This is a genomic window from Streptomyces sp. CNB091, assembly GCF_000377965.1.
On record NZ_KB899016.1, the window covers coordinates 1 to 82,262 of the forward strand.

Consider the following 82,262-nt stretch of genomic DNA (forward strand, 5'->3'; position numbering starts at 1 on the left):
GCCAGATGTGGAAGCCCGGCAACGGGTGGAGCTGACTGGTACTAATAGGCCGAGGGCTTGTCCTCAGTTGCTCGCGTCCACTGTGTTAGTTCTGAAATAACGAACGGCCGTGTTTTTATCCGGTGTTGGTTAATTTCATAGTGTTTCGGTGGTCATTGCGTTAGGGAAACGCCCGGTTACATTCCGAACCCGGAAGCTAAGCCTTTCAGCGCCGATGGTACTGCAGGGGGGACCCTGTGGGAGAGTAGGACGCCGCCGAACAATTTTTCCGGGAAAGCCCCGTGCCTTGTGGCACGGGGCTTTTCTGCGTTCTGAACGTCTAGGGTCGAACCATGCGCTACGAACTGGTCATCTTCGACAACGATGGTGTGCTCGTCGACAGTGAGCCGCTCGCCAACACCGTCCTCTCCGGCTACCTCACCGAGCTCGGTCACCCCACCTCGTACGACGAGTCGCTCCGTGACTACATGGGGTCCGCCGTGCACCGGGTCCACGATCTCGTCGAGGAGCGGACCGGGCAGAAACTGCCCGAGGACTTCGACTCCACGCTCAACACCCGTACGTTCGCCGCTTTCCAGCGGGAGCTCGTGGCCGTCGACGGGGCCGAGGAGCTGCTCGGGAAGCTTGTCGCGGACGGGGTGGACTACTGCGTCGCCTCCTCCGGGAGCCACGAGCGGATCCGGGTCGGGCACCGCAGGACGGGGATCGACCAGTGGTTCGAGGAGGAGTGGATCTTCAGCTCGGAGGATGTCGGGCGGGGCAAGCCGGCGCCCGACCTGTTCCTGTACGCCGCCGAGCGGATGGGCGTCGCTCCGGAGAGGTGCGTCGTCATCGAGGACAGCCCGCTCGGGGTCGAGGCGGCCCGCGCCGCGGGGATGGACGTGTACGGGTTCACGTCGATGATGCCCGCGGACCGGCTCACCGGAGTGACCGGGCACTTCTCCGACATGGCTCAGCTCCCCGAACTGCTCGCCTGATCCATCTACCCCTGCCTGGAGCCCGGCCCTACGCTCGCGGCCATGACGGAAGCGGGCTTGCGGCACGGCAGGGCCTCCCTGGGGTTGAGCTTCGGCGTTCAAGGGGTGGCCTTCGCCCTTCTGGTGACGCGTATCCCCGCCATTCAGGACCAGTACGGGATATCCGACGGGCTGCTGCCCGTCTTCCTCGCCGCTGTCCCGACCCTGGCGGGGGCCGGCAGCGTCGCCACCGAGAAGGTGGTCGCGCGGGTGCGGCCCGGTGTCGTCCTGCGGTGGTCCCAGCCCCTGGTCCTGCTCGCCCTGCTCGGGGTGGGCGCGGGGCGGGAGGTGTGGCACGTCGCCGTCGCGCTCGGCGTCTTCGGGCTGGCCGTCGGGGCGCTGGACGCCTCGATGAACATGCTGGGCGTCAGCCTCAACCGGGCGTACGGGCGCAGCATCATGCTCGGGTTCCACGCCGCCTACAGCCTCGGCGGGATCGCGGGGGCGTCGCTCGCGTGGGCCGGGGCGCGGTGGGACCTGTCGTTGCTCGGGTCCTACCTGCCCGTCGTGGTGGTGCTGCTGCCCGCCGCGCTGGTCGGGAGCCGGTGGTACACGGAGGGGAAGGGGCCGGAGGGGAAGGAGGAGGAGCCCGGCTCCGGCGGGGTCGGCGGGGCCGTGTCGTTCCGGCTGTTGCTGCCGCTGTGCCTCGTCATGAGCTTCGCGTACATCGGGGACTCGACGGTCTCCAACTGGAGTGCCAAGTACCTCCAGGACGTGCTGGGCGCATCGGAGCAGCTCGCGACCGTTCCGTACAACGTCTACATGGTGACGACCCTGCTGGGGCGCGCGGTGGGGGACCTCGGGGTGCGGCGGTTCGGGGCGGTCGCCGTGGTGCGGGGCGGGAGTCTGCTGGCGGCGGGCGGGTTCGCGGTCGTGGCGGTGGCGCCCGGGGCCTGGGCGGGGATGCTCGGGTTCACGATGCTCGGGTTCGGGCTCTGTGTGATCGTGCCGCAGACCTTCGCGGCGGCCGGGCGGATGTTCCCGGGGCACAGCGACGCGGTCGTGGCCCGGCTGAACGTCTTCAACTATGTCGGGTTCCTGGTGGGTTCGCCGCTCGTGGGTGCTCTGGGGGATGCGTGGAGTTATCGCGGCGCCATGCTCGTACCGATGGTTCTGGTGTTGGCGACGCTCGTGTATGCCCGCGCGTTCGGGCCGGAGCCCGCCCGATACGGTGGCGGGCATGAGCGGCCGCACACAGCTGATGTGGGATGACGCAGTCACGGGATACGACTTCGGGGAGACGCACCCCATGGACCCGGTCCGGCTGGCCCTGACGATGGGGCTGGTGCGGGCGTTCGGGCTCGACGGGGCGGTGGATCTGCGGTCCGCGAAGCCCGTGGGGGACTCCACCCTGCGGCTCGTGCACCGGCAGGATTACGTGGCGGCGGTGCGTGCCGCCTCCGCGGATCCGCGGACGGCCGACCAGGACTACGGGCTCGGGACCGTGGACGATCCGGCGTTCGCCGGGATGCACGAGGCGTCCGCGCTGATCGCGGGGCTTTCGGTGGGCGCCGCCGAGGCCGTGTGGCGCGGTGAGTGCGAGCACGCGGTGAACTTCACCGGGGGGCTGCACCACGCCATGCCCGGGTCGGCCGCCGGCTTCTGCGTCTACAACGACCCCGCCCTCGCCATCGCCCGGCTGCTGGAGCTGGGCGCCGAGCGGGTCGCGTACGTCGATGTGGACGTCCACCACGGGGACGGGGTGCAGGCCGCGTTCTGGGAGGACCCGCGCGTCCTGACGATCTCGCTACACGAGCATCCGAGGACCCTCTTTCCGCAGACCGGTTGGCCGGAGGAGACCGGGTCCGGGGCGGGGGAGGGCTCCGCGGTCAACGTGGCGCTGCCGGCCGGGACCGGGGACGCGGGATGGCTGCGGGCGTTCCACGCGGTGGTGCCCGAACTGCTGGCCGACTTCCGGCCCCAGGTGCTCGTCACCCAGCACGGGGCCGACACGCACTTCGAGGACCCGCTCGCCCACCTCGCGGTCTCCCTGGACGCGCAGCGGTCGGTCATGGAGTCCTGCCACGAGCTGGCCCACCGGTACGCGGACGGCGGGCGCTGGGTGGCGCTCGGCGGCGGCGGGTACGCGGTGGTGGACGTGGTGCCCCGGTCGTGGACGCATCTCGTCGGGATCGCGGCGCACGCTCCCGTCGACCCGGAGTCGGTGGTGCCGCCGTCCTGGCGGGATCTCGTCTACGCCCGTACGCGGCAGTTGGGGCCGGGCCGGATGACGGACGGGCGTACGCCGTCGTGGCAGGCCTGGGAGGACGGGTACGACCCGGCGGACCGGCTGGACCAGGCGGTGCTGGCGTCCCGGAAGGCGGCGTTCCCGCTGCGGGGGCTGCTGACCTGAGGTCCGGGCGGCGCGGGGGCATTGTGCCGTGCGTTACGCCAACGGTGGGGCGTAACGGGATTCCCGCCCGCCGGGCCGCGCGGTACGGCAGCATCCCTGGGGTGTTGAGCACCGGGGCGCTGCGCGCCCATCTGCTGGCGGCCCGGCTGGCCGGGCCCGTGGCCACCCCGCGCGAGACGAGTCTGCGCAGCTACCGGCTGTTCGCCGCGCGCGATCCGCGGGTGATGCTGGGGCTCGCGCCCGAGCGGGCCTGGGGCGAGGGCGAGTTGTTGCGGCTGATGGCGGACCGGTGCGGGGTCTCGGCGGATCCCACGCATGTGAGCGGTCCCGACGCGATCGATCCGGAGCGGACGGTGGCCGCGCTGGACGCGTTCGCCGAGCGGCTGGCGCTGGTGGCGGAGCGTCGGGCTCCGGTGCTGCTGGGAACCGGTCACCCGCACCGGCTGCTCGGTTTCTACGCCGGGCTGGCAGACGCTCTGTCGTCGGCGGGCTGTCCTGTTCTCACCCCCGCGCAGGGGAGATGTGTCGACATAACGACCCGGTTCGGCGTACGCACGTACCGCCTCGACTACGTACGGGGTGTCGCCCTGGTGCGCGAACCGGGGGGGCGGCCCACGGGGGGTGAGACCGGCGCGCACACGCATTCGCCGCTTCCGGTGCGGCTCGCGCTCCAGGACGCGGCGGAGCGGCTCGGGGTGCTGCCGGAGTTGGTGATCGGGGATCACGGCTGGGTCTGCGGTGCAGGTCAGCTGGGGATCGAGGCGATCGGGCCGGCGGACACGGATGATCCGGCGCTGTTCGTGGGAGAGGCCGAGGGGCGGGTGTCCGTCGTCGTTCCGCTCGACGACGGCGTGCGGGCGCCGTTTTACCGGCCGTTGACGCGCTATGTGCTCAATCGGGCCCGTCTGTCACCGTAGGCCGGCGGCTGTCTCTCCTCTTCCCCACTCGCACCACGCGCCCCTAATCTGTGGAGTGAGCGCACAGCGACGAAGAGTCACCGGAGGGGAAGCCGGTGCGCGTCCGGTGCGGAAGGTACAGGTGGGTCATGGCTGCTGGCAGCGAGAGGCCTCTCAACGAGGTCAAGTTTCTGACCGTGGCGGAAGTCGCCTCGGTCATGCGAGTGTCGAAGATGACCGTGTACCGCTTGGTGCACAGTGGTCATCTGCCGGCGATCCGGGTGGGCAGGTCCTTCCGGGTGCCGGAGCAAGCGGTTCACACGTATCTCCGCGACTCATTCGTGGGGGTGGAATCAGCCTGAGGTTGCCTGCGGATTACGTCCCTCGGACGGTGGCGGGTAGGCTAGGCCGACGTAGGTCGTGTGGGCCCAGACGCCCCGCACCAGTGAAGATGAAGTGAGCGAGGGTAGTCGTGGGCTCTGTTATCAAGAAGCGGCGCAAGCGGATGGCCAAGAAGAAGCACCGCAAGCTGCTCAAGCGCACGCGCGTTCAGCGTCGCAACAAGAAGTAGGCGAACGCAGTTCGTGAGATCCGCAGCCCCTCCACCGTTCCGGTGGAGGGGCTGCGGTGCGTTTCGGAGCACGGGGGCGTCACAGGGCGGCGTCCACCCGCTACGGTGACGGCCAGGGAAGTTACCGCCGGAAGCAGGGATGCAGAGGGGAGCCGGGTCTTGGGCAAGGTCGTGCTCGTCACAGGAGCGGCCCGGCAGCTGGGGGGCCGCTTCGTCCGGCGCGTCCAGTGCGAGCCCGGGGTGGACCGGGTGATCGCCGTCGACGCGGTCGCGCCTGCCCATGAGCTGGGTGACGCGGAGTTCGTGCGCGCGGACATCCGGCAGTCCGCCCTGGCGCGGATCCTGGCCGAGCACGCCGTCGACACGGTCGTGCACTTGGACGTCTCCGGCAAGGCGCTCGGCGCCGGCGGCCGGACGGCGATCAAGGAGACCAACGTCATTGGCACCATGCAGCTGCTCGGCGCCTGTCAGAAGTCCCCGACGGTGCGGCGGCTCGTGGTGAAGTCCAGTACGAGCGTGTACGGGTCGGCGCCCCGCGATCCCGCCGTGTTCACCGAGACCACACCGCCCAAGTCGCTGCCCAGCGGCGGCTTCGCGAAGGACGCGGTGGAGGTCGAGGGGTACGTTCGGGGCTTCGCCCGCCGTCGGCCGGATGTCGCGGTGTGCGTGCTGCGGTTCGCCAACATCCTGGGGCCCCGGCCGGACTCGCCGCTCGCGGACTATCTGTCGCTGCCCGTTCTGCCGACCGTCTTCGGCTACGACCCCCGGCTCCAGTTCGTGCACGAGGACGATGTGGTCGACGTCCTGGGGATCGCGGCGAGCGAGCCCCGGCGCGGGACGCTGAACAGCGGCACGTTCAACATCGCCGGCGACGGGGTGCTGCTGCTGTCGCAGTGCTCGCGGCGGCTGGGGAAGCCGACGGTGCCGGTGCTGCTGCCCGCCGTCACGTGGGTCGGCTCGGCGCTCCGTACGATCGGCATGACCGACTTCTCGCCGGAACAGATCCGGCTGCTGACCCATGGCAGGGTGGTCTCGACGGTGCAGATGCGCGAGACCCTCGGTTTCCGGCCGAAGTTCACCACGGCGGAGACGTTCGCGGAGTTCGCGCGGAGCCGGGGTCCGGGGCTGCTGCCGCCGGAGACGGTGGGCAGGGCGGTGGACCGGCTGGCGGCGTTGCCGCTCCCGGGAGGCGCCGGGCCGCGGGAGCGCGGGGCCGGTGCGGTACAGACGACTCACGGCGCCAGGTAGAGGAGCGCACCGACTATGGCGGACGCCAAGGTCATTCCGTTCGACGACGACCGTTCGCGGTCCGGTGGCGCTTCGCGTCCGGCGCGGCGCCGGGCCGGGGCGGGCGGTCCCGGTGGCGGTCGGGGCGACGGTTCCGCGGCTCCGGTGAGCGCGCTGCCGGGGGCGCAGGTCCCCGAGCCCTCCGGGCTGCCCCCGGAGGCGGGGGAGGGGGGCCGGGAGCCCCGGGACGCGGTGGACGTGGACGGTTCCTCCGGCGGCTGGGAGCGGCGGATCGCGGGCGGGCTCGCGTTCCTGCGGCGGCGGGTCACCGGTGACTACGACGTCGACGAGTTCGGTTACGACGAGGAGCTCACCGACCAGGTCCTGATGTCGGTGCTGCGGCCGCTGGCCGACAAGTACTTCCGGGTCGAGGTGAAGGGCATCGAGAACATCCCGTCGGACGGCGGGGCGCTCATCGTGGCCAACCACTCCGGGACGCTGCCGCTGGACGGGCTGATGCTCCAGGTCGCGGTGCACGACAACCATCCGGCGGACCGGCATCTGCGGCTGCTCGCGGCCGATCTGGTCTTCCATCTCCCGGTCGTCAACGAGCTGGCGCGCAAGGCGGGGCACACGCTGGCCTGTGCGGAGGACGCGCAGCGGCTGCTGGAGATGGGCGAGATCGTCGGGGTGATGCCGGAGGGGTTCAAGGGCATCGGCAAGCCGTTCGGCGAGCGTTACAAGCTGCAGCGCTTCGGGCGGGGCGGGTTCGTGTCGACGGCGCTGCGGGCGGGGGCGCCGATCGTGCCGTGCTCGATCGTGGGCGCGGAGGAGATCTACCCGATGATCGGGAACGCGAAGACGCTGGCCCGGCTGCTGGGCTTCCCGTACTTCCCGATCACGCCGACGTTCCCGTGGCTGGGGCCGTTGGGTGCGCTGCCGCTGCCGACGAAGTGGACGATCCAGTTCGGGGAGCCGATTCCGACGGACGGGTATCCGCCGGAGGCGGCGGAGGACCCGATGCTGATGTTCAATCTGACGGACCAGGTGCGTGAGCAGATCCAGCACACGCTGTACAAGCTGCTGGTGCAGCGGCGGTCGGTGTTCTTCTGACCTTCGGTGATCTTCTGACCTGCTGAGCAGGCCGGGACGAGAAGGGGGCCGGTACGCGATCCGCGTACCGGCCCCCTTTTTTCGTGTGCGCGGGGCCCTTCGTTCTACGGCGCTCTACGGCGTTTTACGGTTTGAGGTTCTCGCCGTCGATGCCGAGGCCGGGGAGGAGCCCCGGGAGGAGCGGGGGCAGGGTGACGTCCGGGGCGGCGGGTGAGCTGGGCCGGCTTTCGGGGGAGGGCTGGGTGAGGCCGTCCGTCGGGAGTTCGTCCAGCAGGCCGTCCGTACCGCCGCCCAGCAGGCCGTCCTCCGGGGTGGCGTCGGCGGAGTCCGACGGGCCGGAGGGCTCGGGGGTGGTTCCGCCGTCGGTGCGGTTCCCGGGCTTCTCGGGGGAGGCCGGGGGCGCGGGGGCGTCGGTCCGGGGCGAGCCGGTGTCCGGGGTGGTGGAGGTGTCGGAACGTCCGGAGCCCTTTTCCTCGCCCGGGGGGCGGGGGAGGAGGGACTGGAGCGGTGCGACTTCGTCCTCCATGGCGTCGAAGACGGAGCTGACCTCGTCGCGGACGTCGGTGAGCTGGACGGGCAGCCGGTCGCGGAGGCTGCTCCAGGCGTCGCGGTGCGAGCGGGAGAAGGTGTCCAGGGTCTGGATCGGGCCGATCGCTCCGTCGCGCTGGTAGGCGGAGTGGAGCAGTCGGTGGCCCTCGGAGGCGTCGTGGGACATGCCGTTGAGCGCGCGTCTCACGGCGCCGAGGGATTCGTGGTCGAGGGCGCCGGACCGGCCGCGCTCCATGAGTCTGCGGGCCTCGCTGAGCCGGGTGGAGGCCTGGTCGAGGTAGACCTCGCCGCGGTCGGCGTCGCCCTTGGCCATGCCGAGGCTGATGTCCTCCATCCCGCGTTTCAGTCCGTAGAGCGAATCACCGGGGAGGGCGTCGGAGCTGGCGGCGGCCACGCCGCCGAACGCTCCCGCGGCCACGCCGACGGTGAGCCCGCCGGCAGTGAGCCCCTTCGCCCAACGTGAGCGGGGTCGCAGTTTCCGCAGTGGTGAGGCCCGGTGGGCCCCCTTGCCCCGTTGCACGGGCACCGTAGGGCCCGTGGACGCGCCGCCCTCGGCGAACATGGTCTCCATGGCCGCGACGAGCTGGGCTCGCTGCACCATTTTGACCTCGGGGTCCAACTGCGGCTTCGGTAGCTCACCGAGGCCGTTCGCCAGGGCCAACAGCGGTTCGCGGTCGGCCTGGTCGGCCGGCTCCGCGGGCTGTACGGCCGCCGCACCCTGGGGGGTCTGGTCTTCCAGGGCCTGGGCGAAGGCGTTCGCCCGCCGGTGTGCCGAAACGTTTGCGATCACTGGCGGCACCTCCTCTCGTCATGACGGTCGACTCCCCTGGCGGTCCGGAAGGTTGCGCACCTTGAGCGTTTCCACTCGATGGAGTGAGTGGCTACGGACAGGGGGCGACGACAGGGGGCCTGCAACCGGCACAACGAGGCGCTCGGCACTTGGGTTACGCACGAAGGATGATCGGACCAGTGCGTGACGGGACGGTCACGCAGAGGCCGGATCAGCGGGCGTCGTCCGGCAGGAGTCGGGCGAGCGTCCGTACGGCTCGGTACTGGAGGGTCTTGATCGCGCCCTCGTTCTTGCCCATCACCCGGGCGGTCTCCGCGACCGAGAGGCCTTGGAGGAACCGCAGGGTCACGCACTCCTGCTGCTGGGGGTTGAGTCGCCGCACGGCCTGGAGCAGAGCGGCGTTGGAGAGGGACTCCAGGACGGAGTCCTCGGGGCTGCGCGCCACCTCGTTGGCGTCGAGCATTTCGCCGGTGGTCACTTCCAGTCGGAAACGACTGGATTTGAAGTGGTCGGCGACCAGGTTGCGAGCGATCGTGACCAGCCAGGCGCCGAAGTCGCGGCCCTGCCAGGTGAACGTGGAGATGCGGCGCAGCGCGCGGAGGAAGGTCTCGCTGGTGAGGTCCTCCGCGGTCGCCTTGCCGCCCACGCGGTAGTAGATGTACCGGTACACGGTGTCGCTGTACTGGTCGTACAGGCGGCCGAAGGCATCCGCCTCACCGGCCTGTGCGCGCTCGACGAGATCCATCATGCGCGCGCTGTCGCTGTCGGCGGTGGGACGGCGGACGGTCGACGTGGCCGAGGCGGCGCGGGTGCCGCGTCTTCCGACCGCCGCACTGCGTTCGGCCAGGGCATAGCAGGGGCCGGCAGGTGCAGGGGTGGCAAATGCGGGGACGGCGTACGCGGTGGGGACGAAGCCGCGCAAGCGGTCAATGACCGATGCACGCAGCGTAGCCAGGCCCGAGGCGTCAACCCCGACGTGTGGGTACACGGGACTCCCAGAGGCAGAGCTTCCATCACGAGCAGTTCGAAAAACGTCACTCGTGGTAGCGAGTGGCGGCTTCCGTGATGCGTCTGAGGAGAATAACGCTTCGTGCAGGCAGCGCTACACCCAGTTGTCTAAATCACCGGTTCCGTCGCTTCTGTTATCGCTAAGTGACGTATCAAGTAGCACATGGTGACCGTTTATTGATCGGATTACTTCGTGATCTGTCTGCGGGGGCGACGGGTTGTGGCCGGGCGTCGGCGATCCGGCTGGCTGGAGGGGCGTCGCCCGCCCCGGCGGACACGATCACGATCGGGCGCCCGGCTCCGGGCGTGGCTGCGCCCCGTGACCGTTCGTGGTGGGCGGGCACGGGGCGCGGAGGGCGCGGGCGCGGGTCAGCGGCGGCGTCGGTGCAGGGCGACGGCGGCGACGGTGCCGCCCGCCAGCGCGCCGACCCCGGCGGCGGCCGGGATGCCGACCTTGGCCGCTTTGCGGCCGGTGCGGTAGTCGCGCAGCCGCCAGTCGCGGGCGCGGGCGTGCTTGCGGAGCTTGGTGTCCGGGTTGATCGCGTAGGGGTGGCCGACCAGCGAGAGCATCGGGATGTCGTTGTGCGAGTCGCTGTAGGCGGCGCAGCGCTCCAGTTCCAGGCCCTCCGCGGCGGCCAGCGCGCGGACGGCCTCGGCCTTGGCGGGGCCGTGCAGGGGTTCGCCGACCAGGCGGCCGGTGTAGACGCCGTCGACCGATTCGGCGACGGTGCCGAGCGCGCCGGTCAGGCCGAGGCGGCGGGCGATGATGGTGGCGGTCTCCACGGGGGCGGCGGTGACGAGCCAGACCTTCTGTCCGGCGTCCAGGTGGGCCTGGGCCAGGGCCCGGGTGCCGGGCCAGATGCGGTCGGCCATGTACTCGTCGTAGATCTCCTCGCCGATCGACATCAGCTCGGAGACGCGGTGGCCCTTGACGATGGACAGGGCGCTGTCGCGGGCGTCCTGCATGTGTTCGGGGTCCTCGACGCCGGCCAGCCGGAACCAGGCCTGCTGCCAGGCGAACCGGGTGAGCTCGCGGCGTTCGAAGAACTTCCTCTTGTAGAGGCCGCGGCCGAAGTGGAAGATCGCGGCGCCCTGCATGACGGTGTTGTCGAGGTCGAAGAAGGCGGCGGCGCGGTCGTCCCCGGCGACGGGGAACGCGGGCTCCTCGGGAGGTGTCGCGTCCGCTTCTTCCGGGGCCTTGGTCAGGAGGGCGGATTCGTCGTCGGCGGCCGAGGTCTTGCGCGCGGCCTCGGCGGCGGCCTCGCCTGCCAGGACGCTCCGTGCGGTAGCGGAACGCCTACGGGGTGTGAGCCATCCAAGAGCGGCCATGCCGTGAGCATAGCCAGTCCGTCCGCACCTGCCGGACCTGCCGCGATGCGTGGGCGTGAACGCTGCGGGTCGGAATGGTGAATCGGGTGATTCCGGGCGGTCCGGGTGGTGCTGCGCGGGTGCGGAAAGTGGGCGTCGGGGGCTCGGGAAGTGGGCGCGGCGGGCGCAGAATGAAGGCATGAGTGCTCTGCTGCGACGTAAGAGGAAGAAGCCCGCCGAGCGGGTGGTCACGCTGGTGGGGAAGCCCGGGTGTCATCTGTGTGAGGACGCGCGGGCGGTGGTGAGCGCGGTCTGCGAGGAGACCGGTGCGTCGTGGGTGGAGAAGGACATCACCGAGGACGAGGAGCTGTACAAGGAGTACTGGGAGCAGATTCCGGTGGTGCTGATCGATGACGAACAGCACACGTTCTGGCGCGTGGATCCGGCGAGGCTGCGCAAGGCGCTGGGTGCGGACGCGAAACCCGGTTAACATTGCGGGCGTTTTGGGTGGCCTCGGGGGCTTGGCTGTGAGGAGTGTGAACCGCTTTGCCCCCTTCGAGGCGGCAACGGGCCGATGCGGCCCCTGGTTCCGGGATCGCGCGGGGAATGTGCGTGACCCCGGTCACTTTGACCGGACAAAACGGACACTATCTTTGTGCACGCGTTCACAAAGACATAGCCTGCATTCGACGGGGCGGTCCTGGGACATACGGCCGCCTGCAGCCCCGCTCATCCCGCAGGAGCACCGTGGCAACTGGCCGAACTCACCGACCGGCGACCCGTAGCCGAGGAATTCCCGAGGCCACCGTCGCCCGACTTCCGTTGTATCTGCGCGCCCTGACCGCGCTCTCCGAGCGATCGGTCCCCACGGTCTCCTCCGAGGAGCTGGCCACGGCGGCCGGGGTCAACTCGGCGAAGCTGCGCAAGGACTTCAGCTACCTGGGGTCCTATGGCACCCGCGGTGTCGGGTACGACGTCGAGTATCTCGTCTACCAGATCTCGCGCGAGCTCGGGCTCACCCAGGACTGGCCGGTCGCCATCGTCGGCATCGGCAACCTCGGCGCGGCCCTCGCCAACTACGGCGGTTTCGCCTCCCGCGGCTTCCGGGTCGCGGCGCTGATCGACGCGGACCCCGCCATGGCCGGTACGCCGGTGGCCGGGATCGCCGTCCAGCACACGGACGACCTGGACCGGATCATCAGCGACAACGGTGTGTCCATCGGCGTGATCACCACCCCGCCCGGCGCGGCCCAGCAGGTCTGCGACCGGCTCGTCGCCGCCGGTGTGACCTCCATCCTGAACTTCGCGCCGACCGTGCTGTCGGTGCCCGAGGGCGTCGACGTGCGCAAGGTCGACCTCTCCATCGAGCTCCAGATCCTCGCGTTCCACGAGCAGCGCAAGGCCGGCGAGGACTCCGCCGCCGAGGACGAGGGCGCGCCCCCGATGCGCGCCACGCCCGCGAGCCGGAAGGGACCTGACGGGGACATGCCCGCCGTGATGCCGGCATGAGCCTCCTCGTCGTCGGACTGAGCCACCGCAGCGCCCCCGTCTCCGTACTGGAGCGGGCCTCCCTCGCTGTCGAGACCCAGGCCAAGCTGCTCCAGGACACCCTCGCCGCGGAACCCGCGACCGAGGCGGCCGTGCTGGCCACCTGCAACCGCATCGAGCTGTACGCCGACGTGGACAAGTTCCACGCGGGCGTCGCCGAGCTGTCCACCCTGCTCGCCCAGCACAGCGGCGTCGGGCTCGAAGAGCTCACCCCTTATCTCTACGTGCACTACGAGGACCGGGCCGTCCACCACCTCTTCTCGGTGGCCTGCGGTCTCGACTCGATGGTCGTCGGCGAGGGGCAGATCCTCGGTCAGATCAAGGACGCGCTCGCGCGCGGCCAGGAGCTGCACACCGCCGGACGGCTGCTGAACGACCTCTTCCAGCAGGCCCTGCGGGTCGGCAAGCGCGCCCACAGCGAGACCGGGATCGACCGGGCCGGGCAGTCGCTCGTCACCTTCGGGCTCCAGCAGCTCGCCGCCGGGGCCGACCCCGAGGGCTGGGCCGCCGGCAAGCGCGCCCTGGTCATCGGCGCCGGATCCATGTCCTCGCTGGCCGCCGCGACCCTCGCCCGCACCGGCGTCGCCGACATCGTCGTCGCCAACCGGACCCGCTCCCGCGCGGACCGCCTGGTGGAGATCCTCCAGCAGGGCGACGACACGGCGGTGCGCGCCCGGGCCGTCGAGATGTCCGCGGTCGGTGACGAACTGACACGTGCCGACATCGTCGTCTCCTGCACCGGTGCCACCGGCCTCGTACTCACCGCCGACGCCCTCGCCGACGCGCTGGGCGTGACCCTGGACGCCGCGCCCGAGCGGCCGACGGTCACCGTCACCCCGGCCCCGGCCGACGTCGACCAGCACGCCGCCTGGGTGGAGAACGGCTCCGCCGCCTCCGCCGCGCAGGCAGGCCCGGCGACGGCGCCGCGCCGGGTCACCGTGCCCGCACAGTCGACCGGCCCGGTCCGGCTCGCCCTGCTCGACCTCGCCATGCCGCGGGACATCGACGGCGCCGCCCACCGCATCGACGGTGTGCGCCTCGTCGACATCGAGTCGCTCGCCGAGGCGTCCGCCGACGCCCCGATGGCCGCCGATGTGGACCGGGTCCGCACCATCGTCTCCGACGAGGTGGCCGCCTTCGGCGCCGCCCAGCGTGCCGCGCACGTCGCCCCGACCGTGGTCGCCCTGCGCACCATGGCCGCCGGCGTGGTCGCCGGCGAGATCGCCCGGCTGGACGGCCGCCTTCCCGACCTGGACGAGAAGCAGCGCGCCGAGATCACCCAGACCGTGCGCCGCGTCGTCGACAAACTCCTGCACGCGCCCACCGTGCGGGTCAAGCAGCTCGCCAGCGAGCCCGGCGGCGCCGGGTACGCGGACGCGCTGCGAGAACTCTTCGACCTCGACCCGCAGACGGTGGCCGCCGTCTCCCGGGCAGACCTGAACGACCCGAATAGAGGGCGGTCATGACCGACAACTCATCCCCGGGCGCGCGGAACCCCGCGCCGCTCCGGCTGGGAACCCGGCGCAGCAAGCTCGCCATGGCCCAGTCCGGACTCGTCGCCGAGGCGGTTCGCGAGGTGACCGGGCGCGCCGTCGAGCTCGTCGAGATCACCACGTACGGGGACACCTCCCGCGAGCACCTGGCGCAGATCGGCGGCACCGGCGTGTTCGTCGCGGCCCTGCGCGAGGCGCTGCTGCGGGGCGAGGTGGACTTCGCCGTCCACTCGCTCAAGGACCTGCCGACCAGCCAGCCCGACGACCTCGTGCTGGCGGCCGTGCCGCAGCGCGAGGACCCGCGCGACGCGATGGTCGCCCGGGACGGGCTGACCTTCGCGCAGCTGCCCGACGGCGCCCGTATCGGCACCGGTTCGCCGCGCCGCATGGCGCAGCTCAACGCGTACGCCCGTTCCCACGGACTGCGGATCGAGACCGTCCCCATCCGGGGCAACGTCGACACGCGGATCGGGTTCGTGCGCGACGGGGAGCTCGACGCGGTGGTTCTCGCCGCCGCCGGGCTCAGCCGTCTCGGCCGGAGCGGTGAGGTGACCGAGTTCCTGCCGGTCGACACCGTCCTGCCCGCTCCCGGCCAGGGAGCACTGGCGATCGAGTGCGCCGCGTCCAGCGCCGACCTCGCCGCCGCGCTCGCCGAGCTCGACGACCCGTACACCCGGGTCGCCGTGACCGCCGAGCGTGCCCTGCTCGCCGCCCTGGAGGCCGGCTGCTCCGCACCTGTGGGTGCGCTGGCCGACCTCCTGGCCGACGGACAGGTTGTCAACGAACTGCGCCTGCGCGGAGTCGTCGGTACCACCGACGGTTCCTCGCTCGTACAGCTGTCCACCACCGGTCCCGTCCCCACGTCGCACGACGACGCGGCGGCCCTCGGTCGCGAACTCGCGGCCGAGATGCTCGCCAAGGGTGCGGCCGGTCTTATGGGGGAGCGAGCACTTTGAGCCCCACCGGCCCCGCCGCATCCGACTTTCCGGCCCTGTCCGCCCAAGGGCAGGTCACCTTCCTCGGCGCCGGTCCCGGCGACCCGGGACTGCTGACCCTGCGCGCCGTCGAGGCGCTCGCGAGCGCGGACGTCCTTGTCGCCGAGCCCGAGGTGCTCGACGTCGTCCGCAGCCATGCGCGGGCAGGCGTGAGCACGCCTGAGCTGACCGTCGTTGACACCTCGTCAACAACCGTCGGTGTACCCGTTCTCAGGGATGCGGCCAATCTTGTCATGGAGGCCGCGAAGGGCGGCAGGCGGGTGGTCCGTGCTGTCGCGGGCGACCCGGGCCTGGACGGGAACGCGGGGGCGGAAATGCTCGCCTGCGCCGCCGCCGGGGTGCCCTTCGAGGTCGTCCCGGGCGTGGCGAACGCCGTCGGCGTCTCCGCGTACGCCGGGGTGCCGCTGCGTGACGCGCAGGGTGCGGACGTCCGCTTCGTCGATGCCCGTACCGCCTCCGACCGCTGCTGGAGCGAGGTCGGCGCGAGCGACGCGACCGCCGTCGTCGCCACCACGCTGGACTCGGTGGCCGCCGCCGCCGGTGAGCTGGTCTCCGCGGGCCGCAAGCCCGACACCCCGCTCACCGTGACGATCGCGGGCACCACCACCCGCCAGCGCACCTGGACCGCGACCCTCGGGACGATCGCCCAGGTCCTCAAGCAGGCCAAGGTGCTGCCCTCGCCCGAGGGCCACCGGCCGGTCATAGCCGTGGTCGGAGAGCGCAGCTCCGCCGCCCAGCGCGATCAGCTCGCGTGGTTCGAGTCCAAGCCGATGTTCGGCTGGAAGGTGCTCGTCCCGCGTACGAAGGAGCAGGCCGCGTCGCTCTCCGACCAGCTGCGTTCCTACGGTGCGGTGCCGCACGAGGTGCCGACGATCGCCGTCGAGCCGCCGCGTACGCCCCAGCAGATGGAGCGCGCGGTCAAGGGCCTGGTCACCGGGCGCTACGAGTGGATCGCCTTCACCAGCGTGAACGCCGTCAAGGCGGTCCGGGAGAAGTTCGAGGAGTACGGGCTCGACGCCCGTGCCTTCGCCGGCATCAAGGTCGCCGCCGTCGGCGAGCAGACCGCCGCGGCGCTGATCGACTTCGGCGTGAAGCCGGATCTGGTGCCGTCCGGCGAGCAGTCCGCCGCCGGGCTGCTGGAGGACTGGCCGCCCTACGACCCGGTCTTCGACCCGATCGACCGGGTGTTCCTGCCGCGTGCCGACATCGCCACCGAGACCCTGGTGGCCGGGCTCATCGAGCTGGGCTGGGAGGTCGACGACGTCACCGCGTACCGCACGGTCCGCGCCTCGCCGCCGCCGGCCGACACCCGTGAGGCGATCAAGGGCGGCGGCTTCGACGCGGTCCTGTTCACCTCGTCCTCGACGGTGCGCAACCTGGTCGGCATCGCGGGCAAGCCGCACAACGTGACCGTGATCGCGTGTATCGGCCCCGCCACCGCGAAGACCGCCGAGGAGCACGGCCTGCGGGTCGACGTGCTGTCGCCGGAGCCGTCGGTGCACAAGCTCGCCGAGGCGCTCGCCGCCTTCGGCGCGCAGCGCCGGGACGCGGCGAAGGAGGCCGGCGACCCGGTGACCCGGCCGAGCGAGCGGCGCCCGGGTGCGCGCAGGCGTCGGACGACGACGTAGCAGCAGCCGTACGGGGGTGGGTGGGCCCGGTCGCTTCGGCGGCCGGGCCCACCGGCGTCTCCGGACCGGTCGGCGTCTCCGGACCGGTCGGCGTCTCCGGACCGGTCGGCAGGCCGGTGGCCGGCCGACCGCTGGCGTCGCCGGGGCCTGTCGGCCGGGTCGGTGGCCGGGCCATCGCCGTTTCCGGGGGCTGGCGGTCGGGTCGGTGGCCGGGGCCACCGGCGTTTCCGGGGGCTGTTCGCGGGCCTTTCCCGGCGCGGGTGTCGGTAAGACCTGACTGCGTACGGGTCTATCGTCGAAGGATGACTGCGTACGGAAACTTCCCCGGCTCCCGCCCCCGGCGGCTGCGGACGACCCCGGCGATGCGGCGGATGGTCGCCGAGACACGGCTCGACCCCGCGAACCTGATCCTGCCCGCGTTCGTGCGGGAGGGCATCGACGCCCCGGTCGCCATCTCGGCCATGCCCGGCGTGCACCAGCACACCCTGGACACCCTGCGGAAGGCGGCCGTCGAGGCGGTCTCGGCCGGGGTCTCGGGGATCATGCTCTTCGGTGTGCCGGAGGACGCGAAGAAGGACGCCCGGGGCACGGCGGGCACGGATCCGGACGGCATCCTCCAGGCCGGCCTGCGCGCGGTCCGCGAGGAGGTCGGCGACGACCTGGTCGTGATGTCGGACCTGTGCCTGGACGAGTACACCGACCACGGCCACTGCGGGGTCCTCGACGGCGACGGCCGCGTGGACAACGACGCGACCCTGGAGCGGTACGCGGAGATGGCCCAGGTCCAGGCGGACGCCGGGGCCCATGTGGTGGGCCCCAGCGGGATGATGGACGGCCAGGTCGGCGTGGTCCGCGACGCCCTGGACCAGACCGGGTACGAGGACGTGTCGATCCTCGCCTACACCGTGAAGTACAGCTCGGCCTTCTACGGCCCCTTCCGTGAGGCCGTCGGCTCCTCGCTGACCGGTGACCGCAAGACCTACCAGCAGGACCCGGCCAACGCCCGCGAGTCGTTGCGGGAGCTGGCGCTGGACCTGGAGGAGGGCGCGGACATGGTCATGGTGAAGCCCGCCGGACCGTATCTGGACATCCTCGCCAAGGTCGCGGATTCCGTGGACGTGCCGGTCGCGGCGTACCAGATCAGCGGCGAGTACGCGATGATCGAGGCCGCCGCCGAGCGGGGCTGGATCGACCGGGAGAGGGCGATCCTGGAGAGCCTGACCGGGATCCGGCGGGCCGGGGCGCAGATGATCCTCACCTACTGGGCGACCGAGGCCGCGCAGTGGCTGGGGCGGGACGCGCGGCGTTGAGCCGGTCCGCTCGGTGCTGAGCTGGTCCGCCCGGCGTTGAGCCGGTCCGCTCGCGCTGAACCGGTCCGTCCGGCCTCTCGCGGTTCACGGCCCACCCGCTCCGGTCTCCTGGAGCCGGTGGGCCTCCTCGATGGAGAAGCGGGCGCTGTCCCGTACGAGTGGGTCCTGGTCGGCCGGTGCGGTGGTGCCGAGCGGGATCGGCCGGGGGCCTTGCTGTCAGGGCCAGTCGACCAGTGCCATGAATGCTGCGAAAGCGACCATCGCGGTGGTGGGGGCGGCGAGGGCCAGGCCCATGCGCCGGGCGGCGTAGCGGAGCTGGTGGGGGAGCGCCCAGGTGGCGATCAGCACGATCAGGGCCAGGACCAGGCCGATCCACAGGACGGTCCACGCGGTGGTCCAGCTGTCGTGGAAGCGGTCGGCCACCGAGCCGCCGCAGGAGCCGCACTCCATGGGCGAGAGCGCGCCGTAGAGCAGGGCGAGCAGCCCCGAAGGCACGGTCACGACCGAGGAGATCACCGGGGCGATCCAGGCGTAGTCGTCGGGCGTCTCGTCGGGGGCGGCCGCCGGGGTGCTGTCGCCGGCGTGGCTGGTCTCGCTCATGCGGCCGAGTCAACCTCGGGGGGTCTCCCGGCCGCATGAGTACGAGGGCTCAGTCCCCGGTGGTCCGGTCGGCGCGGGCCACCGCCCAGGCGTGTGCCGCAGCCAGCTGCCCGTCCGTGAGGGCCGGGCGGACCTGGTCCGGGTAGCGGAAGGCGTAGTGCTCGCGGGCGGTCTTCAGCCCGATCGCGCGGGCCGCGTCGGTGAGGCGGGGGTCGTCCGCGACCTCCTGGGCGCGCCGCAGCCAGCTGTGGCTGCGTGGGTCGACGGCGTAGTGCCAGAGCGGCTGGGCGGGGTCGGCCACTCCGATCAGGACCCGGTGCAGAACGTACGTGCGGACGCCGCGCTGTCCGATCAGCCGCTCGGCGACGAGCAGGGGGTGCGTGCCGTCGAGCCGGGCGCGGAGCAGTACCCAGGTCATCAGGTGCCCGGTGTCGTGAGCGCCGGAGGTCACGAAGTCCCACAGCTCGGCGGCCTTCGTCTCGTCCGGTGCGCCGAGGTGGGTCAGCAGCCGGACCGGGGTCTTCCAGAGCGGCTTGGGCTTCGCCCACCAGGCGGTGAGGTCGGCGGCCGCCGGGTGGTCCAGGTCGAGGGCGAGGCAGGTCAGGGTGGTCAGGGGGTGGCGCCACTCGGTGTACGTGGTGCGGTACTGCTTGGTCAGCTCCTTCTTCCAGCGGGGCAGGAGTGCTTCCAGCTCGGTCCGGGTGGCCTCGCCGTGGGCGTAGAGCAGTTCGAGGCAGAACGCGATGCCCTGGACGCCGGTGGACGGGTCGGCCACCCGGTCGCGCAGCCACTGGATGTCGGCGGGGGCCGGGGTGCGGTAGCGGTGGTAGAGGTCGCCGAGCCCGCCCTCGTATCCGGTGAGGTCGGGGCCGGTGCCCGCGAGCAGGTCGTCGCGGGCGGCGTCGTAGCGGTCGGCGGCGGCGAGCACGTCGGCCTCGCTGACGCCGGGGTGCCGGGCCGCCTGCTCCCGTACGTGGGCGACCTGGTCGTACGCCGCGCGCGCGGCGGCCACGCGCAGGGGGCGCGGCAGGTCGTCGTCGGTGGCGAGGCGTACGGCGGTGAGGGCCGCGAACGCCTGGGCCGCGCTGTGGTCCGCCGTCGGCCGGGCGGCGCGCCAGTCCTTCGTGACGGTGGCGCTGAGCGCGGCGAACAGGGTGCTCTGGGACGTCTCGGGGGCGTGGTGTGCGGTCAGCTCCGAGGCGAGCGCGCCGGCGGACCGTGCCGGGTCGGTTCCGTGGACCGCCCGGTGTACGTCGAGCCAGGCGTGGATCGCGTTGGGGTGACCGGTGAACGACCACCCGCGCAGGATGTCCAGGGCTTGGGGGGAGGGGGCCGCGCCGAGGACGTCGGACGCCCGGGGGCCGAGGCACGCCACCGTGTCCCAGACCTCCTCGTGGTCGTGGCGCAGCAGCGCGTCCAGCAGGTCCGCCCAGGCGGGCCACTCGGTGAGCCGCCCGGCGTACTCCTCCCGCCAGGCCGGCAGCAGCCGTGACGTCTCCTCGGAGGTCAGCGCCTGTCGCGACTCCAGTGCGGTGACGAACCCCGCCGCCCCGGACAGCTCCACCGGATCGCGCAGCCGGTCGTGCAGCCAGCTTTCCTCGGCGGCGGTCAGCGGGGCGTCGTGGTGGCCGGGCCCGCCGGGCCGGTTCACGCGGGGGCTGCGGAGCCGGTCCAGGAACTGGCGTACTCCGGCGGTGTCCTCGGGGTCGGGGAGTCCGTCGTCGTCCCTCTCTGTGACCTTGTCGAGCCGGAACGCGCCCTGCGGGCCGCCGTCGATGACCCGGTAGCCGTCCGGGCCGTCGCCGAGGCCGGCGGCGACCGTGGCGTGGTCGCCGCCCCAGTGCACGTACAGCTCGCCCCTCAGGCCGCCGGAGCGGTCGAAGGCGGAGTGGGACTGCCAGTGCCAGTAGGCGAAGGAGGTGTCGGTGGCGAGGGACCGGGTCGCGAACAGCTCGGCCGCGTCCTCATGGCCGTCGGACTGGGTGTAACGGCTCCGGGTCGGCGGCGGGAGGACGGCGAAGCCGTCGCCGCCGAGCGCGCGCCACCACTTCTTGATGCTGCTGAGGTCCGAGCGCCGCCCGGCCGGACGGCGGCTCTTGCCTGTTGCCGTGCCCGTGCCCGTGCCCGTGCCTGTTTCCGGTCCCGTCGTGTCTAGTCCCACCAGAACGACCACGCTTCCTGGTTGAGCACGGCCTTCTCGGCGTACACGTCGAGGTCGTACGGCGGGGACTGGTCGATGTTGTCGGGGCAGAACGCGTAGTGCTCAGCGGCCAGGGCGCGGGCCTCCTCGATCGTGGCGGGCGGGCGGCCCACGGAGACGATCATCGTGTCGAAGCCGAGCACCACGACCCGGGCGTCGTAGCGGTCCTCCCAGGAGCGGAGCACCGCGCAGAGCCGGGCCACGTCGTTCTCGTGGTTCATCGGGCCCGACCAGCCGATAGCCGCCGGTATGTCGGCGCTGCGGCGGGCCGGGACGAGGGCCATCCGCGCCCCGCCGAGCCACTCGTCCGCGTCGGCGGCGATCACGCCCGCGAGTCCTGCGGCCGCCGTGTCCGCGTCCTCGCCCGCCTCCCGGGCGGGGGCGGGCGCGAGACCGGGCCAGGAGCCGGGGCCGTCCGTAGGTGATCCGGCGTTCTCCGGGGCCACTTCGTCGGCCGTCGCGCCGTCGCCCACCTCGTCGTCCGCGTACGCCGTCCAGTAGCCCGCGAGGACCTCGTCGGCGTCGTGGTCGCCGGGATACGACGTGCCGTCCGGGCAGAGGTCCCACTCCTCGGGCCACTGGTCGCGCCGGCCGCCCGTGACCAGCACCGGCAGCAGCCCGACCCGCCGCCCGGCCGCGCGCAGGTCCGGCCAGTCGCGAGGGGCGGGCGGGCCGTCCGCGTACCAGAGCAGCGGCTCGTGCCAGGGGCCGTCCAGGGTGGCGTCCACCAGGGAGCCGGGCGGGAGGTCCAGGCCGGAAGTGGCCAGGGAGGGCAGTGGATTGGGGAGCGTCGCCATGGTGGGGAGCCTAGGCGGCGGCACTGACAACGTGCGGGGCGGTGACGCCGACGTACGACGACATGCCGCCGGTGGCCTGCGGGGCGCGGACATCAGCGGCAGCGTCCTGCGGGCTCTCCGACCGCCGCGACGGGCCCGGGGTCCGAAAGCCGGTGCGGGGCGGGGGTGGCTGGATAATGATGTCGGGCATGAGTTTGTACGTCGATGATCCCGCCCGCCTCGGAACCACCCGCCTCTCCGACGGGAGGGTGCTCGGCTGGGCCGAGTGGGGGCCCGAGGACGGGCTGCCCGTCCTGCTCTCTCCCGGGGCCGGGACCAGCCGGTGGCTCGGGATCGGTGCCGGGGCCGTCGAGAACGAGGGTGTCCGGCTGGTCTCGGTGGACCGGCCCGGGCTCGGGGTCTCCACGCCCGCGCCCGGCCGGACCTTCGCCGACTTCGCGGACGACGTACGGGAGTTGATCGAGCTGCGCGGGCTGGGCCCGCGTCCCGCCATGCTCGGGAACTCCCAGGGCGCGCCCTTCGCCCTCGCCTGCGCGGCGGCGGGCCTCGTCTCCGCGCTCACGCTCGTCTCGGCCGCCGACGAGGTCGCGGACCCCGGGTTCGCCGCTGCTCTGCCCGACGGTCTGCGGGGCCTCGTCGCGCGGGTGGCGGAGGACCCGGTCGGGGCGGAGAAGGTCTTCGCCGGGTTCGACGCGGACGCGATGCGGCGGATGGTTCTGGCCGGAAGTCCGGCGTGCGACCTCGCCGTGTACGAGGACCCCGGCTTCGCCGTCGCCTACGGCCGCGCCCTCGACGAGGCGTTCTGCCAGGGCGCGGCGGCCGGGTACGCCCGGGACACCGTGCTCGCCATGGGGCGTTGGCCCATCGATCTCGGCGCGATCACCGTCCCGGTCGAGGTCTGGTACGGCGAGGAGGACGCCTCCCACTCGCCCGACCTCGGACGCCGGCTCGTCTCCCGTATCCCCGGGGCGCGGCGCACGGTCGTGCCGGGTGTCGGCGGCGCGCTGCTCTGGGCCACCGCCGAGCCGATCCTCGCCTCGCTGGCGGAGACCGTACGGCCGGACGAGCCGGTCGAGCGGGACTGGCGGGAGGAGCTGGACCGGCGGGGGACCGTACGACGGGGCCGGTAGCGGGATCGGCGCGGCCAAGGACCGTACGGGGGAGACGGCCGGGGACCGTACGGGGGAGTGGGCCGGAGGCCGTACGGCGGGACGGGCGCGGCTGGGCCCGGCTTTGTCAGTGCCCGCGCATATCGTCGAGGCCCGTTGTGCGCGCCGCCCGGTCGTCGTTCCCGTCGACCGGGCCGATCCGACAGGAGCCCCCGGTGAACAGGATCGTCACGTCCATCTCCCTCTCCCTCGACGGATTCTTCGAAGGGCCCGACCACGACATCGACTGGCACACCGTCGACGAGGAGGTGCACCAGCACTTCAACGACTACTTCCGGACCATGGGCGGCTTCGTCGAGGGGCGCGTCACCTACGAGCTGATGGAGGAGTTCTGGCCGACCGCCGATCAGGACCCGGCCAACGAGGGCCCGATGGCCGAATTCGCGGGGATCTGGCGGTCCATGCCGAAGTTCGTCTTCTCGCGGACGCTGGAGAGCGTGGGGCCGAACGCGACCCTGCTGCACGAGGTCGACCCCGAGCAGGTGCGCGGTCTGCGGGACGCCGCCTCGGGGGACCTGGCGGTCGGCGGCGCGGATCTGCTGGAGTCGTTCCGGCGGGCCGATCTGATCGACGAGTACCGGATCTACGTCCACCCGGTCATCCTCGGCCGGGGCCGCCGCTTCTTCCGGGACGCGGAGGAGCGGCAGATGCTCCGGCTGGTGGAGACCCGGACCTTCGGGAACGGGGTCGCGATGCTCCGTTACGAGACGGTCCGGGCATGAGCCTTACGGCGGTGCGGGGTCAGGCGGTGGCCGCGTAGGCGGCGAACGCCGACCAGGCGGTGGGCGCGACGGTGAACGTCGGGCCCTCGATGTCCTTGGAGTCACGGACGTGGACGGCGGCGGGGTGCGCGGCGATCTCGACGCACTGCCCGCCTTCGTCGCCGCTGTAGCTCGACTTCCGCCAGTCGTAGGCGACTTCGAGGCAGGCGCCGCCTTCGCTGCCGCTGTAGCTCGACTTGAACCAGTTCAGTGCGGTGCTCATGTCTCTCCCAGTAAGCGGGCCAGCAGGCGCAGGGTCTCCACGGGGCTGAGCGCCTGGGCTCGCAGCATCGCATATTTCTGGGCGAGGATGCTGACCTCGTTCCGGTCGGAGATCAGCTGGCTGCCGCGCTGGGTCTCGGTGTACGCGACGTGTTGGTGGTCCGGTGTCTCCAGGAGAGTGAAGGGGCCATTGAGGCCCGCGTGGACCCTGCTGTCGAGCGGGAGCACCTGGAGGCAGACGCCCGGGAGTTGGGCCATCGCGTAGAGGTGGCGGAGCTGTTCCCGGTGGTCCTCGTCCGAGGTCAGTTTCATCATCAGGACCGGTTCCCAGATCACGATGCTGGTGGTCGGCGGCTTCTTCCGGTCCAGGATCTGCTGGCGTTGCAGCCGCGTCGCCGTCTGCGTCTCGATCTCCTCTTGGCTGTAGACCGGAACCTTGTTGCTGAACACCGCCTGCGCGTACGCCTTCGTCTGGAGCAGGCCCGGGATGACCTGGTTGTCGTACCAGGACAGCGCCAGCGCGTCCTGCTCCATGTCGATGTAGTCCTCCGCCCACAACGGGATCAGGTCGACTTCCGGCATGTTGTCGACCGCCGTCGCCAGCGCGCCCTTGGTGTCCAGCAGATCGTCGATCGTCTCCGCCAGATCCGGGACCAGGGAGCGCCTGCCCTGTTCCACGGAGGCGATCGTGTCCTCCTGTACGCCTGCCGCCTGGGCGAGTTCGACCTGGGTCATGCCCGCCTCGATGCGGAAACGGGCCAGCAGCTTGCCCACGAGCTTCATGGTCGACGCGTTCTTACGCTGTCGCTTTCTGGGGTGCATACGGTTCCCACTCCCACCCCGGAACCCACTTCACGCATGCGCGACCCGTACAAGAAATATGTACGGGTCGCGCACAGTTACCGCACGTCAGGCGCTGGCCTGGGCTGCCTCGTCCGCTCAGTACATCAGGGCGGTCTGGACGTCCGACTGCCAGTAGGTGACGAAGCCCAGGCTGTCCGTGTAGGTCTCCGCCGGGAGCTTCAGCGTGGACTCGCCCTTCGGCGCGTTGTTCTTGTCGACCATGATGACGCCGAGGTTGGCGCTCTTGACCGGCTCGTTCTGGCCGGGCTCTCCGAGGAGCGCGACGCCCGCGTACGCCTTCTTGCCGGGGGAGAGCACGACGACCGACTGCGGCTTGCTGTCGTCGTAGACCGGGTACACGGCCTGCGCGTCGTCGAAGCGGAGGAACGGAGCGTGGTACGCGGCGCAGTTGGTGGAGCCGGTGTTGACCACCGTGAGCAGCAGGTGGTTGATCGGGCGGCTCACCGAGGAGACCGTCACCTTGGAGTTGGTGGTCGTGCAGGCCGGGATCGACGCCGCGGCCTTCGCGTTCGGCGCGGCCTCCGGCTTCTTGGCGTTGCTGGCGCCGTTGCCGTTGCCGTTGCCGTTGCCGCCGGCGTGCTTCCCTGCGGCGGGGACGGTCTGCGTGTCGGGTGTGCCGGCCTTCGGTGCGTCCGGCTGCGCCTTGTCGTCGGTGCTGCCGGTGTTCGTCGCCGTGGGCGTCGCCGTCTCGGCGGCGCCGGCTGCCTTGGTCCCCATGGCCTTGTCCTCGCCGCCACAGGCGGTGAGCGAGAGAGCGGCCACGAGGGCGGTGGCGGCGAGGGCGGTGGTGCGGAGGCGGTTGGTGCGCATGGCGGTGGTACTCCCCGTGATCGGTTGGCTTGGTGGTCCGGTTGAACGGCCGGTCCGTGGTCCCGCTGGTCCTGCTTGTTCTTGCTGGATCCCGCTGGTTCCTGCTGGGTTCTGCTGTGGTCTGGTCCGAGCTTGTGGCACGGCGGATTCCGGCCGCAACGCCTGCCGAACCATTGGGGATGCTGGAACGTCTACGCGTACGGTGACCTGCGGGAATTCCGCGTCCCTGGAACGCCGTTCCGGGACGCACGAGGAAGGGGAACGCCGTCGTGGCGACGCCGGAGGCCGTGGAGTTCGCGGCTCTGCTGAAGGATCTGAAGGACCGTTCGGGGCGCAGCTACGGTGTGCTGGCGGGGAAGCTGCACGTCAGCACGTCGACGCTCCACCGGTACTGCAACGGGGACGCCGTGCCGAACGAGTTCGCCCCGGTGGAGCGGTTCGCGCGGGTGTGCGGGGCGTCCGGCGACGAGTTGGTGGAGGTGCACCGGCGGTGGATCGTGGCGGACGCGGCCCGGCGGCGGCCTCCGGCGGGGGCGGCACCGGGGACGGCACCGGGGACGGTCGCAGCCGCCCCTGCCTCTGCCCCTGTGTCTGACCCTGGCCCTGGCCCTGCTTCTGCTTCTGCCTCTGCTGGTGTTCCTGTGGGCGGTGTTGTTCCCGACGCCGTCGAAGTCGCTGAGGTCACGGAAGTCGCCGAGCCGTCCGTCCCGTCCGGTGGCGCTCGGCCGGGGGCGGGCTCCCGGTGGTCCCGGCTCTCCCGGCGTACGCGGGTGCTCATCGCCACCGCCGGGGTCGCCGCGCTCCTCGTGCCCACCACCGTCGTCGCCGCCGACCTCGTCGGGTCGGGGAAGAAGGACGGCGGGAGCGCCGCCGCGGACCGGGTGGAGGACGCGGGCGGAGACCTCGGGCCCGCGCCGGAAGGCTCCGCATCGGCCACGCCCCGGCCCTCCGCGAGCCCGAGTTCGGCCGGTCCTACGGCGAGCGCTTCCGCCTCCCCCTCGGGGCCGCCGTCCGTGAAGCCCTCGGCGGGCTCCGGGCCGGGGCAGTCGGAGGGCGGTAAAGCCGGTGGCGGCAGCGGTACGGGCCTCGGCGCGCCGCCGGCCGTCAGCATCTCCTCGTACAACTGGGACGAACCCTGCGGCCAGCACTACCTGGTGAACCGGGGCCCCGACGAGCTGGACCCGCCGCCCGCGCCGCAGGACCGGCGCGGCTGGGCGGAGTCGTACGGCGGGGTCGACGCCGGGAGCATGCTGCTCCAGCTCACCGTGCAGGGGACCTCGCGGGAGGCGGTGGTCCTCAAGGGCATGCACGTGCGCGTCGTCTCCCGCAAGGCTCCGCTGCCCTGGTCGGCGTATCTGATGGGCAACGGCTGCGGCAGCGGGATCGCGCCCCAGACCTTCGTCTCCCACCTCGACGCCGGTCACCCCACCCTCCGGCCGGTGCCGGGGAGGCAGGGGGACATGGTGGTTCCGGCCGTGGACTTCCCGTACAAGGTGACGTCCGAGGACGTGGAGGTCTTCAACCTCGACATGAAGGCCGTCGGCTACGACGTCAGCTGGTACCTGGAGCTGGAGTGGAGCAGCGGCGGGAAGGAAGGGGTGGTACGGATCGACGACAACGGAAAGCTGTTCCGTACCAGTGGGATGAAGGGGCGGCCGGAGTACGTCTACGGCAACGCGGAGACCGGGTGGGAGCCCGCGTCCTGACGCGCTCTCGGGTCAGGTTTTCACTCCGGGGGCAGGGGGGCGGCTCCGGCGAAGGCGCCGTTGTGGTGGATCAGGGGTACGGCGGCCGAGGGGTCGGAGCGGTCCGGGTCCGAGGCCGCCGGCGGGGCCACGTCCGCCAGCTCGCCCACGATCAGCCAGTGGTCCCCGATGCGCTGCCGCAGTTCCACCCGGGCCACCAGCCAGCCCGCCGCCGAGGGGAACAACGGGGGGCCGAGGCGGTGGGCGGTCCAGCCTGGGGCGTCGAAGCGGTCGGGGCTCCAGCGGGCGAAGGTGCGGGCCAGGGCGGTGTGCCGGGCGCCGAGGAGGTGTACCGCGAAGTGTTCGGCGCGCAGGACGGCGGGGGTGGCGGAGATCTCGGCGTCCAGGAAGAACGAGACCAGCGCCGGTTCCAGGGACACCGACGTGAACGAGGACGCGGTGAAGCCGGCGGGCCCGGGCACGGTGATGACGGTGACGCCGGACGCGTGGCCGCGCAGGGTGCGGCGCAGCAGGGCGGCGGCCTCGGAGCCCTCCGGGGCGGTGGTGTCCACCGTCGTGGCGGTGGTGTTCGCCGTGGCGGGGGAAGCAGCGGTGTCGGTGGTGCCGACCGGGTTCATACGGATGCCTCCCGGGGTGCGGTGACGGCGGCGGACCGGGCTGCCGCATGGGGCGGGCCCCAGCGGCGGAGGTCGAACGCGGGGTGCTGGGCCGCCGCGTTGGCGTCCCGCCAGATCCGCTGGACGGGCGCGGTGTCGTAGATCGCGCCCGCGCCGGACGCCTCGTAGACGGTGTTGACGACCTCTCGGCAGCGCGTCCCGGCGTAGGCGATGTCCCGGCGCATACGGGCCCGCTCCTCCGGACTTCCGCCAGGGGCAGCCGAGTCTGCGAGGGCCGCCAGGTCGGCCAGGAGCAGGGCGCGGGCGGCGTCGACCGTCGCGGTGAGCGCCGGTGCGTCGAGTGCGGAGCAGCGCCCGCCGTTCTCCGCGTGGGCGTCCAGGGCCGCCCGTGCCGTGCCGAGGAGGACTCCGGCGAGGGCCACTGTGCCGATGGCGGCGAACGCCATCCGGTACGGGGCGGCCTCCGGGCGGCCGTGGGGCGAGGCGCTGACCGGGTCGAGTGCGCTCAGGGGCAGGGCGCGGTGTTCCGGGACGAGGAGTTCGGAGGTGGTGAAGGAGCGGCTGCCCGTACCGCGCAGTCCGTCGGTGTGCCAGTCGTCGATGCCCTCGGTGCCCCGGCGGGGGAGGAGCACGACGTGCGGTTCCGGTTCGCCTCCGGGCAGGGCCGGGGCGCTCACCCCGGCGAAGATCCACTCGGCGTGGTCGATGCCGGAGCAGAAGCGCCCGCGCGCGCCGGGCAGCAGGAGGCCGTCGGCGACCCGCTCGGCGGGCGGGCCGTCGAGCCGCAGTTGGAGGGCGACGCGGGTGGAGGGCGTGGCGAAGACCTCCTGGCGAGCCCGGACGGACATCTGGGCGACGGCCCAGGTGTTGCCGCCCAGCACCGCGCGCACCCAGCCCGCCGACGCGCAGCCCCTGGACAGCTCCTCCGTGACCAGGAGCGCGGTGTCGAAACCGAGTCCGCTGCCGCCCCAGGCCCGGGGGGTCAGGATGTCGAAGAGGTGCGCCTCGTCCAGGAGCCGGACGGCCTCGCCGGGGAGGGTACGCAGTCGGTCGGCCTCGGGGGCGTGATCCCTCAGGCGGGGGGCCAGCGCGCGGGCGGCGGCGACGGCCTCTTCGTGGGTCAGCGGCGGGCGGTGGCCGCCGGACGGTGCGGAAGGGGGCGGAGCGGTGGTGGCGGTCATGCGGCACCTGCTTCGGTTGCTTCGGTCGGTGGGGAGGAGCTCCCTAAAGTTAGGGTAACCATAGTTAGATTGGATCCGATATGAAGGTGCACGTCAAGAGGCCGGGGGTGGACACCGTGTGAGCGCGCCCGGAAGACGTCGGAGCGACGCCGGGACGAGGGCGGGACCGCGTCGGGACGAGGGCGGGACCGCGTCGGGACGAGGGCGGGACCGCGTCGGGACGAGGGCGGGACCGCGTCGGGACGAGGGCGGGACCGCGTCGGGCCCGTACCGGATACTGAGGACCATGCCGCCTAGCCGTCCCGCCCGTCCCCACGTGGCCGCCACGCTGGAGAAACGCGTCTTCGACCTGCTCAACGCGGAGATCCTCGACCTGCGCCTGGGCCCCGGCGAGCACATCGTCACCGAGGCCGTGGCGGAGGCGCTCGGGGTCTCGCGGCTGCCGGTGCGCGAGGCCCTGCGCAGCCTGGCGGGGCGTGGCCTGGTCGAGATGCACGCGCACCGGGGGGCGTTCATCCCCCGTCTCGGGCCGGAAGACCTCGACCGGATCGTCGAGACCGTGGAAGCGCGGGCCAGGCTGGAGCCATGGGCCGCCGAGCGCGCCGCCCGCTTCCACGACGCGGACCAACTGGCGGCGCTGGACCGGGCCCTGGAGCTCGGCTTCGACGCGCTGGGAAGTGGCGCGCGGCCGGAGGCCAACCGGGCGCACCGCGAGTTCCTGCGCGTCCTGACCCTGATGTCGGGTCACGCGACGCTGATCGAGGTGCTGGAGCCGCTCCAGTACCGGACCATGCTGGCGTTCGTGTCCATCGTGGTCACGGTGGAGCCCGAGGGCTGGGCCTCCCACCGGGTTGTCCGCGATGCGGTGGCGGACCGCGACGGGGCCGCCGCGTCAGCCGAGACGGGCCGCCACCTGGCCGAAGTACTGGAAGCCCTGCGGCGCCCCGGCAACGTGGTGCCCTCCCCCATGGACCGGCGGGCCGGCGGGCGCAAGGGAGGCCGCCGCCCCGCGAGCCACCGGATCAAGGCGCTGCGGCTCGGAGAACGGGACGCGGACGACGGCGGGGCCCCGCCCCGGCCCGTGCCCGGCCGATAGCCAACGGCACCCGGCCGGACGGGCCGCACGTGGCGGGCGGCGGCCACCCGCGGACGCGAGGCGGATTCCGTCTGCATGCGCACAGGAGTACAGTCGCCGGGCCCGCCGCGGTGCGCCCGTCCACCGCTCCTTCCTCCTCCTCGCCATGCCAGGTGACCCATGCCCGCGACCGCCGAAGCCCCCGACCCCATGGCCCTGGACCTCCGCACCTGCGAGGAGCGGTCCCTGCGGCTCCGACGCAGGCTGGAGCGGCTGATCGGCATCGCCGCCACCGAGGGCAACGCCCTCCTCCCGCTCCGCAACGGCGACGAGATCTTCGGCGCGATGCTGGAGGCCATCCGGGGCGCGGAGCACACCGTCGACCTGATGACGTTCGTCTACTGGCGCGGTGACATCGCTCTCCGGTTCGCCGAGGCGCTGGCCGAGCGGGCCCGGGCCGGGGTCCGGGTGCGGCTCATGCTCGACGGGTTCGGCTGCCGGCTCATCGAGAAGGACCAGCTGGCGCTGATGGACGCGGCCGGGGTCACCGTGACCTGGTTCCGCAAGCCGCTGCATCTCTCACCGCTGAAGCAGAACCACCGCTGCCACCGCAAGGTCCTCGTCGTCGACGAGCGCACCGCGTTCACCGGGGGCGTCGGGATAGCCGAGGAATGGTGCGGCGACGCCCGCAACGAGCACGAGTGGCGCGACACCCACGTCAAGGTCACCGGCCCCGCCGTCGACGGCCTGGCCGCCGCGTTCGCCCAGAACTGGGCCGAGTGCCACGAGGAGCTCTTCGACGAGCGGGACCGGTTCGTCGTGAGCGAGCGCCACGGGGACGCCGTCGTCCAGGTCGTACGGGGTTCCGCGTCCTTCGGCTGGCAGGACATGCAGACCCTGATCCGGGTCGTCCTGGAGTCCGCCGAGGAACGCGTCCGCCTCACCACCGCCTACTTCGCCCCCGACGCCTACTTCACCGGGCTCCTCTGCGACGCCGCCCGGCGCGGGGTGGAGGTCGAAATCCTGCTGCCGGGACCGCACACCGACAAGCGGGTCTGCCAGCTCGCCGGCCAGCGCTTCTACGAGGAGCTGACCGCCTGCGGCGTGAAGATCCACCAGTACCAGCCGACGATGCTGCACGCCAAGACCCTCACCGTGGACCGGATCGCGAGCCTCATCGGCTCCACCAACTTCAACCGGCGCTCGCTCGACCACGACGAGGAGGTCATGCTCGCCGTCCTCGACCGGGACTTCACCGCCACCCTCGACGGCCACTTCGACGAGGACCGGGAGAAGAGCGTGCTGATCGAGCGCGGCCGGTGGAAGCGCCGCGACCTCCTCCAGCGGGCCCGGGAAGCAGCCGTACTGCCCATCCGCCGCTTCCTCTGAGGCCCGGCCTGCTCCTGGGGTGCGGGCGTGGCTCCCGCTGAGGCCGGCCGGCCCCCGGAGGCGTGCGCGCGCGCTCGCCGGGGCAGGCGGGGAGGACGACCGTCGTCCGCCATGTGAAGGGAAGGGCCCATGAGCGCCACCGCCGACACCTCACCGGCACCGTCCGCCACGGTGATCACCGAACCCCTGCCCGACCTTCAGCTCCAGCTGCTCATCCAGCTCCTCGACGAGGACCCCCGCTCCAGCCTGCCCCTCACCCTGACCCACCCCGGCGGCCTGCTGCACGGGGACGTCATCGGGCACGAGCAGTGGAAGGCGGAATGGGCCAGGAGCCTGCGCCAGGTCGAGGGCGAGGGGGCCAACCTGCTCGCCGAGTTCCCCGAGACGGTCGACCAGGGCGTACGGGAACTGCGCGCGGAGGAGGACGAGGCGGGGGCGTCCCGGCTGCCCCGCTGGATCCACCTGCGGGACGTCACCCTCGTCTCCGGTGCGATGACCCCCGTCTCACTGCCGCTGTGGCGCGGACGCCTCGCCGACGTGTCGGGATGGGCGCTGGGTCGGCCGCAGTAGGGCGGTCGGCCCACTCCTAGAGTTGCGGCATGACCGCAGAGAACGGTTTGGCCGCCGACACCTCGGACTCGCCCGTCACCTTCATCAACGTCTTCGAGATCTCCGCCGACGAACTCGACGCGTTCGTCGAGAAGTGGGAGGAGCGGGCCCGCCTCATGCGGGAGAAGCCGGGCTTCATCGACTCGCGGATACACCGGGCCCGCTCCTCGGACTCCCGCTTCCAGCTCGTCAACGTCTCCCACTGGGAGAGCCAGGAGGTGTGGGAGGCCGCCACCGCCGACCCCGACTTCGCCTCCCGCACCCGGGCCGCGCGCGAGCAGACCGCGCGGCCGGTCACACCGAACCCGGCGGTCTACGACGTCGTCGTGGAACTCACCGCTCCCTGACCCGGACGGACCTACGCGCCCCGGCCCCGGCACCTTTGACGGTGACTGGGCGGACGGACTTACGCGCGTCGGCCCCGGCACCTGTGACGGTGACCGGGGCCGACGTACGTACAGCCGGGTGCGGGATCAGAGCCGCTCGGGCGTCCGGATGCCCAGCAGCGCCATCCCCTGGTGCAGGGTCCGGGCGGTCAGCTCGACCAGGAAGAGCCGGTTCTCGACGACCTCCGGGGCGTTGTCCGGGCTGAGTACCTGGCACTGGTCGTAGAACGTGGTCAGGTGGGACGCCAGCTGGTAGAGATACGCGGCCAGCTTGTGCGGCTCGTAGCCCGCGCCGACCTCGGCGAGGACCTCGCCGAACTGGTCCAGGTGCAGACCGAGCGCCCGCTCCGCCGGGGCCAGCTCCAGCTCCGGGTGGGCGGCCGGGACCGCGTCGCCCGCCTTGCGCAGGATCGACTGGATGCGGGCGTACGCGTACTGGAGGTACACCGACGTGTCGCCGTGCAGCGCCACCATCTGGTCCAGGTCGAACTTGTAGTCCCGTACGGCGGAGGTCGACAGGTCCGCGTACTTCACGGCCCCGATGCCGACGTACCGGCCGTTCTCGACGATCTCGTCCTCGGACAGGCCCACCTTGTCGGCCTTGTCCCGGACGACCGCCGTGGCCCGCGTGACCGCCTCGTCGAGGAGGTCCTCCAGCCGGACCGTCTCGCCCTCACGGGTCTTGAACGGCTTGCCGTCCTTGCCGAGGACCGTGCCGAACGCGAGCTGCACGGCCTTGACGTCCTCGTTCAGCCAGCCGGCCCGGCGGGCCGTCTCGAAGACCATCTTGAAGTGCAGCGACTGCCGCGCGTCCACCACGTACACCAAGGTGTCCGCCTTGAGGTCCCGCACCCGGTTCCGGATCGCGGAGAGGTCGGTCGCCGCGTAGCCGTAGCCGCCGTTCGTCTTCTTCACGATGAGCGGGACCTTGTTGCCGTCCGGGCCCTTCACGTCGTCGAAGAACACGCACAGCGCACCCTCGGAGCGGACGGCGACGCCCGTCTCCTCCAGGATCCGGCAGGTCTCCTCCAGCATGTCGTTGTAGCCGGACTCACCGACGATGTCCGGGTCGTCGATCACCATGTCGAGCTTGTCGAACACCGAGTGGAAGTAGATCTTCGACTCGTCGACGAAGCGGTGCCACAGCTCCAGCGTCTCGGGGTCCCCGGCCTGGAGGGCCACCACCCGGTCCCGGGACCGGGCCTTGAACTCCTCGTCGGAGTCGAACAGGACCCGCGACTCCTTGTAGACCCGGTTCAGCGTCGACATCGCCGCCTCGCCGTCGCTCGCGCCGCCCTCGTGCTTCAGCGCGTCCGGGTGCTCGATCAGATACTGGATGAGCATGCCGAACTGGGTGCCCCAGTCGCCGATGTGGTGCCGCCGGACGACCTTCTCGCCGGTGAACTCCAGGATCCTGACCACGGCGTCGCCGATGACTGCCGACCGCAGGTGGCCGACGTGCATCTCCTTGGCCACGTTCGGCTGGGCGTAGTCGATGACCGTCGTGCCGGCGTCGTCCTTCAGCGGCACGCCGAGCCGGCCCTCGCCGTCCGCCGCCCGGGCGGCCAGCGTCTCGACGATCGCCCGGTCGGTGAGCGTGACGTTGAGGAAGCCGGGCCCGGACACCTCGATGTCCTTGATCAGCCCGCCCGCCGGGAGGGCGGCCGTGACCTGGGCGGCCAGCTCCCGCGGATTGCCCTTGAGCTTCTTGGCGAGCGCCAGGATGCCGTTGGCCTGGAAGTCGGCCCGGTCGCTACGTCGCAGCAGCGGGTCCGCGGCGCCGGCATCCGGCAGAGCTGCCGTCAGGGCGTCCGCCAGCTGCTGCTGGAGCGTGGAAGCGAGGGAAGGGACCGAGGCCATGTCTGGCTGCCGTTTCCGTAGGGGGTACGAGGGGTTCTCTTGGGTGTCCAAGGGATCTCTCCAGTATCCCACGGGGCGTAAAGCCGTTTTCGCGCTGCTGGGTGTAGCTGGGAGAATGGTCCGTACCCCATCGGGAAACGACAGACGAGAGAAGGACGTGCCGACCGTGGCCGAGAGTCAGACCAGCACCGAGACCGACTGGGTCTCCCGCTTCGCGGACGATGTCATCGCCGAATCGGAGCGTCGTGCGCCTGGCAAACCGGTCGTCGTCGCCTCCGGCCTGTCCCCGTCGGGCCCGATCCACCTCGGCAACCTCCGCGAGGTCATGACCCCGCACCTGGTCGCCGACGAGGTCCGCCGCCGCGGGCACACCGTGCGCCACCTGATCTCCTGGGACGACTACGACCGCTACCGCAAGGTCCCGGAGGGCATCCCCGGAGTCGACACGGCGACCTGGGGCGAGCACATCGGCAAGCCGCTGACCTCGGTGCCCGCTCCGCCCGGCTCCGCGTACCCGAACTGGGCCGAGCACTTCAAGGCCGCCATGACGCAGGCCCTGGACGAGCTGGGCGTCGAGTACGACGGCATCAGCCAGACGGAGCAGTACACCGCCGGGACCTACCGCGAGCAGATCCTGCACGCGATGAAGCACCGCGCCGACATCGACGCCGTACTGGACCGCTACCGGACGAAGAAGGACCCGGCCGGCGGCCTTCAGGGCAAGGGCGGCAAGAAGCCGCAGCAGCAGAAGAAGGTCGACGAGGCCGAGCTGGAGGCCGCCGAGGGCTCCGGCGCCGCCGACGAGGACGACGGCAGCGGCAACACCGCCGGCTACTTCCCGTACAAGCCCTACTGCGGCAACTGCGAGAAGGACCTCACCGTCGTCACCTCCTACGACGACGACACCACCGAGCTGAACTACACCTGCTCGGCGTGCGGCTTCGCCGAGACGGTCCGCCTCAACGAGTTCAACCGCGGCAAGCTCGTCTGGAAGGTCGACTGGCCGATGCGCTGGGCGTACGAGGGCGTGATCTTCGAGCCCAGCGGCGTCGACCACTCCTCACCCGGCTCCTCCTTCGTCGTCGGCGGCCAGATCGTCCGCGAGGTCTTCGACGGCGTTCAGCCCATCGGGCCCATGTACGCCTTCGTCGGCATCTCCGGCATGGCCAAGATGTCCTCCAGCAAGGGCGGGGTGCCCACCCCGGCCGACGCGCTGAAGATCATGGAAGCGCCGCTGCTGCGCTGGCTCTACGCCCGCCGCAGGCCCAACCAGTCGTTCAAGATCGCCTTCGACCAGGAGATCCAGCGGCTGTACGACGAGTGGGACGCGCTGGGCCGCAAGGTCGCCGACGGCACGGTGCTGCCCGCCGACGCCGCCGCGTACTCCCGTGCCGTCCGCACGGCGGCCGGGGAGCTCCCGAGCACCCCGCACCCGCTGCCGTACCGGACGCTCGCCTCGGTCGCCGACATCACCGCCGGCGCCGAGGACCAGACGCTGCGCATCCTCAGCGAGCTGGACCCGGCCAACCCGCTGACCTCGCTGGACGAGGCCCGCCCGCGCCTCGACCGCGCCGAGAACTGGATCACCACCCAGGTCCCGGCCGAGGCCCGCACCATCGTCCGGGACGAGCCCGACAAGGAGTTGCTCGGCTCGCTCGACGACCAGGGCCGCGAGTCGCTGCGCCTCCTCCTGGAGGGGCTCGACACGCACTGGTCGCTGGACGGGCTCACCGCGCTCGTCTACGGCGTGCCGAAGGTGCTGGCGGGCCTGGAGCCGGACGCCAAGCCGACGCCCGAGCTGAAGGCCGCCCAGCGGTCCTTCTTCGCGCTGCTCTACCGGCTGCTCGTCAGCCGCGACACGGGGCCCCGCCTGCCCACGCTGCTGCTCGCGGTGGGGGCGGACCGGGTGCGCAGGCTGCTGGGCGCGTAGCGCCGCCGCGGTACGGACGACAGGGGCCGCCGGCCGGGAATCCCTCCCGGGCGGCGGCCCTTCGCCGTGCCGCGTGCCCGTACGTCAGGTGCTCCGGGCGGCCGGCGTGCGCTGGGTGTAGAGGTTCCTGAACTTCGGCATGAGGTCCTGGAGCAGCTCCGCGGAGCGCGGGTGGTGCACGTCGCGCTTGTCGGCCAGGGTGATGTCGAGGGCCGCGAGGGTCGGGTACTGGCCCTCCTGATCGGTCAACGCGGTGTACTCCTCGAACGCCCGGTTGGCGAAGTCCTCGTCCTCCTGGGACCAGGGCTCCAACTGCGGTGCCTCTTCGGGGACGGCGGACGGCTCCTCGTCGGCGGCCTGCTGGACTCGCTGGGGCTGCTGCTGGGGCTGCTGGGCCTGTTGAGTCTGTTGCGTCTGGTGTACGGGTTCCGGGGCCGCGTGGAAGTCTTCGTCGAGGTCGTCACGGCGGGGGTGCGGGACCGCGCCGATCGTGCCGACGTCACCGAGGGGCCGGGTGCGGCCGGGACCCAGGGGGACAGCGGCCGGAGTGGGCTCCAGGCCCTCGGCGTGCTGCGGGTCGTACGCGCTGGCGTGCGGCGTGCTCTCCGGAAGCTTCTGGGCGGCGAACCAGGGGCTGTCGTGGGTGGGCGGGACCGGCGAGGGCTCCATGGCCTGGGGCTGGGGCAGGCCCTGCTGCTCGGGGTGCGGGGCCTGCTGCTCGGGGTGCGGGGCCTGCTGGAGGTACTGGGTCTGCTGGGTCTGCTGTTGGCTCCGCTGGTGCTGCTGGGGCGCCTGCTTCTCGAGTGACATCGGGCGCTGTTGCTGTTGTTGCTGTTGTTGCTGCGGGTGCTGCGGGTGCTGCGGGTGCTGCTGTGCCTGCTCCTGCCCCGGCTCGCGCTGGGGCTCGTACGGCAGCTCCGGCAGCTCCGCCTTCGGGCGGGACGCCTCGACCGGTGGCAGCAGGGCCGGTTCGATGCCGGCGGCGGCGAGCCCGGCCGGGGCGGTCTCGGCGAGCGGCACGCCGTACTTCGCGAGGCGCAGCGGCATCATCGACTCGACCGGGGCCTTGCGCCGCCAGTTGCGGCCGAAGCGGGCCTGGAGCCGGGCCTGGTAGATCAGCCGGTCCTGTTCGAGCTTGATGACCTGTTCGTAACTGCGCAGCTCCCACAGCTTCATCCGCCGCCACAGCTTGAACGTCGGGATCGGCGAGAGCAGCCAGCGGGTGAGCCGGACACCCTCCATGTGCTTGTCGGCCGTGATGTCCGCGATCCGGCCCACCGCGTGCCGGGCGGCCTCGACGGAGACGACGAACAGCACCGGGATCACCGCGTGCATCGCGGTGCCGAGCGGATCCGGCCAGGAGGCCGCGCCGTTGAACGCGATCGTCGCGGCGGTCAGCAGCCACGCCGTCTGGCGCAGCAGCGGGAACGGGATCCGCATCCAGGTCAGCAGGAGGTCCAGGGCCAGCAGGACGCAGATGCCCGCGTCGATGCCGATGGGGAAGACCACCGCGAACTCGCCGAAGCCCTTGTCCTCCGCGAGTTCGCGCACGGCGGCGTAGGAACCCGCGAAACCGATCGCGGCGATGAGCACCGCACCGGCGACGACGATCCCGATGAGTATGCGGTGCGTGCGTGTCAGCTGCATCGCGGCCACGCGCGATCACCTCCCCGACCTCTGTACCCGAATCCGGCCGGTGCGCCCGGCATTGATTTTCGGCCAGGCTCCAGACGCCCGGCGAGGGGACAGCCTGGCACATGTGTGCGAGTTTCGTTACGCGGGGGAGGAGTTGTGGGGCTGTTCCCGGGCCCGGCGGGAGCTTCCGTGCGGGCTTCGGCGCTGCCTCGGCGGGCATTTCGGGTGAGGTTTCGGGCGGAGCTTCGGGCGGGGCTTCGGGCGGGGCTCGCCCGAATGGCGAGAACCGGCCCTCGGGGAGGGCCGGTTCTCGGGAAAGCGCGCGGGAAGCCGTCAGTTCGTCTTCGTCTTCGGCTTGGTCTTCGACTTGGGGCTGTCGCTGTCGCTGTCGCTGTCGGTGCCGCTGCCCTTGGCCGTGTCCTTCTTGACGTCCTTCTTGCTGTCGTCGGAGCCGCCCTTCACCGGGGGAGTGACCTTGGCGTCCTCGGTGTCGGCGACGGCGGCGACCGCTTCCTTCGCCGCGTTATGGGCGCCCTTGACGATGCTCGCGGACGAGGGCGTCTTCGCACCCGCGTAACCCGCGCCGTTGTACGTCAGGGTGACGACGACATTGCCCGTGCGCGCCACGACGGTGGCGTACGCGAAGTCCTCGTCCGTCTTGCTGAGGCCGTAGGTGACGGTCGTGGCCTCCTCGCCGATGCCCGGGGTGGGCTCGGCGGCGACCTTCTCGGCGCCCTCCGAGGCCTTCGCCTTGGTGACCTGCTTCGTGTACTCGGCGGTGGCGCGCTTGGCGCCGCTGCCCAGCGACTGGTCCGAGTCGAAGCGGGTGAAGCCGACGTCCAGCCAGCGGTACTGCGAGCCGTCGACGCCCTTGTCGTCCAGGCCGTTCCAGGAGCAACTGCTGCGGGCCGCCAGGTCGTTGGACCGGCCGGCCGTGCCGTTCTCCTTCTTGGCCTCGGGCACCAGGTCCTTGATCGTCTTCTTGGCGACCGCAGTGCACGGGTCGGGCAGGTCGTCGAACCTCGCCGCTTCGACGGTGGGCTCCGTGGGCTTGGCGCTGGGGGTGCCGGACGACGAGGAGCCCGCGTTCTTCTTGCCGTCGGAGTCGGAGTCCGACGAGCAGCCGACGGCTACGAGCATCACCGGAACGGCGGCGCAGGCGAGGATGCGGGACAGGCGCGGGGCTGATCGGTGCATGGTTCCTTCACTCGGATGGCACGGAGCTCTCGGTGCTGGAGGTCTCGGTTCGTGCGGTGTACGGGTGGGCTCGGTAGCGGGGCGGTACGTCTTCCGGACAGCCACGGTACGACGGCCGGCGGTCGGCCCGTGCCGCCGTCGAGGGCCCCCGGAGAGCGGAATCCGGCCGGTGGGGGCCCGTCGGGCGGGGGTCTATTCGCTGAGCGTCTCGGCCAGCTTCCGGGCCAGTGCCTGGGCCTTCTCCTGGAGTTCCCTGCTGTCGGACACCTGGGTGACGAGGGCCGGCTGCTCGGCGTACCGGACGGTCACGACCACGTTCGATGTGCGGAATACCACGCTCACCGTGCGGTGCTGTGCGGTGGAACCTGCCCGAGTGGGCAGATCGTGCAGAAATGCGGCATCCCCGAGGTTGTCGAGGACGCGCGAGGGGAGGGCCTCCTCGGTGCCGGTGCCGGTGCTGCCGTTGTCGCCCCCGCCGTCGCCTCCGGAGGGCGAGGAGGAGGGCGAGGGGTCTGCCGCACCGTCCGCCGATCCGTCCGCCGATCCGTCCGCCGAGGCCGTGGCGTCCGTCGCCGCGCCCTCCGGCTTGTCCGTGTCGGCGCCCTTGCCCTTGTCCTTCCCCTGCTCGCCCGGAGCCCCGCTGTTCTTCTCCGCGTCCGGCCCGGGGGTCGCCGACGACGACAGGCCGGCGGCCTTCTCCTTCTTCGCGTACACCGTGTCGGCGCGGTCGTCGTCGCTGACCGCGGGGTCGTAGGAGACGACCCGCTCGAAGTCGATGGAGAGGCTCCGGCTGGCGTTCGGCGCGTCGGACTTCCAGCTGCAGCCGACCTTGCGGTCGGTGTCGTAGGTGACGGACGCCGACCCCCGGAACACCTTCTCCTGCTGGTCCCCGGGCAGTTCCGCGGCGCCGGGCAGCAGGTCCTTGAGCATGCCGCGCGGCACGGCACGGCAGGGGGCGGGCAGGGTCTCGTACTTGCCCGGGGGCGCGGGGGTGACCGTCGGGCTGCCCGCCTTGCTGTCGGCGCCGTTCGCGTTGCTGTCGGAGCCGGCGCTGCAGCCGACGACGAGCGCTGCCAGAAGCGCGACGCCGGGTACGTACGCCATGTCTCGCACCGTCCCAGGCTCCCTTCGGTACGGAAAACGGGTTGCCGCTCGAAGGCGGCCGATGGACACAATGTGTATCGCACGCGCCGCTGTGAATGCCGGTCGGCCGACAGGTTTGCCGATCTTGGTACCGGTTTTGCGCTTTCAGTCTTTTCGGGGGAATCGAGGAGTTATGTCGTACGTAGAGGTGCCGGGAGCGAAGGTCCCGATCCGGATGTGGGCGGACCCCGCGTCGGTCGAGGACGGGGCGATGCAGCAGCTGCGCAACGTCTCCACGCTGCCGTGGATCAGAGGTCTCGCCGTCATGCCGGACGTCCACTTCGGCAAGGGGGCGACGGTCGGCTCGGTGATCGCGATGCAGGGCGCGGTGTGCCCGGCCGCGGTCGGGGTGGACATCGGCTGCGGAATGTCCGCCGTCAAGACGTCCCTCACCGCGAACGACCTTCCCGGTGACCTGTCACGGCTGCGCTCCAAGATCGAGCAGGCCATTCCGGTCGGCCGGGGGATGCACGGTGACGCGGTGGACCCGGGGAAGCTGTACGGGTTCTCGACGGCGGGATGGGACGACTTCTGGGGGCGGTTCGGGGGGATCGCCGATGCGGTCAAATTCCGCCAGGAACGCGCCACGAAGCAGATGGGAACACTTGGCTCGGGAAATCATATGATCGAGTTCTGCCTCGACAGTGAGGGTGCGGTGTGGCTGATGCTGCACTCGGGCTCCCGCAACATCGGCAAGGAACTCGCCGAGCACCACATCGGCATCGCGCAGAAGCTTCCGCACAACCAGAGCCTTGTCGACCGGGACCTGGCCGTCTTCATCTCGGAGACTCCGCAGATGGCCGCCTACCGGAACGATCTGTACTGGGCGCAGGAGTACGCCAAGTACAACCGCGCGATCATGATGGCGCTCTTCAAGGACGTGGTCCGCAAGGAGTTCAAGAAGGCGAAGCCGGTCTTCGAGCAGGAGATCTCCTGCCACCACAACTACGTGGCGGAGGAGCGGTACGACGGAGCGGACCTGCTGGTCACCCGCAAGGGAGCGATCCGCGCCGGCTCCGGGGAGTACGGGATCATTCCCGGCTCGATGGGCACCAGTTCGTACATCGTGAAGGGTCTCGGCAACGAGAAGGCGTTCAACTCGGCCTCCCACGGAGCCGGTCGACGGATGAGCCGGAACGCGGCCAAGCGTCGCTTCACGGTGCGTGACCTGGAGGAGCAGACGCGCGGTGTGGAGTGCCGCAAGGACTCCGGCGTTCTCGACGAGATCCCGGCCGCGTACAAGCCCATCGAGCAGGTCATGGAGCAGCAGCGGGATCTGGTCGAGGTCGTCGCGAAGCTCAAGCAGGTCATTTGCATCAAGGGCTGAGGTGAGGGGGTGAGCCGGGCTCAACCGGTGCGGTGGACCTTCGTGTTGGAGGCCTGGGCGCGGGGGCGGACCACCAGGAGGTCGATGTTGACGTGGCTGGGGCGGGTGACGGCCCAGCCGATCGTGTCGGCCACATCCTCGGCGGTCAACGGGGCGTCGACGCCCGCGTAGACCTTGGCGGCCTTCTCGGTGTCGCCGCGGAAACGGGTGGTGGCGAACTCCTCGGTCCTGACCATGCCGGGGGCCACCTCGATGACGCGGACCGGGGTACCGACGATCTCCAGCCGCAGGGTCTCGGCCAGGACGTGTTCGCCGTGCTTGGCCGCCACGTAGCCGCCGCCGCCCTCGTACGCGGAGAGCGCCGCGGTGGAGGAGAGGATCACGATCGTGCCGTCGCCGCTCGCGGTGAGGGCGGGCAGCAGGGCCTGGGTGACGTTGAGGGTGCCGATCACGTTGGTCTCGTACATCTGCCGCCAGTCGGCGGGATCGCCGGTCGCGACGGGGTCGGCCCCGAGCGCCCCGCCCGCGTTGTTGACGAGGACGGCGAGGGAGCGGAACGCGGTGGCGAACTCGTCGACGGCCGCGCGGTCGGTGACGTCCAGGGGGTAGGCCGTCGCCTGGTGACCGGCTTCGGTGATCTCGGCGGCCAGTGCCTCGATGCGGTCCTTGCGGCGGGCGGTCAGCACGACCCGGAAGCCGGCGGCGGCCAGCGTACGGGCGGTCGCGGCGCCGATGCCGCTGCTCGCGCCGGTGATGACGGCGATGGGGGTGGCGGCCATGGCGATCTCCTCGGACTGCTGATCGGGTACGGGGAGAAGGATAGGCAGGCGGCGCGGGGCGCCCCGCCCGCGGGAGACCACGACCGGGGACCGCGCCGGACCGCGCCGGATCTGCGGCTCGATCGACGGGGGCCCGCGCCGGACCTACCGGGAGCCGCGCCGGACCGGCGCCGGATCTGCGGCTCGACCTACCGGGACCGCGCCGGATCTGCGGCTCGACCCCGCCATGGCCCGAACCGCGGCCCTCAGGCCGGCGCGGCCCCGAATTCGGCTATCGCCTCGGACACGATCGTCTCCAGGTGGCCGTGATGGGCGCCGCGCCAGTACACCCGGGAGCACCCCGTGCACTGGGCGAACACGTCGTACGCCTCCTGGGTGCCGTGTTCGAGGAGTCCGCTCACGGTGTCCTTCGCGGCCCCGGCCAGGGTGCCGTTGCACGCGGTGCAGCGGGTCCACGGGGCCAGGGCCGGGGCGAACCGGCCGAGGACGTCGCGGAGCTGCTCCGGGGGGCGGTCGCTGTAGACGTACGCCCCCGACCAGATCTCGCGGCGGCGCAGCAGCCCGCGGTCCCGGGAGAGCAGGACGCGCCGCTCCCGTGCGGAGAGGGCGGCCAGGGCGGGGTCGCCGATGTCCTCGCTCTCGTACGCCGCGTCGACGCCCAGGAGCCGCAGGCGGCGGGCCAGCGTCCCGAGATGGACGTCGAGGAGGAAGCGCAGGGGAGCGCCGGGGACCCGCTGGGGGCGTTCCACGGCGCGTACGTCCACGTGCTCGCCGGGGCCGGGCACATGCGAGCGGGCCACCGGGGAGCCGTTCACCAGCAGTGTTCCGGCCTCGGTGAGCGGCACGCCGAGGGACTCGATGACATGGCCGAGGGTCGAGGAGCCGTCCGTGACGAGGGGCGTGGGCCCGCCGCGACGGTCGTGCGAGACGAAGAGTCGCAGCTCAGGGGCTACTTCGAGGGTGATCTCGGGTCCGTTCACCCGGTCAGGATGCCACCGGGACGGGACGGGCTGCCAGGGATTTGGCGGGGCGTGCGGGGGCCGGACCGGCGTGCGGGTGCGCGGGTAGATGCGTGTGCGGAGTCGCGCCCGGCCGCCGTCAACGCGGGGCGAACGCCGTCGAGGGCCCGACTGCCCGTCAACGCGGGGCGAACGCCGTGGGGGCCCGACTGCCGTCAACGCGGGGCGAACGCCGTCGGGGGCACGCCCACCGTCGCGGTGAAGTCCCGCACCAGATGGGCCTGGTCGCAGTAGCCCAGGTCCGCCGCGAGCCGCGCCCAGTCGACGGCCGGGTCGGATCCGGCGCGCTCCAGCGCCTCGTGGACGCGGTAGCGGAGGATGACCCACTTGGGGCCGACGCCGACGTACGCGGAGAAGAGCCGTTGCAGGGAGCGGGCGGAGAGCCCGGCGTCCCGGGCGAGCCGGTCGGCCCGGAGCACCGTGCGGTCCGCGCGCACCCGGTCGACGACGGCCATCGCCAGCGTCGCCCGCGGATCGGGGCGGGGCTCCAGGGCCAGCAGGAAGGCGTCCAGCGCCGTGACCCGCGCGTCCTCGTCGTCCGGGTCCAGGACGCCCCGGACGGGGGGCGGCAGCCGCAGCGTCCCGGCGGCGTCGGACCGCAGCCCGGTCCACGTGGACACCGGGCGTCCGGGTGCGAACGGGCGGAACCCGCCGGGCCGGAACTGCACCCCGCAGACCCGCCCGCGCCCGGCCAGTTTCCGGGCGAAGAGCCCGGGATCGACGCCCGCGACCTCGACGTACCCGGACCGCTCCCGAGGGCCGTCCCCCGTCTCGTACCGCTGGAAGACCAGGTTCACCGACGGGTGCGGGACCACATGGGCGGCGTACGGCTCGGTGAGGTCCCAGTCGATCAGCCAGTAGTGCTCCAGATACGGGCGCAGCCCGGCGGCGGGCTCGCGGCGGCGGAAGCGCACGTGCGCGAACAGGTCCGGGGCGTCGACGATGCCCCGGGTGTCGCGGCGAGGTCCGGCGGCCATGACCCGATTTTAGGGCCCTTCGTCTGGATCGGGCCAGGCTCGCGGGGGCCGGTCCGAGCCGGTCCGGTCCGGTCCGGTCCGAGCCGGACGGAAGGCCGTGGTCCCGTGCCCTCGGAACACCTGTCGTGTTTCTTCAAGACGCCGTGCGGTGCGCGGGCGGAGGGTGAAGGCATGACACAGACGATCGGTGAACTGCTGGAAGCCGCCGCGGACCGGGCCCTGCCCGTCGTGCGGGGGATCGACGACGGGCAGCTGGGCGGTGGTACGCCCTGTGCCGAGTACGACGTACGGGCGCTGGTGAACCACCTGTTCCTGGTGGTCGTGAACTTCCAGGCCCTCGCGGCCCGCGAGGAGGTGGATTTCGGCCAGGAGCCGGAGTTCGTGGCGGGCGACTGGCGGGGCAGGTTCGGTGCCGAGACCGCCCGGCTGGTGGAGGCGTGGAGCGTGCCGGGCGTCGAGGAGGGCACGACCGGGCAGATGGGGCTGCCGGCCCGGACGGTGGGGCTCATGGTGCTCGGCGATCTGACCGTGCACGCCTGGGACCTGGCGCGGGCGACGGGCGCGGACTTCGTGCCGGAGGAGCGCGTGCTCGACGAACTGGGGCCGGGGCTGGCGGCGATGGCTCCGCAGGCCCGGGAGATGAAGGTCTTCGGTGAGCCGTTCCCGGTGGGGGAGGGGGCTACGGCCTTCGAGCGGCTGCTGGCGGTGACGGGGCGCGATCAGGCGTGGCGTCTCCCCGCGGCGCCCGGGACGGCCGGGGGCTGAGGCTGCCCAGGGGCGGTCCGGCGCGGCCCGGGGCGTCGTAGAGGGGGCCGAGCGCGGCGTGCGCGTCGTCGACGATCTCCTCGGCCAGGAGCAGCATCTCCTGTTCCGCGAGCCGGGCCGCCCGATGGGTGTAAGGGGACGGTGGCGCCGGATGCCTACGGCGCCACCAGCAGTCGCAGGCCGCGTAGATGCCGCCGCCGAAGACGAGCACGGGGATGGACAGGGCCAGCAGAACGTCGCCCACGGCGGACCTCCAGATGGTCGGGTGTCCTGTGCATCGGCGTGCCCGGTGGGTCGGCTGAAGACCGACTGTCGGCCAAATCCTCACGATATTTGGCTCGAACTGACCGTCGACCGTCGGTCGTCGCCGCACCGCTCCGCCGCGTGCGAGCGGCTCCGGGTATGCCGCGCGCGAGCCGGCTACCGGAGCACGAGGCCGCTCGAACTCCGCTCGAACTCCGCTCGAACTCCGCTCGAACTCCGCTCGAACTCCGTTCGGCCTTCGCCCGTCCCCGGATCAGGGCCAGACCAGGCAGTACGCCTGATGCCCCGCGTCGTGCAGCCGGTGGGAGAAGTCCTGCCACTCGTGGAGCAGCTGGTAGACGTTGAAGGCGTCGCGCGGGCCGCCGCGGTCGGGGACCGTGGACCAGATGAAGGCCGCCGCGCCGACCGACTCCTCGCCGACGCCGCGCAGCGGGTCGACGACGGTCATCGGCAGCTTGACCACGGCGTAGTCGGGGTGGAGGACGACCAGTTCGAGCGGGGGGACCTTGTGCAGGGGTATGCCCTGGATCCCGGTCAGGACCATGGCGGCCACGGTCTCCGGCTTGATCTTGGTGAACATGCCGCCCATGCCGAGCTCGTCACCGCCGAGCTCCTCCGGGCGCATCGAGATGGGCACGCGTGCGGCGGTGGCCCCGTCCGGGGCGCCGAAGTACTTGTATGTCACCCCCATCCCGCCCCCGCTCCTGGTCCCGGGGGGCGGCGTGCTGTCCGCGCCCCTGCTCTGGGCGCGCTCGGCCCTGCGCCGGTGCCGCCCTCGCCGGGCAGGCTCGGGCCCCAGGTCGTCGGTCCCCTCGCCCACTCCGCCACCGCGATGCATATCTCATCCACCCGACTACTTCTTAGGAGACACAGCCCCCGCCGCGCAACCCGATCATCGTGTCAGTGACCTCCCCCGCGGGCGTGCGGTGAAACACCTGTCCGCGAAGACCGTGCGCGCCTCTGACACCATGGCATGTGTGAGCTTTCCCTATGTCGGCCCAGTTTCGCAGACGCGAGGGGACTGACGCTCTTTCGTGATACGAGGGGAGTGCGCTCCCTGCTCACCGGTGGCCGAGATTCTTAGGGATTTCCCGGCCCGGCCTCCCGATACCCGAATCGCAGATCAGGACCAAAGTGGCGTATTCATACGAAGCCCCAGTTTCGCAGTCGCTGTTCGACCGGGCGTCCGTCGTGACGCCCGGCGGCGTGAACTCTCCCGTGCGTGCCTTCCGGGCCGTGGGCGGTACGCCCCGGTTCATGGTGTCCGGCACCGGTCCGTACCTCACCGACGCCGACGGCCGCGAGTACGTCGACCTCGTGTGCTCGTGGGGGCCGATGATTCTCGGCCACTCTCACCCCGAGGTCATCGCCGCCGTCCAGGAGGCGGTCTCCCGGGGTACCTCCTTCGGTACGCCGGGTGAGGGCGAGGTCGCGCTCGCCGAGGAGATCGTGGCGCGGATCGAGCCCGTCGAGCAGGTGCGCCTGGTCTCCTCCGGCACCGAGGCGACCATGTCGGCGATCCGGCTGGCCCGCGGTTTCACGGGTCGGGCCAAGGTCGTGAAGTTCGCCGGCTGCTACCACGGGCACGTGGACGCGCTGCTGGCCGCCGCCGGGTCGGGCGTGGCCACCTTCGGGCTGCCCGACACCCCGGGAGTCACGGGCGCCACGGCGGGGGACACCGTCGTGCTGCCGTACAACGACCTGGACGCGGTGCGCGCCGCCTTCGCCGCGCACCCGGGTGAGATCGCCTGCGTGATCACCGAGGCCTCGCCCGGCAACATGGGCGTCGTCCCGCCGGCGGACGGCTTCAACGCCGGCCTCAAGGAGCTGTGCGCGGCCAACGGCGCGCTGTACATCTCCGACGAGGTCATGACGGGCTTCCGTACGTCGAAGGCCGGCTGGTACGGCGTCGACGGTGTCCGGCCCGACCTGATGACCTTCGGCAAGGTGATGGGCGGCGGCTTCCCCGCGGCGGCCTTCGGCGGTCGCGGCGACGTGATGGCGCACCTGGCCCCGGCCGGCCCGGTCTACCAGGCGGGCACCCTCTCCGGGAACCCGGTCGCCACCGCCGCCGGCCTCGCCCAGCTGCGGCTGCTGGACGACGCGGCGTACGCGAAGATCGACGCGGTCTCCGCAGAGCTGCGCTCCCTGGTGGGCGACGCGCTCACCAAGGAGGGCGTCGCGCACACCGTGTCCGCCGCGAGCAACATGTTCTCCGTCTTCTTCACGGACGAGCCCGTCCGGGACTACGACGACGCCAAGAAGCAGGACGTCTTCCGCTTCACCGCGTTCTTCCACGCGATGCTGGAGCAGGGCGTCTACCTGCCGCCCTCGGCGTTCGAGTCCTGGTTCGTCTCCACGGCCCACGACGAGCGGGCGGTCGAGCGCATCGCCGCCGCCCTGCCCGCCGCCGCCCGTGCCGCGGTGGAGGCCACCGCATGAGCGAGATGAGCACGGACCGCGAGAGCGTCGGCCGCGACGAGCAGCTGACCGTGGTGCACGTGGTCCGGCACGGCGAGGTGCACAACCCGGACGGCGTGCTCTACGGGCGCCGCCCCGGCTACCACCTCTCCGACCTGGGCCGGAAGATGGCCGACCGGGTCGCCGGCCACCTGGAGAAGCGCGACATCACCCATGTCGTGGCCTCCCCGCTGGAGCGCGCCCAGGAGACGGCCGCCCCCGTCGCCAAGGCGCACGGCCTGGACCTCGCCACCGACGCCCGGCTGATCGAGGCGGCCAACGTCTTCGAGGGCAAGACCTTCGGCGTCGGCGACGGCGCGCTGCGCAAGCCGGACAACTGGAAGCACCTCACCAATCCGTTCAAGCCGTCCTGGGGCGAGCCGTACATCGAGCAGGTCGTCCGGATGATGGGTGCGCTCGACGCCGCCCGGGACGCGGCGCGCGGCCACGAGGCGGTCTGCGTCAGCCACCAGCTGCCGATCTGGATCCTGCGCTCCTTCGTCGAGCGCCGCCGTCTGTGGCACGACCCGCGCAAGCGGCAGTGCACGCTGGCCTCGCTGACGAGCTTCACCTACCGGGGCGACCGGATCGTCTCGGTCGGCTACTCGGAGCCGGCCCGCGACCTGGTGCCCGTGCACCTGCTGGCCGGGGCCAAGCCGGTGAGGGGGAAGGCCGCGAAGGGCCAGTCCAAGGCGTTCGGCGCGTAGTCCGACGCCACGGGACGGGTTCTACGGGATGTACGGGATGTACGGGCTCCACGGGATCTATGGGACGTACGGGACCGGCTGCCGCGCATCGCGGCGGGCGGTCCCGTCCCTTTTTCCGCGCCACCTGTCTTACACACCGTCAACAAAAAGTTAGCTTAGGCTAAGCTAACTTGACTCCAGGAGGGCGGGCCCACGGCCCGTCGGGCCCCGCTGGTTCCCGTGGGGCTCGTCGTGGTCACCGACGCCTGCGACGGAACGGTGGAACGATGATCCGCACTGCCCCCACGACCACGACCACGACCACGACCGCGACCACGACCGCGACCACGTCCGACCGGAGACCGGCCGGGCGGGCCACCCCGGTGAGGTCGGCCGATGAGTGACGCGGCCCGTGCGGCGGACGCCGCTCCCCGGCCGGTCACCGGCTCCCGGGTGGCCCGGCTCGCCCGGCAGCTCGAAGCCGCCCGGGACGCCGCCGCCCGGGACGCCCTGACCGAGGCGTTCTGGGAGGAGGCGGCCCGTACCGGCACCCCGCTCGTCGAAGCGCTCGACGACGCCCCCGGCCATCGCGCCGTCACCTTCCTCTGGCGGGGCCACCGCGCGACCCGCCAGGTCCTCCTGATGGCGACCGGCATCGGCGACCCCGACCGGCGGGCCGGCACACTCCTCCACCACCTCCCGGGCACCGACGTCTGGTACCTCGGCTACCGGCTGCGCGCCGACCACCGAGGGTCCTACCGGCTGGTCGCCGACATCTCCCCGGGCCCCGCGCCCGTCGATCCCGCCCTGCTCCAGCGGCGGCTGGCGGCGCTGACGGCGCACGGTGGGGCGGACCCCCTCAACCCGTGCCGGCTGCCGGCCCGCCGGCGGGCGGTGGAGAGTTCGGTGTTCGCCCTGCCGGAGGCCCCGCCCCAGCCCTGGGCGGGCCGGCGGGCCGACGTTCGGCGCGGCGCCGTCGAGCGGCACACCCTCGCGGGCCGGTCGCCCGGCGAGGGGCGCGAGGTCTGGACGTACCTTCCGCCGGAGGGGGCGGACCGCCCCGGAGACGGTCGGCCTGTGCCTGTGCCTGTGCCTGTGCCTGTGCCGGGGCCGCTGCCGGTGCTCGTGCTCTGCGACGGGGACATGTGGTTCGGGCGGCTCGGCTTCCAGGACACGCTGGACGCGCTGATCGCCGACGGGGCCCTGCCGCCGCTCGTCGTGCTCTCCCCGGACGGCGAGGGCACCGAGGGTGCCGAGGACGGCGAGGCCGCCGGGTCCCTGCGGCGCGACCCGGGCGGGCGGGAGGCCTACGCCGCCTTCCTCGCCGACGAACTGCTGCCCTGGGCGCGCGCCCGGTGGCCGTTGACCGCCGACGCGGACCGGACCGCCGTCTCCGGCCAGGGGCCCGGCGGGACGACGGCGCTGTACGCCGCCCTCACCCGGCCCGAACGCTTCGGCCGGGTCCTCGTCCAGTCACCCTCGCCGGACGGGCGGCCCGACGGCGAGGAAGGGACCCCGGGCGAGGGGGACCGGATGCCCGACGGCGGGGATCGGACCACGGCCGGCGGGGGCCGGACGGCCGACGGGGACCGGACCACGGTCGGTGGGGACCGGATTCCCGGCCCCGTCGTCCACCTCGCCCTCGGCCTGCACGACGGGGCCGCTTGGGCCGAGCACGGAGAGGCTCTCGTCCCGGCGCTGCGCGTCCGGGGGCACCGGGTCGTCCGCACCGTTCACAACGGCGGCCGCGACCACGCCTGCTGGCAGGGTCTCCTGGCCGACGCCCTGGTGGAGACCTTCCGCTCGACCAGCACCTAGGCCGGCCGACGGGCTGTCCCCGCGCCCGCGCCCGCGCATGAGTTCGACGATCCAGGGAAGCCGATCCGTCGACGCCGACCGTCGGCGCCGACGCATCGGCCCCGAAAGCGGTCGGTGACCCGTCGGCCGACGGCAGAACTGCGGAGGGCCACTCCCGCGTCCCCCGTCAGGGCTGCCCGTAAGCGCGTGCGAGCGTCGTACGGACGTGTCGCGCCCGGACCGGGCGGACCGTCGGTCGAGCTGCGAGGTAAAGCGTAAAGAAAGTCCCCAAATGCACGGAACCGACGTGTTACGCGCCCCATCTAACCCTTCAGCAGTTTGTATGGACTTGAGATAAAACGACCGCAGATGGGGACGGTATGCGCGAGATCAATCGAAGGGGCCTGCTCGGGGCGGGGCTCGGCGCCGCAGCCGCGATCGGCCTCGCCGGCTGTGGCGCCTCGGGCTCCTCCGGCGACGGAGGTCCCGGCCGGGGCGGCGCAGGCGACGCGGGCACCAGCGGCAACGGCAACGGCAGCGGAAACGGCGTGCCGAAGAACAAGGTCCGGCTGATCGGTGACGGCTCGACCGCCGACACCGGCAAACAGCCCAACCAGCCGCAGGCGCCCGTCCCGCTCGAACCCGGCCAGAAGCCGCCGCAGTTCGTGATCTTTTCCTGGGACGGCGCGGGCGAGGTCGGCAACGGGCTCTTCCCGCGCTTTCTCGAACTGGCCAAGGAGCACGACGCGGCCATGACGTTCTTCCTCTCCGGCATCTACGTGCTGCCCGAGTCGAAGAAATCCCTCTACCGTCCGCCGAACAACCCCCGTGGCGCCTCCGACATCGGCTATCTCACCGACGATCACGTCAGGGACACCCTGAAATACGTGCGCCAGGCGTGGCTGGACGGCCATGAGATCGGCACCCACTTCAACGGGCATTTCTGCGGTGGTTCCGGATCCGTCGAACACTGGACGCCAGCCCAATGGCACAGCGAGATCAATCAGGCTGTGTCCTTCGTCACGGAATGGCGGACGAACACCGGCTGGGAGAACGAGGATCCGCTCCCGTTCGACTACCGCAAGGAACTGATCGGCGGACGCACGCCCTGCCTGCTCGGCCAGGACAATCTCCTGCCGACCGCGCGCAAACTGGGCTGGCGCTACGACGCCAGCTCGCCGGGCGGCCGCCAGACCTGGCCCGTGAAGCGCGGCGGCGTCTGGGATCTGCCGTTGCAGGCGATGCCGTTCCCCGGGCACTCCTTCGAGGTGCTCTCGATGGACTACAACATCCTCGCCAATCAGTCGAAGAATTCGACGAAGGGCATGCCCTCGCGTTATCCGGGCTGGCGGACCCAGGCGACCGGGGCGTATCTCGCCGGTTTCCAGCGGGCGTACGAGTCGAATCGCGCGCCGTTCTACATCGGCAACCACTTCGAGGAGTGGAACGGCGGCATCTACATGGACGCCGTGGAAGAAGTGATCAAGAAGGTGTCGGACAAGGACGACGTGCGTCTCGTCTCGTTCCGGCAGTACGTCGACTGGCTCGATGTCCAGGATCCCGCCGTGCTCGCCAAGCTCCGGACGCTGGACGTCGGACAGGCGCCCGCCGACGGCTGGAACTCCTTCTTTAAACAGGCTTGACAAGGGGCTTTACGGGCACTGAGGGGGGCGCGGGGGAGCCCGGAATCCGCCATGCGAAACTTTTCACATGAGCTTTGGCCGCGCGTCCCGACGCCGCTTCACCCTGCTCGCCGCCACCGCTGTGGCCGGTGCCCTGACGCTGTCCGCGTGCGGCGACGGCAACAAGGCCGGAGGCGGCGGCAACACCAACTTCATCACCGGCAGCGGGGGCATCTCCACCGTCGCGAAGGCGGACCGGGTGGCGGCGCCGAAGCTCGACGGCGAGGGTCTGGACGGCAAGCCGCTCGACGTCGCCGACTACAAGGGCAAGGTCGTCGTGCTCAACGTCTGGGGCTCCTGGTGCGGCCCCTGCCGGCTGGAGGCGAAGTACTTCGCGCAGGTCTCCGAGGAGACGAAGGCCCAGGGCGTCCAGTTCATCGGCATCAACACCCGGGACCCCGAGCGGGACAAGGCGATCAACTTCGAGAAGGACTACGGGGTCGAGTACCCCAGCTTCTACGACCCGATCGGCAAGCTCATCCTCCGCTTCCCCAAAGGCACCCTGAACCCGCAGGCCATCCCGTCCACCGTGGTCCTCGACCGGGACGGGAAGATCGCCGCCCGCACACTCCGGGGGCTCGACGCGGACGAGTTGCGCGAGATGATCGACCCGGTCATCGCGGAGAAGTGATCCAGTGATCCCGCTCGCCGCCCCCCACGAGACCGTCGCGCTCGCCGCGTACAGCGACACCGTCACGCTGGCCGCGTACAACGACACCGTCCTGACCGGGGCGCTGCTGGTCGCTCTGCCGCTCGCCCTGCTGGCCGGTCTCGTCTCCTTCTTCTCGCCCTGCGTCCTGCCGCTCGTACCCGGCTATCTGAGTTACGTCACCGGGGTCAGCGGCACGGACCTCGCCGAGGCACGCCGAGGCCGGGTGGTGGCGGGCGCCTCGCTGTTCGTCCTCGGCTTCACCGTGGTGTTCGCCTCCACCGGCGCGCTCTTCGGCTACTTCGGCCAAGAGCTCCAGGCACACTCCGAGGTGCTCAACAAGGTCCTCGGCGTGCTGATGATCCTCATGGGCGTCTTCTTCATGGGGCTCCTGCCGGGGGTGACGATGCGCGAGTTCCGCATCCACAAGCGGCCGGTGGCCGGACTGGCCGGCGCGCCGCTGCTCGGCGCGCTCTTCGGGATCGGCTGGACGCCGTGCATCGGCCCGACCCTCGCCTCCGTACTGGCGCTCTCGACCGACAGCGCCACCGCCGGACGCGGCGCGATACTGACCGTCGCGTACTGTCTCGGTCTCGGTGTCCCGTTCATCCTCGCCGCGGTCGCCTTCCGCAAGGCGCTCGGCGCGTTCGGCTGGGTCAAGCGCCACTACGCATGGGTGATGCGGATCGGCGGCGGCATGATGATCGTGACCGGAATCCTGCTGCTGACCGGTGTGTGGGCCACGCTCATGCAGCACATGCAGAGCTGGTCCAGCGGCTTCGTTGTAGGGATCTGAGTTCATGAGCAAGTCGAACGGCACAGAGACGCGGCAGCGCGAGGACGAGCGCGACCAGGGCTCCGCCCACGGCGCGGCGGGCGAACAGCTCTCCACCGCGCCCCGCGAGGAGCGCCCCGACACCGGGGCCGGCGTACCCGCGATGAGCGTGATCGGCTGGGCGCGCTGGTTCTGGCGTCAGCTCACCTCGATGCGGGTGGCGCTGATCCTGCTCTTCCTGCTCTCCCTCGGGGCCATCCCGGGGTCGCTGATCCCGCAGACCAGCGTCGACGACATGAAGGTGCAGGACTTCAAGGACCAGCACACCACCCTCACCCCGATCTACGAGAAGCTCCAGCTCTTCGACGTCTACAGCTCGGTGTGGTTCTCCGCGATCTACATCCTGCTGTTCGTCTCGCTCATCGGCTGCATCGTGCCGCGCACCGGTCAGTTCGTGGGCCAGCTGCGCAGCCGCCCGCCGGGCGCCCCGAAGCGGCTGACCCGGCTGCCCGCGTACACCACCTGGCGCACGGAGGCCGAGCCCGAGGCGGCCCGTGAAGCGGCCCTCGCCCTCCTGCGTAAGCGGCGCTTCCGGGCGCACGTGGTGGGCGACGCGGTCGCCGCCGAGAAGGGCTACCTCCGCGAGGCCGGGAACCTGGTCTTCCACATCGCCCTGATCGTGATGCTGGTGGCCTTCGCCTCCGGGCAGCTCTTCAAGTCGGAGGGCGGCAAGCTGATCGTCGAGGGCGACGGCTTCTCCAACACGCTCACCCAGTACGACGACTTCAAGTCCGGCTCGCTCCACGACTCCGACTCGCTGGCCCCGTTCAGCTTCGTGCTCGACGAGTTCGTCGGTACGTACGAGAAGAGCGGCCCGCAGCGCGGCACCCCGCGGACCTTCGAGGCCCGGGTGACGTACACCGAGGGGGCCGACGGCGCGGAGCGCAAGGACGTCATCAAGGTCAACGAGCCGCTCACCGTGGACGGCACCAAGATCTATCTGATCGCCCACGGCTACGCCCCCGTCGTCACCGTCCGGGACGGCAAGGGGAAGGTCGTCTCCCGGTCCGCGGTCCCGCTGCTGCCGATCGACAACAACATCACCTCGTCCGGCGCCATCAAGGTGATGGACGGCTACAAGGACAAGAACGGCAAGAAGACCCAGCTGGGCTTCAAGGCCTTCTTCGTGCCGACCTTCGCCGGCGAGGGCAAGGGCCAGATGTTCTCGCAGTTCCCCGCCCTGGACTTCCCCGTCCTGGCGCTCAGCGCCTACCAGGGCTCCCTCGGCGTCGACTCCGGGCTGGCGCAGAACGTCTACCAGCTCGACACGTCCAAGATGAAGGAGTTCAAGGGCGAGGACGGCGAGCTCCTCAAGAAGATGATGATGCCGGGCGAGAAGCTGGACCTGCCCGACGGCGCCGGATCCATCACCTTCGACGGCGTCGAGGAGTGGGCCAGCTTCCAGATCTCGCAGCAGCCCGGCAACGGCTGGGCGCTCGGCGGGGCCGTCGCCGCCATCGCGGGTCTCGCCGGCTCGCTGTTCATCCAGCGCCGCCGCGTGTGGGTGCGGGCGGTCCGGGGCGCCGACGGCGTCACGGTCGTGGAGATGGCGGGCCTGGGCCGCAGCGAGTCCGCGAGGCTCCCCGAGGAACTGGGCGACCTGTCGGCCGCTCTGGTCACCACGGCGCCCGTCGCCCCGGCCGCTGCCAAGGCCCCGGACACGCCGGAGGCCCCGGACACGCCGGACGGGCCCGGTACGACCGGCGCCACGAACGATGTCACGAACGAGGCCGGGAGCCGGCCCGTACATCCTGCCGAAGCACCTGTCGAAGGGGCTGAGAAGTGAATCTCGCCGCCGCAACCAACGAGAGCCTGGCGAACACCAGCAATGTGCTGATCTATTCGTCGATGGCCGTCTACACCCTGGCCTTCTTCGCGCACATCGCGGAGTGGGTGCTCGGCAGCCGCAGCAAGGTCGGCCGCACCGCCGCCGGGCTGTCCGCCTCCGGAGCGGGCGCCTCCGCGTCCGCCGCCGCCGGGGGGGAGGCGCGCGCCGGTGGCACGGCCGTGCTGGACCGGCCCGAGGTCATCACCCGTTCCGCCACCGGTACGCGTGACGTGCCCGACGGCCCGGGTGCGGCCGGCGGCACGTTCAAGGGCGACCTGTGGGGCCGGATCGCGGTCTCGCTGACCGTGGTGGCGTTCCTCGTCGAGGCGAGCGGCGTCGCCACCCGCGCCCTTTCGGTGCAGCGGGCCCCCTGGGCCAACATGTACGAGTTCTCCATCACCTTCTCGACGGTGGCGGTCGGCTCCTACCTGGTGCTGCTCGCCCTGAAGAAGAACGTCCGCTGGATCGGCCTCCCGCTGGTCACCACCGTCCTGCTGGACCTGGGCATCGCGGTCACGACGCTCTACACCGCCAGCGACCAGCTGGTGCCCGCGCTGCACTCGTACTGGCTGTGGATCCACGTCTCGACCGCGATCATCTGCGGCGCCGTCTTCTACCTCGGTGCGGTCGGTACGGTCCTCTACCTCTTCCGCGACACCTACGAGAGCAAGCTCGCCTCCGGCGGCACGCCCGGCAGGTTCGCCACCTCGGTCATGGAGCGGCTGCCCTCGGCGTCCACGCTGGACAGGTTCTCGTACCGGCTCAACGCGGCCTTCTTCCCGCTGTGGACGTTCACGATCATCGCCGGCGCGATCTGGGCGGGCGACGCCTGGGGCCGGTACTGGGGCTGGGACCCCAAGGAGGTCTGGTCCTTCATCACCTGGGTCGCCTACGCCGCCTATCTGCACGCCCGCGCCACCGCCGGCTGGAAGGGCCGCAAGGCCGCCTACCTGGCGCTCGTCGCGTTCGCCTGCTGGCTGTTCAACTACTACGGCGTGAACATGTTCGTCTCCGGCCTGCACTCCTACGCGGGGGTCTGAGAAACCCGCGGGTCTGAGAAACCCGCGCACGACGTACGACGGCTCCCCGGGCGGATTCTCGTCCGGGGAGCCGTCGTGTAGCGGTCGGTGGTGCGCCGTCAGGCGGCCGGTCAGGCGGCCGGTGCGACGTCAGGCGGTCGGCGGGGTCTTGTCGTCGGGGCCCGTGCCGCCGTCGCGACGGCGGCCCCGCTCCTCCTCGGCCTCTGCCTCGGCGTCCTTGTCGTCCTTGAGCGACTTGAGGAAGTCCGGGTTGTCGTCCGGGGCCACCCACTGCTGCCGCCCGCGCCGCTGCCAGCCAGGTCCCGTGCCCCCGGCCCTGTTGTGGCGCTTCTTGCCGGCGGCGAGCCACACGACCGGGCCGACGATCCAGAACAGCAGGATGATGAAGACCCAGGCGATCTTCGGCAGATGCTTGGTGTCCTCCTCCGTGGTGTTCAGGCAGTCGATGAACGCGTAGATCGTCAGAGCCAGCGGGACGATGATCATCAGGGCTCTCATGGTGCGTCCCCCAGGAAGGCGGCGGCGGGCGGGATGAAGCCCGGTGTCGCGGCCAGGGTACCGGCTCGGCATGAAGGGGCCGGAGCCCGGAGGCGGACCAGCCGGGCGCGTGCCCGGACGGCCGGCGGACTTTCGGCGCGCGGCGCGGGGGGAGCCCCGGCGGGGCCGCGGGGGCGGGGATGACAAACTGGACCGCATGGCTTACGACGATCTTCGCTCCCTGCTCCGGGCTCTTGAGCGCGATGGTGATCTCAAGCGCGTCAAGGTCGAGGTCGACCCCCACCTGGAGGTCGGCGAGATCGTCGACCGGGTCAACAAGGCGGGCGGGCCCGCCCTGCTGTTCGAGAACGTCAAGGGGTCCTCGATGCCCCTGGCCATGAACGTCTTCGGTACCGACCGGCGCCTCCTGAAGGCCCTCGGACTGAAGTCGTACAGCGACATCAGCGACAAGATCGGCGGACTCCTCAAGCCGGAGCTGCCGCAGGGCTTCGTCGGGGTGCGGGAGGCCTTCGGGAAGCTCGGCTCGATGGTGCACGTGCCGCCGAAGAAGGTGAAGACCGGCGACGCGCCCGTCCAGGAGGTGGTGCTGACCGGCGACGACGTCGACCTGGACCAGCTGCCCGCGCTCTTCACCTGGCCCGAGGACGGCGGCTCCTTCTTCAACCTCGGCCTCACCCACACCAAGCACCCCGAGAACGGCGTCCGGAACCTGGGCCTCTACCGGCTCCAGCGGCACGACAAGCGCACCATCGGGATGCACTGGCAGATCCACAAGGACAGCGCCAACCACTACCAGGTCGCGGCGAGGCGCGGTGAGCGGCTGCCCGTCGCCATCGCCTTCGGCTGCCCGCCCGCCGTGACGTACGCCTCCACCGCCCCGCTGCCCGGGGACATCGACGAGTACCTCTTCGCCGGGTTCGTCCAGGGCAAGCGGATCGAGATGGTCGACTGCAAGACCGTGCCGCTCCAGGTCCCCGCGCAGGCGGAGGTCGTCATCGAGGGCTGGCTGGAGCCGGGCGAGATGCTCCCCGAGGGCCCCTTCGGAGACCACACCGGCTTCTACACCCCGCAGGAACCGTTCCCCGCACTGACCATCGACTGCGTCACCATGCGCAAGCGGCCGCTGCTCCAGTCCATCGTGGTGGGCCGGCCGCCGACCGAGGACGGGCCGCTGGGCCGGGCCACGGAACGGTTCTTCCTGCCGCTGCTGAAAATCATCGTGCCGGACATCGTGGACTACCACCTTCCCGAGGCGGGCGGCTTCCACAACTGCGCGATCGTCTCGATCGACAAGAAGTACCCGAAGCACGCCCAGAAGGTGATGAGCGCGATCTGGGGCGCGCACATGATGTCGCTGACCAAGCTGATCGTGGTGGTCGACTCCGACTGCGACGTCCACGATCTGCACGAGGTCGCCTGGCGGGCGCTCGGCAACACCGACTACGCCCGCGACCTCACGGTCACCGAGGGGCCGGTCGACCACCTGGACCACGCCTCGTACCAGCAGTTCTGGGGCGGCAAGGCGGGCATCGACGCCACGAAGAAGCTGCCCACCGAGGGCTACACCCGGGACGGCGGATGGCCGGAGATGGTCGAGTCCGACCCGGAGACGGCGGCGAAGGTCGACCGTCGCTGGAAGGAATACGGGCTGTGAGCAGTACGGCGGAAGCGGCGTCCGCTCCCGGGCCCGCGCCCTCGGCCGGCAAGGTGAAGGCCTTCCTGCGGCTCGTGATGATCGAGCACTCGGTCTTCGCGCTGCCGTTCGCGTACATCGCCGCGCTGACCGCGATGTTCCTGCTGGACGGCTCCATCCACTGGGGCACGCTGCTGCTCGTCACGCTGGCGATGGTGGGGCTGCGGACGTTCGCGATGGCCGCCAACCGGATCATCGACCGGGAGATCGACGCCCGGAACCCGCGCACCGCGGGCCGTGAGCTGGTGACCGGCGCGGTGTCGGTGAAGTCCGCGTGGACCGGTGCGCTGGTCGCGCTGGCCGTCTTCCTGGGCGCGGCGGCCCTGCTCAACCCGCTGTGCCTGGTGCTCGCGCCGCTGGCCGTCGTGCCGATGGTGCTCTACCCGTACGGCAAGCGGTTCACGAATTTCCCGCACGCCATCCTGGGCCTGGCGCAGGCCATCGGACCGGTCGGCGCCTGGCTCGCGGTGACCGGCAACTGGTCGTGGGACGCGGTGATCCTCGGGCTCGCCGTGGGGATCTGGATCGGCGGCTTCGACCTGATCTTCGCCTGCCAGGACGTGGCTGCGGACCGGGCCCACGGGGTGCTCTCCTTCCCGGCGCGCTTCGGGATCCCGGCGGCGCTGTGGGGCGCGCGGGTGTGCCACGCGGTCACGACCGGGCTGCTGGTGTGGTTCGGCCTGGCCACGGACGCCGGGCTCTTCTACTGGATCGGCATGGCGATCGTCGCGGCGGCGTTCGTCTACGAGCACCGGGTGGTGCGGCCGCACGACCTGTCCCGGCTGAACCGGGCGTTCTTCTCGGTGAACGGCTTCATCGGCATCGCGCTGTTCGCCTGCGCGCTGCTCGACCTGCTGGTGCGCGGCCTGACGCCGTGAGCGGAGGTCCGGCTCAGACCGTGACCAGGTTCTCCGGTGGGCGGCGCGGGCGGCGGAAGAGGAAGGCCGCCGCCACCCCGCCGGCCAGCCCGAACAGGTGGCCCTGCCAGCTGACGCCCGAGTCGGTCGGCAGGACGCCCCACAGCAGCGAGCCGTAGACCACGGCGACGCCGACGCCTATGAGGACGTCCCAGGGGCGGCGGTCCACGAAGCCGCGGACCAGCAGATAGCCGAACAGCCCGAAGACCACGCCGGACGCGCCGAGCGTGATCGTGTTCGCCGGGGCGGTCAGCCAGACGCCGAGGCCGCTGACCAGGATGATCGTCACGACGACGGCGGCGAACCGGCGGAGCCCCGCGAGGGCGGCGATGAAGCCGAGGACCAGCAGCGGGACGCTGTTGGAGGCCAGGTGCTCCCACCCGCTGTGCAGGAACGCGGCGGGCACCACGTCCCGCAGCTCCGCCGCCTCGCGCGGGCTGATGCCGTAGGGGTCCAGGGCGTTGGCCGTGGCGGTGTCGATCCCTTCGAGGATCCAGAGCAGGGCCACCCAGCCCGCCATCAGGAGCCCCGCGGTGAGGGCCCGCGCACCGCCGGTGGTGCCGTTGCCCGTGGTCCGGTCGGTGGTCCAGTAGTCGCCCATGGTCAGTCCCTGCCCCCGGTTGCCCGTCACCCGGTGAACGTCTGCGGCGCCCGCCCGGTTCCGGGTGCCGGGCGCGAGGGCGTGCCGGATAGGCTCGCAGGTGTGGAATCCAGGACTTCAGTGACTCATCAGCAGCGGCGGCCTTGGATTGTCGGGGTGTCCGGTGCTTCGGGTACCCCGTTCGCGGCCGCCGTTCTGCGCGGGCTGCTCGCGGCGGGCGAGAGCGTGGACCTGGTGGTGAGCCGGGCCTCGCGGCTCACGCTGCTGGACGAGACCGGCATCGCGTTCCGGGACGGGCACTGGCGCGAGGATCTGCGGACCTGGCTGGAGCGGGGGGCCGACGGGAAGCCGGACGCGTTCGCGGTCGGGGAGGCAGGGCTGGAGCTCGTACGCCATTGGCCCGCCGGTGATCTGGCGGCCGGGCCGTCCTCCGGGTCGTACCCGGCGAAGGGGATGCTCATCGTGCCGGCCTCGACGGCCTGTGTGGCCGGCGTGGCGCTCGGTCTGTCGAAGGATCTGCTCCAGCGGGCCGCGAGCGTGACGCTCAAGGAGCGCCGCCCGCTCGTCGTGGCGGTGCGCGAGACTCCGCTGAGCGGCCAGACGCTGAAGCAGATGGTGGCCCTGGACGAGGCGGGCGCGATCGTGCTGCCCGCCTCTCCGGCGTTCTACGCGGGTGCGACGCACATCCAGGATCTGGTGGATTTCGTCGCGGGGCGGGTGCTGGACGCCGGAGGCGTGCCGCACCGGCTGTACCGCCGCTGGGAAGGAGAGCTCGGTGGCGGTTCCCGAGGCACCCAGGACCGATAGGCCCTGGTCAGTACCTCTAGAGGCCCGGTCAGTCAGGTGCTGGTCAGCGCTTCTTGTGCGCGCGGCGCGGGGTGCGGGTCTTGTCGACGCGGTGCGCGGCGGCGGGCTGGTGGGCACGCGAGCGGTTGGCCAGGTCCTGCAGCTCGCGCATCCGGGCGTAGGCCATCTCGATCGTGTACACGGTGAAGTTCACTCCTGAAGATTCGAAAGCGTTTCTTGGATGTTCTAGAAGATTTGCAGGGTGTCAGCCCTACATGCCTTAGATTCTACACGTAGAATCGCGGTACTGCTGAACAATGGAAGGTTTCAGTCATATGGACGCGGTGGACAGGCAGCTCATCCAGGCCCTCAGGGAGAACGGCAGGGCCTCGTACGCCGAGCTGGGACGGCTCGTGGGGCTCTCCGGGCCCAGCGTCACCGACCGCATCAACCGGCTGGAAACCGCTGGTGTCATCACCGGCTACCGCGCCACCGTCGACTCCGCGTCGCTGGGGCTCGGCGTGACCGCGCTGATCGGGATCTCCCTGTCGGACGCGGCCGACCACGAGGACGTGGCGCGCCGGCTGAAGGACCTCGCGGAGATCGAGGACTGCTGGTTCATCGCGGGCGACGACTCGTACATGCTGAAGGTCCGGGTCGGCGACGTGGACGGTCTTGAGAAGACGATCCGCCGCCTCAGCGGTACGAAGGGCGTCTCCCGGACGCGTACGACGATCGTGCTCTCCACCAAGTGGGAGAACCGGGTCGGAGAACTCCCCGAAGAGGCGTAGGCGTACGGTTGGTCGGAGTCTGATACACGGAGATATGGGAGGCGCCCTAGTGGACGCGGGACTCAAGCGCGAGCTGGAGGAGAAGGTCCGGGCCGGCGAGCGGCTGACCCGCGAGGACGGGATCGCCCTCTACGCGTCCGACGACCTGGCGTGGCTCGGCGGGCTGGCGCACGAGGTGCGCACGCGCAAGAACGGCGACGTGGTGCACTTCAACGTCAACCGGCACCTCAACATGACCAACGTGTGCACCGCCTCGTGCGCGTACTGCTCGTTCCAGCGCAAGCCGGGCGAGAAGGACGCGTACACGATGCGCATCGAGGAGGCCGTCCGCCTCGCCAAGGCGATGGAGGGCGAGAACCTCACCGAGCTGCACATCGTCAACGGACTCCACCCGACGCTGCCGTGGCGCTACTACCCGCGCTCGCTCAGCGCGCTGAAGGAAGCCCTCCCGGACGTCGCGCTGAAGGCGTTCACGGCGACGGAGATCCACCACTTCGAGACGATCTCCGGCCTCTCGGCCTCCGAGATCCTCGACGAGCTGATCGAGGCCGGTCTCGAATCGCTGACCGGCGGCGGCGCGGAGATCTTCGACTGGGAGGTCCGCCAGCACATCGTCGACCACCGCACCCACTGGGAGGACTGGTCGCGCATCCACCGCCTCGCGCACGAGAAGGGGCTCAAGACCCCCGCGACGATGCTGTACGGGCACATCGAGGAGCCCCGTCACCGCGTCGACCACGTGCTGCGGCTGCGGGAGATGCAGGACGAGACCGGCGGCTTCCAGGTCTTCATCCCGCTGCGCTACCAGCACGACTTCGTGGACATGAAGGACGGCAAGGTCCGCAACAAGCTCCAGGCGCGCACCACGATGGCGACCGGCGCCGAGGCGCTGAAGACCTTCGCGGTCTCCCGGCTGCTCTTCGACAACGTGCCGCACGTCAAGGTGTTCTGGGTGATGCACGGTGTGCAGACCGCCCAGCTCGCGCTGCAGCACGGCGCGGACGACATGGACGGCTCGGTCGTCGAGTACAAGATCACGCACGACGCCGACGACTTCGGCACGCCGAACAAGCTCGGCCGCGAGGATCTGCTGGACCTGATCCGCGACGCCGGTTTCCGGCCGGTCGAGCGGAACACGCGGTACGAGATCCTGCGCGAGTATCCGGGTCCCGAGGCGGACCGCCGCGAGTCGCCGCAGCCGATGCGCGTCTGACGCCCGGCCTGTCCTACCCCGAAGCGCGAGAAGCCCCGGCCGCCGTCCCGGCCGGGGCTTTCTCGCGTTTCGGACAGGGTTGAGCCCTGCAGGCTGTAATGGTTACTCTGCCTCTATGGCGCTTACTTTCGAGTTGGACCCCTCGTTCACCCCCGCCCTGCGCGACGGCGTCACCGCCCTCTGGGCCGATGTCAGCAACGCGGGCGGAGCCGTCGGTTTCGTTCCGCCCGTCACGGCCGAGGAGATCCGGCCCGAGTTGCTGAAGCACCTGGTCGCCATCGAGGAGGGCCGTACCCGGCTGGTGGTCGGCCGGGACGAGGACGGGGCCGTCGCCGCCACCGCCTTCCTCGCCCTCAACGGCCACCGGCTGATGAAGCACTGGCTGTGGCTCTACACCGTCATGGTCCACCCCCGCCACCAGGGCAAGGGGTACGGCCGCGACCTCATGGCCGCCGCCGCCGACGCCGCCCGCTCCGTCGAGGGCGTCGAGGCGATCCGCCTCACCTGCCGGGGCGGCACCGGCGCCGACCGCTTCTACGCCGCCTGCGGATACAAGGAGGTCGGCCGGGTGCCGGACGCGATCCGGGTCGCCCCCGACGACGACCGCGACGACATCGTCATGCTGCTCCGGCTGTGAGGCCCGGGGCGCGGGTCGCGCCCGTCGCCGGGCCCGGCAACCCCCTGAACCGAGAGAATTCGGGCCATGCTTCACTGGACGGGCAGAAGCGTGTCGAGAGTCCATGGGAAGAGAGAGGGCCAGCCGTGTCCGCTGCCAAGCCGAGCGCGTTGATCCGTTACACGGCGTTGCGCCTGCTGATCTTCGTCGGCTGCTTCCTCGCCGCCGGTGTAGCCGTCCACTTCGGGCTGGTGCCCGCAGGGCTCGGGGGCTCCAACGCCATCTGGGTGATCCTCCTCGGCCTGCTCCTCTCCGCCCCGCTCAGCTACGTGCTGCTGCGCAAGCAGCGCGACGAGATGTCCGAGCAGATCGTCTCCACCGTCGACCGCACCAAGGCGCGCCTCGACGCCAACCGCACCCGCGAGGACGCGGTCCAGTAGCCCCCGTGACGCCTGTAGGTGCCACGTAAGCTTCCTCACACGCGCACGCCGCGCGCACCCTTCTCCGCCGGACCCCGGGCGGGAGCCAACAGGCTCCAGCACCGGGGTCCGCGGCGTTCTCCGCTGTTCCGTGCCGCTTTCCAGCCATTCCCGCCCGGCGGACCTCCACCCGGAAGCCAAAGAAAGGCTTTGAGGTTCCCAAAGTTCAAGTGTTAACGTATTCGACGTGAAGACAGCTGTGCGCCTCCGCCATGCCGCGAGCATCCCGCTCGTGGCGCGCCTGCATGTCGATCTCTGCCGCTGTATGTCCGCGGTCTGTTGCCGCGAGGTCTGATACGGCATCATGCAGCGGCGCCGCTCCCGACGCGGGCGCCGCGACCCCGTCCCCGTTCCACCGCACGACCGCACGGTTGCCTCCGTGCGTCCCGATGCGTCCCCAGTTGGAGTGTGTCCGTGTCCGCGAACCCCGCGTCCGCCGCCCCCGAGGCCGAGCAGCCCACCGGCTCCGGCCCCGGTTTCCGTATACCCAGGGTCCCGTTCTGGGCCCAGATCGTCGCCGGTCTGGTCCTCGGCGTGCTGCTCGGCTGGCTCGCCCGCAGCCAGGACCTCGGCTGGCTCGTCACCACCCTCGACGAGATCGGCTCGCTCTTCGTTCAGCTGCTGAAGCTGGCCGTCGCCCCGCTGGTCTTCTTCGCGATCCTCGTGTCGATCACCAACCTGCGCCAGGTCAACAACGCCGCCCGGCTCGCGACCCGCACCCTCCTCTGGTTCATGATCACCTCGCTGATCGCGGTCGCCATCGGCCTCGCGATCGGTCTGGTCACCAACCCGGGCTCCGGCACCGGCCTCACGCCGAAGGACGGCGCGCTCTCCGAGACCAAGGGCAGCTGGATCGACTTTCTGACCGGCATCGTCCCGGACAACGTGATCACGCCGTTCACCGAGCTGAACGTGCTCCAGATCGTGTTCATGGCCGCCGTCGCCGGTATCGCCGCCCTCAAGCTCGGCGACAAGGCCCAGCCGATCCTCACCCTCAGCCAGTCGATCCTGGAACTGCTCCAGAAGGCCCTGTGGTGGGTCATCCGCCTCGCACCGCTCGGCACCGTCGGCCTCATCGGCTACGCCATCGCCGACTACGGCTGGGACCTCATCGGCAAGTACGCGACCTTCACCGCCGACGTCTACATCGGCTGCGCCCTGGTGATGTTCGGCGTCTACCCGCTGCTCCTGGCCACCGTCGCCAAGGTCAGCCCGCTCCAGTTCTTCAAGGGCGCCTGGCCCGCGATCCAGCTCGCCTTCGTCTCCCGCTCCTCGGTCGGCACCATGCCGGTCACCCAGCGGGTCACCGAGCGCCTCGGCGTCCCGAAGGAGTACGCCTCCTTCGCCGTGCCGTTCGGCGCGACCACGAAGATGGACGGCTGCGCCGCGATCTACCCGGCGCTGGCGGCGATCTTCATCGCGCAGATCTTCGACGTGCAGCTGGGCATCGGCGACTACCTCCTGATCGCCTTCGTCTCGGTGATCGGCTCGGCGGCCACCGCCGGTCTCACCGGCGCGACGGTCATGCTGACCCTCACCCTGTCCACGCTGGGCCTCCCGCTGGAGGGCGTCGGCCTGCTGATGGCCATCGACCCGATCCTGGACATGATGCGCACCGCCACCAACGTGGCGGGCCAAGCGCTGATCCCGGTGATCGTCTCGGCCCGGGAGAAGATCCTCGACCACGACGCGTACAACTCGGCCTCGCCCTCCCCGCTCGACGCCTTCGGTCAGGACGACGTCCGCGAGGCCGAGCAGAAGGTGACCCTGCCGGCCCCCGCCTGACCACGCGGGCGGCACGCGCCCCGCACGACGACCGCGCCCCCGGCCCACGTACGCGTACGTGGACCGGGGGCGCGGCCCTGTCCCAGGGCCTCGCGCGCGGTCAGGGGCGCTGGAAGAGGACCTCGGGGTCGGCCGGGGTCGGGCCGTTCAGCAGCCGGGCCGGCCGGCCGCGCAGGCTCCGGTCGAAGAAGGCCGTCACATAGCTCCGGGTGATCGTGGTCGAGCGCGCGGCGGAGAGCGGCGCGTCCGGGTCCTCGATGCCGAGCTGCTCACCGATCTCGGGGATGTCCGTGAAGGTGAAGTGCCCGGAGTCCCGCACCGTCAGCCACCGCTTGAAGCCGTCCAGCCGGTCCCAGGCGTCGTCCCACGACGTGTCGCCGCCGGGGCCGTGCCCGGGGTCGGTGCCCAGCATCATGAACGGCCGCCCGTCCAGCCCCCGGGCGGGCGCCGGGTCGAAGAACGTGCCGTCCATGTTGACCCCCGCGTCCACCCGCCGGTCGGTGGCCATCGTGGAGGAGGCCGCGTTGCCCCCGATGGAGTGGCCCGCCATGCCCACCCGGCGCGGGTCGATCGTCCGGGCGTGCCGCCACGCCGGGTCCGGGCCGGTCAGCCGGTCCAGCAGGAACGAGAAGTCGTCGGCCCGCCCGGCGGAGACGTCGGCCAGGACCTCCCGCCGCGCGGCCTGGTCGGGTTGCGCGTCCACCTTGTCGCAGGCCGCACAGGTGAGGACCCGCCCGTCGGGCAGTTGCGTACCGGTCGACTCGTACGGGTGGTCCGCGGTCGCCACGACGTAACCAGGTCCGCGGTCGCCACGACGTAACCCCGGCTCGCCAGCTCCTCCGCGAGCCCGGTCAGCGTGGCCCGGGGCGTGCCGAAGCCGGGGGAGAGCAGGACCAGCGGGAAGCGTCCCGAGGCCGGCCGGGCCGCCGTACGGGCATGGGCGCCGATGCCGCTGACCCGCTCGGGCGGCACGACGTCGTCGAGACCGCGCTGCGCGAGCATCAGCCGCGCCTCTTCGTCCGTCATGTACGGGGCCGGGTCGCCGCCGGTGCCTGGGCGGGCCGGGTAGTTCAGCGACACCAGCAACTGGCGCGGCCCGGCGGCCGGTACCCATGGGTCGGTGCGCGCGTGGTCGGTCAGGAGCAGGGTGTCGCGGCCGGTGGCGTACCGGCCGGTGGGCGGGGGGAGCGTCGGCGGGGGCGGCGCGGCCAGGTCGCCGGGGCCGGCAGAGGCGGGGGCGGGGGCTAAGGCGGTGGCCGGCGTCGGGCCGGACGCCGAGGCGGGCGAGGCGGTGGCCAGCGCGGCCAGAGCGGCCAGGGCGAGCGCCGCGGCGGCGGCGACCCCGACCGGCCTGTTGTGAAGGGAGATCGTCATGTCCGCAACGCTAGGCGGCGGCTCGGACAACCCGCATCGGACGCCGGGTGGACCCACTGTCGGACCAGGGGATGACGCCTCTCCCCCGCGGTCGTACCCCGGCCGTCCCCGCCACCGGTGATCGCTCGCCACGACGCAGGGCCGCGCGCCGCCGTACCCTGGGGCGGGAGCAGGGCAGTGGGGGCGGGGAGGATCCGGACGTGGGTGCAGTGAAGAGCAAACGGATGCCGCGCGCCGTGCGCGAGCAGCAGATGATGGACGCCGCCGTGCGGACCTTCGGCCGGCACGGCTACCGGGCCGCCTCGATGGACGAGATCGCGGAGCTGGCGGGCGTGTCCAAGCCGTTGGTCTACCTCTACCTGAATTCCAAGGAGGAGCTGTTCTCCGCCTGCATCCGCCGCGAGGCGAACGCCCTGCTGGAGGCGGTGCGGGCCGGAGTGGAGCCGGGGCTGCCCGCCGACGGCCAACTGTGGGCGGGGCTGCGGGCGTTCTTCTCCCACACCGCCGAGAACCCTGACGGCTGGTCGGTCCTGCACCGTCAGGCGCGCTCGCACGGGGAGCCGTTCGTCAGTGAACTCGGCTCCATGCGGGACGAGATCGTCGCGTTCGTGACGGGTCTGATCGGGGCCGCCGCCCGCGAGGCGCACAGCGACCCCGCACTCGCGGACCGGGACGTGGCGGGGCTCGCGCAGGCGCTGGTGGGTGCCGCGGAGTCGCTGGCGGGCTGGGCCAACGACACCCCGGACGTCTCGGCGAAGGAGGCCGCGGCGACCCTCATGAACTTCGCATGGGCGGGCCTGGGCAACCTTATGCAGGCCCGGCCCTGGACCCCTCCGGCCGCCTAGGGAGCCGTCGGGATCACCGATCCCACGAGGTGCGCGGGCCCGTGGGGGCCGCGCAGTTCGAAGGCTTTCCCGGCGGCGTCGGCCGCGTACGTCACGGTGGCGGGCAGCAGGACGGGGGCCTTGAACTCGGCCCGTACGGAACGGATTCCGGCCGGGTCACCGGCCTCGGCCAGGCAGCGGGCGACCGTCCACATGCCGTGCGCGATGGCCCGGGGGAAGCCGAACAGCCGGGCGGTCAGCGGGTGCAGATGGATCGGGTTGCGGTCTCCGGAGACGGCTCCGTACCGCCGCCCCAGATTGCCGGGCAGCCGCCACTCGGCGCGGGCGGGCAGGGCATCGGCGGCCGGTGGGACGGCGGTGACGGAGCCTTGCACGGCTGTCGCCCGGCCCGGGGCCCCGCCCGGTATCGCGCGGCCCTCCGGCGCGTTGCCCGGCGGCGCCTGCCGGTGGCGGGACAGATAGCCGCTGCGCGACTCCCAGACCATCTCCCCGCCCACCCGGGCCTCGGTCGTCATCGTGACCTCAGTGCCCCGCCGATGTGGCCTCAACCCCTCTGCGTAGACGGTTAGTTCGAGCGACTCGGCAGGCGCCACGGCCCGGTGCGGGGTGATCTCGATCCAGGTGTGGACGAGCCCGAGCACCGGCAGCGGGTAGGCGCGCCCGGTCATCAGCCGCATGGTCAGCGGGAAGGCCAGCACATGCGGGTACGTGAGCGGCAGCGCCCCGGATTCGGGGAACCCGCAGATCCTCCCGTACGCGGCGAGGGGCCCGGGCGCGACGGGCGCGGCCGGGCGGGTGAGGCGGCCGGGGGGCAGGGTGGCGTCCGGGCGTCCGGCGCGCTTGAAGGGGGAGGTGAGGGCCCCGCGCGCGAGCGAGGCGGTGAGGGAGGTCATCGGGCTCACGCCCCCAGCAGGCTCTGGCCACAGACGCGCAGCACCTGGCCGTTGACGGCGCCGGAGGCGGGGTGGGCGAACCAGGCGACGGCCTCCGCGACATCGGCCGGGAGCCCGCCCTGGGAGAGGGAGTTCATCCGGCGGCCCGCCTGGCGGATGAGGAACGGCACGGCGGCGGTCATCCGCGTCTCGATGAAGCCGGGGGCGACCGCGTTGACGGTGACGCCGTGTTCGGCGGCGGCGCGCGGGCCGAGCGAGCGGACGAGGCCGATGACGCCCGCCTTGCCGGCCGCGTAGTTGGTCTGGCCGTCGTTGCCCGTGATGCCCGCGATGGAGGCGGTGGCGACGATCCGGCCGCCCCGGTTCATGGTGCCCGATCCCAGGAGTTCGTCGGTGGTGCGGAGCACGCTGTCGAGGTTGACCTCGATGACCTGGGCCCAGCGTTCGGCCGGCATGTTGGCCAGGCGGCGGTCGCGGGTGATGCCCGCGTTGTGGACGAGGACGTCGAGCCCGTCCGGTGCGGCGGCGGCGATGCGGGCCGCGGCGTCGGGGGCGGTGATGTCCAGCGGCAGCGCGGTGGCCCCGAGCCGGTCGGCCGTGCGCACCAGGTCGTCCTGGGCCCCGGGGACGTCCAGCGCGATCACGTGCGCCCCGTCGCGGGCCAGCACCGAGGCGGTGGACGCGCCGATGCCCCGGGCCGCGCCGGTTACCAGGGCGGTGCGGCCGGCGAGCGGGGCCGACCGGTCGGGCGTGGAGCCGGGGGAGGCGGCGGGGGCGGCGGCGGTCAGCTCGATCACCTGGCCGCTGACATACGCGGAGCGGGGGGAGAGGAGGAAGCACAGGGTGGACTCGGCGGCATCCGGCGTCGCGTCGGACGGGAGCCGCACGAGCTGGACCGTGGAGCCCCGCCCGACCTCCTTGCCCAGCGACCGGACGAAACCCTCCAACGCCTGCTGGGCAGCGGCCTGATGGTGGTCCTCTACGGTCGGCGGCGTGCCGATGACGACGATCCGGCCACCGGGAGCCAGCGACCGTACGACGGGATGGAGGGCGGCGTGCACCTCGGCGAGTCCCCGGGCGGAGGCGACCCCCGTGGCGTCCAGGACGATCCCGGCGGGCCGCGTCGGCCGCTCCTCGATGGTGAGCCCGGTCGTGGCCAGCACCTTCGCCAGTCCGTCCCGGATCGCCGAGGTCCCGGCGGTCAGGTGCAGCAGCGGCCCGTCCAGCCGAGGGGTCTCCAGGGTCCAGCGGCGCAGCGGGGCGGGCTGCGGCAGGCCGAGCCGCCGGGTGAGGAAGCGGCCGGGTGCTGTGCCGGTGAGGTGCAGATAGCGATCGGCCATTGTCCTGACTCCCTGCTCGGTCGTAGATTTACTCTTGAGTAAGGTTACTTAAGAGTCAGGAGCTGGTCGAGATGCACCGTCCCGGACCGACCGAGACGAGATGGTCACGGTGACGAGCCCGCGCCCGTCGATTCCCCTCGCCCTGCCGCAGCCGCGCCGCGTGGCGGTCATCGGCGGCAGCCGCACCCCCTTCGCCCGCTCGGACGGCCCGTACGCGACCGCCTCCAACCAGGACCTGCTGACGGCCGCGCTCGACGGCCTCGTGGAGCGCCACGGCCTGGCCGGGGACCGGGTCGGGGCGTTCGTCGCGGGCGCGGTCCTCAAGCACAGCCGCGACTTCAACCTGGCGAGGGAGACGGTCCTCGGCTCCGCGCTCGACCCGCGCACCCCGGCGTACGACCTCCAGCAGGCTTGCGGCACGGGCCTCCAGGCGGTGATCGCCGCCGCGAACACCATCGCGCTCGGGTCCGCCGACTCGGCGATCGCGGGCGGCTCCGACACCACCAGCGACGCCCCGCTCGGCGTCAACGACGAACTGCGCCGCATCCTGCTCGCCGCCCGCCGCGCGAAGACGACGCCCGCCCGGCTCAGGGCGCTGGCCGCCGTCCGCCCCCGCCACCTCGTCCCGGACATCCCGCGCAACGCCGAACCCCGTACCGGCCTGTCGATGGGCGAGCACGCCGCCGTCACCGCGCGCCGCTGGCAGGTGAGCCGCCAGGACCAGGACCTGCTGGCCGCCACCAGCCACCAGCGCCTGGCTGCCGCGTACGAACGAGACTTCCTCGACGACCTGGTGGTCCCCTACCGGGGCCTGGACCGTGACCAGAACCTGCGCCCGGGATCGACGGTCGAGAAACTGGCGCGACTGAAGCCGGTGTTCGGGACCTCCGGCCCCAACCCCACCATGACGGCGGGCAATTCGACGCCGCTGACGGACGGTGCGGCGACGGTCCTGCTGGCGACGGAGGAGTGGGCGCGGGAGCGGGGTCTGGAGCCGCTCGCCTATCTCTCCCTGTACGAGACGGCGGCCGTGGACTACGTGGACGGCGACGACGGCCTCCTCATGGCCCCGGCGTACGCGGTGCCGCGTCTGCTGGAGCGGGCCGGTCTCGGCATCGAGGACTTCGACCTGTACGAGATCCACGAGGCCTTCGCCTCCCAGGTGCTGGCCACCCTCGCCGCCTGGGAGAAGCAGGGCCTGGCCCCGGTGGGCCGGGCCCGGCTGAACGTGGCCGGGTCCTCCCTGGCCACCGGCCACCCCTTCGCCGCGACGGGCGCCCGGATCGTCGCCACCCTCGCCAAGCTCCTCGCGGAACGGGACGCGCCGGGCCGGGGCCTGATCTCGGTCTGCGCGGCGGGCGGCCAGGGGGTGACGGCCATCCTCGAACGCCCCTGACCCGCTCGCCTCTTGCCGCATCACTGCCGGACGGACGACCCGGCGAACCGCCCCGGCCCACCGACCCGCCCGACCCCCGAACCGAGGAGCCGCACGTGTCAACGCCACCCTCCGCCGCCACAACCGCAACCGCAACGGCCGCCGCAGCCAAGCCCGTTCTGGTCGAGCCGACGAAGAAGCGAGGCCCCGACGGGCGGGTCCGGGAGGTCTCCGTACCCAAGTTCGCACCGGCCGTGGAGCGCGGCTCGCTGGCCGAGATCCCGTTCGACAACGCCCGACAGGCCCCGTCGGACCCGGTGCTCAGCCGCAAGGACGCCGGGGGCGTGTGGCGGGACGTGTCGGCCGCCGAGTTCGCCGCCGAGGTGCTGGCGGTGGCCAAGGGCCTGATGGCGGAAGGCCTGCGGGCGGGGGACCGGGTCGCGATCATGGCCCGGACGACGTACGAGTGGACGCTGCTGGACTTCGCGTCCTGGGCGGCCGGCCTGGTGACGGTCCCCATCTACCCGACCTCCTCCGCGTTCCAGGCCCGCTGGATCCTCCAGGACTCGGGCGCGGTGGCGTGCGCGGTGGAGACGAAGGAGCAGGGCCGCCTGATCAGCCAGGAGCGCAAGCAGCTCGGCGGCCTGGCGCACCTGTGGCAGTTCGACACGGGGGCGATCAGCCGGCTCAAGTCCCTCGGCCAAAACATCCCGGACGCGGCGGTCACGGCCCGCCGGGCTGCCCTGGAACCGGACACCCCCGCCACCCTGATCTACACCTCGGGCACCACGGGCCGCCCGAAGGGCTGCGTCCTGACCCACGGCAACTTCTTCGCCGAGGTCGACAACGCGATCGAACTCCTTCACCCGGTCTTCAAATCGGTCTCGAAGGACCCGGCCTCCACCCTCCTCTTCCTCCCCCTCTCGCACGTCTTCGGCCGCATGGTGGCGATCGGCTGCATGCGGGCCAGGGTGCGCCTGGGCCACGCCCCGTCCATCCGGACGGAGGACCTTCTCGCCGACCTGGCGGGCTTCCGCGCGACCTTCCTCCTCGCCATCCCGTACGTCCTGGAGAAGGTCTACAACACCGGCCGGGCGACGGCCGAGAAGATGGGCCGGGCCTCCTCGTTCGACCGGGCGGCCCGCATGGCCCAGCGCTACGGCAAGGCGGTCGAGGCCGCCGAACACGGCACGGGCCCCGGCCCGGGCCTCGGCCTGCGCGCCGCCCGCGCCCTGTACGACCCGCTGGTCTACCGCCGTATCCGGGCGGCGCTCGGCGGGAGGGTGCGGTACGTGATCTGCGGCGGCTCCCCGCTCGGCCGCCGGCTCGCCGCGTTCTACGAGGGCGCGGGCATCGGCGTCTTCGAGGGCTACGGACTCACCGAGACCACGGCCGCCCACACGGTGACCCCGCCCCTCAAACCCCGCCTGGGCACGGTCGGTTGGCCCCTGCCCGGAACGTCGGTACGCATCGCGGAGGACGGCGAGGTGCTGCTGCGGGGCGACCAGGTCTTCCGGGGCTACTGGGACGGCGAACGGGCGGAGGTGACCCCGGCGCTCCTGCCGGACGGCTGGTTCCCCACGGGCGACCTGGGTGCACTGGACGACGACGGCTACCTGACGATCACCGGCCGCAAGAAGGACGTCATCATCACGTCGGGCGGCAAGAACGTCACCCCGGCCCCGCTGGAGGACTGGCTGCGCGCCCACCCCCTGGTCAGCCAGTGCATGGTCGTCGGCGACAACCGCTCGTTCATCACCGCCCTGCTCACCCTGGAGCCGGACGGCCTCCAGCACTGGCGCCGGATGACCAAGAAGGAGGACATCCCGCTGCGGGACCTGGTCCACGACGAGGACCTGCGCACGTCGCTCCAGAAGGCGGTCGACGAGGCCAACCGCCTGGTCTCCCGCGCGGAGTCGATCCGCAAGTTCACGGTCCTGCCGGTGGACTTCACGGAGGAGAAGGGCCACCTGACGCCGTCGCTGAAGCTGAAGCGGGACGCGATCGCGCGGGACTTCGCGGGGGAGATCGAGGCGTTGTACCGGAAGTGAGGGGGCGGGGGCGGGGGCCGGGCTTACCGCGAGCACCGGTTTAGGAGAGCGGTGCTCAACTGTCCGTGCGGGGCCCGTCCCCGCCCCGCCCGCGCCGGGCACGGGCGTCGCCTGGAGGCGGGACGGGGCGCTGGTGTCGGCGACGGCGACCAGGTTCACGACCCCATCCCTTTGAGCGTGCGGTCGATCTCCTGTCGGTGAGATCAGGTAGGCCCAGGTCGGGCAGGCGCAGGGTGCCCATGGGGTCGGTCGGGTAAGGAGGGACGTCCTCGTCACTGATGGGCACGACGCGCGCGACGGCGGTGCCGTTCCTGGTGACGGTGATGGTCTCGCCGCGTGCTGCCGCAGCGAGGATCTGTGAGGACCTCTGGTTGAAATCGCTGGCCGTGATCTCCATGTCATGCATGGTGCTACGTATCGCTCGGGTACTTGCGCGCTCCTGTGATCTCGAACGAGCAGTCCCCGTCGAGTGGGCCTGACGGGGCCGCACGACGGACCTTCGCGTCCTGCGGCCCAGCCCAGCCCGGCCCCACCCCGCCGGGCCGCGTCGCCCCGAACTCCGGGACGGCGCGACCCGGCCGGGTTCAGCTCACCCGGCCTGCTCCCGCAGGTCGGCCCCGGCCGCCGGAGCGGGCAGGGGCGCGGGCATGCGCCAGGCCACGACCGCACCCGTCACGAGCCCCACGCCCGCGAGCAGCGTCGCCACCACGAACGGGTCGAAGGAGTGCAGGGTGGGCGCGAAGCCGACCCCGACGCAGACCGCCACCCCGGCCGCGCCGCCCAGCTGGTCGGCGGCGCGCTGCACGCCCGAGGCGATTCCGGCGTCGTCCTCGGTGACGCCGGTGACCGCCACGTACTGGAGTCCGACGATGCCGAACCCCATGCCGGCCGAGATCAGCAGCATGGCCGGGACCAGTGCCGCCCCGCCCGCGGAGGAGACCGAGACCAGCGCGATCGCGGCCATCGCCGCCGCCGTGAACCCCATGCCGGCGAGCACGCACGCGCGAGCGCCCCAGCGGCCCAGCAGACGGGGCACCAGCATGGAGAACACGATCAGCGAGACCGCGAGAGGCAGCATCGTCAGCCCCGCGCCCAGCGGACCCACGCCCAGCCGGTCCTGAAGATAGAACGTGAACAGCAGGAACGACGTCGACAGGGCCCCGCTCAGCAGCATCGTGGCCAGGTTGGCCGCGACCCGGGTGCGGTGGGCGAAGAAGCACAGCGGCACCAGCGGGTTGCGCGAGCGGGCCTCGACCCGTACGAACCCGATCCCGGCCGCCACCGCCCCGGCCAGCGCCGCCGGGACCACCCACGGGGACGTTCCGGGCTCACCGGCCTCGACCACGCCGAACGTGAACAGCAGCGGGCAGGCGGTCAGCAGCAGCGCGCCGGGAAGGTCCAGCGCCCGCCGGTCCTCGGCCACCGGTCGGTCGCCGCCGACCAGGAAGACGGCCGCCAGCAGGACGACCAGGATGAACGGGACCGAGATCAGGAAGATCCACCGCCACCCCAGGTGAGCGGTGATGACGCCGGACAACACGAACCCGAGCACGAGCCCGCAACTGGCCACCGCCGCCCACACGGACAGGGCCCGCGACCGGCGCGGCCCCTCGGGGAACATCAGGATGATGGTGGCCATCGCGGCCGGCAGCGCGACGGCCTCCCCGGCGCCCTGCAACAGGCGCATGACCACCAGCAGACCGAACGTGGGGGCCAGGCCCGCCAGCAGCGACGCGACGCCGAACAGGCCGGTGCCCAGCACCAGCACGCGCCGGCGCCCGAGCAGGTCGCCCAGCCGGCCGCCGAGCATCAGCATCCCGCCACCGGTGACCGTGTAGCCGACCACGACCCAGGTGAGGGAGTGCCCGTCGACGCCGAAGTCGGCGCCGATCGAGGGCAGGGCGATGTTGACCACGGTCACGTCGACCGCGATGAAGAACTGCAGCATGGACATCGCGCACAGCACCAGCCATGCGCGCACGGGGGACGGGAACGGGCTGCGCCCGCGTGAGGACCCGCGTGAAGAGAGGATGCCTGAGAACATCAGGTGCTCCGTAGCTCAGAAGTGGCTCCGAGCAGCACGAAGAGGCCGCCCGGATCTGATCACGAAGCGGCTGGACGCCCTGGAAGATGTGTGAGCAGACGCCCCGCCGCTAGCGGAGGGCCTTGGTCACTGCGGCGCAAGCGGCCGCGCACGAAGCTGCAGACATGTGATCGACGGTACCAGGAGTGCGGGGTGGGCCGGGGGCCCGCCGAGGAGCGCACCCCGTGAGGCCTGCCCCTCCGCCGGAAGATGCTGGATGGAACTGCTCAGCAGCGGGCGGCCGTTCAAAATCGCAGCGCGCTGATGAGGCGTCGCGCGGTGCGGGCGTCGATCGCGCCGAGCTCCAAGGTGTTCAGGGCGTCCTCCCGTACGGAGACAGTGAGGACGCCCCCGCCTGTGGCCTGCGGGAAGGCCTGGCCCAGCATCGCCCGTACGGTGTCGTGGTCCGGTCGCTCCCCTGCCGGCCGCACCGCGCCCAGTAGCCGGGCCAGCCGTGCCGCGTCGTCGACGTGGATGGTGCCGAGGGTGATGCGGCCCTGCCGGACCCGCAGCCCGGGGAGGCCGATCCGGTGCGCCTCGCAGATCTCCCGCAGGGAACGGGCGGCTTTGAGGGTGCGCTTGGTTCCGGTGCGGATCAGGCGGGCCAACTGTCGTGCGTCGGCGTGATCGAGGGCGCCGATGCGTACGCGGCCCGGCGCTTCCGCTTCGTGCTCCTCGGCGGCCCCCACGTTCAGCCCCGCCTCGCAGAGCGCGGCGCGCAGCTCGGCTACGGGAGAGGGCGGCGCGGGCGTATACGTGTCGTTCATCCGTGGCTCCTGAGTGCTTTTCGGACGGTAGGAGAGGAAGGGGAGGGGAGGGCGTCACGCGGCGTGGGTCGGGGGTGTGGCGCGGATGTCGGCCCAGACGTCCTTGCCGTCCCGCCGCATCACGGTGCCGCACTGCGCCGCGAGCGCGGCGATCAGGAGGACCCCGCGCCCGCTCTCCTCGCTCCACTCGGGTGCGCGACGCTCGGGCGGCTGGGTGTCGGAGTCGCTGACGGTGACCCGGACGCCGTCCGGCCTGCGCCGCAGGGTGATGGTGCAGAGCGGTGATCCGGTGTGCCGCATGACGTTGGTCAGCAGCTCGTGGGCGCAGAGTGTGGCGGCGTCGCTCAGGTCGCGCAGGTCCCAGAGGTCGAGGTGCGCGCTGACGATGCGCCGCATGATCGCGAGCGTTTCGGGGCGGGCGACGAGTTCCTGGCGGTAGTCGGGCAGGTCGGGTTCGGTGGCGGGGGTGACGACCATCGGTTCCTCCAGAACGAAGTGAGTGATGCGCCCGTTGATCGACAGTTCGTGATCGGTCGGGTGCTGTCGGTCACGGGGAAAATGGTGCCGCGTGAAGCATCGCTTAGGCAAGTATTCCTCCGTGACTTCATTCGGGAGGGTGCAAATTTCCGAAGTGTGTTGTGCCTGCGGGAGCTTGGCCTCCAAGATGGCGCCATGGCTCAGAGCGACATGCCCACGATGCGGAGCCGCCGACTCGGCGGTGAACTGCGACAGCTCCGACTGAACGCCGGTCTCAAGGTCCTGGACGCGGCAGAGGCCCTGGAGTGCGGGCAGCCGAAGATCAGCCAGATCGAGAACGGCAAGCGAGGCATCCGCCCGCTCGACCTGACGACCCTCCTCAATCTCTACGGAGTGAAGGATGGACGGCAGCGAGCCAGCCTGAAGCGGCTGGCGAAGGAGATTCACAAGGTCGACTGGTGGAGCGGGCAGGGGCCCTTCCTCCACGACGTCCTGAAGGACTACCTGATGCTGGAGGCGGACTCGCAAGCGGTCCGCACGTTCGAACCGATGGTCATTCCGGGGCTGCTCCAGACCGAGGCGTACATGCGCCACTTGTACGAGGTCGCATCACCGGCTGACCAGGTGGAGTCCCTTGTCGAGACCCGCATGAAACGCAAGGAACTGCTCGGCGACAGGCTCGGCTTCAGGCTCCGAGCCGTGATCGACGCCCCCGCACTGCACCGCGTCGGCGGTGGGCCGGACCTGATTGCCGGGCAGTTGGCCCACCTGCTGGAAGCTGGTTCGTCGTCGAATGTCAGCATTCAGGTGTTGCCGCTGAATTCCGCCCTGCCGATGGAGCAGTACGCCCCGTTCACCGTCTTCGGACTGCAGGCCGATCCGCCGGTGGAAGTGGTGTGGTTGGAGCACATCACCGGTGGTACGTTGCTGGAGCAGCGGCCCGATGTGCAGGCGTACATCAAGGCGTGGGACGAACTGACCGCTGCCGCTCTGTCACCCACCGCATCCCGGCAGTACATTCGCGACCTCATCGAGGACACCAGATCATGATCGAGGAATCGGCTCCCCGAGTTTCGGAGACCGAGCTTGAACGTGCACGCTGGCACAAGAGCACGTACAGCGGGTCGAACAACGGTTGCGTCGAACATGCCGTTCTGGCCTCCGGTCGCCACGCAGTCCGCGACACGAAGGACCGCGCCCTCGGCGCGCACACTTTCACCCCCGCCCAGTGGCAGGCCTTCGTCGCCGCCGTGCAGAACGGCTCCCTTTAAAGAGGGACGCGGGCCGAGGCACCCCCGATCATTCACCCGGCCGGGGCTTACGGTGCCTGCCCCGGCCGGCCCTCAGTGGCTGGGGTCGTGGGGCTGCCACGGTCGGCGGTTCTGCTGCACGCGGGTGCAGGAGGCGCTGGGCCTCGGCGAGGTTGGCCGCAGTCCCGTGCGGCTCCCAGGCGTACCCGTTCCACCGCTGAATGGCGCGGGGCGCGTCCGGGTTGAGGTGGGAGCCCTTGGGGCCATCGCCGGTCACGAGCGGCACGGCCCGAAGCCGGCCGATCTTCGCGTCCCGCCGTTCCGCCCAGTCCGACAGCGGCTCTTCGTTCATCGTGCTTCCTCGCGCTCCGGGAGGCTCTGGTTTCAGCAGGGTAGTGCGGCCCTGTCTCAGTGATAGTCGGGGTGGTCGAGCGCGTTGAGCGCGGCCGTGATCAATCTGCGGGCACCCGCACCATGCACGGCGCATTCCGCCAGTTCGGAGAAGGCCGCAGCGTAGGAAGTCACCTCGCTCGGAGCCGTAACGGTCAGGTAGCCCGAAACCAGTTCGACGTTGACCTGTGCGGTGTCGTAGATCCAGAAGCCTTCCACCGGCCAGCGCTCCCGGTCCGGCGTGGACGGGACGATGCCGATGCTCACGTTGGGCAGTGAACCAGCGGCGATCAGTGCCGCCAATTGGTCGGACATGACCTGCGTTCCGCCCACACCCGCCCGCAGCACGGATTCCTCCACCAGGAAGGCGAAGCGGCGGTTGCCCTGGTGCAGTACGCGCCGACGATCCATACGCGCGTCCACGGCCTCCGCGACGTCGTCCACGAGACCGCGCCTTCGTTGGACGGCTTCGAGGACCGCCGTGGTGTAGGAGCGCGTTTGGAGAAGGCCGGGTACGAGCCAGGAGGAGTACGCGCGGAACCGTTGTGTGCGCTCGTACAGGGGGAGGCGGTTCAGCTGCGCTTGGCGGAGACCTGAGCGCTCCATGCGCCGCCACTCGGTCCACATGCCTTCCGCGGCTCGGAGCGAAGCGATCAGGTCACCCGCTCTGTCCCGTGCTCCGCACGCACCGCACCACGCCGTGACGTCCTCGGCCGTCGGCGCGGTACGGGCGTTCTCGATGCGGGAGGACTTCGACGGGTGCCAGCCGCATCGACGCGCGAGCTCGCTGCCGGTCAGGCCCGCCTCGCGCCGGAGTTCGGCGAGGCGGTTCGCAAGCTCCTGCCGGGCTTGTTGGGCGCGGGAGTATGGGGAGAGGGGCATGCGTCCATACTCAAGCGGGCCGGTATTTCTCGTGCGGTATCGCTCGCAGCCATGCGGCGTCGTAAGCGTGGGCGTACCGCTCTGCCGCCTGGGCGTCGTCGCAGATCTCCATCCCCGGGCCCGCCCACTGCCCCTCGCCGCTGAAGTGGTGCAGGATCAGCAGGCGGTCGTCCATGACCCAGCCGTCCAAGGCCGGGAGCAGGAGGTCGCGAGCGGCGGACCGGTGCAGCCAGCGCACATCCTCACCTGCCGCGACGTTGGTGAACGTTCCGTCGTACTCGTACCGCGTGTAGTCGCTGAGGGGTTCGGAAACGACCCGCAGCCGACGCATCACCACACCGCGTGCGGTGGCGGCGGCCACCACGTCGAGCCAGGGGCGCCACCAGGAAGCCCGATCGGAGGGGTCGTCGCGGTGGCCCTGTTGCCAGCGGACGAAGTTCGGGTCGTCCCGCATGTAACTGTCGCGCATTTCCAGATGCTTGGCCGTTTGGCGCGCCTTGGCCAGCGCCTCGCGTACCGCTGTTGCCACTACTTCCCCTCGCTGAACGTGTCCGCCGTGAAAGTGTCGTCGGCGTCTGGCGGGGACGGCGTGACAACTGATGCGTTCTCGGTGCGGGGAATGAACTGCAGCATGTTGGCGGGCAGTCGGATGACCGCTTCGTGGCCCGGTACGTCGGTGGAGTGCCCGGGAATCGAACCGACTTCCTGCGCTGCACGAACAGTCTCCTCGTCCGCCTTCCAGGACTGGATGATCAGGTCGCCGGTCGACTCCTCCAACCAGATGGTGGGAGAACCGTCGTCGGGAGTATTGGGCCAGATCCCGAGGAATGGTAAAGCCATGCTGTGCTCCTTCGAGGGGTGTTCGGCTTGTTCGGCTCGGTGTGACTGAGCGTCGTTTGTTGGCCCTTGCTGGGTCAAGCGAGTCATTGGCGGTTCACCACCGGCCGGTGAAGCCGGCTGCAATCCCGTGCAATCCAGTGGTCAACACTCCCCGCATCCGTCTAGCTTCAACTCCGGCCGGGTCGGAAATGCCGGTGCAGTGAGCCCTGTTTCAGCAGATCAGCGGGAGAGCCGTGCCGGTCGTCGAGTACGAAGCGAAGTATCTGGAGGTCGACCCTGCCGCCATGGCGGCGCGGATCGCCGCCGCCGGCGGTGAGCACAGAGGGGGCCGGCTCATGCGCCGGTATGTCTACGACACCGTGCCCCCGATGGATGGGCGATGGGTGCGGCTTCGCGACGACGGGACAGTTACGACCCTGTGCGTCAAGGAGGTCACCTCCGACGCAATCGACGGGACGAGCGAGACCGAGACCGCAGTCGGGGACTTCGAGACCGCTCACGCGCTGCTGGGACGCATGGGCATCCAACACCGCTCGTACCAGGAGAACCACCGGGACTCCTGGGCCCTGGCCGGGGTAAGGCTGGAGATCGACTCATGGCCGCTCATCCCCTCGTACCTGGAGATCGAGGGCGATACGGCGGAGGGCGTCCAGGTTGCCGCGGCACGGCTCTCCATTGATATGTCGGAGTTGACGAGCGAGAACACGACCAAGGTCTTCGCCCGGTACGGAATCGACTTGGAAGGCATCTCTGACCTGCGGTTCTCCTAGGAGCGATGGGCGCACACAAGAGGTGACCGGCTCAGAACCGGTCCGTCGTGGAGGTGGTTCGATGAAGCAGGATGACGTTCCCGTCCCGGTGACCGTGGTGGCGGACAGCACCTTGAGAGTCAAAGTCATCGACGCGCGCGGCCTCGCGTGCACCTTCTGCCACAACGAGGGCACTCCTGTCGCCTCGGACAACCGGCTGCGTTCGGCGGCCGAGTTCACGGGCAAGCCTGGTCGAACCGGCCGGGTGTCTCTCTACCTCTCCACGAACGGCGCGAGTTTCCTGCCCGAGACGATCAAGGCCGACCCGGACTTCGCTCTTGCTCTGGCGGCCATGCGGGGAAGCCTGGCCATGGACGAGGTTCATCTGACCGGCGGCGAGCCCACCCTGCACCCGGATCTTCCTGGACTGGTCAGGATCGCTCGTCGACTGGGGCTGCGGGTGGGCGTCACCTCCAACGGGGAGAACGGCGCGGACGTGCTGCCCGCGTGTGCGTCGGAGGGCCTGGACCGGATCAACCTCAGCGTGTTCGGTACCACCCCTCAAGAACTGGCCGCTGTCCAGGCGAAGCGGCTCAACTCCGTGAACCTGGCTCAGCGGAAGCTCGATGCCCTGCGCTCAACCGTCGAGGTCGCAGTGCGGTGTGGGGTGAAGGTGTCCGCCAACGTCGTGATCCCGGACAGCACCCATGTCGAACGGGTGCTGCGCATCGTGGAGGACTTCGGGAGGGATGTGGTCGTGCGGATGCTGGTATCGCTTGAGGACGGCGGCCGGTCCCTCGCCGCTATGCAGGAAGTGGTGGACCACTTGGGCGCCGTTCCCGAGAGGCGCGTCATCACTGCGGGTGCTTCCGATCAGCGCACTCGTTACCGACCCCCCGATGGGCAGGAGCTGTACGCGAAGAGCATCCGGCGGGTGCGGCTTCCCGGTACCTGTGCCGACTGTCGCTTCAACAACGACCGTGACTGCCATGAGGGGTACTACGGGGTCCGTCTCTACCGGGCCGCGGTCGGTCCGTTCATGGTGGGCGTATGCATTCAGCGCATGGACCTCTGCGTTTCGCTCGGAAGCTTCGTCATGAGCCGGCTCTGCCGTGAGGTCACCACTTTCCGTGAACAGGAGATGGCGCGCCTCACCGCGCTCTCCGCCACTCCCGGCCCGGTCCTGTAGGAACGCCGCATGGTGCTGATGCTCCTATTGGCTGTCAAGCGCCGGTGAGCCAGTCGCGGTAGGTGTTGGCGAGGTGGTCGTCACGGCGGATTCCTCGTTCGAGGGTGGAGATCGTGGCGGGCCAGACGCCGAAGTGGCGGGCCGCTGTGGTGAGGGTGATGTTCTTCGACTGTCGCAGGGGGCGCAGGTCGGCGATGTCTGGGATGGTGACCGTGGTGGTCAGGCAGCGGAACATCTCCCGGGCGATGGCCCGTTTCAGCAGCCGGATGGTCTCCTTCTTGGTGCGGCCGGCGGCAGTCTGCCGTGCCACGTAG

Annotated in this window: 81 protein-coding genes, 1 rRNA gene and 1 pseudogene; 48 read left to right on the forward strand and 35 right to left on the reverse strand. The window is 71.4% G+C overall.

What is annotated here, in order from left to right:
• Positions 1 to 144 precede the first annotated feature (144 nt).
• From rrf to D581_RS0133940, 9 genes are all read left to right on the forward strand, one after another.
• Positions 145 to 261: ribosomal RNA gene (rrf, locus tag D581_RS0133900) — 5S ribosomal RNA — on the forward strand.
• Positions 262 to 332: 71 nt separating this feature from the next.
• Complete coding sequence (locus tag D581_RS0133905) at positions 333 to 977, forward strand: HAD family hydrolase (protein WP_018961566.1); 645 nt, start codon at positions 333 to 335, stop codon at positions 975 to 977.
• Between the two features lie 42 nt (positions 978 to 1,019).
• Positions 1,020 to 2,228 carry an MFS transporter gene (locus D581_RS0133910; RefSeq protein WP_018961567.1) on the forward strand — a complete coding sequence of 403 codons (1,209 nt, stop codon included), beginning with the start codon at positions 1,020 to 1,022 and terminating at the stop codon, positions 2,226 to 2,228.
• Entirely contained in the window at positions 2,197 to 3,369 is a 1,173-nt protein-coding gene (locus tag D581_RS0133915; protein ID WP_020679268.1) for an acetoin utilization protein AcuC, read from the forward strand. Before D581_RS0133910 ends, D581_RS0133915 begins: the two co-directional genes overlap by 32 nt.
• A 101-nt stretch (positions 3,370 to 3,470) precedes the next feature.
• Positions 3,471 to 4,286: a phosphatase gene (locus D581_RS0133920; RefSeq protein ID WP_018961569.1), complete on the forward strand. Its 816-nt coding sequence runs from the start codon at positions 3,471 to 3,473 to the stop codon at positions 4,284 to 4,286.
• Between the two features lie 128 nt (positions 4,287 to 4,414).
• A complete protein-coding gene (locus D581_RS0133925; RefSeq protein ID WP_018961570.1) occupies positions 4,415 to 4,627 on the forward strand; it encodes a helix-turn-helix domain-containing protein in 213 nt (70 codons plus the stop codon).
• 110 nt (positions 4,628 to 4,737) lie between these two features.
• A complete protein-coding gene (locus D581_RS1000000140350; protein WP_003948845.1) occupies positions 4,738 to 4,836 on the forward strand; it encodes a 30S ribosomal protein bS22 in 99 nt (32 codons plus the stop codon).
• A gap of 159 nt (positions 4,837 to 4,995) precedes the next feature.
• A complete protein-coding gene (locus tag D581_RS0133935; RefSeq protein WP_018961571.1) occupies positions 4,996 to 6,084 on the forward strand; it encodes an NAD-dependent epimerase/dehydratase family protein in 1,089 nt (362 codons plus the stop codon).
• 15 nt (positions 6,085 to 6,099) lie between these two features.
• Positions 6,100 to 7,176, forward strand: a complete 1,077-nt coding sequence (locus tag D581_RS0133940) for a lysophospholipid acyltransferase family protein (RefSeq protein ID WP_018961572.1) — start codon at positions 6,100 to 6,102, stop codon at positions 7,174 to 7,176.
• Between the two features lie 124 nt (positions 7,177 to 7,300).
• Here the strand turns inward: D581_RS0133940 and D581_RS0133945 are convergent, their stop codons facing one another.
• The 3 genes from D581_RS0133945 to D581_RS0133955 form a co-directional block, all read right to left on the reverse strand.
• Positions 7,301 to 8,515, reverse strand: a complete 1,215-nt coding sequence (locus D581_RS0133945) for a DUF5667 domain-containing protein (RefSeq protein ID WP_018961573.1) — start codon at positions 8,513 to 8,515, stop codon at positions 7,301 to 7,303.
• A gap of 211 nt (positions 8,516 to 8,726) precedes the next feature.
• Positions 8,727 to 9,503 (reverse strand): ECF subfamily RNA polymerase sigma factor, BldN family, encoded by a 777-nt coding sequence (locus D581_RS0133950; RefSeq protein WP_026291152.1) that lies wholly within the window; start codon positions 9,501 to 9,503, stop codon positions 8,727 to 8,729.
• Between the two features lie 389 nt (positions 9,504 to 9,892).
• Positions 9,893 to 10,852 (reverse strand): HAD family hydrolase, encoded by a 960-nt coding sequence (locus tag D581_RS0133955; protein ID WP_018961575.1) that lies wholly within the window; start codon positions 10,850 to 10,852, stop codon positions 9,893 to 9,895.
• 178 nt (positions 10,853 to 11,030) lie between these two features.
• Here D581_RS0133955 and D581_RS0133960 point away from each other — a divergent pair, with 178 nt between their 5' ends.
• From D581_RS0133960 to hemB, 6 genes are all read left to right on the forward strand, one after another.
• The gene (locus D581_RS0133960) at positions 11,031 to 11,321 is read left to right on the forward strand and encodes a glutaredoxin family protein (protein ID WP_018961576.1); all 291 of its coding nucleotides are present in this window, start codon (positions 11,031 to 11,033) and stop codon (positions 11,319 to 11,321) included.
• Positions 11,322 to 11,578: 257 nt separating this feature from the next.
• A complete protein-coding gene (locus D581_RS0133965) occupies positions 11,579 to 12,340 on the forward strand; it encodes a redox-sensing transcriptional repressor Rex (RefSeq protein ID WP_003968336.1) in 762 nt (253 codons plus the stop codon).
• Positions 12,337 to 13,845, forward strand: a complete 1,509-nt coding sequence (locus D581_RS0133970) for a glutamyl-tRNA reductase (RefSeq protein WP_018961578.1) — start codon at positions 12,337 to 12,339, stop codon at positions 13,843 to 13,845. The genes D581_RS0133965 and D581_RS0133970 overlap by 4 nt, the downstream gene beginning before the upstream one ends.
• The gene (hemC, locus tag D581_RS0133975) at positions 13,842 to 14,828 is read left to right on the forward strand and encodes a hydroxymethylbilane synthase (RefSeq protein ID WP_018961579.1); all 987 of its coding nucleotides are present in this window, start codon (positions 13,842 to 13,844) and stop codon (positions 14,826 to 14,828) included. The genes D581_RS0133970 and hemC overlap by 4 nt, the downstream gene beginning before the upstream one ends.
• On the forward strand, positions 14,825 to 16,495 hold the full coding sequence (locus D581_RS0133980; protein ID WP_018961580.1) for a bifunctional uroporphyrinogen-III C-methyltransferase/uroporphyrinogen-III synthase: 1,671 nt from the start codon (positions 14,825 to 14,827) through the stop codon (positions 16,493 to 16,495). The genes hemC and D581_RS0133980 overlap by 4 nt, the downstream gene beginning before the upstream one ends.
• A gap of 302 nt (positions 16,496 to 16,797) precedes the next feature.
• The gene (gene hemB, locus D581_RS0133985; protein WP_026291153.1) at positions 16,798 to 17,805 is read left to right on the forward strand and encodes a porphobilinogen synthase; all 1,008 of its coding nucleotides are present in this window, start codon (positions 16,798 to 16,800) and stop codon (positions 17,803 to 17,805) included.
• A 216-nt stretch (positions 17,806 to 18,021) separates the two neighbouring features.
• Here hemB and D581_RS0133990 read toward each other — a convergent pair whose 3' ends face one another.
• From D581_RS0133990 to D581_RS0134005, 4 genes are read right to left on the reverse strand one after another with little or no spacing between them, the layout of a single operon-like run.
• Entirely contained in the window at positions 18,022 to 18,405 is a 384-nt protein-coding gene (locus D581_RS0133990; protein ID WP_018961582.1) for a hypothetical protein, read from the reverse strand.
• 49 nt (positions 18,406 to 18,454) lie between these two features.
• Positions 18,455 to 20,578 (reverse strand): hypothetical protein, encoded by a 2,124-nt coding sequence (locus tag D581_RS0133995; protein ID WP_018961583.1) that lies wholly within the window; start codon positions 20,576 to 20,578, stop codon positions 18,455 to 18,457.
• Positions 20,557 to 21,402 (reverse strand): DUF4253 domain-containing protein, encoded by an 846-nt coding sequence (locus D581_RS0134000; RefSeq protein WP_018961584.1) that lies wholly within the window; start codon positions 21,400 to 21,402, stop codon positions 20,557 to 20,559. The genes D581_RS0133995 and D581_RS0134000 overlap by 22 nt, the downstream gene beginning before the upstream one ends.
• 10 nt (positions 21,403 to 21,412) lie before the next feature.
• Entirely contained in the window at positions 21,413 to 21,592 is a 180-nt protein-coding gene (locus D581_RS0134005; protein WP_020679269.1) for a hypothetical protein, read from the reverse strand.
• Here D581_RS0134005 and D581_RS01000000138115 point away from each other — a divergent pair.
• Together D581_RS01000000138115 and D581_RS0134015 are read left to right on the forward strand one after the other, a co-directional pair.
• Complete coding sequence (locus D581_RS01000000138115) at positions 21,591 to 22,532, forward strand: alpha/beta fold hydrolase (RefSeq protein ID WP_018961585.1); 942 nt, start codon at positions 21,591 to 21,593, stop codon at positions 22,530 to 22,532. The genes D581_RS0134005 and D581_RS01000000138115 overlap by 2 nt on opposite strands.
• Before the next feature lie 194 nt (positions 22,533 to 22,726).
• Positions 22,727 to 23,293 carry a dihydrofolate reductase family protein gene (locus D581_RS0134015; RefSeq protein WP_018961586.1) on the forward strand — a complete coding sequence of 189 codons (567 nt, stop codon included), beginning with the start codon at positions 22,727 to 22,729 and terminating at the stop codon, positions 23,291 to 23,293.
• Positions 23,294 to 23,312: 19 nt separating this feature from the next.
• Here the strand turns inward: D581_RS0134015 and D581_RS0134020 are convergent, their stop codons facing one another.
• The 3 genes from D581_RS0134020 to D581_RS0134030 all read right to left on the reverse strand — a co-directional run bounded on the left by D581_RS0134020 (position 23,313) and on the right by D581_RS0134030 (position 25,228).
• Positions 23,313 to 23,555 (reverse strand): DUF397 domain-containing protein, encoded by a 243-nt coding sequence (locus D581_RS0134020; RefSeq protein WP_018961587.1) that lies wholly within the window; start codon positions 23,553 to 23,555, stop codon positions 23,313 to 23,315.
• Positions 23,552 to 24,337, reverse strand: a complete 786-nt coding sequence (locus tag D581_RS0134025; RefSeq protein ID WP_018961588.1) for a Scr1 family TA system antitoxin-like transcriptional regulator — start codon at positions 24,335 to 24,337, stop codon at positions 23,552 to 23,554. The genes D581_RS0134020 and D581_RS0134025 overlap by 4 nt, the downstream gene beginning before the upstream one ends.
• Before the next feature lie 156 nt (positions 24,338 to 24,493).
• Positions 24,494 to 25,228, reverse strand: coding sequence for a DUF4232 domain-containing protein (locus tag D581_RS0134030; RefSeq protein WP_018961589.1), 735 nt, complete (start codon positions 25,226 to 25,228; stop codon positions 24,494 to 24,496).
• A gap of 269 nt (positions 25,229 to 25,497) precedes the next feature.
• On the opposite strand from D581_RS0134030, the gene D581_RS0134035 reads away from it, so the two are divergent.
• A complete protein-coding gene (locus tag D581_RS0134035; protein ID WP_026291154.1) occupies positions 25,498 to 26,934 on the forward strand; it encodes a transcriptional regulator in 1,437 nt (478 codons plus the stop codon).
• Positions 26,935 to 26,954: 20 nt separating this feature from the next.
• On the opposite strand, the gene D581_RS0134040 is transcribed toward D581_RS0134035, so the two are convergent.
• Positions 26,955 to 27,551, reverse strand: coding sequence for a flavin reductase family protein (locus D581_RS0134040; RefSeq protein ID WP_018961591.1), 597 nt, complete (start codon positions 27,549 to 27,551; stop codon positions 26,955 to 26,957).
• Positions 27,548 to 28,732: an acyl-CoA dehydrogenase family protein gene (locus D581_RS0134045; protein ID WP_018961592.1), complete on the reverse strand. Its 1,185-nt coding sequence runs from the start codon at positions 28,730 to 28,732 to the stop codon at positions 27,548 to 27,550. The genes D581_RS0134040 and D581_RS0134045 overlap by 4 nt, the downstream gene beginning before the upstream one ends.
• 286 nt (positions 28,733 to 29,018) lie before the next feature.
• Between D581_RS0134045 and D581_RS0134050 the strand changes: the two genes are divergently transcribed.
• The 4 genes from D581_RS0134050 (at position 29,019) to D581_RS0134065 (ending at position 32,152) form a co-directional block, all read left to right on the forward strand.
• Positions 29,019 to 29,828 (forward strand): GntR family transcriptional regulator, encoded by an 810-nt coding sequence (locus D581_RS0134050; protein ID WP_026291155.1) that lies wholly within the window; start codon positions 29,019 to 29,021, stop codon positions 29,826 to 29,828.
• 159 nt (positions 29,829 to 29,987) lie between these two features.
• A complete protein-coding gene (locus D581_RS0134055) occupies positions 29,988 to 31,196 on the forward strand; it encodes a phospholipase D-like domain-containing protein (RefSeq protein ID WP_018961594.1) in 1,209 nt (402 codons plus the stop codon).
• A gap of 129 nt (positions 31,197 to 31,325) precedes the next feature.
• Positions 31,326 to 31,766 carry a hypothetical protein gene (locus D581_RS0134060; protein WP_018961595.1) on the forward strand — a complete coding sequence of 147 codons (441 nt, stop codon included), beginning with the start codon at positions 31,326 to 31,328 and terminating at the stop codon, positions 31,764 to 31,766.
• Positions 31,767 to 31,795: 29 nt separating this feature from the next.
• Positions 31,796 to 32,152, forward strand: coding sequence for an antibiotic biosynthesis monooxygenase family protein (locus tag D581_RS0134065; protein ID WP_018961596.1), 357 nt, complete (start codon positions 31,796 to 31,798; stop codon positions 32,150 to 32,152).
• A 126-nt stretch (positions 32,153 to 32,278) separates the two neighbouring features.
• Here D581_RS0134065 and argS read toward each other — a convergent pair whose 3' ends face one another.
• Positions 32,279 to 34,051 (reverse strand): arginine--tRNA ligase, encoded by a 1,773-nt coding sequence (gene argS, locus D581_RS0134070; RefSeq protein ID WP_018961597.1) that lies wholly within the window; start codon positions 34,049 to 34,051, stop codon positions 32,279 to 32,281.
• Between the two features lie 157 nt (positions 34,052 to 34,208).
• Between argS and lysS the strand changes: the two genes are divergently transcribed.
• The gene (lysS, locus tag D581_RS0134075) at positions 34,209 to 35,981 is read left to right on the forward strand and encodes a lysine--tRNA ligase (RefSeq protein WP_018961598.1); all 1,773 of its coding nucleotides are present in this window, start codon (positions 34,209 to 34,211) and stop codon (positions 35,979 to 35,981) included.
• Positions 35,982 to 36,065: 84 nt separating this feature from the next.
• On the opposite strand, the gene D581_RS0134080 is transcribed toward lysS, so the two are convergent.
• From D581_RS0134080 to D581_RS0134090, 3 genes are all read right to left on the reverse strand, one after another.
• Entirely contained in the window at positions 36,066 to 37,637 is a 1,572-nt protein-coding gene (locus tag D581_RS0134080) for a DUF2637 domain-containing protein (protein ID WP_018961599.1), read from the reverse strand.
• A gap of 312 nt (positions 37,638 to 37,949) precedes the next feature.
• A complete protein-coding gene (locus D581_RS0134085) occupies positions 37,950 to 38,813 on the reverse strand; it encodes a hypothetical protein (protein WP_018961600.1) in 864 nt (287 codons plus the stop codon).
• Positions 38,814 to 39,005: 192 nt separating this feature from the next.
• A complete protein-coding gene (locus D581_RS0134090; protein ID WP_018961601.1) occupies positions 39,006 to 39,917 on the reverse strand; it encodes a hypothetical protein in 912 nt (303 codons plus the stop codon).
• Between the two features lie 172 nt (positions 39,918 to 40,089).
• Between D581_RS0134090 and D581_RS0134095 the strand changes: the two genes are divergently transcribed.
• Complete coding sequence (locus D581_RS0134095) at positions 40,090 to 41,283, forward strand: RtcB family protein (protein ID WP_018961602.1); 1,194 nt, start codon at positions 40,090 to 40,092, stop codon at positions 41,281 to 41,283.
• Positions 41,284 to 41,303: 20 nt separating this feature from the next.
• On the opposite strand, the gene D581_RS0134100 is transcribed toward D581_RS0134095, so the two are convergent.
• The 3 genes from D581_RS0134100 to D581_RS0134110 form a co-directional block, all read right to left on the reverse strand.
• Entirely contained in the window at positions 41,304 to 42,062 is a 759-nt protein-coding gene (locus D581_RS0134100; RefSeq protein WP_018961603.1) for an SDR family NAD(P)-dependent oxidoreductase, read from the reverse strand.
• Between the two features lie 245 nt (positions 42,063 to 42,307).
• Positions 42,308 to 43,042, reverse strand: a complete 735-nt coding sequence (locus tag D581_RS0134105; RefSeq protein ID WP_018961604.1) for a Mut7-C RNAse domain-containing protein — start codon at positions 43,040 to 43,042, stop codon at positions 42,308 to 42,310.
• A 194-nt stretch (positions 43,043 to 43,236) separates the two neighbouring features.
• Positions 43,237 to 44,058 (reverse strand): helix-turn-helix domain-containing protein, encoded by an 822-nt coding sequence (locus D581_RS0134110; RefSeq protein ID WP_018961605.1) that lies wholly within the window; start codon positions 44,056 to 44,058, stop codon positions 43,237 to 43,239.
• A 171-nt stretch (positions 44,059 to 44,229) separates the two neighbouring features.
• Here D581_RS0134110 and D581_RS0134115 point away from each other — a divergent pair, with 171 nt between their 5' ends.
• Entirely contained in the window at positions 44,230 to 44,823 is a 594-nt protein-coding gene (locus tag D581_RS0134115; protein WP_018961606.1) for a TIGR03086 family metal-binding protein, read from the forward strand.
• 517 nt (positions 44,824 to 45,340) lie between these two features.
• On the opposite strand, the gene D581_RS0134120 is transcribed toward D581_RS0134115, so the two are convergent.
• Positions 45,341 to 45,925: a hypothetical protein gene (locus D581_RS0134120; RefSeq protein ID WP_073746161.1), complete on the reverse strand. Its 585-nt coding sequence runs from the start codon at positions 45,923 to 45,925 to the stop codon at positions 45,341 to 45,343.
• 332 nt (positions 45,926 to 46,257) lie between these two features.
• Between D581_RS0134120 and hemL the strand changes: the two genes are divergently transcribed.
• The 8 genes from hemL (at position 46,258) to ccsB (ending at position 56,064) form a co-directional block, all read left to right on the forward strand.
• Positions 46,258 to 47,529, forward strand: coding sequence for a glutamate-1-semialdehyde 2,1-aminomutase (hemL, locus tag D581_RS0134125; protein ID WP_078625995.1), 1,272 nt, complete (start codon positions 46,258 to 46,260; stop codon positions 47,527 to 47,529).
• Complete coding sequence (locus tag D581_RS0134130; RefSeq protein WP_018961608.1) at positions 47,526 to 48,254, forward strand: histidine phosphatase family protein; 729 nt, start codon at positions 47,526 to 47,528, stop codon at positions 48,252 to 48,254. The genes hemL and D581_RS0134130 overlap by 4 nt, the downstream gene beginning before the upstream one ends.
• Positions 48,255 to 48,629: 375 nt before the next feature.
• Positions 48,630 to 50,051 (forward strand): enterochelin esterase domain-containing protein, encoded by a 1,422-nt coding sequence (locus tag D581_RS0134135; protein ID WP_018961609.1) that lies wholly within the window; start codon positions 48,630 to 48,632, stop codon positions 50,049 to 50,051.
• A 359-nt stretch (positions 50,052 to 50,410) separates the two neighbouring features.
• Entirely contained in the window at positions 50,411 to 51,673 is a 1,263-nt protein-coding gene (locus tag D581_RS0134140; protein ID WP_018961610.1) for a hypothetical protein, read from the forward strand.
• Between the two features lie 67 nt (positions 51,674 to 51,740).
• Entirely contained in the window at positions 51,741 to 52,343 is a 603-nt protein-coding gene (locus tag D581_RS0134145) for a TlpA family protein disulfide reductase (protein ID WP_018961611.1), read from the forward strand.
• A 4-nt stretch (positions 52,344 to 52,347) separates the two neighbouring features.
• Positions 52,348 to 53,157, forward strand: a complete 810-nt coding sequence (locus tag D581_RS0134150) for a cytochrome c biogenesis protein CcdA (protein WP_018961612.1) — start codon at positions 52,348 to 52,350, stop codon at positions 53,155 to 53,157.
• A 4-nt stretch (positions 53,158 to 53,161) separates the two neighbouring features.
• On the forward strand, positions 53,162 to 54,982 hold the full coding sequence (gene resB, locus D581_RS0134155; protein ID WP_018961613.1) for a cytochrome c biogenesis protein ResB: 1,821 nt from the start codon (positions 53,162 to 53,164) through the stop codon (positions 54,980 to 54,982).
• Positions 54,979 to 56,064, forward strand: a complete 1,086-nt coding sequence (gene ccsB / locus D581_RS0134160) for a c-type cytochrome biogenesis protein CcsB (RefSeq protein ID WP_018961614.1) — start codon at positions 54,979 to 54,981, stop codon at positions 56,062 to 56,064. The genes resB and ccsB overlap by 4 nt, the downstream gene beginning before the upstream one ends.
• A 129-nt stretch (positions 56,065 to 56,193) precedes the next feature.
• Here the strand turns inward: ccsB and D581_RS0134165 are convergent, their stop codons facing one another.
• Positions 56,194 to 56,550, reverse strand: a complete 357-nt coding sequence (locus D581_RS0134165; RefSeq protein ID WP_018961615.1) for a PLD nuclease N-terminal domain-containing protein — start codon at positions 56,548 to 56,550, stop codon at positions 56,194 to 56,196.
• 208 nt (positions 56,551 to 56,758) lie between these two features.
• Between D581_RS0134165 and D581_RS0134170 the strand changes: the two genes are divergently transcribed.
• Both D581_RS0134170 and mqnP read left to right on the forward strand, forming a co-directional pair.
• Positions 56,759 to 58,216: a menaquinone biosynthesis decarboxylase gene (locus D581_RS0134170; protein ID WP_018961616.1), complete on the forward strand. Its 1,458-nt coding sequence runs from the start codon at positions 56,759 to 56,761 to the stop codon at positions 58,214 to 58,216.
• Positions 58,213 to 59,133 (forward strand): menaquinone biosynthesis prenyltransferase MqnP, encoded by a 921-nt coding sequence (mqnP, locus tag D581_RS0134175; protein WP_018961617.1) that lies wholly within the window; start codon positions 58,213 to 58,215, stop codon positions 59,131 to 59,133. The genes D581_RS0134170 and mqnP overlap by 4 nt, the downstream gene beginning before the upstream one ends.
• A 13-nt stretch (positions 59,134 to 59,146) precedes the next feature.
• Here the strand turns inward: mqnP and D581_RS0134180 are convergent, their stop codons facing one another.
• Positions 59,147 to 59,773, reverse strand: coding sequence for a rhomboid family protein (locus D581_RS0134180; protein WP_026291158.1), 627 nt, complete (start codon positions 59,771 to 59,773; stop codon positions 59,147 to 59,149).
• Between the two features lie 120 nt (positions 59,774 to 59,893).
• Between D581_RS0134180 and D581_RS0134185 the strand changes: the two genes are divergently transcribed.
• Positions 59,894 to 60,580 (forward strand): UbiX family flavin prenyltransferase, encoded by a 687-nt coding sequence (locus tag D581_RS0134185; RefSeq protein WP_026291159.1) that lies wholly within the window; start codon positions 59,894 to 59,896, stop codon positions 60,578 to 60,580.
• A 43-nt stretch (positions 60,581 to 60,623) separates the two neighbouring features.
• Here the strand turns inward: D581_RS0134185 and D581_RS1000000141480 are convergent, their stop codons facing one another.
• A complete protein-coding gene (locus tag D581_RS1000000141480) occupies positions 60,624 to 60,773 on the reverse strand; it encodes a hypothetical protein (RefSeq protein ID WP_018961620.1) in 150 nt (49 codons plus the stop codon).
• A gap of 121 nt (positions 60,774 to 60,894) precedes the next feature.
• On the opposite strand from D581_RS1000000141480, the gene D581_RS0134195 reads away from it, so the two are divergent.
• From D581_RS0134195 to D581_RS0134215, 5 genes are all read left to right on the forward strand, one after another.
• Positions 60,895 to 61,350, forward strand: a complete 456-nt coding sequence (locus D581_RS0134195) for an Lrp/AsnC family transcriptional regulator (protein ID WP_018961621.1) — start codon at positions 60,895 to 60,897, stop codon at positions 61,348 to 61,350.
• Between the two features lie 49 nt (positions 61,351 to 61,399).
• Entirely contained in the window at positions 61,400 to 62,563 is a 1,164-nt protein-coding gene (gene mqnE, locus D581_RS0134200; RefSeq protein ID WP_018961622.1) for an aminofutalosine synthase MqnE, read from the forward strand.
• Positions 62,564 to 62,678: 115 nt separating this feature from the next.
• Entirely contained in the window at positions 62,679 to 63,200 is a 522-nt protein-coding gene (locus tag D581_RS0134205) for a GNAT family N-acetyltransferase (protein ID WP_018961623.1), read from the forward strand.
• Between the two features lie 125 nt (positions 63,201 to 63,325).
• Entirely contained in the window at positions 63,326 to 63,619 is a 294-nt protein-coding gene (locus D581_RS0134210; RefSeq protein WP_018961624.1) for a DUF4229 domain-containing protein, read from the forward strand.
• 453 nt (positions 63,620 to 64,072) lie between these two features.
• Positions 64,073 to 65,443 (forward strand): dicarboxylate/amino acid:cation symporter, encoded by a 1,371-nt coding sequence (locus D581_RS0134215; protein ID WP_018961625.1) that lies wholly within the window; start codon positions 64,073 to 64,075, stop codon positions 65,441 to 65,443.
• A 100-nt stretch (positions 65,444 to 65,543) separates the two neighbouring features.
• Here the strand turns inward: D581_RS0134215 and D581_RS1000000138770 are convergent.
• A pseudogene (locus tag D581_RS1000000138770) lies at positions 65,544 to 66,817 on the reverse strand (alpha/beta hydrolase family protein).
• A gap of 200 nt (positions 66,818 to 67,017) precedes the next feature.
• Between D581_RS1000000138770 and D581_RS0134225 the strand changes: the two are divergent.
• A complete protein-coding gene (locus tag D581_RS0134225) occupies positions 67,018 to 67,662 on the forward strand; it encodes a TetR/AcrR family transcriptional regulator (RefSeq protein WP_026291160.1) in 645 nt (214 codons plus the stop codon).
• On the opposite strand, the gene D581_RS0134230 is transcribed toward D581_RS0134225, so the two are convergent.
• Both D581_RS0134230 and D581_RS0134235 read right to left on the reverse strand, forming a co-directional pair.
• Positions 67,659 to 68,555: a MaoC/PaaZ C-terminal domain-containing protein gene (locus D581_RS0134230; protein ID WP_018961629.1), complete on the reverse strand. Its 897-nt coding sequence runs from the start codon at positions 68,553 to 68,555 to the stop codon at positions 67,659 to 67,661. The two genes, D581_RS0134225 and D581_RS0134230, sit on opposite strands and share 4 nt — an antisense overlap.
• A gap of 5 nt (positions 68,556 to 68,560) precedes the next feature.
• Complete coding sequence (locus tag D581_RS0134235; RefSeq protein WP_018961630.1) at positions 68,561 to 69,895, reverse strand: 3-oxoacyl-ACP reductase; 1,335 nt, start codon at positions 69,893 to 69,895, stop codon at positions 68,561 to 68,563.
• A gap of 100 nt (positions 69,896 to 69,995) precedes the next feature.
• Between D581_RS0134235 and D581_RS0134240 the strand changes: the two genes are divergently transcribed.
• Together D581_RS0134240 and D581_RS0134245 are read left to right on the forward strand one after the other, a co-directional pair.
• A complete protein-coding gene (locus D581_RS0134240) occupies positions 69,996 to 71,291 on the forward strand; it encodes an acetyl-CoA C-acetyltransferase (protein ID WP_018961631.1) in 1,296 nt (431 codons plus the stop codon).
• 95 nt (positions 71,292 to 71,386) lie between these two features.
• Positions 71,387 to 73,321, forward strand: coding sequence for an AMP-dependent synthetase/ligase (locus D581_RS0134245; RefSeq protein WP_018961632.1), 1,935 nt, complete (start codon positions 71,387 to 71,389; stop codon positions 73,319 to 73,321).
• A 55-nt stretch (positions 73,322 to 73,376) separates the two neighbouring features.
• Here D581_RS0134245 and D581_RS1000000140360 read toward each other — a convergent pair whose 3' ends face one another.
• The 4 genes from D581_RS1000000140360 to D581_RS0134265 all read right to left on the reverse strand — a co-directional run bounded on the left by D581_RS1000000140360 (position 73,377) and on the right by D581_RS0134265 (position 76,648).
• On the reverse strand, positions 73,377 to 73,727 hold the full coding sequence (locus D581_RS1000000140360; protein ID WP_486585912.1) for a type II toxin-antitoxin system Phd/YefM family antitoxin: 351 nt from the start codon (positions 73,725 to 73,727) through the stop codon (positions 73,377 to 73,379).
• 183 nt (positions 73,728 to 73,910) lie between these two features.
• Positions 73,911 to 75,275 (reverse strand): MFS transporter, encoded by a 1,365-nt coding sequence (locus D581_RS0134255; RefSeq protein ID WP_018961634.1) that lies wholly within the window; start codon positions 75,273 to 75,275, stop codon positions 73,911 to 73,913.
• A 374-nt stretch (positions 75,276 to 75,649) separates the two neighbouring features.
• Entirely contained in the window at positions 75,650 to 76,171 is a 522-nt protein-coding gene (locus D581_RS0134260; RefSeq protein ID WP_018961635.1) for a hypothetical protein, read from the reverse strand.
• Between the two features lie 54 nt (positions 76,172 to 76,225).
• Entirely contained in the window at positions 76,226 to 76,648 is a 423-nt protein-coding gene (locus D581_RS0134265; RefSeq protein WP_018961636.1) for an ATP-binding protein, read from the reverse strand.
• Positions 76,649 to 76,843: 195 nt separating this feature from the next.
• Here D581_RS0134265 and D581_RS0134270 point away from each other — a divergent pair, with 195 nt between their 5' ends.
• Together D581_RS0134270 and D581_RS0134275 are read left to right on the forward strand one after the other, a co-directional pair.
• Positions 76,844 to 77,698, forward strand: coding sequence for a Scr1 family TA system antitoxin-like transcriptional regulator (locus D581_RS0134270; RefSeq protein WP_018961637.1), 855 nt, complete (start codon positions 76,844 to 76,846; stop codon positions 77,696 to 77,698).
• On the forward strand, positions 77,695 to 77,919 hold the full coding sequence (locus D581_RS0134275; RefSeq protein WP_018961638.1) for a DUF397 domain-containing protein: 225 nt from the start codon (positions 77,695 to 77,697) through the stop codon (positions 77,917 to 77,919). Before D581_RS0134270 ends, D581_RS0134275 begins: the two co-directional genes overlap by 4 nt.
• Positions 77,920 to 77,947: 28 nt before the next feature.
• Here the strand turns inward: D581_RS0134275 and D581_RS0134280 are convergent, their stop codons facing one another.
• From D581_RS0134280 to D581_RS01000000138125, 4 genes are read right to left on the reverse strand one after another with little or no spacing between them, the layout of a single operon-like run.
• Positions 77,948 to 78,250, reverse strand: coding sequence for a DUF6087 family protein (locus D581_RS0134280; RefSeq protein WP_018961639.1), 303 nt, complete (start codon positions 78,248 to 78,250; stop codon positions 77,948 to 77,950).
• 56 nt (positions 78,251 to 78,306) lie between these two features.
• A complete protein-coding gene (locus D581_RS0134285; protein ID WP_018961640.1) occupies positions 78,307 to 79,170 on the reverse strand; it encodes a Scr1 family TA system antitoxin-like transcriptional regulator in 864 nt (287 codons plus the stop codon).
• Positions 79,171 to 79,180: 10 nt separating this feature from the next.
• On the reverse strand, positions 79,181 to 79,699 hold the full coding sequence (locus D581_RS0134290) for a DUF6879 family protein (protein ID WP_032753513.1): 519 nt from the start codon (positions 79,697 to 79,699) through the stop codon (positions 79,181 to 79,183).
• Positions 79,699 to 80,010: a hypothetical protein gene (locus D581_RS01000000138125; RefSeq protein ID WP_018961642.1), complete on the reverse strand. Its 312-nt coding sequence runs from the start codon at positions 80,008 to 80,010 to the stop codon at positions 79,699 to 79,701. Before D581_RS01000000138125 ends, D581_RS0134290 begins: the two co-directional genes overlap by 1 nt.
• Positions 80,011 to 80,243: 233 nt before the next feature.
• Here D581_RS01000000138125 and D581_RS0134300 point away from each other — a divergent pair, with 233 nt between their 5' ends.
• Positions 80,244 to 80,780, forward strand: a complete 537-nt coding sequence (locus tag D581_RS0134300; protein WP_018961643.1) for a CYTH domain-containing protein — start codon at positions 80,244 to 80,246, stop codon at positions 80,778 to 80,780.
• A 61-nt stretch (positions 80,781 to 80,841) separates the two neighbouring features.
• Positions 80,842 to 81,948 (forward strand): radical SAM protein, encoded by a 1,107-nt coding sequence (locus tag D581_RS0134305; protein WP_018961644.1) that lies wholly within the window; start codon positions 80,842 to 80,844, stop codon positions 81,946 to 81,948.
• Between the two features lie 34 nt (positions 81,949 to 81,982).
• On the opposite strand, the gene D581_RS0134310 is transcribed toward D581_RS0134305, so the two are convergent.
• Positions 81,983 to 82,262, reverse strand: a 280-nt coding sequence (locus D581_RS0134310) for a hypothetical protein (protein ID WP_486585881.1), incomplete at its 5' end; no start/stop codon positions are given.

Excerpts from the sequence above, each read along its gene's own strand:
- D581_RS0133905 (WP_018961566.1), top strand. The coding sequence starts at position 333 with ATGCGCTACGAACTGGTCATCTTCGACAACGATGGTGTGCTCGTCGAC.
- D581_RS0133910 (WP_018961567.1), top strand. The coding sequence starts at position 1,020 with ATGACGGAAGCGGGCTTGCGGCACGGCAGGGCCTCCCTGGGGTTGAGC.
- D581_RS0133915 (WP_020679268.1), top strand. The coding sequence starts at position 2,197 with ATGAGCGGCCGCACACAGCTGATGTGGGATGACGCAGTCACGGGATAC.
- D581_RS0133925 (WP_018961570.1), top strand. The coding sequence starts at position 4,415 with ATGGCTGCTGGCAGCGAGAGGCCTCTCAACGAGGTCAAGTTTCTGACC.
- D581_RS0133940 (WP_018961572.1), top strand. The coding sequence starts at position 6,100 with ATGGCGGACGCCAAGGTCATTCCGTTCGACGACGACCGTTCGCGGTCC.
- D581_RS0133955 (WP_018961575.1), bottom strand. The coding sequence starts at position 10,852 with ATGGCCGCTCTTGGATGGCTCACACCCCGTAGGCGTTCCGCTACCGCA.
- D581_RS0133960 (WP_018961576.1), top strand. The coding sequence starts at position 11,031 with ATGAGTGCTCTGCTGCGACGTAAGAGGAAGAAGCCCGCCGAGCGGGTG.
- D581_RS0133970 (WP_018961578.1), top strand. The coding sequence starts at position 12,337 with ATGAGCCTCCTCGTCGTCGGACTGAGCCACCGCAGCGCCCCCGTCTCC.
- hemC (WP_018961579.1), top strand. The coding sequence starts at position 13,842 with ATGACCGACAACTCATCCCCGGGCGCGCGGAACCCCGCGCCGCTCCGG.
- hemB (WP_026291153.1), top strand. The coding sequence starts at position 16,798 with ATGACTGCGTACGGAAACTTCCCCGGCTCCCGCCCCCGGCGGCTGCGG.
- D581_RS0133990 (WP_018961582.1), bottom strand. The coding sequence starts at position 18,405 with ATGAGCGAGACCAGCCACGCCGGCGACAGCACCCCGGCGGCCGCCCCC.
- D581_RS0134000 (WP_018961584.1), bottom strand. The coding sequence starts at position 21,402 with ATGGCGACGCTCCCCAATCCACTGCCCTCCCTGGCCACTTCCGGCCTG.
- D581_RS01000000138115 (WP_018961585.1), top strand. The coding sequence starts at position 21,591 with ATGAGTTTGTACGTCGATGATCCCGCCCGCCTCGGAACCACCCGCCTC.
- D581_RS0134005 (WP_020679269.1), bottom strand. The coding sequence starts at position 21,592 with ATGCCCGACATCATTATCCAGCCACCCCCGCCCCGCACCGGCTTTCGG.
- D581_RS0134020 (WP_018961587.1), bottom strand. The coding sequence starts at position 23,555 with ATGAGCACCGCACTGAACTGGTTCAAGTCGAGCTACAGCGGCAGCGAA.
- D581_RS0134025 (WP_018961588.1), bottom strand. The coding sequence starts at position 24,337 with ATGAAGCTCGTGGGCAAGCTGCTGGCCCGTTTCCGCATCGAGGCGGGC.
- D581_RS0134030 (WP_018961589.1), bottom strand. The coding sequence starts at position 25,228 with ATGCGCACCAACCGCCTCCGCACCACCGCCCTCGCCGCCACCGCCCTC.
- D581_RS0134040 (WP_018961591.1), bottom strand. The coding sequence starts at position 27,551 with ATGAACCCGGTCGGCACCACCGACACCGCTGCTTCCCCCGCCACGGCG.
- D581_RS0134045 (WP_018961592.1), bottom strand. The coding sequence starts at position 28,732 with ATGACCGCCACCACCGCTCCGCCCCCTTCCGCACCGTCCGGCGGCCAC.
- D581_RS0134050 (WP_026291155.1), top strand. The coding sequence starts at position 29,019 with ATGCCGCCTAGCCGTCCCGCCCGTCCCCACGTGGCCGCCACGCTGGAG.
- D581_RS0134055 (WP_018961594.1), top strand. The coding sequence starts at position 29,988 with ATGCCCGCGACCGCCGAAGCCCCCGACCCCATGGCCCTGGACCTCCGC.
- D581_RS0134060 (WP_018961595.1), top strand. The coding sequence starts at position 31,326 with ATGAGCGCCACCGCCGACACCTCACCGGCACCGTCCGCCACGGTGATC.
- D581_RS0134065 (WP_018961596.1), top strand. The coding sequence starts at position 31,796 with ATGACCGCAGAGAACGGTTTGGCCGCCGACACCTCGGACTCGCCCGTC.
- argS (WP_018961597.1), bottom strand. The coding sequence starts at position 34,051 with ATGGCCTCGGTCCCTTCCCTCGCTTCCACGCTCCAGCAGCAGCTGGCG.
- D581_RS0134085 (WP_018961600.1), bottom strand. The coding sequence starts at position 38,813 with ATGCACCGATCAGCCCCGCGCCTGTCCCGCATCCTCGCCTGCGCCGCC.
- D581_RS0134090 (WP_018961601.1), bottom strand. The coding sequence starts at position 39,917 with ATGGCGTACGTACCCGGCGTCGCGCTTCTGGCAGCGCTCGTCGTCGGC.
- D581_RS0134095 (WP_018961602.1), top strand. The coding sequence starts at position 40,090 with ATGTCGTACGTAGAGGTGCCGGGAGCGAAGGTCCCGATCCGGATGTGG.
- D581_RS0134100 (WP_018961603.1), bottom strand. The coding sequence starts at position 42,062 with ATGGCCGCCACCCCCATCGCCGTCATCACCGGCGCGAGCAGCGGCATC.
- D581_RS0134110 (WP_018961605.1), bottom strand. The coding sequence starts at position 44,058 with ATGGCCGCCGGACCTCGCCGCGACACCCGGGGCATCGTCGACGCCCCG.
- D581_RS0134115 (WP_018961606.1), top strand. The coding sequence starts at position 44,230 with ATGACACAGACGATCGGTGAACTGCTGGAAGCCGCCGCGGACCGGGCC.
- D581_RS0134120 (WP_073746161.1), bottom strand. The coding sequence starts at position 45,925 with ATGCATCGCGGTGGCGGAGTGGGCGAGGGGACCGACGACCTGGGGCCC.
- D581_RS0134130 (WP_018961608.1), top strand. The coding sequence starts at position 47,526 with ATGAGCGAGATGAGCACGGACCGCGAGAGCGTCGGCCGCGACGAGCAG.
- D581_RS0134135 (WP_018961609.1), top strand. The coding sequence starts at position 48,630 with ATGAGTGACGCGGCCCGTGCGGCGGACGCCGCTCCCCGGCCGGTCACC.
- D581_RS0134140 (WP_018961610.1), top strand. The coding sequence starts at position 50,411 with ATGCGCGAGATCAATCGAAGGGGCCTGCTCGGGGCGGGGCTCGGCGCC.
- D581_RS0134145 (WP_018961611.1), top strand. The coding sequence starts at position 51,741 with ATGAGCTTTGGCCGCGCGTCCCGACGCCGCTTCACCCTGCTCGCCGCC.
- resB (WP_018961613.1), top strand. The coding sequence starts at position 53,162 with ATGAGCAAGTCGAACGGCACAGAGACGCGGCAGCGCGAGGACGAGCGC.
- D581_RS0134165 (WP_018961615.1), bottom strand. The coding sequence starts at position 56,550 with ATGATCATCGTCCCGCTGGCTCTGACGATCTACGCGTTCATCGACTGC.
- D581_RS0134170 (WP_018961616.1), top strand. The coding sequence starts at position 56,759 with ATGGCTTACGACGATCTTCGCTCCCTGCTCCGGGCTCTTGAGCGCGAT.
- D581_RS0134180 (WP_026291158.1), bottom strand. The coding sequence starts at position 59,773 with ATGGGCGACTACTGGACCACCGACCGGACCACGGGCAACGGCACCACC.
- D581_RS0134195 (WP_018961621.1), top strand. The coding sequence starts at position 60,895 with ATGGACGCGGTGGACAGGCAGCTCATCCAGGCCCTCAGGGAGAACGGC.
- D581_RS0134205 (WP_018961623.1), top strand. The coding sequence starts at position 62,679 with ATGGCGCTTACTTTCGAGTTGGACCCCTCGTTCACCCCCGCCCTGCGC.
- D581_RS0134230 (WP_018961629.1), bottom strand. The coding sequence starts at position 68,555 with ATGACCTCCCTCACCGCCTCGCTCGCGCGCGGGGCCCTCACCTCCCCC.
- D581_RS0134235 (WP_018961630.1), bottom strand. The coding sequence starts at position 69,895 with ATGGCCGATCGCTATCTGCACCTCACCGGCACAGCACCCGGCCGCTTC.
- D581_RS0134240 (WP_018961631.1), top strand. The coding sequence starts at position 69,996 with ATGGTCACGGTGACGAGCCCGCGCCCGTCGATTCCCCTCGCCCTGCCG.
- D581_RS1000000140360 (WP_486585912.1), bottom strand. The coding sequence starts at position 73,727 with ATGCATGACATGGAGATCACGGCCAGCGATTTCAACCAGAGGTCCTCA.
- D581_RS0134255 (WP_018961634.1), bottom strand. The coding sequence starts at position 75,275 with ATGTCCATGCTGCAGTTCTTCATCGCGGTCGACGTGACCGTGGTCAAC.
- D581_RS0134260 (WP_018961635.1), bottom strand. The coding sequence starts at position 76,171 with ATGAACGACACGTATACGCCCGCGCCGCCCTCTCCCGTAGCCGAGCTG.
- D581_RS0134265 (WP_018961636.1), bottom strand. The coding sequence starts at position 76,648 with ATGGTCGTCACCCCCGCCACCGAACCCGACCTGCCCGACTACCGCCAG.
- D581_RS0134270 (WP_018961637.1), top strand. The coding sequence starts at position 76,844 with ATGGCTCAGAGCGACATGCCCACGATGCGGAGCCGCCGACTCGGCGGT.
- D581_RS0134275 (WP_018961638.1), top strand. The coding sequence starts at position 77,695 with ATGATCGAGGAATCGGCTCCCCGAGTTTCGGAGACCGAGCTTGAACGT.
- D581_RS0134280 (WP_018961639.1), bottom strand. The coding sequence starts at position 78,250 with ATGAACGAAGAGCCGCTGTCGGACTGGGCGGAACGGCGGGACGCGAAG.
- D581_RS0134285 (WP_018961640.1), bottom strand. The coding sequence starts at position 79,170 with ATGCCCCTCTCCCCATACTCCCGCGCCCAACAAGCCCGGCAGGAGCTT.
- D581_RS01000000138125 (WP_018961642.1), bottom strand. The coding sequence starts at position 80,010 with ATGGCTTTACCATTCCTCGGGATCTGGCCCAATACTCCCGACGACGGT.
- D581_RS0134305 (WP_018961644.1), top strand. The coding sequence starts at position 80,842 with ATGAAGCAGGATGACGTTCCCGTCCCGGTGACCGTGGTGGCGGACAGC.